The sequence below is a fragment of the Chryseobacterium arthrosphaerae genome (assembly GCF_001684965.1).
In the GTDB taxonomy this organism is placed as follows: Bacteria; Bacteroidota; Bacteroidia; order Flavobacteriales; family Weeksellaceae; genus Chryseobacterium; species Chryseobacterium arthrosphaerae.
This window is the reverse complement of record NZ_MAYG01000023.1, coordinates 114,954-230,296: the sequence shown is the minus strand read 5'-3', so window position 1 is coordinate 230,296 and position 115,343 is coordinate 114,954. Positions and strand designations below refer to the sequence as shown.

104 protein-coding genes and 15 tRNA genes (1 of these 119 only partly in view) are annotated in these 115,343 nt (G+C 38.4%); 28 read left to right on the top strand and 91 right to left on the bottom strand.

Annotated features, from left to right (window positions below):
• Window positions 1-157 carry the 3' end of an META domain-containing protein gene (locus tag BBI00_RS20155; protein WP_065400635.1) on the top strand. 281 nt of this gene lie to the left of the window's left edge, so the window shows 157 of its 438 coding nt (coding positions 282-438); the start codon falls outside the window, past its left edge; it ends in the stop codon at window positions 155-157.
• Window positions 158-225: 68 nt separating this feature from the next.
• Here BBI00_RS20155 and BBI00_RS20150 read toward each other — a convergent pair whose 3' ends face one another.
• From BBI00_RS20150 to BBI00_RS20110, 9 genes are all read right to left on the bottom strand, one after another.
• Window positions 226-483: a SemiSWEET transporter gene (locus tag BBI00_RS20150; protein ID WP_065400634.1), complete on the bottom strand. Its 258-nt coding sequence runs from the start codon at window positions 481-483 to the stop codon at window positions 226-228.
• Between the two features lie 37 nt (window positions 484-520).
• A complete protein-coding gene (locus BBI00_RS20145; RefSeq protein ID WP_065400633.1) occupies window positions 521-1,561 on the bottom strand; it encodes an NAD(P)/FAD-dependent oxidoreductase in 1,041 nt (346 codons plus the stop codon).
• Between the two features lie 139 nt (window positions 1,562-1,700).
• Complete coding sequence (porN, locus tag BBI00_RS20140) at window positions 1,701-2,639, bottom strand: type IX secretion system ring subunit PorN/GldN (RefSeq protein WP_065400632.1); 939 nt, start codon at window positions 2,637-2,639, stop codon at window positions 1,701-1,703.
• Between the two features lie 20 nt (window positions 2,640-2,659).
• Entirely contained in the window at window positions 2,660-4,252 is a 1,593-nt protein-coding gene (porM, locus tag BBI00_RS20135) for a type IX secretion system motor protein PorM/GldM (protein WP_065400631.1), read from the bottom strand.
• Between the two features lie 51 nt (window positions 4,253-4,303).
• Window positions 4,304-4,996: a type IX secretion system motor protein PorL/GldL gene (gene porL / locus BBI00_RS20130; RefSeq protein WP_065400630.1), complete on the bottom strand. Its 693-nt coding sequence runs from the start codon at window positions 4,994-4,996 to the stop codon at window positions 4,304-4,306.
• Between the two features lie 61 nt (window positions 4,997-5,057).
• Window positions 5,058-6,479 (bottom strand): T9SS ring complex lipoprotein PorK/GldK, encoded by a 1,422-nt coding sequence (gene porK, locus BBI00_RS20125; protein ID WP_065400629.1) that lies wholly within the window; start codon window positions 6,477-6,479, stop codon window positions 5,058-5,060.
• A 108-nt stretch (window positions 6,480-6,587) separates the two neighbouring features.
• Window positions 6,588-8,441, bottom strand: coding sequence for a glutamine--fructose-6-phosphate transaminase (isomerizing) (gene glmS / locus BBI00_RS20120; protein WP_065400628.1), 1,854 nt, complete (start codon window positions 8,439-8,441; stop codon window positions 6,588-6,590).
• A gap of 37 nt (window positions 8,442-8,478) precedes the next feature.
• Window positions 8,479-10,110, bottom strand: coding sequence for a DUF4270 family protein (locus BBI00_RS20115; protein ID WP_065400627.1), 1,632 nt, complete (start codon window positions 10,108-10,110; stop codon window positions 8,479-8,481).
• Between the two features lie 13 nt (window positions 10,111-10,123).
• Window positions 10,124-10,894, bottom strand: a complete 771-nt coding sequence (locus tag BBI00_RS20110; RefSeq protein WP_065400626.1) for a glycogen/starch synthase — start codon at window positions 10,892-10,894, stop codon at window positions 10,124-10,126.
• A gap of 171 nt (window positions 10,895-11,065) precedes the next feature.
• Here BBI00_RS20110 and panC point away from each other — a divergent pair, with 171 nt between their 5' ends.
• Window positions 11,066-11,914, top strand: coding sequence for a pantoate--beta-alanine ligase (gene panC, locus BBI00_RS20105; RefSeq protein WP_065400625.1), 849 nt, complete (start codon window positions 11,066-11,068; stop codon window positions 11,912-11,914).
• A gap of 233 nt (window positions 11,915-12,147) precedes the next feature.
• Here panC and BBI00_RS20100 read toward each other — a convergent pair.
• The 3 genes from BBI00_RS20100 to BBI00_RS20090 all read right to left on the bottom strand — a co-directional run bounded on the left by BBI00_RS20100 (window position 12,148) and on the right by BBI00_RS20090 (window position 12,471).
• Window positions 12,148-12,220, bottom strand: a tRNA-Lys gene (locus tag BBI00_RS20100).
• Window positions 12,221-12,280: 60 nt separating this feature from the next.
• Window positions 12,281-12,363 (bottom strand) — tRNA-Leu (locus tag BBI00_RS20095).
• A 35-nt stretch (window positions 12,364-12,398) separates the two neighbouring features.
• Window positions 12,399-12,471 (bottom strand) — tRNA-Lys (locus tag BBI00_RS20090).
• Window positions 12,472-12,586: 115 nt separating this feature from the next.
• On the opposite strand from BBI00_RS20090, the gene BBI00_RS20085 reads away from it, so the two are divergent.
• The gene (locus BBI00_RS20085) at window positions 12,587-13,102 is read left to right on the top strand and encodes a shikimate kinase (RefSeq protein WP_065400624.1); all 516 of its coding nucleotides are present in this window, start codon (window positions 12,587-12,589) and stop codon (window positions 13,100-13,102) included.
• A gap of 24 nt (window positions 13,103-13,126) precedes the next feature.
• Here BBI00_RS20085 and BBI00_RS20080 read toward each other — a convergent pair whose 3' ends face one another.
• Window positions 13,127-13,564, bottom strand: coding sequence for an RNA-binding S4 domain-containing protein (locus BBI00_RS20080; RefSeq protein WP_065400623.1), 438 nt, complete (start codon window positions 13,562-13,564; stop codon window positions 13,127-13,129).
• 55 nt (window positions 13,565-13,619) lie between these two features.
• Here BBI00_RS20080 and BBI00_RS20075 point away from each other — a divergent pair, with 55 nt between their 5' ends.
• A complete protein-coding gene (locus BBI00_RS20075; protein ID WP_065400622.1) occupies window positions 13,620-14,360 on the top strand; it encodes a hypothetical protein in 741 nt (246 codons plus the stop codon).
• Between the two features lie 67 nt (window positions 14,361-14,427).
• Here BBI00_RS20075 and BBI00_RS20070 read toward each other — a convergent pair whose 3' ends face one another.
• From BBI00_RS20070 to BBI00_RS20050, 5 genes are all read right to left on the bottom strand, one after another.
• Window positions 14,428-15,945: an FMN-binding glutamate synthase family protein gene (locus BBI00_RS20070; protein ID WP_065400621.1), complete on the bottom strand. Its 1,518-nt coding sequence runs from the start codon at window positions 15,943-15,945 to the stop codon at window positions 14,428-14,430.
• 54 nt (window positions 15,946-15,999) lie between these two features.
• Window positions 16,000-17,346, bottom strand: a complete 1,347-nt coding sequence (mtaB, locus tag BBI00_RS20065; protein WP_065400620.1) for a tRNA (N(6)-L-threonylcarbamoyladenosine(37)-C(2))-methylthiotransferase MtaB — start codon at window positions 17,344-17,346, stop codon at window positions 16,000-16,002.
• Between the two features lie 66 nt (window positions 17,347-17,412).
• On the bottom strand, window positions 17,413-18,003 hold the full coding sequence (locus BBI00_RS20060; protein ID WP_065400619.1) for a DUF1572 domain-containing protein: 591 nt from the start codon (window positions 18,001-18,003) through the stop codon (window positions 17,413-17,415).
• A gap of 89 nt (window positions 18,004-18,092) precedes the next feature.
• A complete protein-coding gene (locus BBI00_RS20055) occupies window positions 18,093-20,207 on the bottom strand; it encodes a T9SS type B sorting domain-containing protein (protein ID WP_065400618.1) in 2,115 nt (704 codons plus the stop codon).
• 161 nt (window positions 20,208-20,368) lie between these two features.
• Window positions 20,369-21,166, bottom strand: a complete 798-nt coding sequence (locus BBI00_RS20050; RefSeq protein WP_065400617.1) for a hypothetical protein — start codon at window positions 21,164-21,166, stop codon at window positions 20,369-20,371.
• 203 nt (window positions 21,167-21,369) lie between these two features.
• On the opposite strand from BBI00_RS20050, the gene glgP reads away from it, so the two are divergent.
• Window positions 21,370-23,034, top strand: coding sequence for an alpha-glucan family phosphorylase (gene glgP / locus BBI00_RS20045; protein WP_065400616.1), 1,665 nt, complete (start codon window positions 21,370-21,372; stop codon window positions 23,032-23,034).
• Between the two features lie 72 nt (window positions 23,035-23,106).
• On the opposite strand, the gene BBI00_RS20040 is transcribed toward glgP, so the two are convergent.
• Together BBI00_RS20040 and BBI00_RS20035 are read right to left on the bottom strand one after the other, a co-directional pair.
• Window positions 23,107-23,295: a DUF6496 domain-containing protein gene (locus tag BBI00_RS20040; RefSeq protein ID WP_065400615.1), complete on the bottom strand. Its 189-nt coding sequence runs from the start codon at window positions 23,293-23,295 to the stop codon at window positions 23,107-23,109.
• Between the two features lie 11 nt (window positions 23,296-23,306).
• Window positions 23,307-23,780, bottom strand: a complete 474-nt coding sequence (locus BBI00_RS20035; RefSeq protein WP_065400614.1) for a hypothetical protein — start codon at window positions 23,778-23,780, stop codon at window positions 23,307-23,309.
• 121 nt (window positions 23,781-23,901) lie between these two features.
• On the opposite strand from BBI00_RS20035, the gene BBI00_RS20030 reads away from it, so the two are divergent.
• The 8 genes from BBI00_RS20030 (at window position 23,902) to recG (ending at window position 35,887) form a co-directional block, all read left to right on the top strand.
• Complete coding sequence (locus BBI00_RS20030; protein ID WP_065400613.1) at window positions 23,902-26,031, top strand: S9 family peptidase; 2,130 nt, start codon at window positions 23,902-23,904, stop codon at window positions 26,029-26,031.
• Between the two features lie 9 nt (window positions 26,032-26,040).
• Window positions 26,041-26,841 (top strand): hypothetical protein, encoded by an 801-nt coding sequence (locus BBI00_RS20025; protein WP_065400612.1) that lies wholly within the window; start codon window positions 26,041-26,043, stop codon window positions 26,839-26,841.
• A 133-nt stretch (window positions 26,842-26,974) separates the two neighbouring features.
• Window positions 26,975-28,630 carry a peptide MFS transporter gene (locus BBI00_RS20020; protein ID WP_065400611.1) on the top strand — a complete coding sequence of 552 codons (1,656 nt, stop codon included), beginning with the start codon at window positions 26,975-26,977 and terminating at the stop codon, window positions 28,628-28,630.
• Window positions 28,631-28,761: 131 nt separating this feature from the next.
• Window positions 28,762-30,516, top strand: coding sequence for a peptide MFS transporter (locus BBI00_RS20015; protein ID WP_065400610.1), 1,755 nt, complete (start codon window positions 28,762-28,764; stop codon window positions 30,514-30,516).
• 60 nt (window positions 30,517-30,576) lie between these two features.
• Window positions 30,577-31,569, top strand: a complete 993-nt coding sequence (locus tag BBI00_RS20010; RefSeq protein WP_065400609.1) for a PDDEXK nuclease domain-containing protein — start codon at window positions 30,577-30,579, stop codon at window positions 31,567-31,569.
• Window positions 31,570-31,592: 23 nt separating this feature from the next.
• The gene (locus tag BBI00_RS20005) at window positions 31,593-33,104 is read left to right on the top strand and encodes a peptide MFS transporter (RefSeq protein WP_065400608.1); all 1,512 of its coding nucleotides are present in this window, start codon (window positions 31,593-31,595) and stop codon (window positions 33,102-33,104) included.
• A 41-nt stretch (window positions 33,105-33,145) separates the two neighbouring features.
• Complete coding sequence (locus tag BBI00_RS20000; protein WP_065400607.1) at window positions 33,146-33,679, top strand: thioredoxin family protein; 534 nt, start codon at window positions 33,146-33,148, stop codon at window positions 33,677-33,679.
• A gap of 117 nt (window positions 33,680-33,796) precedes the next feature.
• Window positions 33,797-35,887: an ATP-dependent DNA helicase RecG gene (gene recG / locus BBI00_RS19995; RefSeq protein ID WP_065400606.1), complete on the top strand. Its 2,091-nt coding sequence runs from the start codon at window positions 33,797-33,799 to the stop codon at window positions 35,885-35,887.
• Between the two features lie 609 nt (window positions 35,888-36,496).
• On the opposite strand, the gene BBI00_RS19990 is transcribed toward recG, so the two are convergent.
• The 4 genes from BBI00_RS19990 to dapA form a co-directional block, all read right to left on the bottom strand.
• Window positions 36,497-36,943 (bottom strand): response regulator, encoded by a 447-nt coding sequence (locus BBI00_RS19990; RefSeq protein WP_065400605.1) that lies wholly within the window; start codon window positions 36,941-36,943, stop codon window positions 36,497-36,499.
• Window positions 36,936-37,517: a helix-turn-helix domain-containing protein gene (locus tag BBI00_RS19985; protein WP_065400604.1), complete on the bottom strand. Its 582-nt coding sequence runs from the start codon at window positions 37,515-37,517 to the stop codon at window positions 36,936-36,938. Before BBI00_RS19985 ends, BBI00_RS19990 begins: the two co-directional genes overlap by 8 nt.
• A 294-nt stretch (window positions 37,518-37,811) precedes the next feature.
• Window positions 37,812-38,312 (bottom strand): GNAT family N-acetyltransferase, encoded by a 501-nt coding sequence (locus tag BBI00_RS19980; protein WP_065400603.1) that lies wholly within the window; start codon window positions 38,310-38,312, stop codon window positions 37,812-37,814.
• A 141-nt stretch (window positions 38,313-38,453) separates the two neighbouring features.
• Complete coding sequence (dapA, locus tag BBI00_RS19975; protein ID WP_065400602.1) at window positions 38,454-39,326, bottom strand: 4-hydroxy-tetrahydrodipicolinate synthase; 873 nt, start codon at window positions 39,324-39,326, stop codon at window positions 38,454-38,456.
• Window positions 39,327-39,519: 193 nt separating this feature from the next.
• On the opposite strand from dapA, the gene BBI00_RS19970 reads away from it, so the two are divergent.
• The 4 genes from BBI00_RS19970 to recO are packed head-to-tail and all read left to right on the top strand — an operon-like array spanning window position 39,520 to window position 44,165.
• A complete protein-coding gene (locus BBI00_RS19970) occupies window positions 39,520-40,278 on the top strand; it encodes a 5'-nucleotidase C-terminal domain-containing protein (RefSeq protein WP_065400601.1) in 759 nt (252 codons plus the stop codon).
• On the top strand, window positions 40,278-41,228 hold the full coding sequence (locus tag BBI00_RS19965; protein ID WP_065400600.1) for a bifunctional metallophosphatase/5'-nucleotidase: 951 nt from the start codon (window positions 40,278-40,280) through the stop codon (window positions 41,226-41,228). Before BBI00_RS19970 ends, BBI00_RS19965 begins: the two co-directional genes overlap by 1 nt.
• Before the next feature lies 1 nt (window position 41,229).
• On the top strand, window positions 41,230-43,479 hold the full coding sequence (porZ, locus tag BBI00_RS19960; protein ID WP_065400599.1) for a type IX secretion system anionic LPS delivery protein PorZ: 2,250 nt from the start codon (window positions 41,230-41,232) through the stop codon (window positions 43,477-43,479).
• Complete coding sequence (gene recO / locus BBI00_RS19955) at window positions 43,479-44,165, top strand: DNA repair protein RecO (RefSeq protein ID WP_065400598.1); 687 nt, start codon at window positions 43,479-43,481, stop codon at window positions 44,163-44,165. The genes porZ and recO overlap by 1 nt, the downstream gene beginning before the upstream one ends.
• A 23-nt stretch (window positions 44,166-44,188) precedes the next feature.
• Here the strand turns inward: recO and BBI00_RS19950 are convergent, their stop codons facing one another.
• The 4 genes from BBI00_RS19950 to BBI00_RS19935 form a co-directional block, all read right to left on the bottom strand.
• Complete coding sequence (locus BBI00_RS19950) at window positions 44,189-46,852, bottom strand: MGH1-like glycoside hydrolase domain-containing protein (protein WP_065400597.1); 2,664 nt, start codon at window positions 46,850-46,852, stop codon at window positions 44,189-44,191.
• Window positions 46,853-46,921: 69 nt separating this feature from the next.
• Window positions 46,922-47,731: a glucose 1-dehydrogenase gene (locus tag BBI00_RS19945; RefSeq protein WP_065400596.1), complete on the bottom strand. Its 810-nt coding sequence runs from the start codon at window positions 47,729-47,731 to the stop codon at window positions 46,922-46,924.
• Between the two features lie 72 nt (window positions 47,732-47,803).
• Entirely contained in the window at window positions 47,804-48,277 is a 474-nt protein-coding gene (locus BBI00_RS19940) for a GNAT family N-acetyltransferase (RefSeq protein WP_065400595.1), read from the bottom strand.
• 4 nt (window positions 48,278-48,281) lie between these two features.
• A complete protein-coding gene (locus tag BBI00_RS19935; protein WP_065400594.1) occupies window positions 48,282-48,899 on the bottom strand; it encodes a DUF1684 domain-containing protein in 618 nt (205 codons plus the stop codon).
• A 134-nt stretch (window positions 48,900-49,033) separates the two neighbouring features.
• Here BBI00_RS19935 and BBI00_RS19930 point away from each other — a divergent pair, with 134 nt between their 5' ends.
• Entirely contained in the window at window positions 49,034-50,620 is a 1,587-nt protein-coding gene (locus BBI00_RS19930; RefSeq protein ID WP_065400593.1) for a GMC family oxidoreductase N-terminal domain-containing protein, read from the top strand.
• On the opposite strand, the gene BBI00_RS19925 is transcribed toward BBI00_RS19930, so the two are convergent.
• From BBI00_RS19925 to BBI00_RS19910, 4 genes are all read right to left on the bottom strand, one after another.
• Window positions 50,617-51,483 carry an AadS family aminoglycoside 6-adenylyltransferase gene (locus BBI00_RS19925; RefSeq protein WP_065400592.1) on the bottom strand — a complete coding sequence of 289 codons (867 nt, stop codon included), beginning with the start codon at window positions 51,481-51,483 and terminating at the stop codon, window positions 50,617-50,619. The genes BBI00_RS19930 and BBI00_RS19925 overlap by 4 nt on opposite strands.
• 1 nt (window position 51,484) lies before the next feature.
• Window positions 51,485-51,886: a hypothetical protein gene (locus BBI00_RS19920; protein ID WP_065400591.1), complete on the bottom strand. Its 402-nt coding sequence runs from the start codon at window positions 51,884-51,886 to the stop codon at window positions 51,485-51,487.
• Between the two features lie 70 nt (window positions 51,887-51,956).
• The gene (gene mqo, locus BBI00_RS19915; protein WP_065400590.1) at window positions 51,957-53,462 is read right to left on the bottom strand and encodes a malate dehydrogenase (quinone); all 1,506 of its coding nucleotides are present in this window, start codon (window positions 53,460-53,462) and stop codon (window positions 51,957-51,959) included.
• Window positions 53,463-53,737: 275 nt separating this feature from the next.
• Window positions 53,738-54,778 carry an NAD(P)H-dependent glycerol-3-phosphate dehydrogenase gene (locus BBI00_RS19910; RefSeq protein ID WP_065400589.1) on the bottom strand — a complete coding sequence of 347 codons (1,041 nt, stop codon included), beginning with the start codon at window positions 54,776-54,778 and terminating at the stop codon, window positions 53,738-53,740.
• A 226-nt stretch (window positions 54,779-55,004) separates the two neighbouring features.
• On the opposite strand from BBI00_RS19910, the gene BBI00_RS19905 reads away from it, so the two are divergent.
• Window positions 55,005-56,030, top strand: coding sequence for a M23 family metallopeptidase (locus BBI00_RS19905; RefSeq protein ID WP_083988598.1), 1,026 nt, complete (start codon window positions 55,005-55,007; stop codon window positions 56,028-56,030).
• A gap of 247 nt (window positions 56,031-56,277) precedes the next feature.
• Here the strand turns inward: BBI00_RS19905 and BBI00_RS19900 are convergent, their stop codons facing one another.
• The 5 genes from BBI00_RS19900 to BBI00_RS19880 all read right to left on the bottom strand — a co-directional run bounded on the left by BBI00_RS19900 (window position 56,278) and on the right by BBI00_RS19880 (window position 60,177).
• On the bottom strand, window positions 56,278-57,450 hold the full coding sequence (locus BBI00_RS19900) for an MBL fold metallo-hydrolase (protein ID WP_065400588.1): 1,173 nt from the start codon (window positions 57,448-57,450) through the stop codon (window positions 56,278-56,280).
• A 15-nt stretch (window positions 57,451-57,465) separates the two neighbouring features.
• Window positions 57,466-58,119, bottom strand: coding sequence for an NAD(P)-dependent oxidoreductase (locus BBI00_RS19895; protein WP_065400587.1), 654 nt, complete (start codon window positions 58,117-58,119; stop codon window positions 57,466-57,468).
• Between the two features lie 54 nt (window positions 58,120-58,173).
• Window positions 58,174-58,584 (bottom strand): Rrf2 family transcriptional regulator, encoded by a 411-nt coding sequence (locus BBI00_RS19890; protein WP_065400586.1) that lies wholly within the window; start codon window positions 58,582-58,584, stop codon window positions 58,174-58,176.
• 66 nt (window positions 58,585-58,650) lie between these two features.
• Window positions 58,651-59,601: a hypothetical protein gene (locus BBI00_RS19885; RefSeq protein ID WP_065400585.1), complete on the bottom strand. Its 951-nt coding sequence runs from the start codon at window positions 59,599-59,601 to the stop codon at window positions 58,651-58,653.
• Window positions 59,602-59,742: 141 nt separating this feature from the next.
• Entirely contained in the window at window positions 59,743-60,177 is a 435-nt protein-coding gene (locus BBI00_RS19880; RefSeq protein WP_051934256.1) for an FKBP-type peptidyl-prolyl cis-trans isomerase, read from the bottom strand.
• A 252-nt stretch (window positions 60,178-60,429) separates the two neighbouring features.
• Here BBI00_RS19880 and BBI00_RS19875 point away from each other — a divergent pair, with 252 nt between their 5' ends.
• Window positions 60,430-61,443 (top strand): catalase family protein, encoded by a 1,014-nt coding sequence (locus BBI00_RS19875; protein WP_065400584.1) that lies wholly within the window; start codon window positions 60,430-60,432, stop codon window positions 61,441-61,443.
• A gap of 215 nt (window positions 61,444-61,658) precedes the next feature.
• On the opposite strand, the gene BBI00_RS19870 is transcribed toward BBI00_RS19875, so the two are convergent.
• The 9 genes from BBI00_RS19870 to BBI00_RS19830 all read right to left on the bottom strand — a co-directional run bounded on the left by BBI00_RS19870 (window position 61,659) and on the right by BBI00_RS19830 (window position 68,853).
• Complete coding sequence (locus BBI00_RS19870) at window positions 61,659-62,072, bottom strand: nuclear transport factor 2 family protein (protein WP_185116327.1); 414 nt, start codon at window positions 62,070-62,072, stop codon at window positions 61,659-61,661.
• Between the two features lie 2 nt (window positions 62,073-62,074).
• Window positions 62,075-62,602, bottom strand: a complete 528-nt coding sequence (locus tag BBI00_RS19865) for a TetR/AcrR family transcriptional regulator (protein WP_065400582.1) — start codon at window positions 62,600-62,602, stop codon at window positions 62,075-62,077.
• Between the two features lie 255 nt (window positions 62,603-62,857).
• On the bottom strand, window positions 62,858-63,901 hold the full coding sequence (locus BBI00_RS19860) for a TerC/Alx family metal homeostasis membrane protein (protein WP_065400581.1): 1,044 nt from the start codon (window positions 63,899-63,901) through the stop codon (window positions 62,858-62,860).
• Window positions 63,902-63,987: 86 nt separating this feature from the next.
• Complete coding sequence (locus tag BBI00_RS19855; protein WP_065400580.1) at window positions 63,988-64,596, bottom strand: TerD family protein; 609 nt, start codon at window positions 64,594-64,596, stop codon at window positions 63,988-63,990.
• Window positions 64,597-64,665: 69 nt separating this feature from the next.
• A complete protein-coding gene (locus BBI00_RS19850) occupies window positions 64,666-65,613 on the bottom strand; it encodes a hypothetical protein (protein ID WP_083988597.1) in 948 nt (315 codons plus the stop codon).
• A 15-nt stretch (window positions 65,614-65,628) separates the two neighbouring features.
• The gene (locus BBI00_RS19845; RefSeq protein WP_174715396.1) at window positions 65,629-66,804 is read right to left on the bottom strand and encodes a toxic anion resistance protein; all 1,176 of its coding nucleotides are present in this window, start codon (window positions 66,802-66,804) and stop codon (window positions 65,629-65,631) included.
• 2 nt (window positions 66,805-66,806) lie between these two features.
• Window positions 66,807-67,364 carry a TerD family protein gene (locus BBI00_RS19840; RefSeq protein WP_065400579.1) on the bottom strand — a complete coding sequence of 186 codons (558 nt, stop codon included), beginning with the start codon at window positions 67,362-67,364 and terminating at the stop codon, window positions 66,807-66,809.
• Window positions 67,354-68,178 carry a phosphoribosyltransferase family protein gene (locus BBI00_RS19835; RefSeq protein ID WP_065400578.1) on the bottom strand — a complete coding sequence of 275 codons (825 nt, stop codon included), beginning with the start codon at window positions 68,176-68,178 and terminating at the stop codon, window positions 67,354-67,356. Before BBI00_RS19835 ends, BBI00_RS19840 begins: the two co-directional genes overlap by 11 nt.
• Window positions 68,179-68,184: 6 nt before the next feature.
• Window positions 68,185-68,853: an HAD family hydrolase gene (locus tag BBI00_RS19830; RefSeq protein WP_065400577.1), complete on the bottom strand. Its 669-nt coding sequence runs from the start codon at window positions 68,851-68,853 to the stop codon at window positions 68,185-68,187.
• Window positions 68,854-69,492: 639 nt separating this feature from the next.
• On the opposite strand from BBI00_RS19830, the gene fusA reads away from it, so the two are divergent.
• On the top strand, window positions 69,493-71,559 hold the full coding sequence (gene fusA / locus BBI00_RS19825) for an elongation factor G (RefSeq protein ID WP_065400576.1): 2,067 nt from the start codon (window positions 69,493-69,495) through the stop codon (window positions 71,557-71,559).
• Between the two features lie 142 nt (window positions 71,560-71,701).
• Here fusA and BBI00_RS19820 read toward each other — a convergent pair whose 3' ends face one another.
• Complete coding sequence (locus tag BBI00_RS19820) at window positions 71,702-73,240, bottom strand: SulP family inorganic anion transporter (RefSeq protein WP_065400575.1); 1,539 nt, start codon at window positions 73,238-73,240, stop codon at window positions 71,702-71,704.
• A 621-nt stretch (window positions 73,241-73,861) separates the two neighbouring features.
• On the opposite strand from BBI00_RS19820, the gene BBI00_RS19810 reads away from it, so the two are divergent.
• Together BBI00_RS19810 and BBI00_RS19805 are read left to right on the top strand one after the other, a co-directional pair.
• Window positions 73,862-74,290 (top strand): transposase, encoded by a 429-nt coding sequence (locus tag BBI00_RS19810; protein ID WP_065400573.1) that lies wholly within the window; start codon window positions 73,862-73,864, stop codon window positions 74,288-74,290.
• 11 nt (window positions 74,291-74,301) lie between these two features.
• On the top strand, window positions 74,302-74,640 hold the full coding sequence (locus BBI00_RS19805) for a hypothetical protein (protein WP_065400572.1): 339 nt from the start codon (window positions 74,302-74,304) through the stop codon (window positions 74,638-74,640).
• An 845-nt stretch (window positions 74,641-75,485) separates the two neighbouring features.
• Here the strand turns inward: BBI00_RS19805 and BBI00_RS19795 are convergent.
• The 6 genes from BBI00_RS19795 to BBI00_RS19770 form a co-directional block, all read right to left on the bottom strand.
• A complete protein-coding gene (locus tag BBI00_RS19795; protein WP_065400570.1) occupies window positions 75,486-75,713 on the bottom strand; it encodes a phosphate ABC transporter substrate-binding protein in 228 nt (75 codons plus the stop codon).
• Between the two features lie 125 nt (window positions 75,714-75,838).
• Window positions 75,839-76,372: a DUF6584 family protein gene (locus BBI00_RS19790; protein ID WP_065400569.1), complete on the bottom strand. Its 534-nt coding sequence runs from the start codon at window positions 76,370-76,372 to the stop codon at window positions 75,839-75,841.
• A 46-nt stretch (window positions 76,373-76,418) separates the two neighbouring features.
• Entirely contained in the window at window positions 76,419-77,288 is an 870-nt protein-coding gene (locus BBI00_RS19785; RefSeq protein WP_065400568.1) for a nucleoside hydrolase, read from the bottom strand.
• Window positions 77,289-77,352: 64 nt separating this feature from the next.
• Complete coding sequence (locus tag BBI00_RS19780; RefSeq protein ID WP_083988596.1) at window positions 77,353-78,012, bottom strand: hypothetical protein; 660 nt, start codon at window positions 78,010-78,012, stop codon at window positions 77,353-77,355.
• A gap of 145 nt (window positions 78,013-78,157) precedes the next feature.
• Window positions 78,158-78,790, bottom strand: a complete 633-nt coding sequence (locus BBI00_RS19775) for a hypothetical protein (protein ID WP_065400567.1) — start codon at window positions 78,788-78,790, stop codon at window positions 78,158-78,160.
• Window positions 78,791-78,836: 46 nt separating this feature from the next.
• Window positions 78,837-80,354: a TROVE domain-containing protein gene (locus tag BBI00_RS19770; protein ID WP_065400566.1), complete on the bottom strand. Its 1,518-nt coding sequence runs from the start codon at window positions 80,352-80,354 to the stop codon at window positions 78,837-78,839.
• Window positions 80,355-80,743: 389 nt separating this feature from the next.
• Here BBI00_RS19770 and BBI00_RS19765 point away from each other — a divergent pair, with 389 nt between their 5' ends.
• Window positions 80,744-81,196 (top strand): VOC family protein, encoded by a 453-nt coding sequence (locus BBI00_RS19765; RefSeq protein ID WP_065400565.1) that lies wholly within the window; start codon window positions 80,744-80,746, stop codon window positions 81,194-81,196.
• Between the two features lie 215 nt (window positions 81,197-81,411).
• On the opposite strand, the gene BBI00_RS19760 is transcribed toward BBI00_RS19765, so the two are convergent.
• The 4 genes from BBI00_RS19760 to BBI00_RS19745 all read right to left on the bottom strand — a co-directional run bounded on the left by BBI00_RS19760 (window position 81,412) and on the right by BBI00_RS19745 (window position 90,322).
• Window positions 81,412-82,755, bottom strand: coding sequence for an SWIM zinc finger family protein (locus BBI00_RS19760; protein WP_065400564.1), 1,344 nt, complete (start codon window positions 82,753-82,755; stop codon window positions 81,412-81,414).
• Between the two features lie 3 nt (window positions 82,756-82,758).
• On the bottom strand, window positions 82,759-85,452 hold the full coding sequence (locus BBI00_RS19755) for a DUF6493 family protein (protein WP_065400563.1): 2,694 nt from the start codon (window positions 85,450-85,452) through the stop codon (window positions 82,759-82,761).
• Window positions 85,433-87,976, bottom strand: coding sequence for a DUF6493 family protein (locus BBI00_RS19750; RefSeq protein ID WP_065400562.1), 2,544 nt, complete (start codon window positions 87,974-87,976; stop codon window positions 85,433-85,435). Before BBI00_RS19750 ends, BBI00_RS19755 begins: the two co-directional genes overlap by 20 nt.
• Window positions 87,977-88,060: 84 nt before the next feature.
• The gene (locus tag BBI00_RS19745) at window positions 88,061-90,322 is read right to left on the bottom strand and encodes a hypothetical protein (RefSeq protein ID WP_065400561.1); all 2,262 of its coding nucleotides are present in this window, start codon (window positions 90,320-90,322) and stop codon (window positions 88,061-88,063) included.
• Window positions 90,323-90,471: 149 nt separating this feature from the next.
• Between BBI00_RS19745 and BBI00_RS19740 the strand changes: the two genes are divergently transcribed.
• The 3 genes from BBI00_RS19740 (at window position 90,472) to BBI00_RS19730 (ending at window position 92,158) form a co-directional block, all read left to right on the top strand.
• A complete protein-coding gene (locus tag BBI00_RS19740) occupies window positions 90,472-90,897 on the top strand; it encodes a MarR family winged helix-turn-helix transcriptional regulator (protein ID WP_065400560.1) in 426 nt (141 codons plus the stop codon).
• Window position 90,898: 1 nt separating this feature from the next.
• On the top strand, window positions 90,899-91,201 hold the full coding sequence (locus BBI00_RS19735; protein ID WP_065400559.1) for a GIY-YIG nuclease family protein: 303 nt from the start codon (window positions 90,899-90,901) through the stop codon (window positions 91,199-91,201).
• Between the two features lie 66 nt (window positions 91,202-91,267).
• The gene (locus BBI00_RS19730) at window positions 91,268-92,158 is read left to right on the top strand and encodes an alpha/beta fold hydrolase (protein ID WP_065400558.1); all 891 of its coding nucleotides are present in this window, start codon (window positions 91,268-91,270) and stop codon (window positions 92,156-92,158) included.
• Window positions 92,159-92,237: 79 nt separating this feature from the next.
• Here the strand turns inward: BBI00_RS19730 and BBI00_RS19725 are convergent, their stop codons facing one another.
• The 31 genes from BBI00_RS19725 to BBI00_RS19580 all read right to left on the bottom strand — a co-directional run bounded on the left by BBI00_RS19725 (window position 92,238) and on the right by BBI00_RS19580 (window position 112,273).
• Entirely contained in the window at window positions 92,238-92,789 is a 552-nt protein-coding gene (locus tag BBI00_RS19725) for a 3'-5' exonuclease (RefSeq protein WP_065400557.1), read from the bottom strand.
• A 113-nt stretch (window positions 92,790-92,902) separates the two neighbouring features.
• Complete coding sequence (locus tag BBI00_RS19720; RefSeq protein ID WP_065400556.1) at window positions 92,903-93,445, bottom strand: 3'-5' exonuclease; 543 nt, start codon at window positions 93,443-93,445, stop codon at window positions 92,903-92,905.
• A gap of 86 nt (window positions 93,446-93,531) precedes the next feature.
• On the bottom strand, window positions 93,532-94,095 hold the full coding sequence (locus tag BBI00_RS19715; protein WP_065400555.1) for a metallophosphoesterase family protein: 564 nt from the start codon (window positions 94,093-94,095) through the stop codon (window positions 93,532-93,534).
• A 169-nt stretch (window positions 94,096-94,264) separates the two neighbouring features.
• The gene (locus tag BBI00_RS19710; RefSeq protein WP_065400554.1) at window positions 94,265-95,209 is read right to left on the bottom strand and encodes an MBL fold metallo-hydrolase; all 945 of its coding nucleotides are present in this window, start codon (window positions 95,207-95,209) and stop codon (window positions 94,265-94,267) included.
• Between the two features lie 168 nt (window positions 95,210-95,377).
• Window positions 95,378-96,391 carry an RNA ligase, Rnl2 family gene (locus BBI00_RS19705; protein ID WP_065400553.1) on the bottom strand — a complete coding sequence of 338 codons (1,014 nt, stop codon included), beginning with the start codon at window positions 96,389-96,391 and terminating at the stop codon, window positions 95,378-95,380.
• Between the two features lie 4 nt (window positions 96,392-96,395).
• Window positions 96,396-96,959 carry a DinB family protein gene (locus BBI00_RS19700; RefSeq protein ID WP_065400552.1) on the bottom strand — a complete coding sequence of 188 codons (564 nt, stop codon included), beginning with the start codon at window positions 96,957-96,959 and terminating at the stop codon, window positions 96,396-96,398.
• Entirely contained in the window at window positions 96,946-97,329 is a 384-nt protein-coding gene (locus BBI00_RS19695; protein WP_065400551.1) for a cyclic-phosphate processing receiver domain-containing protein, read from the bottom strand. Before BBI00_RS19695 ends, BBI00_RS19700 begins: the two co-directional genes overlap by 14 nt.
• A 4-nt stretch (window positions 97,330-97,333) precedes the next feature.
• Entirely contained in the window at window positions 97,334-98,119 is a 786-nt protein-coding gene (locus BBI00_RS19690) for an ATP-grasp domain-containing protein (RefSeq protein ID WP_065400550.1), read from the bottom strand.
• An 11-nt stretch (window positions 98,120-98,130) separates the two neighbouring features.
• Entirely contained in the window at window positions 98,131-98,907 is a 777-nt protein-coding gene (locus tag BBI00_RS19685) for an ATP-grasp domain-containing protein (protein WP_065400549.1), read from the bottom strand.
• A gap of 24 nt (window positions 98,908-98,931) precedes the next feature.
• Window positions 98,932-99,744: an ATP-grasp domain-containing protein gene (locus BBI00_RS19680; protein ID WP_065400548.1), complete on the bottom strand. Its 813-nt coding sequence runs from the start codon at window positions 99,742-99,744 to the stop codon at window positions 98,932-98,934.
• A gap of 16 nt (window positions 99,745-99,760) precedes the next feature.
• Window positions 99,761-100,246, bottom strand: coding sequence for a ribonuclease H-like YkuK family protein (locus tag BBI00_RS19675; RefSeq protein ID WP_065400547.1), 486 nt, complete (start codon window positions 100,244-100,246; stop codon window positions 99,761-99,763).
• A gap of 194 nt (window positions 100,247-100,440) precedes the next feature.
• Window positions 100,441-100,513 (bottom strand) — tRNA-Phe (locus BBI00_RS19670).
• Window positions 100,514-100,612: 99 nt separating this feature from the next.
• Window positions 100,613-100,688 (bottom strand) — tRNA-Leu (locus tag BBI00_RS19665).
• A gap of 391 nt (window positions 100,689-101,079) precedes the next feature.
• A tRNA-Glu gene (locus tag BBI00_RS19660) sits at window positions 101,080-101,151 on the bottom strand.
• A gap of 360 nt (window positions 101,152-101,511) precedes the next feature.
• Window positions 101,512-101,593, bottom strand: a tRNA-Cys gene (locus tag BBI00_RS23450).
• Window positions 101,594-101,820: 227 nt separating this feature from the next.
• Window positions 101,821-101,892: transfer RNA gene (locus tag BBI00_RS19655), tRNA-Asn, on the bottom strand.
• Window positions 101,893-101,897: 5 nt separating this feature from the next.
• Window positions 101,898-101,971, bottom strand: a tRNA-Ile gene (locus BBI00_RS19650).
• Window positions 101,972-101,976: 5 nt separating this feature from the next.
• Window positions 101,977-102,048 (bottom strand) — tRNA-Glu (locus BBI00_RS19645).
• Window positions 102,049-102,054: 6 nt separating this feature from the next.
• Window positions 102,055-102,126, bottom strand: a tRNA-Pro gene (locus BBI00_RS23445).
• Window positions 102,127-102,192: 66 nt separating this feature from the next.
• Window positions 102,193-102,266 (bottom strand) — tRNA-Lys (locus tag BBI00_RS19640).
• Between the two features lie 7 nt (window positions 102,267-102,273).
• Window positions 102,274-102,347, bottom strand: a tRNA-Ile gene (locus BBI00_RS19635).
• A gap of 8 nt (window positions 102,348-102,355) precedes the next feature.
• Window positions 102,356-102,423 (bottom strand) — tRNA-His (locus BBI00_RS19630).
• 576 nt (window positions 102,424-102,999) lie between these two features.
• Window positions 103,000-103,128: a penicillin-binding protein gene (locus tag BBI00_RS19620; protein ID WP_065400545.1), complete on the bottom strand. Its 129-nt coding sequence runs from the start codon at window positions 103,126-103,128 to the stop codon at window positions 103,000-103,002.
• 207 nt (window positions 103,129-103,335) lie between these two features.
• Window positions 103,336-104,358 (bottom strand): soluble NSF attachment family protein, encoded by a 1,023-nt coding sequence (locus BBI00_RS19615; RefSeq protein WP_228394802.1) that lies wholly within the window; start codon window positions 104,356-104,358, stop codon window positions 103,336-103,338.
• On the bottom strand, window positions 104,348-106,039 hold the full coding sequence (locus BBI00_RS19610; RefSeq protein WP_065400544.1) for a hypothetical protein: 1,692 nt from the start codon (window positions 106,037-106,039) through the stop codon (window positions 104,348-104,350). Before BBI00_RS19610 ends, BBI00_RS19615 begins: the two co-directional genes overlap by 11 nt.
• The gene (locus BBI00_RS19605) at window positions 106,029-108,407 is read right to left on the bottom strand and encodes a hypothetical protein (RefSeq protein ID WP_065400543.1); all 2,379 of its coding nucleotides are present in this window, start codon (window positions 108,405-108,407) and stop codon (window positions 106,029-106,031) included. The genes BBI00_RS19610 and BBI00_RS19605 overlap by 11 nt, the downstream gene beginning before the upstream one ends.
• Complete coding sequence (locus BBI00_RS19600) at window positions 108,398-109,141, bottom strand: hypothetical protein (protein ID WP_065400542.1); 744 nt, start codon at window positions 109,139-109,141, stop codon at window positions 108,398-108,400. The genes BBI00_RS19605 and BBI00_RS19600 overlap by 10 nt, the downstream gene beginning before the upstream one ends.
• Window positions 109,114-110,247 (bottom strand): AAA family ATPase, encoded by a 1,134-nt coding sequence (locus BBI00_RS19595; protein ID WP_065400541.1) that lies wholly within the window; start codon window positions 110,245-110,247, stop codon window positions 109,114-109,116. Before BBI00_RS19595 ends, BBI00_RS19600 begins: the two co-directional genes overlap by 28 nt.
• Window positions 110,248-110,259: 12 nt before the next feature.
• Window positions 110,260-110,835 (bottom strand): DUF4919 domain-containing protein, encoded by a 576-nt coding sequence (locus tag BBI00_RS19590; RefSeq protein WP_065400540.1) that lies wholly within the window; start codon window positions 110,833-110,835, stop codon window positions 110,260-110,262.
• Window positions 110,822-111,478 carry a hypothetical protein gene (locus BBI00_RS19585; RefSeq protein ID WP_228394801.1) on the bottom strand — a complete coding sequence of 219 codons (657 nt, stop codon included), beginning with the start codon at window positions 111,476-111,478 and terminating at the stop codon, window positions 110,822-110,824. Before BBI00_RS19585 ends, BBI00_RS19590 begins: the two co-directional genes overlap by 14 nt.
• A 405-nt stretch (window positions 111,479-111,883) precedes the next feature.
• Window positions 111,884-112,273 (bottom strand): VOC family protein, encoded by a 390-nt coding sequence (locus BBI00_RS19580; RefSeq protein ID WP_065400539.1) that lies wholly within the window; start codon window positions 112,271-112,273, stop codon window positions 111,884-111,886.
• A 279-nt stretch (window positions 112,274-112,552) separates the two neighbouring features.
• Between BBI00_RS19580 and deoD the strand changes: the two genes are divergently transcribed.
• Window positions 112,553-113,263 (top strand): purine-nucleoside phosphorylase, encoded by a 711-nt coding sequence (deoD, locus tag BBI00_RS19575; protein ID WP_065400538.1) that lies wholly within the window; start codon window positions 112,553-112,555, stop codon window positions 113,261-113,263.
• Window positions 113,264-113,343: 80 nt separating this feature from the next.
• Here deoD and BBI00_RS19570 read toward each other — a convergent pair whose 3' ends face one another.
• The 3 genes from BBI00_RS19570 to BBI00_RS19560 form a co-directional block, all read right to left on the bottom strand.
• Window positions 113,344-114,129 (bottom strand): TatD family hydrolase, encoded by a 786-nt coding sequence (locus tag BBI00_RS19570; RefSeq protein ID WP_065400537.1) that lies wholly within the window; start codon window positions 114,127-114,129, stop codon window positions 113,344-113,346.
• Window positions 114,130-114,142: 13 nt separating this feature from the next.
• The gene (locus tag BBI00_RS19565; protein WP_065400536.1) at window positions 114,143-115,186 is read right to left on the bottom strand and encodes a hypothetical protein; all 1,044 of its coding nucleotides are present in this window, start codon (window positions 115,184-115,186) and stop codon (window positions 114,143-114,145) included.
• Window positions 115,187-115,267: 81 nt separating this feature from the next.
• Window positions 115,268-115,336, bottom strand: a tRNA-Ser gene (locus BBI00_RS19560).
• Window positions 115,337-115,343 lie beyond the last annotated feature (7 nt).

Below are 115,343 nucleotides of genomic sequence, written 5' to 3'. Positions count from 1 at the left end.
TCAGGGGATGTCTACCATGATGGCTTGTGAAGATCTGGAAATTGAAAACCAGTTCACAAAAGCAGTTCTTGCTGCAGATAACTATTCTGTAAACGGGAATACACTGACTCTGAACAAAGCAAGAATGGCACCTTTAGCTAAATTTGTTCTTGAATAACTGTATCACTTACACTCAAAATACAAAGACGCCTCATTTTGAAGCGTCTTTTTTATTCTATTTTCCTGTTACTTTCTGTTATAGATCATATAGCATATCAAAAGGCTTATATTGACGAGAACGGCAAATGAATTGGACAAAATGATAGGCAGTTCATCCTTCACAAAACCATACCATACCCATAATGAAAGTCCTGAAATAAGGACCAGCAGCATAACCAAAGAAATATCTTCTACATTTTTCTCCCTGATCACCTTGATCAATTGCGGAATCATTGAAATGGAAGTCAGAACTCCTGCTGTAATCCCTAAAATGTTCTCATTCATAAATGTTAAAAGCTTTTTTAAATGATGTATCTATACGTTATTGCTGTTGAAATCTGTTTAAAGAAACTTCTTCATGCAAAGGAATATTTTCCTCTATAAAACGGAATAAATCTCTTGAAAAATAACATCCGTTCAGAATTCCACGGGCACCCAATCCATTGAAAACATAAAGATTATGACAGGTTGGATGTCTCCCGATGATCGGCCTCCTGTCTTTCACAGTAGGACGGAACCCAAAATGTACTTCCTCCACTTCAAAATCGTAAGGATAAAATTCAGAAAGCCCTTTGACCAACTGCGCCACTGCCGACTCATCAATATGATGGTGAAGCTGCTCCCTGTCATAAGTTCCCCCATAAAAATACAGCCCGTTTCCGGTTGGAAATAAAAAATGTTTCTTTTTGATGGTAATATTGTCCGGGATCGGCTGAGAAAGTTTTACTTTGATATGATGTCCTTTGTTAGGATTTACAGAAATTTCAGAAAAGAACGGATTATCTTTCACCCCCATTCCTTCACAAAAGATAACCTGCTTAAAAATAAAATCTTTATAAGTGGATCCGGAAGGGTCCAGTTTTGTGTAATCGAACTTTTCTTTTACCAAATGATCGTTTTTTTCAAAATAATTAAATAAACCGGTAAAAAATCCATTAACATCAAGCCTGGCAGACTGATTGACCTTTCCTGTGAGAAAGTCGTTTTTTACCATATTTAAACGATCAAAATTTTGGTCGAGAAAGTGGGAAAGTTCTTCATTGGCTGATTTTTTCAGCCAAAGGTTCTGTTCATTTTCGTCATGAAAAATCCTGTGAATAGGAGCGTTAATCAGATAATTTTCTCCTGTATATGATTTGATTTCATTAAGGCTGTCCTTAAGGAAGTCAATCTGTTCCTGTGCTTTCCAGAAAGTGGTAAATTTTTTAAGAACTACCGGATTGATAATCCCGGCAGAAACCTGTGAAGCACTTTTTCTTCCTTCTGAGAAGATTACAAACGATTTGTTATTCTTAATCAGCTGATGTGCTAAAAACAACCCTGCATACCCGTCACCTACAATAATATACTCTACATTTTTCATATGAGAAACTTCATTTATTTTAAGGTCATCTATAATCCCCTATGCCATTGATTATTGACCGGCAATAAACAAAAGGTGATTTCATCATAAAAAAACCTGAGTAAAAATACTCAGGTTTTGTATAAATATCAAGTGAAATCTAGTAATTCCACATATCATTTTCCATTTCAAGGATCTGCGCTTTGATTCTATCGCTTTCTTCCAGCTGTTCATCAGCATTTCTCGGGATATAGTCCTTGATCGTACCGTCTCCCAGACCGCTTGAGGATTTATAGATGATGGATGAGAATCTTCTTGCGTTGATGATATCATCAAAAGACAGGTCAGCAGATGAATTCTTTCTGTTGAAAACATAATTGTTCGCTAAAATGTCTCTTGCATTCGGATAGAAGATCCAGAACAGGTCGATCAGCTCATCGTTTCCTGCAATTGGTTTTCCGTCCGGACCGATAACTCCCTGTACTGCAGGATCAGGTCCCATAGCAGCAATACCAAGAGGTCTGTACTTCATCTGTCCGTCTCTCTTATCTATGAACCACATTCCCATGATTTTAAGAACTTTTACTTTGTCAGTAGTCGTCTTAAATACGTCGGTATATTCTTTTTTCTCTTTTTCAGTTAATTGTCTTCCTGAGTTTAAGATATCGATAGCAGCATCATTCACTCTAACGTTCTCCAATCTTTTCTGGATTCCTTCAGGTGAAAGCTTTACTGTGAAGTTTTCGTCATCATAAACCTGCTCGATTTTTCCACTTAAAGCAGCATCTAATAATAACTGATACAGCGATCTTGTAGGAGTAGAAAGAAGACCATCCGGGTTATCATAGTAGAAAGGCTGGTTGATCTTGTCATTCATATCGATGATCTCCCAAACAAACATACTCTTCAGGATGTCTTTATCTTCAACAAATCCATATTCAAGAGGTTTTACTGTTTTATCTATAATAGTATCACCAACTTTTTGTTTGTTTTCCTCTCTCATCTGTCTGAACTCTTCCGGAGAAGAAGCATTCAGAATAGTCTGGGAAAAAGCAAATCCCGAAACTAATACTAAAAGGGTGCTAATATATTTTTTCATAATAAATTCCAATTTTAGTCCTATTGAACATTAATTAATATAGGAGTAATATTTTTAATCTGTTGTCCTTCCAGACCCTGAGCTGTTGCTTTAATATCGAAAACAGAAACTACATCCCCGCTTCTCAGATTCTTGATCAATCCTGCAGCATCATTCAATGAGTTACCGTGGATTAATAAAGCTGCTCTACCAGGTACTCTTACCATGAACTGCGTTACAGTAAACGATACCGGGAAGTCAAAGTCAGGAATAGCTGCCTGTACAGATTGGTTCGGGATAGAAGTTGCCGGCATCGACAATACATTCTGACCTCTCATCTGACCCTGAGGTGGCGGAACATTCTTGATTCTGTATTCAAATACCTGAGATACAGACTTACCATAAGGATCTATTCCGGATAATGTTAACTTAACAGTGGTACCGGTTGTAGGTTTTACGATCCATTTTCCAGGTCCTGTATTTCTTACAGAAGCTCCCGGAGCTGATAATGAAAGTTTAGAGTTATCAGCACCTAAGATCGATCCTGATACCGGGTTTTCAAGCCCTCTGTACATTACATTCATTTTATCAGCAGAAAGCAATAATCCTTTTTCAAGTTTTACTTCTCTAGGTCCTGCAATTACATTATAAGTATGTGTCCAAGGGAAGCTTTGCGGCTTACCTGAAGCATCTGTCAATGTAATAGTACCTCCTAATTTATGTTCACCGATTCCAGCACCGGAAATAGGGATGATCCCTTTACCGTTTTCTTGTTTGCTAACTCCGGAAATACTGATCTTGTTACTGTTAGAATATGTACCTAACATTACTTTCACTTCAGCCTGCTTACCAGCCTGGATATCCGTAGGTCCAGAAACGATAGGCTCATAGCTTGTAAATTTGATGCTTGCATCTACTTTTTCCTGAAGTAATAATGCTAATGCATCAGACTGTACGTTTCTGGCATCATTTTGGATAATTTCCAAATTAGATATTGCAGCGATCAGCGGCTGGTGGTAGAATTTATTCTGGAACCATGTCTTTTCATTCGGAGATTTGCCTTTAGCGTATTCCGCAATCAGAGACTTGTTCGCTCTTTCCACTAAATCTCTAAGCTGAGGATTGTTACCAAAAGTAGCATTGATATAATTTCTTACATCGTCTATTTTTGCTTTCAGGTCCATCGCATTTTTTGAAGGTGAATTTTCGTCTCCTTCTTTAAAGAAGTATTCAGTAGTCGCTTCGTTATTGTTAAGTGCAGCAAAATTCTCACTTACGTCAATATCTTTTCCTGTTTTAGGATCTTTATCGTGGAACTCAGATTGTTTTTTCAACAAATCTTTGATATCCTGTGCCGATTTTACCAATACATCGATCTTGGATTTCAGGACTTTATAGTCTTCCCAAGGTTTTGAATAAGTATCCGGAACCTGCTGAGCCTTGGCTTCCAGCGTTTTTTCAAAGATTTTTTCGTTCTTTCTCTCTGTTAAAGTTCTTGTTTCATTTAATGCTCTGGTAGAGTCATAGTATGATCTGATGATTTCTGCATCAATGTTGAGGGCCATCATTGCGATGAACACCAGATACATCAGGTTGATCATCTTCTGACGAGGGGTCTGTTTTCCTTGTGCCATTCTCTTTTCTTTGTTTTTTGATTAAGTAGTTAAATTTAGAAATGGTTAGGATTAAGACTTCATCGCAGTTAGCATACCACCATAAACTCTATTTAGATTATTAAGATTAGATGTTAAACCTTGTAGCTCTTGATTGAATTTCTCAGACTGCTCTGCAGATTTCTGCATATCTGCTACATATTTGTTAGCATATTCAGACTGTTTTTTACCGTTTTCAAGTTGCATTGCATATAATGCATTCATACTTTCCATATGCTGAGCAGCTTTATTTAATTGCTCATTATATTTATGAGTAGAAGCAGATACGTCAACAGTTTGGTTGATCTGATCAACTGAGCTTGAAAATTTATTGATACCTGTTCTCAGACTTTCGAATAACTGAACGTCTAATTTTGCATCTTTAAGCATTTGATCTAATTTATTAGAAAGAGAGTTTTCTAATTCAGCAAACTGTGCATTAGTATTTTTAGTTGTTACGTTAGAATGCAATGGATTTGGGTTCGCATGCTTATCTAATAGTTCAGGATAAACATTTTCCCATGCATAAGACTCTTCAGTTTTTGGAGGGTCGAATGCGAAAATGATAAAGATAATAGCTTCAGTAATAAGCCCTACAGTAAGAGCGATATTACCATTAATTGGTCCCAGAGTAATGTGAGTAATTTTAAGCCAAGCTCCAAGAATTACAATTGCAGCACCGAATGAATAGAAGAAATTCATCCAAGCATCTTTAGTCTTAAACATATTGAGTTAGTTTTTTTAATGTTAAATAAAATTGTATTGAAAAATAATTGTTTTGAGTTGATTATCTGTTAACTCTTCTTGGCTTTACAGCTGCTTCAGGAATATCCTGAACAGTTCTGAACCCGATATAGCTTCTTGCGGAATCTTTTCTTTCCCAGTCTCTTGCTCCTGTCATCAAAGCATATCCTATATCTTTCCAAGATCCTCCTCTTACAGATTTCTTAGTATCCTTTTTATCTTTAGTAGAAGGATTTAATGTAGAAGAGAACCCGTATGAAGAGTTGTTATAAGCAGATACTGTCCACTCAGCAACGTTTCCAGCCATATCAAATAGCCCAAACCCATTTTTCTTAAATTTCTTAACTGGAGCTGTATATGTATAAGTACCTTTTTTCTCGTCTTCCATGTAGTTACCTCTCTTAGGTTTGAAGTTTGCCAGGTAGCAACCTCTGTCGTCCATTAAGTATGGACCTCCCCAAGGGTAAGTAGCATTCTGCATTCCCCCTCTTGCAGCATATTCCCATTCGATCTCAGTTGGAAGACGGAACTGCAATGGTCTTTGTTTTTTTCTTTTTAAACTTTCGTTGTAATCGGTTTTCAATTTAGATCTGAAGTTACAATAAGCTCTTGCCTGATCCCAGGTTACCCCTACTACAGGATAGTCTTTGTAAGCCTTGTGCCAGAAATACTGCTCAAACAATGGCTCATTGTAAGCAAAGTGGAAATCTTTTACCCAAACGGTAGTATCCGGATAGATGGCGATACTCTCACTTTTCAGATAGTTGATTCCTCTTTCGTTATCAGCAACAGCAGCATCCATATCTCCCCAACGGTAAGTATATTTAAGCTTGCTGACATCTAAAATTCTTTCGTTTCCAATTCTTGAAGAAGAAGGCAGATACATAGATTCTAAAACTTCTGCGTATTCTACATCCGGATATTTTGATGTGCTCCAGTGTAATGGAATTTTCCAGTCTAATCTTTTGCTTGCATCATAGGTTCCGTCTTCACGGCCACCCTGGCCTTCCATATATTCTTGATAAGGTGTTAAATTTTCTTCTTTTTTAGCAAGGTATGCATAATCACCTATGCTTGCTCCTTTACGTCCACCTTCGTCACCACCTTCTCCGGCAGCTTCAGCAAGTAAAGTTCTTGCGATAGAATCTCTTACGTAGTTGATAAATACCCTGTACTCCGCATTGGTAGTTTCTGCTTCATCCATAAAGAAGGAAGAAACAGTAACACTTTTCAATGATGCTTTTTCAGGTGTATTTGTCGGATCCTGATCTGCTAAACCAGCAACAAATGAACCTGCAGGAATTGCAACCATTCCGTATGGTCTTTCCGCAACAAATGATTTTGTTTTTTCTCTTGGTATCAATTCTCCTTTTGTTCCTGGCTTCCCTACAGAAGAGCTGCCACCACCTGAACAAGATACCGATGCTACCGACGCAGACAATAATAAAAGAAATATCCTTTTCATGTTAATTTTTATAATTAAGCCGTAAATATATAATTTTTTTAAGAAACTTTTAAGATTTTTTTTGAAATAACGGAAGAAATCTAAATTTATTTTATTTACAACAACTTTTTATTCCACGGTTACAGATTTTGCCAGGTTTCTCGGTTGGTCTACGTTGGCTCCTCTATATACTGCGATGTAGTAAGCAAGCAGTTGCAGAGGTACGGAAGCAACGATTGGAGAGAAACATTCTGACGTTTCAGGAATTTCAATAACATAATCTGCCATTTCACTTACCTGACGGTCTCCTTTATTTACAACAGCGATAATTTTTCCTTTTCTCGCTTTAATTTCCTGAACATTACTTACAATTTTATCATAGTGACCTTTTTTAGGTGCTATAATTACAATTGGCATATTTTCATCGATCAGGGCAATCGGACCGTGTTTCATTTCTGCAGCCGGGTAACCTTCTGCATGGATATAAGAAATTTCTTTTAATTTTAAAGCTCCTTCAAGGGCAGCAGGATAATTGTACCCTCTTCCCAAATAAAGGAAATTGGTAGCTTTCACAAAATCTTTTGCAATATTCTGCGTAAGCTCATGGGTCGTATTCAGCACTTCTTCAATTTTCTTAGGAATAGCATCAAGCTCTGCAATTAAGCTCATGAATTCGGCATTACCTAAATTTCCGTTATGTTTTCCTAATTTAAATGCAATTAAAGTAAGAATCGTAAGCTGTGCTGTGAATGCTTTTGTAGAAGCAACCCCGATCTCCGGACCGGCATGGGTGTATGAACCTGCATCTGTAATTCTTGCAATTGAAGAATCTACAACATTACATATACCGTATATAAATGCTCCTTTTTCTTTTGCCAGCTTTAGAGCAGCCATTGTATCTGCCGTTTCTCCTGACTGGGAAATGGCAATCACCACATCTCTGTCTGTAATAATCGGGTTTCTGTATCTGAACTCTGAAGCATACTCCACTTCTACAGGGATTCTTGCATACTCTTCAATAAGATATTCTCCGATCAGTCCTGCATGCCATGATGTTCCGCAGGCGATAATGATGATTCTGTTCGCATTTTTGAATTTTTCTACATGATCCCAGATCCCCGCCATTTTGATAACTCCTTCATCTACAAGAAGTCTTCCTCTCATGGTATCGTGTACAGACTTAGGCTGTTCAAAGATTTCTTTAAGCATGAAATGCTCGTACCCTCCTTTTTCAATCTGCTCCAGACTCAGTTTAAGCTCCTGAATTTCAGGTTCTATTTTAGAGTTTTCGCTGATGGTTCTGATATCTACCCCTCCTTCAAGAGAAATGGTTGCCATATGTCCTTCTTCAAGGTAAATCGCTTCTTTTGTAAATTCTACGAATGGAGAAGCATCCGAAGCAATGAAATATTCTTTTTCTCCGATTCCGATGGCCAGAGGAGATCCTAGTCTTCCTACAACCAATACTCCTGGATAATCTTCATGAAGCGCTGTAATAGCATATGCTCCGTATACTTCGTTCAGTGCATATCTTACTGCTGTAGGAAAATCTATTTCAGGATTCAGATCCATGAAATACTGGATAAGGTTTACCAATACTTCCGTATCAGTTTCTGATTTGAAAGTAAATCCTTTTTCAGTAAGCATTGTTTTAATCGTATCATAGTTTTCAATAATACCATTGTGTACAATTGCTATTTTTCCGTTGTTTGACAAATGCGGGTGTGAATTTCTGTCACTAGGAACCCCATGGGTAGCCCAACGTGTGTGCCCCATCCCGATTTTGGCCGTTCCTTTAAGATCCTTCGAAATATTCACCAAATCTTCAACCTTACCTTTTGTTTTTTCTACTTCAAACTTATTATTTGAACCTTCCAAAACAATACCGGCACTGTCATACCCTCTATATTCTAATCTTCTAAGACCATTGATTACAATTTCGTAAGCGTCTTGAAAACCTGTATATCCTACTATTCCGCACATATTTTATCTTGTCTTGTGTTGTGTTGTTTATTGTGTTTTATTTTTTTGTAGCGTACGTTACTTTCAGCTGAGCTCTGTTAGCGTTTGTTGATTCGCTTCCCACCAGCACCACTCTGTTCATATCAATAGCTCTGGTTGTGTTCTGAACTCCCAGAAGAGCTCCTGTGGATGTTCCTACGAATGATCCTAAATTGATGTAAAATTCTCTATTAGCTACGGCAACTTCCTGCCCATTACTATCTTTTTCCGTTTTACCTTCAATAATATCTTTCAAGGTTTTTGTCACCACAAAATCATAGTACTCCTTATCATCCTTAGTTTTTCCATAATAATATAAGCTAAGTCCAGCCTTTGTATCTAAAGAAAATTTGGAAAGATTAGCTAAATCTTTATTAAAGATGATAAATCTGCGGTCCTCCGTTGAATTTTTATTAACCCAGCTTGAAGGATCTACAAATAATCTGATTTTGGCTCCTACAATACCTATTTTATCCTTTGCATATGCTGCTTTAAGAGCCTCAATAGTTTCATCTTTGATTTTTAGTACTGCTGAAGGTCCTCCCATACTCTGAACAAAAAGTTTCGCATCACCATTAGTAGGATTGCTTGTTGCTAACGCTCCTTCAGCCGCAGATCCGGATCTGTTGTATTCGTACAGACCGATATGGGCATTGGCACCTCCTAAATTGAATTTAAGTGATGTCTGTGGGTGGGTTACTACCCCGTTATCTGTTTTATCATATTTATAATACATGATAAGCTCCATATCATTAGGTGAGAACTGGAAAAGGTAACGGTCTGTTTCTTCTACAGAAAGTTTGATCCCTTTAATATGTCTGATAAAGTTGGATGCATCCTGAAGCTCAGGTTTTCCTTTTTTATCCAACACCTGAGTCTGGAAGAAATCTGTGTTGCTTAATTTTATTCTGAATCCAAGGTTACCTGTAAACACGTTTGAATTATCAGATTTTCTTGTGATGGAAACCGTATTTACTTTTCCGTCAAAAACGCCTGATCCTAATAATGCTCCTGTACTTACATTGGCATTAGAACGGGTAAACGCGTCATTGTTGGTATCCAGGAATGTGGTTACCTCATGTACATTGATCTTCATTGATTTGAAAGCCCCTCCGATTTTACCGTATTTACGAACCGGGTAGCTCTTCTTCTCTATAGCAACAGCAACATTTTCAGTTCCTACAGGGAAATCACTTTTCTCGTAATTATTCGTGGTTAATGAATCTTTTTCAAAAAAGTAAGTATTGGAAAGCGTATTTGCCGGTGGTCTCAATACTAAAACAACCGAATCTACTTTTGGATTGGGTCCGTTAAAATCAAAATTGTTAACCGGCATTCTCAACTGGGTAACATAGGATGCTTTCTGCATTCCAAACTGTCCTTCAGTAAAAGCTCCAAGAACGCCAACCGATATACTTTGCCCGCTTTCAGTAAGTCCTGTGATCATTCTGGAAGCATCACTTCTGATAGAGTCATTATTATTATAATTATAAGCAATAATATCATAAGAAATCTCGTTTCCTTCTGCTGCATCCTGATCAAACAGCTGTTCTCCAAGAGAATCTGTTTCAGGTTCACAGTTATAAAGGATTGTACTTCCGAAAATCGCCAGTAAAAGCATGGCGAAAGTCCTTTTAAGAGTATGAGTCATTAAAAATGTGTTTTTAATAAAGTTGATTTATTGAATCTATGTCAAGATATTCCGACTTTTGAGTCGCTGTCTGATTGAAAGCCTGATCCAGATCTTCATCCAGGAATTCATCGCCTTTCACCACTGTATCCACATAGTTCATACTTTCGATAACGAAGCTTTTGATTGTTGGGTTATCTAACGCTTTTAATCCTGAAATATTATCAAACTTCAGCTTTTCATCGATCTTTTTGTCAAGATCGGCATCTTTCTCATTGTATAAAGAAAGTACAATTTTAGCGTCTTTGAAATAAGTATCTGATTCGTAATATGTTTTAAGGTAAATCGGAACAAAAGAAGACATCCATCCGTTCAGATGAATCACATCCGGCACCCAGTTCAGCTTCTTAATTGTCTCAATCACTCCTCTTGCAAAGAAAATAGCTCTTTCGTCATTATCTTCGAAAGGGTTTCCTTCATCGTCGAAATAATATTGCTTTCTTTTGAAGTATTCTTCATTGTCAATAAAGTAAACCTGAAGTCTTTCCCCCGGAAGAGACGCTACTTTAATGATTAGAGGCTGATCCAGGTCATTGATGATAATATTCATTCCTGAAAGACGGATCACCTCATGAAGCTGGAATTTCCGCTCACTTATTTGTCCAAATCTTGGCATAAAAACTCTTACATCATTGCCTTCTTGGTGCATCTTAAGTGCCATTTTGTTTACCACTGCAGCCATATTTGTATCTTCCTGATATGGATACATCTCTGTAGTAATGTACAGTATTTTTTGATTCGGCATAAACTTTCTATCTAATTTTTGTAAAAATGCTTTAATGTGCAAAATTACAAAAAAACATCCAACATTATTTTAATTAACATTTTTTTACGAAAATTCCGTTTTTCAAATTATTAAAAACACATATTATTATGTGATATTTTTAGTATTTTTGAAATAGTATTAAAATAAACTATGGAAGTTATAAAAAACAGGAAAGTCCTTCAGGATTTCATTGAAAGACAGAAAGAAATGGGAAAAAGAATCGGCTTTGCCCCTACCATGGGAGCCCTGCACAAAGGCCATCTTTCCCTGTATGAAGAAGCAAAAAAGGAGAATGACCTTGTGATTTCTTCAATTTTTGTAAATCCAACCCAGTTCAACAATGCAGAAGATCTTGAAAAATACCCGAGAGACATCAACAGAGATATTCTGATTCTGGAAAAATCCGGTTTGGTAGATGCGGTTTACATTCCGGAAGTCGCTGATATTTACCCTGAAAAAACAGAAAGCAAGCATTATGATTTCGACGGACTGGAAAATGAAATGGAAGGAAAATCAAGGCCGGGGCATTTTGATGGGGTAGGAACCGTGGTAGAAGAACTTTTCAGACAGGTACAGCCTGACAATGCCTATTTCGGAGAAAAAGACTTCCAGCAGCTTGCCATCATCAGAAAAATGGTAGAAAAAACACATCTTCCTGTAAAAATAGTTGGCGTTCCTATCTACAGGGCAGAAAACGGACTGGCCTTAAGCTCAAGAAACCAAAGACTTCACGAAGACCGTAAAGAGGCCTCTAAGATCATTTATGAAACCCTGAAAAAGGTCAACGACTGGTTCAGAACTGTGACCATCCCGGAAATTAAGGAAAGGGTAACCGATATTTTTGACCAGCAGCAGGGAATGAAACTGGAATACTTTCTGATTGCGGATGAAAAGACATTACAGGAAACGGACTTTTTCTATAAAGACAGAAGCTTCAGAGCTTTCATTGTAGTGGTTGTAGACGGTGTAAGATTAATTGACAATATGCATTTGGATTAATACATTTAAACAGTGTATTTTTTATAACATACAGACTCTGATGGTAACGTCAGAGTTTTTTTGATTTATTGTGATAAAACACATCCAACCTAATTATATTTGATCCCTAATATCAGTCTTATTCCATAACTTTTCAGATGGACATAAAAAATCAAAGGCCTCCGGAAGGAAGCCTTTGAAACACCAAATCACAAAATATTAATATGAAAAAAATTTACTTTTCAGTAAACTTGTGACCCGGCTGGGATTCGAACCCAGGACCCATACATTAAAAGTGTATTGCTCTACCAGCTGAGCTACCGAGTCGGCCACAACTAAGAATAAATATAAGTATTTATTTCTTAATTATAAAAATTTTCTTTGCAGTGCCTGCGACTGGACTCGAACCAGCACATCCTTAGGAAACCACCCCCTCAAGATGGCGTGTCTACCAATTTCACCACGCAGGCAATAAAATTACAGCATTCAGTAATTTTCTTGCTTGTGACCCGGCTGGGATTCGAACCCAGGACCCATACATTAAAAGTGTATTGCTCTACCAGCTGAGCTACCGAGTCGGCCACTTACCCAACAAGTTTTCATTTAAGTAATGTCCCTTGTTTTAAGTGGTGCAAAGATATGACTTTTTTCTTTATCTCAAAACTTTTTCGCAAATTTGTTTAAAAAAAATTCATGGTAATTTCATTGATCGGATACATGGGAAGTGGCAAATCTCACATTTCCAAAATATTAAGCGAAAAAATAAATTTTAAACTCATTGACCTCGATAAAGAGATTTCCAGAAGAAATAAATTAACCATTCCTGAAATTTTTGAAAAAAAGGGTGAAATTTACTTTAGAAAACTGGAAAGGGAGGCTCTGGAAGAAATACTGGCTTCTGAAGAGAATGTAGTACTAAGCCTTGGTGGGGGAACTCCTGTTTATTATAATAATATGGAGATCATTAATCATAATTCTAAAAGTGTCTTTTTAAGAACTTCTGTAGGCACTTTGGTGGAAAGATTATCCAAACAGAAAGAAAAAAGACCGTTGATTGCCAACATATCGGATGAAGATCTTCCGGAATTTATTGCCAAGCATTTATTCGAAAGAAATCAGTTTTACAGTAAAGCACAGTTTACGGTGGGCACAGACTCACGGGAGCCGGAGGATATTGTCAGCGAAATAATAGAAAAGCTCTATCTCTAGAGCTTTTTTATTTTTATTTTCATTTTAATCTTCATCTTCTGCATCGCCACCCGTTTCACCGAAGAAGTCATCCCAGTCTGTAAAATCGGCATCAATATCATTGCCTACATAATCATCCATATCTCTTCTGTCTTTTTTAGTAGGTCTTCCTTCTCCTTTATTTCTGTAATAGTCCTGGGACATCTTACGAAGTTTCAGCAGTTCGTACTGTTCTTTATCTGTCACATCCTGTATATGAAGCGGAACCAGCTTTGCCCCTATTCTGCTTTTAGGAATCTGGATCACCTTTATTTTATAGTCAATCTGATTTTTACGGATCTTGATTGTATCTCCTTCTTTTACCTCCTTAGATGACTTTACGGCAGACGTTCCGATAGAAACTCTGTTCTTTTTAATCTCCTCTGCTGCAATACTTCTCGTCTTATAAAAACGAATGCTCCATAAAAATTTATCTATTCTCATAATTTTTTATACTTTTGCCGTTATATTATTTGTAAAGTAATTAAAGTTTTTTGAAATGAAAAAAATATTTTTATATATCCTTGCCGGATCTTTATGCTTTTCTGCATGTAAAAAAGATGATGACGTAGAAAGATACGTGGAGCCAGAGGACATTGCTACGCAGAACAACTATGATGATCAGGCCATTAGAAAGTTTATGGATGAAAACTATCTTGATGTACAGGGAAATATAAAAGCTTTCAGTGCTACGGATACTGCTGATGATCATCAAAAGAAATTATCAGAGCTGAATCCCCAGACATTGCCTTCCGGTACCATCTACATCATGAGAGACGGTGCTCAGCCTTCACCGGGTGAAGAAATCAAAGAGTCCGATATCATTAAAATCATGGGTAGATCTTATGCGTGTCTTGCAGGGGAAAGTAACGGAAATGTATCATTCATTGCGCAAACTACTTTTTTAAATACAATTGACGGAAATGTAGTTCCTTACGTAGATCCTATGTACTATTACGTGAAAAAGAAGACCTTAACGGATGCTACAACAGATGCCGCCAAGCAACCAGGATACTATCAGATCTCAGGTTTCAGGGAAGCATTACAGAAATTCAAAGCATTTAACCTTCCAAGTGATGCACCGTATAATCTTCAGGGCGTAATTATTGTACCTTCAAGGGCTGCTTTTGCGAGGAATGCTCACTATCCTTACCTGAACCAGTCTTACAGAAACAGGACTTTTATCTTCAACTTCCAGATCTACGGAAGAGCAGACAGACCTGCTGATCAGAAACAATAAAATATTTCATACATATAAAAATAAAACCACCTTATTCAGGTGGTTTTTATTTTTATTGATCACTACATTATGATCTTGCTTTCTGTTTTACGTTCCCTAAAATATCCGGAAAGTAAAGATCCGCAAGATGATCAAACTCATCACCTCTCATAAACATGCTGGCATCTACTTCTTCATAAGAGCTTCTTCCTGCGGCAGCAATAAGTTCATTGCAGGTATGAAGGGTATTTTTATGGAAATGATATACTCTTTCTGCCTTATCCGTTACATCAAGTCCTTTAATAAGCATTTTATCCTGTGTAGCAACTCCTGTAGGACAGTTGTTTGAATTACATCTCAACGCCTGGATACATCCTAAAGAGAACATGAATCCTCTTGCATTATTACACATATCCGCTCCCATGGCAACTGCTCTAAGGATATCAAGGCTGGTAAGCACTTTACCGCTGGCAATCACTCTCAGTTTATTTCTTACATTATAGTTGTTTAGCGTCCTGTTTACGAAGATCAAAGCAGGTTCCAACGGCATCCCTACCCCATCTGAGAATTCCGGCGGTGCAGCTCCTGTTCCTCCTTCCGCTCCATCAATGGTAATAAAGTCCGGATAAATTTTCAGTACATTCATCTGTACGCAGATATCTTCAAATTCTCTGGTATCTCCAATACATAGTTTAAACCCGACCGGTTTTCCTCCTGAAAGCTCTCTTAGCTGCTGTACAAACCTCAACAATCCGGCAGCATCAGAAAATGCGGTGTGTGATGGTGGCGAAATAACGGTCATTCCCGGAGTGACGTGACGGATGGCTGCAATTTCCGGAGTATTCTTCACTCCCGGAAGCACTCCTCCATGTCCTGGTTTTGCACCCTGTGATAATTTGATTTCAATCATTTTCACATTGGGAAGGGTAGAATATTTGGTAAACAAATCAGGATTAAATTTTCCTTCATCATCACGGCACCCGAAATATCCGGTTCCGATCTGCCAGCATAGATCCCCTCCTTCCAGATGATAAGGTGAAATACCTCCTTCTCCTGTATTGTGATAAAAATTTCCTTTTTTAGCCCCTCTGTTCAATGAAATCTGTGCCCTGTCGCTCAAAGCTCCGAAACTCATTGCTGAAATATTGAATAAAGAAGCATGATAAGGCTGTGTGCACTGTTCTCCTCCTACCCAGACTCTCGGAAGTTCTTCTGATGGAGATTTGGCGTAAATAGAGTGCTTGATTCCTTCATACTTTCTGTGATTTACTTCCAGCTGTGTACCGAAGGCTACCGTATCACTTAAATTTTTAGCACGTCTGTATACTGCAGAACGCTGGTTTCTTGGGAATGGTTTCCCATCTGTTTCCCTTTCAATGAAATACTGCTGCATTTCGGGTGAAATACTTTCGAAAAAGTACCTGAAGTATCCCAATACGGGAAAGTTCCTCAAAATAGCATGTTTCGATTGGTAAGCATTGTAAACACCCAATGCATAAATTGCGGATAACAGCGTCGGTATCCAGTAATGCGCTCTGATCAGCAGTGCTATAACCCATGTAGCAACTACTAATACAATTCCCCAAGATAAAAACTTATCTCTCATGAATGTAGTATTTAAAAGTTTAAAAATAAATTTAGTAGAAATTTTGCAAAGAGCCTATGCTTTTGCTAAAAAACTTTGGTAGGAAGATTGCACAGAAACCGTGCCATCTGACAGGATTTTTTCTAAATTTAGAAATTCGATTTGATTTACGGATGCAGGATCAAAGTCTTTCTGGACTCTCACATAGTTTTCTGTGAAGCCAAACATTTTCCCGTCTTTATTTTCATGCTCCCAAAGTACAGGAAGCGTTTTCCCCAATTGGGTCTGATAAAATGCCATTTTCTTCTTTTCTGAAAGAATTCTGAGCATTTTGTTTCGTTTTTTTCTTTCGGCTACCGGAACAACACCGTCCATGGCAGCAGCTTCTGTATTTTCTCTTTCAGAGTAAGTAAATACGTGAAGATAAGTAATAGGAAGCCCGTTAAGGAAATTATATGTTTCCATAAATTTCTCTTCTGTTTCTCCCGGGAACCCTACAATAACATCTACACCGATAGCCGCATCAGGCATTACCTCGCGGATCTTGTTTACTCTGTCATTATAAAGCTTCGTCAGGTAGCGTCGCTTCATTTTTTTCAACAAATCATCGCTTCCGGACTGTAACGGAATATGAAAATGCGGAACAAAGCTTCTGCTTTTAGAAACCAGTTCAATACTTTCATCTTTTAAAAGGTTGGGTTCAATAGACGAAATACGGATTCTTTCAATTCCTTCTACTTTATCCAGTTCTGAAATAAGATCAAGGAAAGTATGCTCGTGTCTTTTGTTTCCGAACTCCCCTTTACCGTAATCCCCGATATTTACTCCTGTAAGTACAATTTCTTTGATGTCTTTGGCCGCGATTTCCGTAGCATTTCGCAATACATTCTCAATGGTATCTGAGCGGGAGATCCCTCTTGCTAACGGAATGGTACAGTACGTACATTTATAGTCACAGCCATCCTGAACTTTAAGGAAAGCTCTGGTTCTGTCTCCTATAGAATAACTTCCGATAAAGAAATCGGTTTCTTCAATTTCACATGAGTGAACTACGCCTTCATTTTCAGATTTCTCCAGATCATCAAGGTAGCTCAGAATATTGAATTTCTCTTTAGCACCCAAAACAAGGTCAACGCCTTCAATCTGTGAAATTTCTTCAGGTTTCAGTTGGGCATAGCAGCCTACAATAACCACCAGTCCTTCCGGATTGGCTTTCATTGCTCTCTTTACATGCAGTTTACACTCACGGTCAGCATTTTCAGTAACCGAACATGTATTGATGACGTATACATTTGCTTTCTCATCAAAGCTGACTTTATCATAACCTGCATCTGTCAATTGGCGGGCAATAGTAGATGTTTCCGCAAAATTTAATTTGCAGCCAAGTGTATGAAATGCGGCAGTTCTGTGAAAAGTAGACATTTGTTACTCCTGAATTTTATGGGTGCAAAGATAGTAATTTTAATGAGAATTCAAGATTGATTCAGTCTATTGTTTATATTCATCTCTTACTTCAGGGCTGTTCTGAAAACATACAGGAGATGAATTCCCTTTCTCTTCGTTTCCTGAAAGTTTATTTTTCATTTCTGCATTAAATTCCTGAGACCGGTTTCTGGCAATAGAAAGCGTCTTCCAGTCTTCATTTTTTATCATTTTAGCGATATACACCATCTGCCCGATATGGTAAGGGTAATGGGCAAGCTGTCTGAAAACAGCATCGATCACAGAATGTGCTTCTCCCCTGATATAAATGGTTGAAGAGATATTCTCATCATTGATCTGGTTTAACGCTTCAAACAGACATTTCCATCCTTTTTCCCAGAAATCAAGAACTTCATCTTTGGTTGTAAAGGTATTTATAAATTCTTCATCCCGGTTACGCCATTGCTTTTCTCCGTCTTCCGTCAGAAAATTCGTCCATCTTGAAAGCATATTTCCGGCCACATGCTTTACAATCACAGCAATGGAATTGCTTTCTTCATTGTACTGCCAGAAAATCTGTTCATCTGTAAGCTGGCCAAATGCTTTATCTCCCAGAGATTTATAATATTCAAAACGTTTTATAAACAGGTCTTTCATTTTTTTTCTATTTTGATAACGAATGTAAATATTTTACAAAACAAAACCACCTCAAATGAAGTGGTTTTATCTATGTATTTTATTTACGGTTATTCCCTGTTTTTCACCAATACCCAACCTGAAAATTTAATAGGGGTATTCTTTTTGTCATTTTCATTCCATGTCACGGAATACCAATAGGTTCCTGTAGGCACTCTCCTTCCTCCCAGGGTTCCGTCCCATTTGTAGCCATTGGTTTTATCTGCCTGGAACATTTTGCCTCCATACCTGTCAAAAACACTCAGGATAAGATTCTGTTTATGGGCTAATGCGGAATAATCTATCACATCATTGATTCCGTCTGCGTTCGGAGTGATCACATTAACAAGATTAGGAACAACAACATCCACTTCCATAGGGTCACAGTCATAAGCATCTTTTACCAATACCCTGTACTCTCCTCTTGCAAGATTGGTGAAAACATTGGAATCCTGCCATACAATATTATCTATTGAATATTTGTAAGGTGGTGTTCCTCCGGTTACAGATACTGTCAATGTATTATTAGAAATCTCAATACCTGAAATAACAGGCTGATCCGAAGGCAGTACTTTTACAGTCTGTGTTGTGATACACTCGCCTGTTTTAAGCTTCACCCAATATTCTCCAATACCTACTTTAATAGTCTGGGTAGTAGCTCCGTTGCTCCATTGATAGCTTTTAAATCCAGGACCTGCGTCCAGTGTTGTCTGATCTTCAACGCAAATAGTTTTATCTTTCAGAACATCAGAATATACAGGCGGAATAACCTCTAAAGTAATTTTTGCTACATTATAGCAACCCTGGCTGTTGAAAACCCTTACATATACAAAGCCGTTAGGAGCTATGTAAGTGCCGGCATTCAGGATTTCGTTGGTCTGCCCCACCGCATCCGCCAATGAAGGATAATATTTTTTGACAGGAACAGGACTCTGCTGAACAGCTACCGCTGCATTTGTCAGGTTGAATAATGCCGTAGACGGATTGCTCTCTATAAAGCATGATTTCAGGACAACATCCTTCACCTGCACTACCGGATAGAATTTCAAAGTAATCTGTGCTACAGCAGTACATCCGAACTCTGAAGTGATTTTCACATAAATAACACCTTCTGCAGAAACAAATGCCATTGGATTTGTAATTTCATTGATTCCGGCATTCAGGTCTGACATTGTATGATAGTATTTTTTAGTTACGTTGGTTCCTGCAAATACATCGGCTGTTGTGAGATCAAAAAGAGCTGTTCCCGCATTATTATTGTTACACGCTGTTAATGTTGCATTTTTACCCGTAATAGCACCATTCCTAAATTTAAATTTCCCTACCTGTCTGCATTTATTAAGCGGATTATTTGGATTTGAAGGGTCTGTATAATTGATACTGTAAAAATAAATTGTATTGGTGCCCACATCAACAGTTGTAGGAACGGTAATAGGATTATTCCCTGTCAAGGCATCATTCTGGTTCACATGATAACTTACGCCGAAGTTCGGATTTCCGTTAATGATTCCTGCTGACAATGTAGAGAAGTCAAACAAAACTGTTCTGGCACAGATCACTACTTCTCTCGGATCGGCAGGATTAGCAGCCGGAACTCCGGGAGGATTGAAAGGATGAGGCTGGATATTCGGGTCGGTAAACGGAGAAGCCAGTGTGGCTGTTCCTCCCCACGTCAGGGAAAAAGGGGCCGTTGTACTGCTTGTACTGCTCACCCAGTTATCAATAAACAAGTAATAGGTTTGTCCCGGCAATACATCAAGATACCGGCAGTAAGGGGTAAGAGAACCTCCGGCAGCACTGGTGAGGGTACTTGTCATATTTAATCCTGTTGCAGGACCGGGTCCTATAACTGTTGCTGCGTTGCAACGTATCGGAGCGCCCAGGCTTCCGCAATTTACATTAGGGCCGAAAATAGCCCAATCATAATCTGCATCGGGATTATTGGGAATAAGATCAAAAGTAAGGGTACCTCCTGTAGCAATGGTAATTTTATACCAGATGGAGTTATGCTCCCCTGTAAAATCTATACAGCTTCCGGAGTTGACAAGTTCTTTGATATTCCCATATCCTGAAGGGCTGTAGGTAATGTTTGAATTTCCGCAAACTGAAAGCGCTGTAGCACAATCTGCCTGTGAATAAAATGTTTGTGATATACAGAGAAGAAAAAAAAGTAAAAGTTTTCTCATAGATATATTGTTTTTATGGTTAAGTTTAAGATGAATCAGCCTGAGACTCAACGAATATCAAATATACCTATAATTTAATTACAAACAATAAAATTCAAATAGTTTTAAAATATTTTAAATAAAAAAAGAAATTCATTACACAATACCAACCATAATACCGCTTATTTTATACTTGTAATATTTCCACAAAGATTTTCAAGGTGAAAAATTTTATGGAAAGGACTCTTTACTTCTGCCAGATGTTCTTTATCCTGAATAAAAGTATATCTTGAAGCAATTGAGTTCATATCGGAAACAATAACCAGCCAGCATTCGTCAACTGAAGTATCGTAGTAGGGAAATTTTTCATTTTTCTTTTCTATAAGCTCAAGGATTTTCTCCGAACAGAGCTCATCAAACAGATTCATACTGTACTCATGGGTAATAAAGACATTTCTCCGGTGGAAAGACTTCCTGACACTTTTTACACAACCTGACGGCTTATTTTTTTTGATGCTTCTGTAAATGCTGATGATATTTTCCTGCTGTGTTTCCAGCTGGTCAAACCTGGTATCCGGATGGAATTCTAAAAAATAAACACCACGATACTTCGTGGTGTCTTCCTGTTCTAATAATATTTCTGCCTGACGGAACATTTTATTCAAAGTGCTTTCCACTTTTTTCATCTCAAGATGATTGATTACTTCAGTCAGTTCTATTCCGATTTTTTTGCCGTTTAATTTTGCGATGAAGTCCGGGCTTTCGCAGGTAAGGTTTTCAAATTTCACCTCAGGGAAATGATGCATAAAAGAGTTGAGCAGCAGAATCTCAGACTTCTTTCTGTATTTTTCACGGTCATGAAGCGGAGATTCGTCTATGGTACGGTGATACTTTTCTATGGGCTTTTTTTTCAAATGCCGGTTCAGGTAATATAAACTCAGATTCTTAATCAGATCTTCATCAGAAAATGTCTTTTTCATGTGTGATTTTTTTATTTGATTAAAGGACCCATTCAGCCATTGGCTTTCATCGTTAAAAGTTTTTGATAATCAAAATTTTACACACTTAAAGATAAGTAAAAAAACAATTCAATACCCACTTTTAAAATTAATTTATTGATTAATTAATGTAAAGTTTATTTTCATAATTAATACCTTTGCTCCTTCTAACACAAACCCGCATTATGGATTTTAGGAATTTTAAAATACCTTACAACATCAATCCCCAATATTCAAAAAAAACTGCCTATTTCTCAATGGAGTTTGCCCTTGAGCAGGTACTTAAAATATACTCAGGAGGTCTGGGCTTCCTGGCAGGTTCCCATATGAGAAGTGCTTATAACCTGAAGCAGGACCTTGTAGGAATCGGTATTCTCTGGAAGTTCGGATATTATGACCAGGCAAGGAATCATGACCAGACTCTTCAGCCGGTATGGACAAGAAAGATGTACAGTTTTCTGGAAGATACGGGAATAAAATTCCAGATTGAGATCCACAGTGCCCCGGTATGGGTAAAAGTATGGTATCTTGATCCTGAAATTTTCAATACGGCACCCATGTTCTTTCTTTCCACGGATGTTCCTGAAAATGATCACGTTTCAAAAACAATTTGTCATAAATTATATGACGCCAACGAATCTACAAAGCTGGCCCAGTATATTTTGTTAGGAAAAGGAGGCGCCAAGCTACTGGATGAAATGAACTTTGAAAGGGAGGTATACCACCTGAATGAAGCACATGGTCTTCCCGCAGCTTTTTACCTGTTGAAAAAATTTAACGGAGATCTGAACAAGGTAAAAGAGAAACTGGTTTTCACAACCCATACTCCGGAAGAAGCAGGAAATGAAAAGCATAATTTTAAACTGTGCTACGACATGTCTTATTTCTCCGGCTACAGCATGAAAGAAGTAAAAAGTATTGAAGGAACAGACGATGATCGTTTCAATCATTCGCTATGTGCCCTGAAAATGGCAAGAATTGCCAATGGTGTTTCCCAGCTACATGGTGTGGTTTCCAGAACGATGTGGAATAAATATCCTGACATCTGCGAAATCACTTCCATTACCAATGCGCAGGAATTCAAATATTGGGCAGATAAACCGCTTTACAATGCCAAAGACGAAAATGACGAAACTGTTTTTGATTACCGTAAAAAGCATTTAAAGAAAAAACTGTTCAGCATTGTTGCAGACCAGACAGGAAATCTGTTCAATCCGAATATTTTCACCATTGTATGGGCCAGAAGATTTGCCGGCTATAAGCGTGCCGATTTGCTTTTACATGATAAAGACAGATTCTACAGACTTCTGAACAATCCGAAATATCCGGTACAGATCATCTGGGCAGGAAAACCTTATCCTATGGACTATTCTGCGATTTCCACATTCAATACATTGGTGGAAGAAAGTAAGAACCACAAAAATATGGCTGTACTGACCGGATATGAACTTTCATTGAGTAAAGCTCTGAAGCAGGGTTCAGATCTCTGGCTCAATAATCCGAGAGTTCCAAGAGAAGCATCCGGAACTTCCGGAATGACTGCTGCCATGAACGGTTCCGTCAACTTATCCACCGATGACGGATGGATCCCTGAATTTGCAAAACACGGAGAAAACTCTTTTGTGGTGCCTAAAACAGATTATCTGAATATGAGCATTTATGAGCAGGACAATTATGACCTGAATAAGCTGTATGAGATCCTTGAGAACGAAATTCTTCCGGCTTATTATGACCGTCCTGACCAGTGGAGAAAAATACAGCAGAATGCGATGAATGATGTAAAAGATCAGTTCAACAGCGACAGAATGGCTGATGAGTATTATAAAGTACTTTACAATAATGCCCAATAGTAAGCATTTACTTTAAAGTTTTAATCTGAAACATAAAAATGCCTGGAAGTTTCCAGGCATTTTGTATTGATATTATTTACTTTTCTTTTTTGCAGGCACTTTCAGCCCTTTTTCTCTCGCTTCAGAAATACCGATGGCTACGGCTTGTTTTCTGCTTGTCACTTTCTTTCCGGAAGAAGATTTCAGCTTTCCTTCCTTGAATTCGTGCATAACTTTTCCTACTTTGTCCTGAGCTTTTTCTGAATATTTCGTCTTGCTCATGATTGTTTTTTTTAAGATTTTGGCAGGGATACCCCTAGTTCATAAACTCTGGCATGTTTCAAATATTTTGAACGCTCTCGTGATGTTACCGATTCAAAATGATCATTTTTAATCACAATAATCGGATCTTCCGCATTTTCAATTTCAAAATTGGCTAAATATCTTTCATCGGGTGGAGACTGCTGCTGTTTTGCTTTGATTTTCTGCAGTTCATCCGCATATTTTCTAAACCCGGGATCAGAAGAATGGATAAATTTATATTCATCGCCTGCATACACATAATAATGAAGCTTTTTTTCTATCAATCCTGCTTCATCTGTAATTTCGGGATTATCATTTCCGTCTTTAAAACCTACTTCTACCAATGTACCTCCTTTTTTATGGGCACATTCTTCAGCATCCTTAAAACTGGAAAAACCTGTATAAACAATCTGGTCGTTTAATACGTAACGGTTGAGTTTCTGGTTGTATGCATTCGTTTCCATAATTATTATTTGATTTGATTATACTTAATGATATTCAATTTTTTTGCCAAAAAGCGTATTTGAAAAGCTTTTTTACAGATTTTAATAAAATTATTATCTTTGAAATCCATTACTATTAGAAATGAAAAAACTACTCTTAACTCTTACTGTAGCAGCAGTATTCCATAATGTGTCAGCACAGGAAATCACTTTAGATAAAATATATTCAGGATACTACCGTGGAAAGGGCATTGCCGGAATCACCTCCATGAAAAACGGTGAAAATTATCTTGTTATTGAACCTACGGGAATTGCGAAATATTCTTACAAAACATCTCAGAAAGAAGGAAATCTGGTTGACGGCAAGTTCGAAAGCTATATTTTTTCTGACGATGAATCTAAAATCCTTTTACAAACCGGAAGCCAGCCTATCTACAGGCATTCCTTCCTGGGTAAATTTGATGTAAAAGACCTGAAGTCCGGAAAAGTAATCAGCCTGAATGAAGGAAAACCTGTTCAGGAGCCTACATTTTCACCTGATGCTACAAAAGTGGCCTTCATTTCTGATAACAACCTGTATTATCAGGATCTTGCCTCAGGAAAAATCACCCAGATCACTGCCGATGGTAAAAAAAATGCTATCCTTAACGGATTGGCAGATTGGGTATACGAAGAAGAGTTCGGCCATGCGAGACAATATGAATGGACGAAAAATTCCGACGCCATTGTATTTGTAAAATCTGATGAAAGCCAGGTACCTGAAATTTATATTCCGATCTACGGAAAAAACCTGTACCCTGCCGAAATGCGTTACAAATACCCGAAAGCGGGTGAAAAAAACTCTGTTGTTTCAGCACAGCTTTACCGTCTTGATAACGGAAAAACAATGCAGCTGAGTCTGGGTTCTTTCAAAAATTATTACATCCCGAATGTGTTCCAGACTGCAAAACCGGACGAAATGGTTCTGATCACGTCTGAAAGAATTCAGAATGCTTCAGATATTTTAAAGGTGAATACCAAAACAGGAGCAGTTCAGAAACTATTCACTGAAACAGATGAAAAATGGATCGATACGGACAGCCCTACTTTAGAATTCCTTGAGGACAATTCTTTCCTTTGGGCTTCTGAAAGAGACGGAAACCGTCATCTGTACTGGTATGACAAAGACGGCAAGCTTAAAAAACAGATTACTAAAGGAAACTGGGAAGTAACGGATTACTATGGTTTCAATCCGAAATCTAAAGAAATCTATATCCAGACTACGGAAAAAGGAAGCATCAATAAAGTAGTTTCCAAAGTAAATATTGAAAACGGGAAATCGCAGCTGATTTCCAATGCAGAAGGAAACAACTCTGCCAACTTCAGCAAAAATTACAGTTATTTCATTGAAACATCTTCTACTGCAGCAAGACCTTATACTTACGTTTTAAAAGACGGGAACGGAAAAGCCGTAAAAGAGCTTCAGAACAACAATGACCAGCTACAGAAATTAAAAGCAGATAATTTTGTTGAAAAAGAATTCATTACGATTCCCAATGCTGCAGGTGACCAGATGAATGCATGGGTCATGAAACCTAAAAACTTTGATCCGAAAAAGAAATATCCGCTGTTTATGTTCCAGTATTCCGGACCGGGATCTCAACAGGTTGCCAATTCATGGGATAACGGAAATGCCATGTGGTTCAATCACCTTGTACAGAAAGGCTATATCGTGGCATGTGTAGACGGCCGCGGAACGGGCTATAAAGGTGCTAAATACAAAAAAGTAACTTATATGAACCTTGGAAAATATGAGATTGAAGACCAGATCACCGCTGCAAAGTGGTTCGGAACCCAGTCTTATATTGACAAAAGCAGAATCGGAATGTTCGGCTGGAGCTTCGGAGGGTATATGACCAGTTTGGCAATGACCAAGGGAGCAGATGTTTTCAAAATGGGAATTGCTGTAGCACCGGTTACCAACTGGAGATATTATGATTCTGTCTATACGGAAAGATTCATGAGAACTCCTCAGGAAAATCCGGACGGATATGATAAGAACTCCCCTACAGAATATTCCAATTTACTGAAAGGTAAGTTTTTATTAATCCACGGAACGGCTGATGATAATGTACATTTCCAGAATTCTATGGAATTTTCCGAGGCTTTGATCCAAAACAAAAAACAGTTTGATTTCATGGCCTATCCGGATAAAAACCACGGAATTTACGGTGGCCAGACAAGACCGCAGCTGTATCAGAAAATGACGGATTTTATCCTGAATAATTTATAGGACTGATTGATGAAATCCGTATTTTATTTACTATTTCTGGTATGCTGGTCTGCACTGTTTTCACAGACAGCTGTAACAAATGACGGCAGAAAGGTTATGCTTTTTGAAGATAAGACCTGGAAACCCTATCCTGACAGCCTGGGAAGCTTTACTATACTGGAGGCTTCTACGGCTGGAGATCAAAAGGTAATCCTTTCCGGTAATGGTCAATGGAAATTTATGAATAAAAAAACGGAAGGCTTTTATGAAAATACACTGATCAGCAAAAGCAGGTTTGATTTTCCTAAAACCGCTACATCATTAGCCCAAAGTAAAAGAACAGATGCCGGGTTTTATTATGATCCGAAACAATGGAGCATTACAGAGGAACAGCATCAATATACTCTTGGAGAATTTTCATTGCAGGGGATTGTAAACAAAGATTTACAGGCCTCTTTTGGAAGCTCTCCTGTAGACAGAGAAACTACATTGTATGATATCAGAAATAGCGTTCTCACAAACTTACTGATGAATCCAGGTCATTATAAAATAAGGAAAACGGAATTCAGAACAGTGAACGGGGTGGAAATGTTTTATATACAGTTTCATGATGTAGATTCCGGTTATGATATTATCCGGAACCACTTCATCACCGATGACCTGTATTGTGCAACCCTTACTGCGGGATCTCCGGAGAAAGCCTTTATTACTCATGAAAAAGAAATGCAAAGCTTTATCAATGGCGCTGTAAAAATAAAGACCGCTGATAAGCTTGTTGAAATCATCAATGTACAGGCTCCTTTACCTCCTCCGGTAAGCCAGAAAAATTAAAACCTACTATAAAAATCCCTTTCAAAATTATGGAAGGGATTTTTATTTGTTTTATTAATCATTTGCCCGTGTATTATTTATTTTATCAATTGAAATTAAAAACCTAATTTTGGGAAATTTGAAAATTGAATATATGAAGACTAAACATCCTAAAGGGCTGCCCTATCTCTTTTTTACAGAAATGTGGGAGCGTTTCGGGTACTACCTGATTCTTGGAATCTTTGTTCTGTATGTGATTGAGCCTGCCGGCATGAAAGGAGGCCTTGGATTGCCTGATAAAACGGCTGATGATATTTTCGGGACATATATTGCACTGACATATCTTACTCCTTTTATCGGAGGATTTCTTGCTGACAGGGTTTTAGGATATATCAAATCTATTTACCTTGGTGGTTTCCTGATGGCTGCCGGCTATATAGGAATGGGTGTTTTCAAAGAATTACCTTTATTCTATACTTCCCTGGCGTTGATCATTATCGGAAACGGTTTCTTTAAACCTACTATTTCTACTCTTTTGGGTAATCTATATTCTGAAGAGCCTTACAAAGCCAACAAAGATTCCGGGTACAATATTTTCTATATGGGGATCAATATCGGGGCATTTATCTGTAATATTATTGCGGCCTTTATGCGTAATAAATTCGGTTGGGGTGAAGCGTTTATTACAGCCGGAGTGGGAATGCTGATCGGTATGGTTATTTTTACCATCGGAAGAAAACATTATATTCATGCTGCACAGATGAAACCTGTACAGGAAGGAGATACAAAGCTTTCCGAGATCATGATGAAAGTATTTGTTCCTGCTATTGCTGCCGGAGCTATAGGATGGTTTATTCCCAATAATATTTTTGGAAGTGACAGTACGGATGCCTTTATTTTCGCCTGTATTCCTGTTATTTACTTCTATGCTTCTCTGTACTTTAAGGCTAAGCCTGATGAAAAAGCATCGATTGGTGCATTACTTTCCGTATTCCTGATCAGTATGTTCTTCTGGGCTGTTTTCAAGCAAAATGGTACTGCCTTGACAAGATGGGCTAATTATTATACGGACAGAAGTGTTCCTGCCTCTCTTGAAAAACCGTTAGAAGGCATCTATATGGTGGATGGTAAAAGCTACGAGGATAAAGAAACACCTGTGTATGACAACCAGTTCAGATCTCAAAAGGATGAGAATGGAGACACTAAAAAAGAAACAGGAAAAGACGTTTATTTTAAAAATATCTCTCCTGAACAGCGTGCTGCGCTTGAGAAAAACCCTGAAAGTAAAGTTTATTTATACAATACGGAATTATTCCAGTCTATCAACCCATTCTGGGTAATTGCTTTAACTCCTGTTATCGTAGGTTTCTGGGCACTTCTGAGAAGAAAAGGAAAAGAGCCGTTAACGCCAACCAAGATCGTTCTGGGGCTGTTCATTTCAGGACTTTCATGTCTGGTAATGGTACTGGCAGTAATGGCCGGAGATAACGGGGCTGTAAAAGTTTCTCCTTTGTGGCTTGTAGCAAGTTACGGAGTGATCACAATAGGGGAATTATGCCTTTCACCAATGGGACTTTCTTTCGTTTCCAAACTTTCACCTGCGAGGATCACTGCATTGATGATGGGTGGTTTCTTCCTGGCGAATTCTGTAGGAAATAAACTTTCAGGAATCCTGGCCAGTACATGGTACAATTACGAAAACAAGACAAATTATTTCCTTGTGAATTTCGCTTTGTTAATATTTGCTACCCTTTTAGGTCTTTCCATGTTAAAAAGGTTAAATAAAATCATGAAGGAAAAAGGACACTAATCCTTAATATTATAAAGAATATCAAGCTGCAGATTCATCTGCAGCTTTTTTATTTAAAAATAAAATTAAAAACTTGCCAAAAACCTAAAATAAACTATATTTGTCAGTCTTAACAAAAATTAACAGTAAAAATGGATAATATTGAAGCATTGAGTCCGAAACCGGATGAATTTGTAGAGAATAAGAATTCCAGACATCCAAAAGGGTTATGGGTTCTTTTCGGAACGGAAATGTGGGAGCGTTTCAACTTTTATGGGATGAGGGCACTTTTGACGCTCTTCATGGTAAATTCCTTATTGATAAAAGAAGCAGATGCTGCGATCATCTATGGTGGATTCCTGGCTTTATGTTATTTAACACCTCTTTTGGGAGGATTCATTGCTGATAAATATATCGGAAACAGATTTGCCATTATCGTAGGTGGATCATTGATGGCCATTGGTCAGTTTTTACTATTCATCAGTGCCTCAACTTTCTCTGCTGATCTTGGCAGTGCCAAGCTTATCATGTGGCTGGCTTTATTTGTTATCATCTTTGGTAACGGATTCTTCAAGCCGAATATTTCCTCAATGGTAGGAAGTCTTTATCCGAAGCAGGAAAAGTCTAAACTTGACTCTGCATTCACCATTTTCTATATGGGGATCAACATCGGAGCATTCTTAGGTCAGTTTATCTGTCCTTACGTAGGTGACGTAAAAGATGCTGCAACCGGAGTAAGAGATATTTTTGCTTTCAAATGGGGATTCCTGGCAGCTTCAATTGCGATGCTTATTGGAACTGTAACATTCTTCATCCTTAAAAATAAATACGTTGTAACTCCGGAAGGAAGACCTATCGGAGGATTACCAAAAAATAACAGTACTGCAGATTTCGAAGAAGGAGAATCTCAGACAGCTAAATTCTCAGGGATGTCTTTAGGAATCACTGTAGGTATATTTGCTGTTCTGTTCTTTGTATTCAGATATTTACTGGTAGGAGAACTTGGGTTCAACTCTATGGAGATGGGGCAAATGATCAAAGGAATCATCTATCCGTTCATCTATGCTGCCGGTATTTCCCTGGCATTCCTGATCATGTCTTCTGCTGAAAACAAGGTTGAAAGACAAAGAATCTGGGTAATCTATATCGTTTCATTCTTTATTATTTTCTTCTGGGCTGCATTCGAACAGGCAGGATCTTCTTTAACGTTTATTGCAGATAACCAGACCGACAGAAATATCTTAGGATGGAATATGCCGCCTTCAATGGTTCAGATCTTCAACGGAATCTTCGTGGTTATTCTGGCTGTTCCTTTCAGTTTATGCTGGGATAAGCTTAGAGCGAGAGGAAAAGAGCCTGTATCTCCGTTCAAACAAGCGATGGGATTAGCATTGATCGCTCTTTCTTATTTTATCATTGCGCACAATGTAAAAGATTTAGGAAATTCAGGTTTATTAGCTATCAAATGGCTAATGCTACTTTATTTCATCCAGACTTGTGGTGAGCTTTGTCTTTCTCCAATCGGTTTATCATTGGTAGGTAAGCTTGCTCCCAAGAGATTTGCTTCGTTATTGTATGGTGTATTCTTCATTTCCAATGCTGCCGGCTATGCTTTGGCAGGTTCATTAGGAGCGCTTATCCCTGCAACAGGTGATAAGTTTAAAAAAGCTCAGGAAATAGGAGTTAACTTACAGGATGTTCTGGATAAAAAAGTAACCCTTACAGCTGACCAGGTAGCAGCATTCGAAAAAGCTCAGTTACCATTGCATAACCCTACATTCGTAGGATTTGAGATCCATAATTTATTCGAATTCTTTATGGTATTCGTTGTGCTTTGTGGTATTGCTTCAGTGATTTTAGGTTTACTTTCACCTATCTTAAAGAAAATGATGCACGGTGTCAACTAAGTGTGTTCACAAAATATGAATAAAAACCTCTGCCAAGTCAGAGGTTTTTTTTATTTTCGTATGATGGAAATTTCCGAAGATTCTTTATTCCAATCCGTAAAGGAGATCATTAGGCAGTCGCGCGAAAAGGTTTTTCGAATAGCGAATTCTACTCTACTGCTCACTTACTGGCAGATTGGTAAACTTATTGTTGAAGATGAGCAACAGGGAAAAGAACGTGCGGAATACGGAAAATACACTTTAAGAAATCTCTCTCAGAAGCTTAGTTTAGAATTTGGAAAAGGGTTTGATTATACCAATCTCTCCAATATGCGCAAGTTTTACACTGCATTCCCAATTGTTGACACATTGTCTCAACAATTGAGCTGGTCTCATTACCGTCTGCTTTCCAGCCAGGATGATGAAAACAAAAGACAGTATTATCTCAATGAGGCAGTACAGAATAATTGGAATGTAAGAGATTTAAAAAGGCAGATCAATTCCCTTGCGTACGAAAGAGTTCTTGAACATAAAAAATCACCGGCTAAAAACATCCAGAGCGTTTTAAAAGATCCATATATTTTTGAATTTTTAGGTTTAAAAGCTGATGAACAGTTCTCCGAAAAAGAAATTGAAACGGCTATTATTGACCATATTCAAAAGTTTTTACTGGAATTCGGAAAAGGATTTGCTTTTGTTGCCAGACAGCAACATATTTCAACAGATACATCGGACTTCTACATAGATCTTGTATTCTATAATTACATATTAAAATGCTTTGTCATTATCGATTTAAAAACCGGAGAACTTTCCCATCAGGATATCGGACAGATCGATATGTATGTAAGAATGTATGATGATCTTAAACGTGGCGAAGGAGATAATCCTACCATCGGAATCCTCCTGTGTTCCGAAAAGGACGAAACTATTGTGAAATATTCCGTACTGAATGATAAAAACAATTTATTTGCCAGCAAATACCTGCTGTACCTCCCAAAAGAAGAAGAACTGAAACAAATCATCGACCAGGACAGAATCCGTTTTGAACTGGATCAGAACAATAAAAACCCTTAATTAAAACTTAATCATACATCATTATGAGTGTAACTTTAGATGAAATACAAAATTTCAAAGGAAAATATCCCAGACAGATCTGGAGCCTGTTTTTCTCTGAAATGTGGGAACGCTTCTGCTTCTACGGAATGCGTGGAATGCTTGTTTTCTTTATGATCTCACAGCTCAACTTCCATGAAAGAGAAGCCAACCTTCAGTATGGGGCCACACAGGCTTTTGTATATGCCTTCACTTTCGTAGGAGGTCTTTTTGCAGACAAAATTTTAGGATTCAGAAAATCACTTTTCTGGGGCGGACTTCTGATGATTGTCGGAAGTTTGATTCTGGCAACCGACCCGCACAAGTTCTTTTTCCTGGGCATTGCATTTACCGTAGTAGGAACAGGTTTCTTCAAACCTAATATTTCATCTATGGTAGGCCAGCTTTACAAGCCTAATGATTCAAGAGCGGATGCCGGCTTTTCACTTTTTTATGCAGGGATTAACCTGGGTGCATTATTAGGAGGCTATTTATGTATCGCTATCGGTAAAGGAGAGTTTCTTGGTAATATCATTGCTGAAGAAATGAGATGGCATATTGCGTTTGGATTAGCTTCCATTGTAATGGTGGTGAGCCTTATCAATTTCGTCTTTACGCAAAGAAGACTGGGAACTATAGGACTTCAGCCGGGCCATCCTTTAGCTGAAGTGAAAGCAGCTCCTATTCCGAAGTGGAAAGAATATGGAGTGTATGTTCTGTCATTGATTTTTGTTCCGGTTATTATGACCATGGTGGCCAAAACAGAATATACCGATTATTTTATGTGGACAATAGGCCCGTTGACATTGATCTATTTATTCTATGAAATGTCTAAAGTAACGGCTTCTGAGCGTAAAAAGCTTTGGGCAGCACTGGTTTTCATTATCTTCTCCATTATATTCTGGGGTATTTATGAGCAAAGTGGAGGTTCTTTGAGTATTTTCGCTGCAAAAAACCTGAATAAAGATCTTCTTGGACTGGATCCAAACGGAGTGAACAATTCGGGAGGAGCCTTCTTTATCATTTTCCTGGCACCCCTTATAGGACTTCTCTGGATCTGGCTGAATAAAAGAAAAATTGAACCGAACACGATTATTAAATTCGGTTTGGGATTCATTTTCTTAGGATTAGGATATTATGTCCTGTTTGCCACCCGTTTGTTCGCCAACCTTCAGGGGATCACTTCCCTTAACTTCTTCACATTGGCATTACTGATCATTACCCTTGGAGAACTTTGTCTCTCTCCCATCGGATTATCGATCATGACCAAGCTTTCTACGAAGAATCTTCAGGGAATGATGATGGGAATGTGGTTCCTTGCTTCTGCTTACGGACAGTACGTTGCGGGAATTATCGGCGCCGGTATGGCTACAGCCAAAGAAGGCTCTACCAACTATGATGCTTTAATCACTTATACTGATGGATATAAACAATTAGGATTATACGCTGTAATTGCCGGAGTGGTATTAATTTTGATATCTCCGTACGTGAAAAAATTAATGCAGGATGTAAAATAAAAAATAAGTAATTATGCTTATTTTTACGTAAATATCAAATTATGAAGAAAATTTTAAGCATAGTTCTCTTATTACTATTAAATTTCAGTTTCGCCCAGGTAAAATGGATGACCATTGAAGAAGCTTTAAAAGCTCAAAAGGAAAATCCTAAAAAAATCCTTATTGATTTTTATGCAGACTGGTGCGGCCCATGCAAGATCATGGATAAAAAAACATACGGCCATCCTGTAATAGCTCAGATCTTAAATGAGAATTATTATCCCGTAAAGTTTAATGCAGAAGAGAAAAAAAGTCTTGAAATTTTTGGAAGAACATTTTCAAATCCCAATACCGAACAGAAGAAAGGAAGAAACTCCCTGCACGAATTTACCCAGTATATGAACGTAGGAGCTGTTCCGAGTACTGTTTTTCTGGATGAACATGGTGACCCGATTACCATTCTTCAGGGGGAATTGTCTGCAAAAGAACTGGAACCTTACCTGGAGCTGATTTCAAAAGATCTTTTTAAAAAGATCAGAACCCGGGAACAATGGGAAGATTACCAGAAAAAATTTAAATCTAAAATCAAAGATTAAATACACAAAAAGGCTTTCAGGATCTGAAAGCCTTTTTTCATGCCTCAATTTTTAATATTTTGGAGGGAAAAATTTCAAATCCCAGCTATTTTCCCGAAATTAGGGCTCGTTTTTCAAATGACATTAGATACTTCCATAGAATACGTAAAAGGCATAGGTCCGGAAAGAGCCAAACTCATCAAAGGAGTATTGGGGCTGTCTACTGTAGAAGATATGCTCAACTTCTATCCTCTCCGCTATTTAGATAAAAGCAAGGTCTATAAAGTATCACAACTTCAGGAAGAGAGCAGCCAGGAGATACAGCTTAAAGGAAGAATCACCCAGGTTCAGGAAATTCAGACCGGAAAAACCAAAAGATTATCTGCTAAATTCAATGATGAAACCGGAAGTATGGATCTTGTATGGTTTCAGTATTCAAAGTGGCTGAAAGAACAGCTACCCATCAACAGAGAGGTTTATATCTTCGGGAAAATCAATGTTTTCAACCGTCAGTTTTCGATGCCACATCCGGAAATTGAAACGGTAGAAGAAAAGAAAGAGGGAGATACCCGGCTGAAGCCTATTTATCCCAGTTCTGAAAAACTGACCAAAAGAGGACTTGGCCAAAGATTCTTTCAGAATGCTCTGAAGAATATCTGCAAAGAGATCCCGAATCTTATTGAAGAAAACTTCCCGGAATACCTGATGAAAACTTTCAAGTTGATATCCAGGCAGCATGCTTTTCTCAACGTTCATTTCCCAAAGGATCTGGAACATTTTAATAAAGCTGATTTCCGGTTAAAGTTTGAAGAATCTTTCTTTTTTCAGCTGGGATACGGTTTGAAAAAGCTTAATCATAAAACCCAGTCCTATGGTAATCCCTTCCCTATCATTGGGGATCATTTCAACGGCTTTTATGAGAACCATCTTCCTTTTGAGCTCACGAATGCCCAGAAAAGGGTTTTAAAGGAAATCCGGATGGATATGAAAAGGCCGATCCAGATGAACAGACTGTTGCAGGGAGATGTAGGCTCAGGAAAAACAATGGTGGCATTACTTACGATGCTTATCGCTATGGATAATGGCTTCCAGAGCTGTATGATGGCCCCTACCGAAATTCTTGCCCAGCAGCATTATAATGGAATTAAAGATCTTCTTGAAAAAACGGAAATCAATGTCCGCCTTCTGACAGGCTCTACCAAAGCTGCCGAAAGAAGGATTATCCATGAAGAACTTGAAAACGGAAGTCTTTCTATTTTAGTGGGAACCCATGCCGTCTTGGAAGATAAAGTGAAGTTCAAAAATCTTGGTCTGGCCATCATTGATGAGCAGCACCGGTTTGGGGTAGCGCAAAGGGCAAAATTATGGGCTAAAAACAAAATACCTCCCCATATTCTGGTGATGACGGCTACGCCTATTCCAAGGACGCTGGCCATGAGTTTTTATTCCGATCTGGATGTTTCTGTGATTGATGAAATGCCGGTGGGAAGAAAACCTATCATTACTGCTCACAGACGTGAAAAAGACAGGCTTTACGTTTATAATTTCTGTAAGGAGGAGATTAAGAAAGGAAGACAGGTTTATTTTGTATATCCATTGATTGAGGAATCTGAAACTCTTGATTATAAAAACCTGATGGAAGGCCTGGAGCACGTCATGGATTATTTTTCAGACTACAATGTAACGATGCTTCATGGGAAAATGAAACCTGATGAAAAAGATGCAGCCATGGCTTATTTTGCTTCGGGAAAGGCTGAAATTATGGTAGCCACTACGGTAATTGAGGTAGGGGTAAATGTTCCTAATGCATCTGTAATGGTGATTGAAAGCTCCGAAAGGTTTGGTCTTTCACAGCTTCATCAGCTCAGAGGACGTGTAGGAAGAGGTGCTGAGCAAAGCTACTGTATCCTGATGACTTCTGACAAATTATCTAAGGAAAGCAGGACCCGGATCAAAACAATGACCGAAACGAATGACGGTTTTAAAATATCTGAAGTAGACATGCAGCTCCGGGGACCCGGTGATATTCTGGGAACCCAGCAAAGTGGGGTCGTAGATTTCAAAAGACTGGATCTCGTTAATGATTCTGCCATCATCAAAACGACAAAAAATACAGTTGACAGAATTCTGGAAGCTGATCCTATGCTGACAAGACCAGACAATATGATCATCAGGAATTACTACATCCGGTATTATAAAGGCAAAAATAAGTGGAGTAAAATTTCATAAAAAAAACCGCAGAAAAAATTTTCCTGCGGTCCCCTTATAAAACTGTTATTTAGAAGAAATTACTTTTGGTCTTGTAAAAAAATTTATTTTAATAGCTCAGGCTTAATATTTTGTGATGTGGTGTGAAAATATTTATTTATTATTTGAATATGGTAATGGCCCTAACTATTAAAATAAATTATAAAAAACAAAATGAATTATTTTTCCAACTTGCTTATTATAAAAACTAACTGCGTATAGTGGAGATGAGGGAATGAAACGAATAAAAATACCTCCAACTATCTTGAGTTTTCATGATTGTACCGTTTTGTTTAAAGATCTTCTGTGCTTTAAAATTGGAAATCAATATAATTCATTTTGTTAACTAACATCGTGATTTATATAATATCTTGTTTTTCCTGAAACAATTGCCTTCCATTCATCTGTATCTTCTTCTATATAGTCAAATTTGTGTCACTGAGCTTACTGATACAAATGTCAGGATATTAATTGAAATCCATTTTATATTATTTTAATTTTTAGTTATAAAATTTTCACCTATTTGTGAATAGTATGCAATAAATACCATTTTATTCCCAACCGTAGGAATTTCAAAAAACCGAGTATTCATCATACTTTAAGAATAAAATTATCTTTATTCAGACCTGAAGTATAATACTGCCAATTGATCGTAATAATTTCTGTAAGCACCTTCTTAAGAGCTTCAAAAGCTTCAGGTTTTTTCATATAAATATTAGCCCCTTTTACAAAAATATCTTCAATTTCATCTTCCGGAATCGGTTCGGAGTAAATGGCGGTCACCATATTACTGAATTTCAGATCTGAATGAATTTCATCTAAGCATTCCATACTGTCTTTTCCGGGAATTCTGTATTTTATAAAAACGATTTCAGGCACTACTGCATCTTCATGATTCAAATATTCCATCAGACTTTTACCGTTGCTGAAGCACTGAACTTTTATAGAGATTTTAAGCTCTTTCAAAATATTTTTAAAAAAAATCAAAGTGTTTTCATCGTTATCTGCTACTATTACGTTCAGAAATTCTTTATTCATACTGCATTTTAGGGTTTATGGCCGTGTTCTGGGCTTTTCTTCTTCTTCCTATAATTTTTTGGAACTGGGACGGAGTGACTCCTGTTGTATTTTTAAATTGGGTACTTAGGTGCGCCACACTGGAATAGTTCAGCTTGTGGGCAATTTCTGTAAGGCTCTGCTTATTTCTGATGATCAAAGCTTTTGCGTGCTCTATTTTCTGAAGAATTATAAAATTTTCTATAGAAGTAAAAGCAATTTCTGAAAACAGATTGGAAAGGTACCCATAGCTGTGGTTCAGCTTTTCAGAAATATAAATGGATGCCTTCACCGGGATAATTTCATCAGAAAAAACAAGTTCTACAATCGCATCTTTTATTTTCTGAACCAGGGCGGTCTTCTGACTTTCTATGATTTCAATACCATATTCGCCGAGATTTTTCTTAAAAAGATGATGCTGTTCCTGGGTAAAGGGTTCGTAAAATTCCACTTCACCAAAATTAAGCAAGCGGTACTTCAGACCGTGCTCTTTAAGTTTCTCGTCCAATACCTTTTTGCAGAGGGCATTGAAATCAAATTTAACATACATTTTCATCCTAGTAGTAAATAAGTCAAATATTTAGTAAATATAACAATTTATTTCAATTGAATGTGAAATAGAAGTATATTTTTTTAATATACTATCAATACAAAAAAACTCCTGTATATGGGAATACAGGAATTTAAACACTAAGGATGAAAAAAATATACTGATAAAAAGCTGATTCAGCTCAAAACCAAGCATATGAATGTATTATTGTAAGTGATTTGGTTCTGAAGCAAAGATGATTCAAAAAGAGAAATCACTTGTTATAGAATTACAGGATAAAGTTACAAAATTTTAAGTCAATTATATGTGAATTAGGAATTCCATCAGATAATCATCCATGACAAATCCGTTACCGATATCAAAAACACCTTCGTCATATACCCTGTATCCCTGGGATTCATAGAAGTTTCTGGCAGCATTGTGTTTATTCACATTCAGAATAATCCTGTTGTTTCCGTTTTCAGAGACTTTATGATTCAGAAACTGAAGTGCTGCTTTTCCCAATCCTTTTCCTTTACTTTCCGGTACCAGATAAATGCGGTGCAGTTTGGTAGATTTTTCTTCATAATTGTGCTCGTAGCCGATGAAACCGTCATAGGAAAGATCCTCATCCTGGATCAGGTAATAGTGATAATCGGGATTCAGGAGATGTTTTTTAATTTCGGTGTCAGAATACATTTCAGACAGCATATATTCCATCTGCTCTGCCGAAAGAATATCAGCATACGCTTTCTCCCACGATCTGCGGGCCAGGTTCTGAATCAGGGGAATGTCATTTTCTGTAGCTTGTATAAATTTCATAATTTAAATAATATAAAGTGTTTGATGATTAAAAAAAGTGAAAAGCCTGAGCTTTTCACCTGATTATATTTTAATTAATGAATAGTAAAACATGACTGCCTGGTTACAAATCATACTGAACGTTACTATTCAGTGTAATTGTTAAATAGTTGCCATTTCAGCTTTGATTTTTGCATAAAGGCCTTCTGAAGCAGCTACTAAAGGAAGTCTTAAGTAATTTTTAATGATTCCCTTTTCAGCCAATACTACTTTAATACCACAAGGGTTTCCTTCTGCAAAAATCAGACGGGTAATCTCAACCAGTTTATTGTGGATTTCATATGCCTCTTTCACTTTACCATCAAATGCCAGCTGAACCATCGTGGAAAATTCTTTCGGATAGGCCTGCCCTATGACAGAAATCACTCCGTTTCCACCTGCCAGAGTCACCGGAAGTGTATATTCATCATCTCCGGAAACTAAAGAGAATCCTTCAGGTTTCTTTCTCAGAATATCGAAATACTGTAGAATATTCGGTGCTGCTTCTTTGATCATAAAAAGGTTGGAAAACTCTTTTGCAAGGCGGATAGTCGTATCTGCTTCAACATTCTGTCCTGTTCTTGAAGGCACATTATAAATAATGATATTCTTACCGGTAGAAGCCAGTGCTTTATAGTGCTGGTAAAGGCCTTCCTGGTTAGGTTTGTTATAGTAAGGAGATACAGAAAGTACGGCTTCAAATGCAGAAAGGTCTGCTTCTTCAATCTGTTTCTTGACTTCAAGAGTATTGTTGCCGCCAATTCCCAATACCAATGGAAGACGTTTATTATTCACCTTAATGATATGCTCAATTACCTGTTTCTTCTCTTCATCAGAAAGCGTTGCGGCCTCTGCCGTAGTTCCCAATACTACCAAATAATTGGTTCCGTTTTCAATATTATACTCAACAAGTTTTGTTAAACTGTCAAAGTCAACGGATAAATCTTCATTAAAGGGCGTCACCAACGCAACACCTACTCCTTTTAAAATGCTCATCTGTTCGAATTATTTTTGCCAAATTTAATCATTTACCGTAAGAATTTATAATAAATAATAATGTTTTATTATACATATAGTTATATTTGCATATACTAAAAGATATTATGAAATCGCTAAGACATGAATTGTTTATCAAAAACACAAAAGAACCGGCGGTTGCATATGACCTTATTAAAATAATTTACAACATATGAAAAATAAATTCTTGTTACTAGGAATTGCTCTGGCTTCGCTTACAGCATGCAAAACAGCTTCTACGCTGCAGCTTGCTGACGTGAAAACCCAGAAAAATATTTCTATTAATAATGAGCTGAAAAATGATGAGGAGTTTGTAAAGTTTATTGAACCCTATAAGCAGAAACTGGATAAAGAAATGAACCAGAAGATATCACATACCAATGTGGATCTTACAAAGCAGGGGGACAACAGCAATCTGGGAAATCTTTTAGCCGATTACACTCTTGAAGGAGGAGATGCATGGGCGAAAACCCACCTTAAACAAAATGTGGATGCAGCATTGATCAATATCGGAGGAATCCGGACTACGATCGGGAAAGGTGATATTATGCTGAAAAATCTTTTTGAAGTAATGCCCTTCGAGAATGAACTGATTATTGTGAAAATGAAAGGTGCAGATTTGGCCGGACTTTTTGAGTATTATGCGAAAACACAGGTCAATAATCCGGTCTCTCATTTATACATAGAAACCAAAAACGGACAGTTAACCCAATCTTTAATTAACGGAAAAACAGTAGATCCGAACCGTGACTACTATATTGCTACATCAGACTATCTTGCTCTGGGCGGTGACAATATGAAGTTTTTCTCAAAGGGAGAATCAATCGCTACAGGAGTAAAGCTCAGGGATTTATACATTGAATGGTTCAAGAAAAATCCTGAAATAGTTCCTGCTACGGATGTTCGTTTAAATTTTACAGGTAAGAAGTAATGGATAGAAAAAGTTTTTTAAAAGCAATAGGTGGCGGATCTTTGGCAATGGCCTTAGCTCCCAATATGATGATGGCGGAAGAACTCAAAATTCTTGATTTAAAATCCGCAAATAAACTGACTATTCTTCATACCAATGACCAGCATAGCAGAATAGAGCCTTTTGACGCAAGCTATACCAAAAATCCTAATCAGGGAGGCTTTGCAAGAAGAGCTAGCTTAATTCAGCAGATCAGAAATCAGGAAAGCAATGTACTGCTTCTTGATTCAGGAGATATTTTCCAGGGAACACCGTATTTTAATTTCTTTGGCGGGGAACTGGAATTCAAACTAATGTCTATGATGAAGTACGATGCTTCTACCATGGGGAATCATGATTTTGATAACGGATTGGAAGGGTTCTCAAAAGTACTTCCTAATGCGAAGTTTCCGTTTATCTGTTCCAATTATGATTTTAAAAATACGATTCTGGACGGAAAAACTTCCCCTTATAAAATCTTCAACAAGAATGGAATTAAAGTGGGAATTTTCGGGGTCGGAATCCAACTGGACGGTCTTGTAGGCAAAAAGCAATATGCTGAAACCGTTTACACCAACCCGGTTGATGTAGCACAGCATTATTCAAATTTCCTGAAAAAAGAACAAAAATGTGATCTTGTGATCTGCCTTTCACACATAGGCTACGATTACAGAGACGAACCTGGTAAAATAAGTGATAAAATCCTGGCAGCCAATACGGAAAATATTGATATAATCTTAGGCGGCCATACCCATACCTTCCTTCCGGAACCTCAGACTTTCACCAACAGACAGGGTAAAAATGTTCTTGTCAACCAGGTGGGATGGGCAGGTCTTCTTTTAGGCAGGATAGATTTTTATTTTGATACAAACAAAAACGTAAAGCATATCTCCTGGAATAATCAGGTAATAGACAGCAGCATAACAGCATAATATGAAAAAACTCTCTATAATTTCTCTTGGTATTTTAGCCTCTCTGCAGTTTACTAAAGCACAGGTCATTTCATCCAAAAAATGGGCGGATCTTTTCTCTTACAACAATGTCTTCGCTATGAAAGAGGATAATGGGAAAATTATTGCAGCTACAGAAAACGGAATATTCTATTATACAATAGCAACGGGAGAGATTACAAAGCTGTCTAAAGCCAATGGGCTTCATAACATCGGTATAACAGCCTTCGATTATAATCCTCAGACCAAAACAGGACTGATTGGTTATGATAATGGTTCCATGGATGTTATTACTCCGCAGGAGATCAAATATATTGTTGATATTCCTATTGCGGCAGGTTACAGTGGAGATAAGAGGATCAATCATATTTCTATACACGGAAACCAGGCGGTGATTTCCGTAGGTTATGGTGTTTCCATATTTAATATGAATAACAAAGAATTCGGGGATTCCGCATTCTTTATAACGGGCGGAACTTATGAAGCCAGCAACGAAGCAACCATATTTGGGAACAAGGTATATTCTGTTACCAAAAGCGGTCTGAAAAGTCATGAGCTGAATACCACTTTCCCGGTATACACTACCTGGAAAACGGAAGTTCCCGGCTCTTTCAAGCATATAGATTCTGAATCGGAACTTGTTTTTTCGTCTGCAACGGCAGCATTCATGTACAATAATGGAACTCCTACACAGCTTCCGACTTCATTCAGTGACATCCGTGACGTTGTTATATCATCCAACAATATTGTAGTTACTGATACCAGGATCTACACCTACGGGATGAACGGAATCGCACAGAATGCCATAAGCCCGGGAGAAGAATGTAACACCGCCATCACATCCGGTGGTAAAATACTGAGTGGAACAGTTTTGTCAGGAATAAAAGACGAAAGTAATGTGACGTATAAACCTTCAGGTCCACATTTCAATTTTGCCTATAATATTAATTTATTCGATAATAACCAGCTTTTGGTTTCATCAGGAGCCAGAATTAATAACTATAACCACCCTGTCAACAATCCTAAAAAACCGGGATTCTATTATTTTAACGGAACTGAATGGATCTACCCTTCTTTTTTCAATAATAATTCCAGATATATTAATGTATTGGATGCTATTCTCAATCCAACTGACAATAGCGAGGTCCTTTTTACCAATTATACGATGTTTGACAATGGGGTCTACAAAATGAAATACAATGCCAGCAATAAGGACTTTGACCTGGTAAAATATTATAATTTAGATGCTAACCCATACACCCGAAGACCGGTAGGATTTGCTACTGATTCGCAAAATAATATTTTCGTATCTGTAGGGTTTAATAATGGTGTAAGTGCTACTATGGCTATTTATGATAAAGCGGCAGATAACTTTATTGTAAAACCGCTTGTCATTTCAAGTGAAACGGTGCAGAAGCCTGTTTTGCATGAAAACATGTTATGGGTTCCTCTACCGCGATCCCTTAATTTCTGGACGTATAATTATAACAACCCCACCAATCTTTCTGATGATACAGACTACATTTTGGGAGAACCTAACGGATTTAAGGAAGGAACATTATCTGTAGCATTTGATAAGGCCGGAGACGCCTGGATTGGTACTTATGGGGGAATAAGAGTACTGCAGAATGCTGCTTCCGAAATAAAATCATCACAGCCTAAAGCCGAACCTATAATCATTGAGCAAAACGGCCTTGGCGAAGAACTTTTCAGAGATTCTGCCATTCTTCAGATTGCTGTAGATGCCGGAGATCATAAATGGGTTTCTGTAGAAGGAGGCGGGGTATACTATCTGTCGTCTGACGGTCAGAAAACCATCAAGCACTTTACCCGGGAGAATTCGCCACTTCCTACCAACAATGTCACAGATATAAAAATAGATAAAAAGACAGGTAAAGTTTATTTTGTAACGTATAATGGTATTGTAACCTACCAGGGAGATGTAGCAGATGTAACAGCGAACTTCGGAGATGTGCTGGTTTATCCCAACCCGGTTGTTTACTCTAATTTCAAAGGAAAAGTTACCATCAAAGGTCTGGCAGAAAAAACCAACATAAGAATTGTAGATGCTGCCGGAAACGTAGTGCATTCAGCCGTGGCAAGAGGAGGATATTATGAGTGGGATCTTAACAATCAGAAAGGAACCAGAGTGGCTTCAGGAATGTATTTTGTACTGATGACCAATGAGGACGGATCTGATAAAGCGACAGCCAAAATAGGAGTAGTCAATTAATGAATTTACAAAACGGTTTTTTACTTTCCTATATTAAATATGGAGAAAATGATGCTGTACTGCATTGTTTTACAGAAGAAGAGGGTTTTCAGAGTTATTTCTTAAAAGGAGTCTATTCTAAAAAGAATAAAAAGAAAGCCCTGCTACAACCGTTGAACCAACTTGTTTTTTCAGTAAATCCCGTAAAAGGCAATGGAATCCCTTCCGTTTCAAAATTTGAGCTGATCAGGAATACTGATATTGATACGGATATAAAAGCCAACACCGTGATCTTTTTTATTTCAGATTTTTTAAGCCATATTCTCAGATATGAAAATAAAAATCTCCAGATCTATGTTGAAATTGAGAAACTGATCAATGAACTGATCAACAGAAACTATCAGGCTCACATTCTTTTCCTGATTGCTGTACTGAAGATCCAGGGGGTAGCCCCCCTATTGAACGACGGAAAGTTTTTAGATCCTGAAACAGGAACATTTTCCTTTACTCCTACTCATCAGTTATTCGGTGAAGAGATTTCATCAGTCTGGAAAACTGCGTTGAATGCTGAAAATTTTTATACTACAAAAATTCATTCTTCTTTAAGAAAAGATTTCCTGGACAGCCTTCTGGTCTATTACCATTACCATATCACCGATTTCAAAACCCCGGCATCACTGGAAGTGATACAGCAGATCTTTGAATGAAAGGTAAAAAATTATTCAACCATTTACTCTTTATTTTCTTCGACATCTCCAGGCATTTCTGTTTCAGACTCTGCCATTTCTTTTTTAGGGAATCTTGGCTGTAATATTTTTGCAATAAGTCCGGTCCAGCCGGTCTGATGTGAAGCTCCTACTCCACGGCCGTTATCGCCATGAAAATATTCATAGAACAGGATATAGTCTTTAAAATCAGGATCGGTTTGAAATCTTTCATACTGCCCGTTTACAGGTCTTTTTCCGTTTTCATCTTTCAGAAATATTTTTGCCAGTCTTTTGTTTAATGAATCTGCTATCTGATCCAGATTGGAATAATTTCCGCTTCCTGTAGGATATTCCACCAGGAAATCGGGACTATAATAGAAGAAAAACCGCTGAAGGCTGTCAATAATCAAAAAGTTAATAGGAAACCAGACCGGTCCCCGCCAATTGCTGTTTCCTCCGAAAAGCCCGCTGTCACTTTCAGCAGGGGTATATTGTACACAATAATCTGTTTCGTTGAGATTCAGGGTGTAGGGATTGTTTTCATACTCTTTAGAAAGGGCTCTTACCCCATAATCGCTTAAAAACTCTTCCGGGTTCAGCATTCTCTTCAGGAGTCTTTTTAGCCGGTGCCCCCGAAGCAATGATAAAAGGTGCTTGGAATCCTGGCCCTTGACTTCCCATCTTGAAACCAGTGAGGCCAGTTCCGGCTTATTATCCAGGACCCATTTCATTCTTTTTTTAAAATTGGGAAGATTCTCGATCATTTCATCATCAATCACCTCAACGGCAAACATGGGGATCAGTCCTACAATGGTTCGTAATCTTAAATACATGTGGGTTCCGTCGCTGGAAGCAATGGCATCATAAAAAAATTCGTCTTCTTCATCCCAAAGGCTGAAATTTTCATCGCCCATATTATCCAGAGAATGGGCAATAGAAAGGAAATGCTCAAAAAACTTCATGGCCATTTCTTCATACACGCTATTGTAAAGTGCCAGCTCTAAGGCAATCCTCATCATATTCAGGGCAAACATAGCCATCCAGCTTGTACCGTCAGACTGCTCCAACTGTTCTCCATTGGGAAGCACAGAATTCCTGTCGAATACCCCTATATTATCAAGCCCCAGAAAGCCTCCTTCAAAGATGTTGTTTCCATTGGTGTCTTTTTTATTGACCCACCAGGTAAAATTCATCAGCAGCTTTTGAAAAGCACTTTCCAGAAATTCAAGATCGGGTTTATCTTTCAGATATTCATCAATTTTAAATACTCTGAAAACAGCCCAGGCATGTACAGGAGGATTCACATCACTGAAATTCCATTCATAGGCAGGAAGCTGTCCGTTGGGATGCATATACCATTCGAAGAGAAAAAGTTTCAGCTGATGTTTGGCAAAATCCGGATCAATCAGGGAAAAACTGATGGTATGAAAAGCCAGGTCCCAGGTTGCATACCATGGATATTCCCATTTATCAGGCATGGAAATAATATGCTCATTATTGAGATGCTTCCAGTCATAATTTCTGATCTTTTCCCGTGACCTGGGTGGCGGCACCTCTGCAGGATCTCCTTTCAGCCATTTTTCAACATTGTAATGATAGAACATTTTATTCCACAGCATCCCTGCAAATGCCTGTCTCTGCACCAGTTTTTCATCTTCAGAGGCAATGCCTTTCTGGATTTCCGCATAAAAGTCGTCTGCTTCCTTATGCCTTGTTTCAAAAATATCATTAAAATCCCGGAACGGATCTTTCAAATCTTTATCTGAAATCCTGAACTCAAATACTTTCGTTTCTCCGGCATTGAAAGATTCATCGATAAAAAAAGAAGCTTTTGTTCCCGCATCAGGACTGACGGCCCGGGAATCTCCCGTCATCACAAATGTATTGATCCCATCTTTACAATACTTTGATTCATTTGATGATCCGTAAAGTCTCTCATTATTTGTTTCATTATCACAAAACAGAACTTTTGCAGATTGCCTGGCATATATATTTCTGATTTCAAGATCTTTGTGACTGACTTTAATATGATCGGCTTCTTCAGCATTCAACTGTGGCTTATAATCATCATAGCCCCAATTCCAGGTATTCCGGAACCAGACAGTTGGCAGGATAACAAGAGGGGCCTGTTTCCCGGACTTATTGACAACCGTTAATTTCACCAATATATCATTCTGGCTTTCCTTGGCATATTCAATAAAGATATCGAAGTATTCATTGTGGTCAAAAATACCTGTATCAATCAGCTCATATTCCGGTTCGCTTTTGCTTCTTTCCGCATTTGTTTTTATCAGATCTTCGTAAGGAAATGCATTTTGCGGATATTTGTACAGCATCTTCATGTAGGAGTGCGTAGGCGTAGAATCCAGGTAATAAAAATATTCCTTTACATCTTCTCCATGATTTCCCTGTCCGTTGGTAAGACCAAAGAAACGTTCTTTCACCATACGGTCTTTTTTATTCCAGAATCCTATGGAAAACACCAGCTTCTGAAGGTCATCACAGATCCCGCAGATCCCTTCTTCACCCCATCTGTAGGTTTTGGCTTCTGCTGTATGATGGCCCGTATAGTTCCAGGCATCTCCATTTTCACTGTAGTCTTCACGCACAAGACCCCACTCACGGTTGCTGACGTAGGGTCCCCATTTTTTCCATAAAATATCTGAAAGCCTTTCTTTTTCTGACATAAATCCTGATTATGAATAGAGTAATAAATAATGAGCTATGAATTAATCCTGAACTTTAAGCCGGAAATATTATCCGCCGGTAGAAAAGCTCTCGAATGTTGTCATTCCTCCGTCAACAAAAATGCTGGTTCCTGTAATATAGTCGGCAAGGTCGCTGGCAAGGAATGCAGCCAGATTTCCTATATCCTGAGGCTGCCCTATCCTGTTGTAGGGAATAAGGGTAAGAAGGGAATCCAACGCTTCCGGAGTACTCCATGCATCTTTATTGATTGGCGTCTGAATAGCTCCCGGACAGATAGAATTGACACGGATCTTATGGGCTCCATATTCTTGGGCCAGGGTTTGCATCAGCATCCTGATAGCACCTTTACTTGAGGCATAGTTGGCATGTCCTGCCCAGGGAATAACTTCATGCACAGAACTGATATGAATAATTTTTCCACAGGCTTTGGAACGGGACGGATCTATCCCGCGGCGTAAAAATTCCTTGATGGCTTCTCTGGCACAAAGAAACTGTCCGGTCAGATTCACTCCTATTACGGCATTCCACTGATCTATGGTCATTTCAGTAAACTTGGCATCTTTCTGAATACCGGCATTGTTGATCAGGATATCCACGGTCTGAAATTGAGCAACAACATCCTGAAACATCTTTACAACCTGATCTTCCTTAGAAACATCACATTGGTACATGATCCCGTTTCCGCCTGCATCTGTAATTTCTTTCAGCACGGCTTTTGCTTCTTCCGAAGATCTTTCTGAAGAATGATTGACAACTACTACAGCGCCTGCTGCAGCTAAGCATTTTGCAATTCCTGAACCTATTCCACTGGAAGCTCCTGTAACGACAGCAACCTGGTTATGAAGTGATATTTCCATATTTTGAGTTTGATGTTACTCAAAGTTAGGGAAAGAAATCTGCAGAAGGAAAATTAAGGTTTTAAAATTTTATTAAAGTTTTTTATGCATCAGATACTGAGGTCCGCTTCTTCCGATTCTTGTTTTCCCGTCATAGATGTAGCCCGCCTGAAGGTAAATATGATAGGCTGAATCATTTTTTTGATTGACAGCCAATACCAGTTCATTACAGTTTTTAAAGTGTTCCCTTACAAACTCGTCCACTTTCATCATCGCACGTTTTCCGATTCCTCTTCCCTGCATCTGAGGATTCACAGACAGAGAACGTATCAAAACCGAGTCCTGATTATCAGTAAGATCCAGTTTATCTTTCCCAAAATCAAGGACAAAAAAACCTGCGGGAATATCATCCTCAAATATCGTTATGGGAAATGCATCGGAATCGTCCCTTTCACTGATGTTCTGTAAAGCCTGTTGAGCCGTCGCTGTAAACCGCATCTGATTCTCATCCAAAGCATAGCTGACTCCGGTAAGGTGTTCCGGGGTAAAGAATTTTAAATGTATCATAATATTAGTGGTGATAGATGTCTTCGTACATTACTCCTGCACGGATCTCTACAGGAAGCTTATTTTCTTCGGGAACTATAGGACAGTTATAGTCGTAGGCATTATAAGCGCAGAAAGGATGGTAGGATTGGTTAAAATCCAGTATAATGGTATTTCCCTTAGGAATCTTCAGGTCCATATACTTTCCGCCGCCGTAGGTTTCTTTTTCATTCGTAGCATCTCTGAACGGAAGAAAAAGATAATCTCTGTACTTCTTTTGTTTGATCAGATCCAGGCTTTGGTATAAAGTAAGCGTATAAGGTTTTCCATCCAGCGTAAAAGTAGCTTTACCATATTCCTGATAAGATTTTGTCTTGCCTGAAGATGTAGGCAGATCAAACGGTTTAGGATCCTGTGTTCTGACAAATTTTGCAGTGACCCTGTATTTTATATCAAACGGAAAAAACGGATGCTCTTTAAAATTTTTAAAGTTATCTCCCCTTAATGGAGTCTCTTTCGGATCAAGGTATTCTGCATTCAATGCTTTCTGAAATTTCCGTACCTCCATTTCCTCTCGGGAAACTTTTTTCTGAGCAAAAAAACATAGGGGCAGGATCAAAAAGAGCAATATATATTTTTTCATGAAATTTTAAAATTATAAAGTAAAGCTATGAATTTCCCATCTATCAAAAGTTAAATTTGTAATAAAAAAGCATAATCTGTTTTAAATAAAATTCTCATCCGTTTATCTAGCATACTTTTTGAAAAACAATGCGCATGGACAGAAAGAAATTCATCAAGACAAGTGCTTTGGCAATATCCGGCTTTTATTTTCTTCAATCTGAGCTTTTCCGGGCTGCTGAGCAAAAGATCAATATCTTAAAGGAAACTGCAGATGCTCCTGTTATCATCATCGGCAGCGGATATGGCGGTGCTGTTTCTGCCCTGCGTCTTTGTGAGGCCGGAAAAAAAGTACTGATGCTTGAAATGGGTCTTAACTGGGAAAAAGCAGGCATCCCGTTTTCCAATCTGTTAAAACCCGGCAAAAGCTCAGCATGGCTGAAGAAAAAAAGCATTGCTCCTTTTATGAATATTTTTTCACTGACTCCATTCACCGGCATACTCGACCGGCTGGATTTTGAACATATCAATATCTGGGTAGGAAGAGGTGTAGGCGGAGGTTCCCTAGTGAACGGCGGAATGGCTGTAACACCAAAGGAAAGCTATTTCAAAGAAATGTTTCCTGATCTTGATGCCGAAAAATTCTACAGTCATTATTTCCCTCTGGTCCGCCGGGAGCTTAAGGTAAATGTGATTGATGAGCAGTTTTTAAAGGACTGTCCTTATTACAAATTCACAAGAGTGGGTGAAGAGGAAGCCCATAAAGCGGGTTTTAAAACCATGAGGGTTCCCAATGTCTATGATTTTAAATACATGGAAAAAGAATTCCGGAATGAAGTTCCCCGGTCTGCCCTTAATACGGAAGTGATCTACGGGAACAATTACGGTAAAAACAGCCTGGATAAAACCTACCTCAAAAAAGCAATGGATACCGGAAACCTGGAAATCATGGACCTGCATTGTGTAGATACCATTCAGCTTAATGAAGATAAAAGCTATACCTTGAATGCCCGCCAGATCGATACTTCAGGCAATAAGGTCTCTGAAAAAACTTTCAACTGCAAAAAACTGATCCTTGCAGCCGGAACGATGGGCACACTACAGCTTCTGCTGAGATCCCATTCAATTAATAATCTTCCTGTGAATGAACAGATTGGAAAAAAATGGGGTAATAACGGAAATTTTATGACCGGAAGAAACTGGGTAAAACCACTGTCCGGAGGTACGGGAGCCAAACAATCTACAATTCCCGTAGGAGGAATTGATAACTGGGACGACAAGGAACATCCTTTTTTCACAGAAATAGCACCTTTACCTATGGGAATGGACGTTGCCACCGCATTATATTTACTGATCAACAGAGTGGATAAAAAGGGAGAAGTGACCTATGATAAAGTAAAACAGACCCTGAAACTCGACTGGAATGAGAACAACACCATCCAGATGAGGGAAAATGCCAAATATTTTGTCCGGAAAATGAATAAGGCCAACGGAGGAACCCGCAGCCACTTCCTGTTCAATAATGGTTTTGGAGCCGATATATGTTACCATCCGCTTGGAGGATGCGTTCTGGGTGAAGCCACCAATGAATTCGGAAAACTGAAAGAGCATGAAAATCTATATGTTCTGGATGGATCACTGATTCCCGGAACCATTGGGGTAAATCCGTTTGTAACCATTACAGCCATTGCTGAATATTGTATTGAAAATCTGATCCGTCAGAATGAATTTACCTTGATTTAAGATATTGACTGTACTTCTTTGAGGTAACTCCGGATATCATTTTCATGGGTATAAGGGTATTCAAAACTGAGCTTTTCTGCCAATGATGTGCCCAGTTCATGTACCAGGTCAGCATAAGCCCATAAAGCGGTCCAGTTTTCTTCGATATCACTCCCTGAAAATGTAGCTTCTACCCTATTCCAAAGATCAGCTGTAAGGTATTTTTTGAACAGTCGCCCGTGTTTATTGGTTGTGACAGTATTCCAGTCAGAGGCAGCAGCAATATACCATTCGGTCAAAGGAACTAGATAATCTGTCCGCAGTATATTTTCAGACATGAATTTAGCATAGAAAATGTCTCCACGTTTCAGGCATTTGGCAACATAAGTAGTATCCCACCAGAAGTCATTAAGCAATTGCTTAAATTTCTTTTCTGACGGCTTCCGAATCATGACCGACTGATAGGTTGGAGACTTCATATCCTTTGTAAGGCCATCTTTATCAATCAGCACTTTATAACCGACATCCCAGTCATCGGGAAGGTTTTCCTGCTGTATCTCTTCAATAAATTCTGAAATCTGGTACAACTTGAAATCAACTTTTACATGGTCTTTGTACAGCACCATTTTCATCGCATGTTTCCCGTCGAAGACCGTGTCATCTTCTTCTACCATGGAAATAGGCTCACCGAAAAGGTTCAGCCATTCATTATTGATTTCGTATGGCTGTCTGCGGTCAAAAACCAGCTCCACATCAAGGTCACTGAAGTTATCTACAGGAGCATAAGGATTCACCAGCGAACTGGTCAGAAGAACAGCACGGATATCCGGGTTATTTTCAGCCCAGTGAATAATTTTTTCCAGCTTTTCTTCTCTTATTTTCATATTAATAGGATTCTGATATTTTCACCCGGTAGATATCTGATGAATTCCGTTTTATAGATTCTACAAAGAAACCGCCTTCTTCAGGAATGACTTCTTTTAAGTCAAAACTTTTACAATCTTTTGGAAGCCCTGAAAATATCAGGGTAAACCAAAAATCCTGCATAAAAGGTACCGGGGTCCAATAAGGTGATATGGAAATATTTTCTGCATGAATCAGTTTACTTCTGTGCTCGGACTGGTTATCAAAAAGATAGGTTGAATGCCAGATCCTGATCAGGTTTCCTAAAAAAGGGGATGCCGGAAAGCAACAGTGCACAATCACCTGCCTCTCTTCTTCTACTTTAGCCTGAAGAGATTCCAGAAGTTCTTTTACAATGACTGGCTTTACAATTACTTCTTCCACGTTGTTACGAGTAATAGGTAATGGGCAATGAATACTATATACACAGATTATTCATTGCCCATTGCTGATGTTAATATTCTAATTCCAGTTTTTCTTTCGTGTAATTTCTTACCTCTTGGGTAAGTTCCGGGTTGTCTGCCAGTTTTTGGCCGTAAGAAGGGACCATTTCCAGTAACTTCCCTTTCCATTCGCCATGGAATTTTTCAGGGAAACATTTTTCAAGAACGTCCAGCATGGCGTATACTGCTGTTGATGCCCCCGGTGAAGCTCCAAGCAGCGATGCGATGGTACCGGCTTTGTTGACTACCACTTCAGTTCCGAACTCAAGTTTACCGCCTTCTTTTTCATCTTTTTTAATCACCTGAACCCTCTGTCCGGCTACTTTCAGTTCCCAATCATCTTCCTTGGCATCTTTGATAAACTCTCTCAAATGCTGCATTCTCTGAGCTTTGGTCATGGCAACCTGCTGAATAAGGTATTTTGTAAGGGGAATATTATGCCACCATGCACCGAATAATGATTTTAAGTTTTTGGTATTCACACTTTCCGGAAGATCCAGGTAGCTTCCTTCTTTCAGGAATTTTGTTGAGAACCCTGCGAAAGGACCGAAAAGAAGGGCTTTCTGGCCATCAATGATCCTAAGGTCAAGGTGAGGAACAGACATTGGCGGCGCATCTACAGTAGCCTGTGTATATACTTTAGCCTGATGTTTTTCTACTAATTCCTGGTTATGGGTTACCAGCCATTGTCCTGAAACCGGGAAGCCTCCATAGCCTTCACTTTCTTTGATGTCTGAGCTGTCCAGTAACGGAAGTGCATATCCTCCGGCGCCGATAAATACAAAGTCAGCAACAACTTCCTGTTTGTGATTGTGAATTCTGTCTTTCACTTTCATTTCCCACTTTCCGTCTTCTCTTGGGTCAATGTCTTTTACTTCATGATATAAGAATACCTCTACATTGGAATCTTCAAGCAGGTGTCTTCCCATTTTTCTGGTCAGTGTTCCGAAGTTCACATCTGTTCCCATATCCATCTTCGTGGCTGCCATTACTTCAGATTTATTTCTTTTGCTCATGACCAGCGGAATCCACTCTCTCAGTTTTTCATGATCTGTAGAAAATTCCATTCCGGAGAAAAGAACCGATTCTGTCATTTTATCGTGTCTCTTTTTAAGGTATTCCGCGTCTTTTTCTCCAAATACAAGACTCATATGCGGGCATGAGTTGATAAAATCTTTAGGCTCATGAATATATCCTTTGGAGATCAGATACGCCCAGAACTGTTTTGAAATTTCGAACTGCTCTGCAATGCTTTCTGCTTTTTTGATATCAATGGATCCGTCTGGTTTTTCCGGCGTATAATTTAGCTCACAAAAAGCGGAGTGCCCTGTTCCGGCGTTGTTCCATGCTGCTGTACTTTCCTTGGCAAATCTTCCAAGTCTTTCGAAGATAGCGATTTCTAGATTGGGATCAAATTCATGAAGCAGCGTTGCTAAAGTGGCGCTCATGATTCCGCCTCCTATCAGTACAACGTCGTATTTAGGTTTCGGTGTTCTGCTTGTAAGCGATTGTGACATAATTTTAAAATTTTACTTCAAATTTCGGGAAAAGTTTTAAAAATTAAAGGCTGTTTAAAGATTTTAACACGTTAATTTTCTCCCGAAAAAATCTTCTTTCCCATACAATAAAATATCATGGAAATTATCAATAAAGTTTCATCGAAATGATGAATCAAAATTCTGTATATGCATAAATTAAACGGTAAAATGAAACAATAAAAAACCTTAAACATCAATGCTTAAGGTTATTCATCTATTTTTAAGAACAGGGTTCTGTATAAAACCTTTGTTTTTTAGTTCAGTTTTGCAGTGAGTTTTTTAAATTGCTTTTCTGCATTTTTACCGTCATAAAGAATGGCATATACGGTATCGATAATCGGTAGCTTAAGGTTTTTCTGTTTGGCCGTTTTATAGATCGACTGGGCAGCATAATATCCTTCTGCAACCATGTTCATCGACTGGATGGCTGATTTCACGGTGTATCCTTTTCCGATCAGGTTACCAAGGTTCCTGTTTCTTGAGAACAGGGAATAAGCGGTTACCAGAAGGTCTCCCAGATAAGCACTTTCGTTCACATCTCTAGGTGCTTCATAGATGGCTTCCAGGAAAGTTTCCATTTCACGGATCGCATTGGAAACAAAAACAGCCGTAAAGTTATCTCCATAACCCAGCCCGCTTGCGATACCTGCTCCGATGGCAAAAATGTTCTTAAGAATGGCACTGTACTCATTTCCCAGGATATCTTTACTGGTCTGAACCTTGATAAAGTCTGAACTGAAAATTCCTTCCAGCTTTTCTGCCGTTTCATCTTCCACTGTGGCAATGGTAAGGTATGAAAGTCTTTCCATCGCTACTTCTTCAGCGTGGCAGGGCCCTGCAATAACGGCCTGATTCCTGAAACCGATCTTGAATTCATCACGCAGATAATGGGCTACCACATCATTTACTTTAGGAATAATTCCTTTAATTGCTGAAACAAATATTTTGTCTGAATAGTCACAAGTCATCTTATCCAGGGTATCAGACAGATAAATGGATGGTGTTGCTAAAACGATTACATCACAGGCAGAAACCAACTCATTGATATCTGTTGTCAGTTTTAAACTTTTAAGGTTAAAATGAGCAGCGGTAAGATAGGTTGGGTTGTGCCCTCTGAGTTCGATAGCTCCTTTTACAAATTCACTTCTTACACACCAGTGTACTACTTTACAGTTTTCAACAAGCATTTTTACAATAGCGGTTGCAAAACTTCCGCTCCCTACTACCCCTACAGAAACATCGTTTTTACTCTTTTTGGGATTCGAAGATTCTGAAATTGTTTTCTTTTTAGCCATAATTGGAATGTGAACTGCAAATATATTAAACAAAGATTTAACGGGAGGTTTTGAAGGCATGATAAAAACTTTTTTTTGAAAAAATTAACACCTCCGCACAATTAAATATCTAATTCTGCGTTTGATACAGAAAAAACTGAATTTTCATTAAGAATATCCTTCATTGTTTATTTTTAATTAAATTTACAGCCTTAAAACCGTTTTAAAATTTATTAAGAGAAGAAATATGAAAAAATTTCTAAACAGCAAGAAGAACGTAAACATTCTCCTGGGAGGACTTTTACTAGTAGTTTTTGCTCAAGGTATCTTTATTGCCAAACTTTTTTCTGAAAAGGATGACAAAAACTATGAGGTAAACCTTGTCAAAATAAACACTGAAAAAGACAGTGTAGATTATTTAAAAATGAAAACAGATCTCACTTTGGTGGATCAGACCGTAGATCAGCTCAATTCTTTCCTTAAATCCAAGGATATTTCCAATGCAAAACTGATGATGCTTGATCAGGACAGTATTTCAAATTCCGTTTATCTGTCCAAACAAGCCAACCGATACAGCCAGTATCTGATGGACCTTCAGAAAAAACTGATGCAGGTACCATTGGGAATGCCTACAGACGGGTATATTTCATCCAATTTCGGAGTGAGAAAAAATCCTATCCCATTCAAAACCGTTTACGCTTCCGTAAAGCCCAATACTGCTGAAGCCAAACCTGTAGCAGCTGCGGCTCCAAAGCCTGAAGTAAAGGCTGAACCTGTGGAGAAAATCATTGAACTTACTGACAGCTATGGCAATAAAAGAGAAGTAAAAGTAATGGTAACTCCCAAAGCGGCACCCGTTGCTTCTGCTCCTGCGGCATCTGCTGTAACTAAAACTGTTGCAGTAAATGGTTCTAAAGCAATGCCTGCTGAAAAAAACAATCCCCCTGCTGAAGCAGACCAGATGCAGTTCCACAAAGGGCTTGATATAGCGGTTGCTTATGGCTCTGATGTAAGAGCTGCTGCTGCCGGAACAGTCATTTTCTCTGGTCAGAAAGGCGGTTATGGAAATTGTGTAATTGTTTCTCACGGAAACGGGCTTGCGACTTTATACGGACACTTATCACAACTCGTTTCTAAAGTGAATGATAAAGTGAAAGTAGGCCAGGTTATTGCAAAATCCGGAAATTCCGGACGTTCTACAGGGCCACATCTTCATTATGAAGTACACAAAAACAATACTCCGGTGAATCCGAAATTGTTTATGAATCTATAAAAGAAAGCTGTCTCACCGGAGACAGCTTTTTATTTTAAGGCCTGCAGACCAAATGCAAACAGCACAAAATTTAATGCTTTCTGCTGATCTGACTGATTATGCAGATTCTTGGGCAAAGACCATAAGCTGTGAAATCTGCGGTAAAAATCCACTGTTTTAAATTTCTTTGATTTAAAATAGGTTGGGCTGAAGCCAATGAAATTTTTACAATGAAAGAGCGGGCTAAAGCCCGCTCCTGTTGAATTTATTATTTTAAAATTTTCATCGTTCCTTTTGGATGGACAAAAGTACCGTCTGGTCCTGCAATATTAGAATACACAATATTTTTATTGTAATCCTGAATATGAGTCACATTGAATTTCAGGTGGGGTTCGTGCCAATATACCATAAAAACATTTTTGGCCACTTCTGTTGCCGTATATTCTACGGTATCCGTACTGTTTTTTGAACTTCCTGCAGTTCCGGTAAAGGTCATTGTTTTATGATCTTTAAAATCCAGAATAAATTTAACGGTTCCAAAATCCACTTCAACCTTCTTACCAATTGCGGGATACGGTGATTTCAAATCCCAGGCCATTTCTCCTAAGAATACTTTCACTCCCATTTCCAGTTCTTCTTTTCCTGGTAAAGCCGGATATTTTTTCACCATAAAATCTACAATAGCAGAAGCTGTTTTATTCTCTGTAACGGCTTTCTTATAATTTTCAAGGTAACTTTTTACAAAATCAAGAGATGCCGGAGATAGGGATTCTTTGGCAAAATGTGACGGAATTACCTGTTCAGGCTTCAATGCCTTCATCGCATCAATCTGCCCAATCCACTGATCTATAGCTTTCACATTCTGGGTATCCGCCATCCAAAGATGGGAATCTACAGATACTGAAATTCCGCCTGCAATTGTTTTAATGGAAGGAATCCAAAGGAAACTGTGTGCAGGATCATCAGGATTCTGTCTGATCTCTATTGTATTTCCTTCCAGATCCGGAATGGCTGTTACAGCTTCGGGAATAATGATTTCTGAAGGAGCATCTGCCTTCAGCTGTGGTTTCCAGACGGTCATCTTATCATCTTTTGAAGCGGAAATAAGATAAGCAGTCTGCGCTGTAGACATAATCTTCGCACCAGGGAAAGCCTTTTTAATCACATCCAGTCCAAAGTAAAAATCAGGATCACTATGAGAAATAAAGATGGTTTTCAGGTTTTTTCCGGTTGCTTTTATTTCTTTTACCAGTTCTTCCGCATACTGTTTCTGGAACTGGGCATCGATAAGAACAGCGTCTTTATCTCCATAAATAATCGTGGAAGTGATCGGAAAAATAGCCTTGGTTCCGGGGTTGTATACTTTGACCTTCAGGTTTCCCGCGAATATGCTGATGAATCCTAAAAGGGTTATCAACGATAATAATTTCTTTTTAAGCATTTTTGTTTCTTTACATTAATACGCTGCAGTGAAACGTTCACGGATGTGGTTATTCTGCTCCAGTTCATCCACCAAAGCCACTGCTACATCTTCTACAGAAAGGCGGCTTCTTCCGTTCTCATCAAATACGGGAGTTTCCAGTGAAGTTCTGTATTGCCCTGTTCTTGTTCCTACATTCGCCTGATTCATTTCAATAGCAGGGCTGAAGAAAGTCCAATCCAGGGTATTGTTTTCTTTGATCTTATTTAAATAATCTCTTGCTGCTGTTGCTCCCGGCTTATATGCATCAGGGAAATCCGGTGTATCTACGATCTGTACGTTATCCGGAGTATAAAGGCTTCCTGCTCCTCCAACCACAATCAGTCTTTTCACGCCTGACTCTTCTACTGCTTTTTCAATATTTTCAGAGCCGTTAAGGAAATCGTTATAAAGGTTAGGATTCGTCCATCCTGCATTGAATGCACTGATTACGGCATCACTTCCCTTTAAAGCTTCGGCTAATTCGCTTACATTATTTACGTCTACACTTTTTGCCGTTACATTTTCCTGTGTTTTTACCTTTGAGGCATCTCTTACCAAAGCTTCCACGGCATATCCTCTGTCTGCCAATTCTGTTACGATGTGTGCTCCTACAAATCCTGTGGCACCAATTACTGCTACTTTTTTCATAATGTTTTATTTTTAAATTGTAATAAATTTTGTTACATTTATGGTTAAAAAATTTTATTCGAACTGATCTGCGAATTCCTGCAATGACTTATCTCCTAAAAAGTTAACAACCAACTGATCTGTTTCTTCAAATAATGTATTTAAATGAACATTAATTTCTTTACCGACGCTACAGGCCGGATTAGGGTTTTGATTTTTCTTTCCTAAAACTTCCGTATTCTTTACAGCTTTATAGATTTCAGAAATAGTTATCATCTCTGCAGTTTTACCCAGCTGGCTGCCTCCGTCTTTTCCCTGTCTGCTGGTGATCAGTCCTGCTTCTCTCAATACGCTGATTTCCTTTCGGACAATAACCGGGTTTATGTTGATACTACCGGCTATCCAGTCAGAAGTGAGCCACTCCTGAGGACTTTTTGCCAATAAAGTCATGATATGTACTGCCGTAGCAAATCTTGTATTATTCATTTTAATTACAGGACAAAGGTAAACATTTTTTTAAATGTAACAAATTTTATTACAGTTAAATTTTTCTTAAAGGATCAGTTTATCCAGATCCAGGAGCAGATAATTAATGTTCTGATTGATGGTTCGGGTTGCAGACTGCATCTGATTGAGCATTGCAGCCCGGTTATGAAGGTCATCTGACCTGTAAAATCCGCCGTCACTGAAAATAACCGACTGATCTGCGGCTGATTTATTGTCATCAAACTGATAATGCAGCCATCTTTCTTTCATATTCCCAATAATAGACCGCTCTTCCCTGTTGGAAAATTTCTTCTCAGTATACATATACCAGATGAATGGCGGAAAGTTGGGAGATTCTAATTTTCCCCGCCATACATCTCTCAGAAGGTTTCGCTGATGGATAAATTCTACTTTTTTTCCTTTCGGATTAAGGGTTGCCAAACCAAAACCTGCTCCCAGAACTCCTCCACTGATATCAATGGCATTGCTCCATCCTTCATCTTTTACAATTCCACCTGCTATAGAAGCTGCGGCTCCTGCAACGATGGAATATAGAATCATCTTATTATTTCTTGAGGCGTTGAGGTTGTCCACATAATTTCCTATCTGGGCTACTCTTTCCCCTTCACAATCAAATTCTGCCGCTACAGCATCCAGCTCGGTAAGGGCAATCGTGATTTTGCTGTTTATTTTCGTTTTAAGCTGCAAAACCCTGACCTGGGAGGCTAAAGAAGAATCTTTTTTAAGTTCCATAATATCATGAACTTCATCCAGATTATCCAGCGCATTCAGGATCAGTATGCTCTGGTCTGAAAAAATTTCTTTCAGATCTTTATTGGCTTCGAGAATAGAATCAGAATTGTAAGATGGAAGTTTATTGGTATAATTGTACTTGAACGGTGCTTTACAGTAACTGTCTTTAAGGGTAAGGATGTTCTGCCGGATCGCCTGATTTTTTTTGGAAACACAGGAAATAAGCAAACCGAAAACGATAAAAAGGGAGAAAAGCTTTTTCATTCAAATCTATTTTGTGCAGTCGTGAATCATTGATCAGAAGTCATCCCTTCAGCTTTTATATAATTCATTAGTACGAATATAAAACAAATAAAAAAATTGACCTGAATTCAGGTCAATTTTTAATTTATTTTTAAGTTCAGATTACTTAATATCCAGTAATTCAACTTCGAAAACAAGGGTACTGTTAGGCCCGATTTCTTTGCTGATTTCCTGATCTCCATAGGCTAAGTGCGGAGGAATAATCAGTCTCCATTTGCTGCCAACCGGCATTAACTGAAGTGCTTCCGTCCATCCGGAAATAACTCTGTTTAAAGGGAAAGATGCCGGTGTACCTCTTTTTACAGAGCTGTCGAAAACTTTACCGGAAATAGTAGTTCCGTGGTAGTGGCATTTTACAGTAGACTTAGGACCTGGTTTTGCTCCGTCACCTTCTGTAATGATTTCATACTGCAAGCCGCTTGGTAACTGCACAACGCTTTCTCTTTTACCATACTCTTCCATATATTCTTTACCGTCTTTCAGGTTCTTTTCTGCTAATTCTTTTTTACGTTTAAATAACATATCTGCTACTCCCATATTATAATTTTTTACAAAGATAATGCTTTTTGAGTTTAAGGTTTAAGATTCAGTTAAATGTCTGATTCTCCATTTACATCTTTATATTTTAAAAATAAAAAACTAAATATCAATTATTTACATTAAAAATTTAGAGATAACACCTGTTCTCTTTACGTTTTATCAACTCTTTTTCACTAAAATTCAAATAATTGTAATATTTGCTTAACGCAGATTCCGAAACTTGGCGTTATAATTGAATTTAAAAACTAAATGCCAAATCCACTACCATATAATAAGAAGTTTGACGAGCTTAATGAAGAGGAAAAAGAGCTTCTGGAAATCAATAAAAAAACGATTGCTGATTTCGTAGAACAATCCCCAACTATAAGTGACGTTAATTATGCTACCAGGAACGCCCATGCAAAAACCTATGCGGTAGCAAAAGGAATATTCTGTGTTGATCCGAATATTCCCGAACCTTTGCAGCCTTTCTTTGATAAAGAAAAGTTTGACCTGATCATAAGGTTTTCCAATGCGCAGCTGAAAATCCAGAATTCAAAAAAGGACATTCCGGCTTATGGTTTTGCAGTACAAATCAAAGATGAAAACGGAGGGTTGCTGGCCAATTACCCATTGGTTAATTTTCCTTTGTTTCCGGTAAATTCTGTTTCTACTTTTTTAAAACTGTTTACGGCGATCAACCGGTTTTACATAAAGAAATGGAGCAGCTTATTTTCATTGGCCGGCCAGATGATCAAAGTCATTCCATCCGTTCTCACAGGTTCTTTTATCAGGAATACCTTAAAACTGATCAGTAAAAGAAATGATTTTATTCTCTCTTTCGATTACCATTCTGTCGGGGCTTACCGTCTGGGAGATCATATGATGAAAATCAAACTAAAACCCAGGTCTGTAGATAAAAACACAGGTAAGAAGCAGAATATTCAAAATGCGTTGAAAGATTATTTCCAGACCCATGATTTCTCCGCTGATGTCCTTATTCAGCTCTGCTATGACCTGGAAAACCAGCCCATCAACAAACTGAATGTGGAATGGAAAAACTCCCCTTTCATTAAAATCGGTGAAATAAAAATCGACAGAGAATCCTTATTGGATCCCCGTGATTGCAATAGTGAGCTTCTTTCCTTCAATCCGTTTGAAAGCAAATCTATTTTCCAGCCTGTCGGAAAAATACAGAAACTGCGTGATGAAGCCTATAAAGTTTCTGTACAGACCAGAAGAAAGATCAATAAGCTTCTCCACGGCAAGAAAACCGAATTATAGGCTGTAACCACATGAGAAAACACAGAATAATTCAAATCTTGACCGATCTGTTTCAGCTTGTACATTAATGATTTTTAGTCACAAAAGTTATAATTTTAACACTTGAGTCCGCTTAAGCAGGTTTAAAATGATACCGAAGAAAAGTTCAGATAGGGTAAAAATCAAAGGATTTTTCACAACATATCAAAAAGACTGTCCTCACAACAGTCCTTTTTCTATCTGAATTTACGGTCTTCTTCATTGATGGCCAGATCATTGATACTGGCATATCTTTTTGCCATCAATCCGTTTTCATCAAATTCCCAGTTTTCATTTCCATAGGCTCTGAACCAATTTCCTTCTTTTGTCTGGTATTCATATTCAAAACGCACAGCAATCCGGTTGTCTGTGTGAGCCCAATATTCTTTCTTCAGTTTATAATTGAGTTCTTTCTCCCATTTCTTCTGAAGAAACAGCACAATTTCTTCTCTTCCACTGATGAATGTGTCCCTGTTTCTCCACTCACTGTCTGTAGTATAAGCTTTGGAAACTTTTTCGGGATCCTGACTGTTCCAGGCATCTTCTGCCAGTTGAATTTTTTGTTTTGCCGTTTCCAGGGTGAAAGGCGGCAGCGGATGTTTTTGCTCCATTATTATGATATTAAATTGGTGACTATTTTTTTTGATTTTTCAATCAGTTCATTGGATCTGAAAAGCTGGCTTTCTATAATGCTGCTTTCAAAAAGCATATAGATATGATCCGAAAGCTCATCATTATCCAGTAATTCTAAAAAGAAGTTTCTGAGATCTGCTTTATGGGATTGAATAACACTGAGGATTTTGATATTGTCCATTGGAATCTCTGATAAAATATTCAGGAAGCTGCATCCCCGGAAGTTTTCCTTTGCATTCATATATGCCAGAAAATCAAATACTTTGATGGTTTTAGATTTTGGATCCTTTTCTTTTGCTAAAAAAAGATTGAGTTCACCGAACCAATAGTCATGTCTCACGTTCAGAAATTCTACACACAGGTCTTCTTTGGATTTAAAATACTGATAGAAACTTGCTTTGGCCACTTCTGCCTCGGAAATGATCTGATTGATTCCGGTAGAATTATACCCTTGTTTTGTGAACAATTGAAAGGTAGTGTCTACTATTCTTTCTCTTGGAGATTTCATATTGCCTTCTTTTATGAAACAAATATATGAAAAAAAAACACATACAGACAAGTCTGTCTATATTTGTTTTTTGTATTCTTGGAAAGCGCAAAAACGCAATTTTTTAATAAATGCCTCTTATTAAGGCGCAAGGATTTTATCTCCGATAAAATTTAATGCTGCTAATAATATAGCTTCAAATAATGCATTTTCAGCTAAAACAAAAAGCCTTCAGAGTTGTACTCCAAAGGCTTTTCATCTATTTTTTTTGAAAAATTATTTTTCTTCCAGTTCTTCTTTTTTCTCTTCCTCTTTATCAGGGAAAATAATTGATAAAAGAACAGATATTACCAATACTCCTCCTACAATTCCTAATGAGACAGGAGAAGGAATATGAATCCATGGTGCAATAAGCATTTTAACTCCGATGAAGGAAAGGATGATTGCCAGTCCGTACGGAAGTTTGCTGAACATATGGATAAAGTTGGCCAATAAGAAATATAATGATCTTAATCCTAAAATCGCAAAGATATTGGAGGTATAAAGGATGAAAGGATCATTTGAGATCGCAAAGATCGCCGGGATAGAGTCTACTGCGAAAAGTACGTCTGTAAACTCAATAACTCCTACCACTACCAAAAGCGGTGTTGCCATTTTGATCCCGTTCTGGATGGTGAAGAATTTATCTCCGTCATAGTTATCCGATACTTTCCAGAAACTCTTGATCAGCCTTGCTCCGGCCGTATTGCTGTAGTCTTCGTCGTCGTCATCGTCACCGTCACCCCATGATTTGATTCCTGCATAGACAAGGAATAATCCGAACAGCGTCATCACAACGTTGATTTTTACAGCTTCTCCGAAAATATTCATTTCAGGAAGATAGGTCAGGTTGATAAGCCCTACTCCTGCAAAGATAAATATTGCTCTGAAGATCAGGGCACCGATGATTCCCCAGAAAAGCACTTTATGGTGAAGATATTTCGGTACTTTGAAAAATCCGAAAACCAGGATAAATACGAACAGGTTATCCACAGAAAGGGCCTTTTCAATCCAATAGGCTGCCTGATACTGGGTAAATTTCTCTACTGCCAGTGCATGGCTTTCAGGCGATCCATCGGTATTGAATACCCAATAAACCACTCCTGAGAATACCATAGACAGCGAGATCCATACGATAGACCAGATGGTCGCTTCTTTGGAAGAAACTTCGTGACTTTTTTTGTTAAATACCCCTAAGTCCAGGAGCAGCATGATAACTACCGTTACCGCAAATCCCCACACCAAACCAGGGTGCAGCTCTAAAATACTTTGATGTTCCACTTGAGTTATGTTATTATATGATAAAAGCAATAGATGTACAGGGTACAACTATTGCTATTTTATTTACATTTCTGATTGATAGCTGATTATAAATAATTCATCTGTACAGTCTGAATGGTCTGCTCCAGCTTTCTGTCTGCTGTAGGATCACCGATTGCATTGAATTTCCATTCACCGTTTCTCTTATAGAAAACCCCCATTACCATCGCAACATGCCCTCTGAAAGAAGCATCATTCGCAATATCATATTTTGCAAAAACTTCTCTTACATTGGTAGGTGTCCCTTCATAAATACGGATAGAAGCAAAAGGAATCGTTCCGAAATCCTGACCTCTGTAGCTGTTCAGTACCATAGCAACATGTTCTACGTTTGGATCCAACTGGCTGAAATCTACCGTGATCACTTCATTATCCAATCCATCATCACCGTTTACGTCACCGGTAAGGTCATCACCACTGTGCTTCACAGATCCGTTTCTGGATCTCAGGTTTCCGAAGTAGATCACTTCAGTCACATTTTTATTTGAATCATATAAAATACAGCTTCCGTCTAAGTCTACTGCTTCTTTTTTAGTTCCGAATAATCCTTTTTTTTCAATAGCCCCCCAGTTGATTCCTACACAAGCCTGGGAAAGCTCAGCTCCGTTTTCTTTTTTAAGGTTGATTCTCTGACCTTTCTGTAAGTTGATAGCCATTTTTTTATGTTTAGTTGTTATTTACTGTAGCAAAGAAAACCGTTGATTTTCTTTAGCTCAAATTTCGTCTTAGTTGTTGTTTAAATTCAAATTAAGCATTGCCCGCAGAATATTCGTTTCTTCGTCAAAATCGAATATTTTGCTCATAATATCTATATTTTCCAGGTTTCTGATATAGTCTTTCAACACCCCTTCCACTTCCGGAGGTAAGGTACGTTTTCTTTCGTTCATACTGTTTTCCAGCTGTTCATTTTTCCTTTTCAGCTGATCGATAATGGTTCCCTGATTCGATTGATTTTCAGAGACATCCAATTGATCTATCTCTTTGTCAAAAAGATACAGTTTCTTTTCATCTACACTGAAAATGAAATAATCATCAGACTGAAATATTTTGAAAAGCTCGTATTCATGGGTTCCGATAAGATACCCGCAAACAAAACGGACTTTAAATCCCTGAATATTCAACCTGCCCAAAAGTTTTCTTTCGATGGAATAATCTCTGTACTGGTACGCAGGAAAAGCGCCTGTCGTCAGCAAAGATTCGTCTGCTTCTGTCCTGTAAAATTCCTGGGCATATTTCTTATGAAAATACAGTACATTATCCCAATTGGCCGTAAAGATATCTTCGGTAAGATCTTTATAAAGGGTTTTCAGGTGTTGGGAAAATATACCGCTGTACATCTTCCGGTCAGTCTGAAAACTGTCTACACGCCTTTCTTCAAAACCTGAAATATATTTATTGTTAATGTCAATTTCATTGATGACAGCCAGCATATCATTCTCCTTCTGTCTTTTGATTTTCGTCAGAAGTTCTATGAGGCTGTCGGTATACTGCAGGTGAAAAAGTTCCAGTTTATTATAATCTAAAGCCGTATTTTCCTGGAACAGATTGTGGATAATATCTGTTTTGATGTAAATGGATATTATGTCAATATGTTCAAAAAAATTCGCAAGAAGCTTAAGCCTTGTTAATCTTCTTCTGCTTTGCGACAATATGGTTGCTGCATCATCCCCCACCTTGATACCTATAAATTAGCCTCTGACATTTGCTTTTAACTCGTGCTCCAGTGTCTGAAGATCCTGATCCAACTTTCTTCTGTTGTCTGCACCCTGTTTCTGGATCTGCTTCACTTCATTCAATGTATTGATCAGCATTGAGGTTGTTTCTCTCAACGTCTCCACAGATACGATCGTCTGCTCATTGGCTCTCGCAACATTGATGGAATTCTGCCCAAGACGTTCCGCATTCTTTCTCAGGATCTCTTCTGTAGTAGAAGAAACTTTCTGCTGGATCTCAATATTCTGCTGCTGTCTGTACATAGCTACAGCAAGTGAAAGCTGGTTTTTCCATACAGGAAGTGTCGTCGTAAGAATCGTCTGCGCCTTTTCAGCAATGGAAACGTTGTTATTCTGTACCAGTCTGATCTGTGGAAGCGACTGCATCATGATCACACGTACCACTTTAAGGTCAGCCATTCTTCGGTCTAACCTTGCAATGAAGTCTCTTTTATCCGCAATCTGATAATCCTGGAAATTCTGTGGATTTGCTTCCATTTGAGCTAACTCAACAGCCGCTCTTTCCATTCTGATATTTCCTGCGATCACAAGGTCTTCGATCTGCTTGATGGAATTCACATTACTTTCAAAGATCGTCTGCAAAACAGCATTATCTTTAGTGGAAGTAATGATTCCTGCATTTACTTTGTAAGAGATCTGTTCAATATTGTTGATGATCTTGTCATATTTTGCAAATAAGTTTTCTACCTGAGTGATGACCTTCTTCATGAATGGCAATTTACTCAGGAAGCTTTTCACTTTATTCCCGTTAAGCTCATCTACGTCTACATAATTCAGCTCTACCAAAAGGTCATTGATAAGACCTCCAACTTCTCCGGAATTGGATCTTCTTACATTTCCTAAGAAGCTGTCACTCTGGTTGGTTAACGTTTTCTGAAGCTCTGCCCCGAAATTGACGATAGAGCCCGGATTAGCCTCATCAATTGAATTGGCAAGCACTTCATATTTCTGACGTTCTTCAGACTGCAGCTGCGTCAGATTTACATTTCCTTCTCTGTCTACAAGAACTGCCGGTGCAGCATTCTGAACAGGCTGGGCCGGTGCCGGCGGAACCATTGGTGTAGGTTCAAATGTCTTAAGAGGTTCTATTGATCCCATCGGATCTATTGGTTGATTTTCCTGATTGTCCATAATTACTTCTGATAAAGTGATACAAATTTCTCAAGGCCGTCTCTCTGTCCTGCTCCCACAGCCTCAAATTTCCATTCTCCGTTTCTGTTGTAGATTCTTCCGAATTCTACTGCGGTCTCGATTGAGAAATCTTCATCCAGTTCATATTTTAAGATCTCCTCATTCGTATCTGTATTGAAAATTCTGATGAAAGAATTTCTTACCTGTCCAAAATTCTGCTTTCTTGAATCCGCCTCGTGAATCGTTACTACTACTGTAATTTCTTTAATTGCGTCATCAATTTTTGTAAGATCAATCTTAATCTGCTCATCATCACCTGCGCCCTCCCCTGTAAGATTATCTCCTGTGTGGATAACAGATTTATCCGGAGACTCAAGGTTGTTATAGAAAATAAAGTGATTATCTGAAACCAATTTTTTGTCGTCCCCAAGCAAAAATAATGAAGCATCAAGGTCGAAAGCTGTTCCTGTAGAAGTATTATTGATATCCCATCCTAAACCTACAGTGAATTTAGGTGCGTTGATGTTTTCTCTCTGTCCTTTTTGTAAGTTAATAGCCATAATATAATTCCGTTTGTGTTAAAGTATTGATGTTGTTTTTATATTCTTTTATTAAATGATAATTGTTACTGATGGCAAGCTCCAAAAGCAGGTCCATCTGTTCTCTTTTTATAGTAGACGTAAGATAATCAAAATTACTTGAATCTAAGCCTAAAATATATTTGACGATCCTTGTATTGAACTGAAAACTTTCTTTATTCATCACTTCTGCAATGTGTTTTACGTTTTTCACTGCGTAATAATTGAAAAAGTTCTCAATTTTGGGATCAAGATCAAAGTTCATCAGTTCTGCGTAATACAGGAAGATGAAGTCTGCTTCCACGCTGTACTCATCCAGAATTCTATTGACGGTATACTCATGGCTTCCCGTTATTTTTATATCATCTATAAAAATACAAAGTTTTCCCCTTAAAAAATCCTTATCGATGTAATAAGTATCATTCGCAATCAGATTTTTACGGTCTTCAAAATTGAGGTTTCCATAATCTGTGATGTAGGTATGGTTTCTGTTGATCTTAGATAAAATACTGGATTTTTTCCCTTTCTGAAACAAATAGAAATCCAGGTGCTTTTTAAAATAAAAACACAGGAAATTGGAAGCCGTAGGAATCGCCATATAAGGGCTTGGAAGCACTACGATCTCTTTACCTGTGTCCAGGATTTTTTCATTTTCCGAGATAAATCCGTCAAATAATTCCTTTGCAAATTTTTCAGCATACGACTTATCGCCATATTTGAAATAGCTGTATTCTGCAGGTGAGAATGTAAACTCATCCGCTGAATGAATGTGGTGTAAGCTGTATCTTTTATTCATGTGTATTTAGTGTTTAAGTAAATGGGCACTGAAACCGAAGGCTTTGGCTCCCTGGTAATCTGCCACCGGATTGTCTCCGATGTGCAATACCTGATGTAACGGCAGATCCTGGTCATTGATGTTGTTTTTCACTTCCTGGAAAATAAGCGGGTTCGGTTTGGAACAGTTGATTTCATCAGAATAGATATGGAAATCAATATACTGATCCAGATTTTCATGAATCAGAAATTTTCTCATCGTCGTTCCTTTTATAAATCCGGTGTTGCTGAGAATATTAATAGTTTTTCCCTGATTTTTGATTTCTTCAAAAAAATCATGAATATTTTCAAAAATGACAACAGGTCTATATTCCAGGAACAGCTCTTCACTTTTCACATAAAACTCATTCAGCATCTCCCTGTTTAAAAGCTTAACATCCACATCCAGCGCACCCAATATCATCAGATAGATCTCAAAAGCATCTATATTACCCCCTGTTACCTCATTGATGGTATTGCAAAGATCATCATAATATTTTACGGTTTTCGCAACATCACTGACAGGTTTGTCTACCTTAAAAAATGAGGAGAACAGCTCAACTCTTTTTGTTTTAAATTCAGGATGAGATTTGATTAGGGTGAGCCACAGGTCAAAGGAAAAATGACAGTGGTTGTGAATGTCAATATCTGTTTTCAATATGTTTTAAGTTAAAAGTTTTATTTAGCTTCTTGAAAAAGATTTACTATTTATGAATCATCAACAAGTGTTTAAATATCTATATCTTCCCAAAGATAAAATTTTTATCATAATTGCGTTATATACTTCTCTGTTTTAAGATATTTTTATGAATTCCTGCGTATTTGGAGGCAAAATACAGATGGATTTAAAACCTCTTCATCTCCGATCACAAAAAATATTTTAAAAAAAATTATTGTGGATTAAAAAAAATAATATAATTTCGCAACCGGTTAACAATCAACAATGTCAACAAAAATGATAAATATTATAACTTTAAGTAACCCTGTCAGAGCTGTGTTCTTTGGCAGCACTAAATATTTATCTGAATAGTTCCATAGATCTTTATTACTAAAATATAATCAAAGACCTGTCTATTCAGACAGGTCTTTTTTGCTGCCCTACTTTTCAGACTTTAACTATTCAAAGAACTTCTGTTGTTTGTCAGATCTGTTCTGAAAAATATACTATCAACGCAAGAAATACATTTACATTTTCACTGACCTGAATATCCATCAGGCCGGAGTCTTCGTTGTGTTTATTTTTCTCAGGATTATTTGGCAGCAGCATATTCAAAATCAACAATTTAAATCAAACAAAATGAAATATAACACAAGAAATATAGGAATCATAGCTCATGTAGACGCAGGAAAAACAACATTATCGGAAAGGCTGCTGTATTACACAGGACTCATTCATAAAATCGGAAACGTAGATGATGGCAATACCACAATGGATAAAGACATTCAGGAAAGAAACCGGGGCATCACCATTTCATCAGCTGCTGTGTCCACACAATGGAAAAAAGGGAACACAGTCTATAATATCAACATTATCGACACGCCCGGTCACATTGATTTTGCTGTAGAAGTAGAGCGTTCATTACGGGTTCTCGACAGTGTTGTTGCTGTTTTCTGTGCTTCTTCGGGAGTTCAGCCACAAACGGAAAATGTGTGGTTCCAGGCTGAGAAACACGGAACCTCAAAGATCTGTTTCATCAATAAAATGGACAGAATAGGAGCGGACTTTTTTGCTGTTCTTCAAGAGATCGAAACGAAACTTCATGCTGTTCCTCTTGCCCTTCAGATCCCCATCGGTGCTGAAGACAATTTTGAAGGAGTCATTGATCTGGTCCGTCAGAAAGCGCTGTACTGGGCAGATGAAAACGGGGAAACCGTCATCGAAAAGGAAATTCCGGCCGACTTCCAGGCTGAATCCGGTGAATACAGAATGAAGCTGATGGAAACGCTGGCTGAATACGATGAGGATTTCTTTGAGATCTTTATGGATACTGAACACGGTATCACTGCTGAAATAATCACGGAAGCCGTACAAAGAGTATGTCAATCCGGCGCAGCAGTTCCTGTCCTGTGTGGCTCTGCATTTAAGAACAAAGGAATTCAGCCTCTTCTTGATGCTGTTGTCACTTATCTTCCGTCTCCGGATCAGCTTGCAGACGTTAAAGGCAAAGATCCTCATACAGAAGAAACGATAGAGCTTGAAAGGAATGCCTCGGAAGTTTTTTCGGGACTAGTTTTTAAGGTTGTTATCGATAAGCATATGGGAAGACTGGCCATGCTCCGTATTTATTCGGGCAAGATCAGGTCCGGTGATACCGTACTGAATGTAAGAACCGGAGAAAGCTTCAGGATTTCCAGGATTTTACAAATGCAGTCTGACAAAACTTTATCTATGGAAGAAGGAGGAGCCGGTGATATTGTAGCGCTGACGGGAATAAAAGATGCCAAAACAGGAGACTCTTTATCCTCTGTTGAAAAACCTGTGTTGCTTGAGTCTATTACGATTCCAGCTCCTGTGATCAGGGTTTCGATAGAGCCTAAAACCAACGGTGATGAGAAGTCTTTCGGTCTGGTTCTGGCAAAAATTCAGGAAGAAGATCCTTCTCTGGTTGTTGAAAGGGACAGGCAAACCGGGGAAACTTTATTAAGCGGACTGGGAGAATTACACCTTGAGGTTACTCTGGAAAAAATCCGTCTGAATCATGGGATCGAGATCAATCAGGGCAAGCCTAAAGTATCTTATCGTGAAATCTTAACGGAAACAAAGACTCACAGGGAAAAACTTTCAAAACAAAACGGCGGAAGCGGACAGTTTGCCGATATCAGTTTTGAAATCGGACCAAGAGATGATAATGAATATGGGCTGCAATTCATCAATATGATCAAAGGAGGAGTAATTCCGACGGAATTCATCCCTTCCGTTGAAAAAGGATTCCGGGAAGCTATGGAACACGGACCGTTGAAAGGGTATCCTTTGGAAGGCATGAAAATCACTCTTCTGGACGGTTCTTTCCATGCTCAGGACTCTGCAGCTTTTGATTTTGAAATTGCCGCGAGGGAAGGATTCAGAGCTGCTGCCGGAAAATGCAGTCCAAAGCTTATGGAACCCGTTATGCAGGTTGAAATTCAGAGTATTGAAGAATACACGGGAGCCATCACAGCGGATATCAACCGGAGAAGAGGAATCATTACGTCCATTGATGAGAAATCAGGAAGAAAGATCTTTACCGCAGAAATTCCGTTGGCCTCTACGTTCGGATATATTTCTGATCTGAGAACGCTTACAAGCGGAAGAGCTTCCATCAGCATGAAATTGTCACACTATACATTAGTGCCCGATTTCATTGCCAATACATTAATCACTTAAACAAGCAAGGACTGTAATTGAAATTACGGTCCTTGTCTTGTTTGTGAATGGTCAATCGTCAGCACAATGCTTGTCAATTTTTCTATTCTGTAAATAATTCACAATTCACCGGCGAAGCAAAATTCACCGATTGACTTCTTTCTTATTTTTCCGGCATCACTTTATACGTCGGATCTTCCTGAATGTCTATTTCGACTACTGCTTCTGCATTTTTCAATATTTTCCGGCAATCTTCGCTAAGGTGACGTAAACGTAATGTTTTATTTTGCTGTTTATAACGTCTGGAAAGTTTATCCAGCGCATCAATGGCACTCATATCTACAATCCGGCTCTCTTTAAAATCAATGACAACTTCATCAGGGTCGTTCAGCGGATCAAATTTTTCTGCAAAAGACGTGGCGGAACCAAAAAACAGCGGGCCATAGATCTCATAATGCTTTATTCCTTTTTCATCAATATGCTTTCTGGCACGGATCCTTTTGGCGTTGTCCCAGGCAAAGACCAGAGCAGAGATGATCACTCCTACCAATACTGCCAGGGCAAGGTTATGGAGAAGAATCGTGATCAGAGCGACTGTAATTCCTACAAATATATCGGACCTTGGCATTTTGTTGACAATCCTGATAGAAACCCACTGAAAAGTACTGATGGCAACCATCATCATCACTCCTACCAATGCTGCCATCGGGATTTTTTCAATAACAGGAGCACCAAACAGAATGATGATCAGAATCATGAGGGAGGCAATAATCCCTGATAATCTGGCTCTGGAACCGGCGTTAAGGTTGACCAGCGTCTGCGCCACCATGGCACAGCCTCCCATTCCACCGAAAAAACCGTTGGTAATATTCGCTATTCCCTGTGCTACCGATTCTTTATTGGCGCTTCCTTTGGTATTAGTGATCTCATCCACCATTGATAATGTCAGAAGGGATTCTATGAGGCCTACTCCTGCCATAATCAGGGCATAAGGGAAAATAATCTGCAGGGTTTCAAGGGTAAACGGAATCTGCGGAATATGAAAAACCGGAAGATTGCCGCTGATATGGGCAATATCTGCCACTGTTTTAGTCGGAATATTGAATCCCAGGACAACAGCAAATATGACCATGATAGCCGCTAAAGAAGCAGGAATGGCTTTTGTTATTTTCGGAAAGAAATAGACCACGGCAATCGTAAGGGCCGTTAAGCCGGCCATCACATATAAAGCACTTCCCTGCAGCCAGCTCACAGTTCCGTTACTGTCTGTGATTTTAAACTGTTCGATCTGTGCCATGAAGATAATAACGGCGAGACCATTCAGAAATCCGTACATAACCGGCTGTGGAATCAGTCTGACAAATTTTCCCAGCTTAAAAAGCCCTACCGTCATCTGAAGAATTCCTGCCAGGGCAACGGTAGCAAAAAGGTATTCTACTCCATGAGATTTTATAAGTGCGATCAGTACAACAATAGTGGCTCCTGCCCCACCGGAAACCATTCCCGGACGTCCGCCCAAAACTGCCGTCACCAGTCCCATCATAAAAGCTGCGTAAAGCCCGGTAAGCGGAGAAAGCCCGGCCAGGATCGCAAATGAAAGAGACTCGGGAATCATGGTCATGGCTACGGTAAAACCTGCCAGCAGCTCGTTTTTATAATGTATTTTCTTCGAAAAGTCGAATAAGCTTATGGTATTTTTCATTGAGGAACAAAGGTATATACTTACCGGATGGTATACAATTTTTTCTTTTTCTGTTTTTTAAGATCCATAAAAACATCTTTAAATAATTCACACTTCTGTTTACATAATATGTTAATTTTAATTAAAATTAGATGATAACCAGACTTTTTTGTATTTCTTTCTGTTTTTGCTTTTAATTTTTGTTTACATTTGAATGCAGATAAGCAATTATTTGGTACTAACAAAAACATTCGACATGTAAGCAGCTGTTTATCAAAAAAAAACAGCTTCAAAAAATAGAATTGCATGAAGGAACTTTAATAGGTTATATATTATTCACACAAATGGCAGGAAAAGAAGTTTGAAAAAAGAAGAGTGATAAGCCCATTGACGATAAGGAATATATTTCCAAGGATACATTAAAGTGACAATTAATATTCCTTTTAACGGATCACGTCAATCCCGGACTGATTTCTGAAGATTTCCATCCTACAGGTTATTTTCAGAATTTCAGAATATTGGGTTTTGCTTTTTTTCAATTTCAAATTTAAGTGAATTATATTCTGCCATACATGATAATATTTATCACCTATTTTCGTTTTCTGATGCATAAGTTTTAATTAAAGACAATATTCAGTAAAAATGTTATATAAAGAAATCCATATTGGACAGTTTATTAAGGAAAGGGTTGATGAAAATGAAATAGCTATGGAGAGGATCTGCAAATTTCTGGGCAGCGATGAAGAATCTGTAGAAAGAATGTATGCCAGTAAATCTATAGATACGGATCTTCTTCTGAGATGGAGCAAATTACTGGAATATGACTTTTTCAGGCTGTACAGCTCTCACCTGATTTTATACGCCCCACCTTCAGCCACTCATAAAAACCAGCAGAAGTCTGATAAAGTACCTTATTTCAGGAAAAACATCTACACCCAGGAAATCAAAGATTTTATTATGAAAAGAATTCTTTCCGGAGAAATGACACAGAGCGATGTCATTAAAGAATATTCTATTCCTAAAAGCACCCTGCACAGATGGCTTCAGAAGAGTGATACTATTAACGGATAAACCCAAACAACATGCGTCCCAATTATAAAAAGATTTATCAGGATATGCTGAGACTGGAGCACCCGGAGAAACTGAAGGATCCCAAGATCAAAGAACTTCTTGAAAAACTTCATACGACAGAAGATGTGCTTAAATTCAATGATAAGCTTTTCAAACATTCCAGAGAAAACCAGAAGCTGAAGACTTATGATAAAAAGACTATGCTTAAGCTTCTCCAGTATCAGAAAAAGCACGGGCATTCCACCAGCTATATGTCCAGAAAATACAAAATAAGCAGAACGACTCTTTCAAAATGGAAACAGATGTTTGAAGATGAACTTAACAATACAATGAACAAAGCCGATCAATAGATCGGCTTTGCTGTAAGGTAATGATAAGAAAAAACCGGGGCTGCGTATTGCCGGAATCGAACCGGATAACCTTGCCGGAACGGCCGGCTTCGTTATTCCTCCCCATCAGGTACGGTGAAGTTTTTCCTAACGACACTTTTCTGGTTATAAAAGCCGAAAACGGGAATAAAGGAATGGTAGAAAATTATGATACAAAGATTATTTCCTTCTCCCCGCTTGCGGCTTTTATATAATTTTTTTTAAAATATTCTGATTACAAAAGGCGTAAAATTCCTTTTAACCTTAAGTAATTTTATCATAAAACAAGGCATGGGAAGAAAAGTGAGCCGTGCTCTAACCATCTGAGCTACTCTTCCTATCGTGATTGTGTTTTTTCTGTTGTGGAAGAGACGGGCTTCGAACCCGTGACACCGAAGTAACACTATTCTACGGCACTTGTTTTTGTTTTTCTTAAATAAAAAAGAGGCAAAAGTTTAAAAAGACTCTAATGCAGATCATTTTCAGATCTGTTTCTGGAATTGAACCAGATAAACCGAAGTAAGTCTTTTCTACGGCACTCTTTACATAATCAAGATAAAAATTGCAGAATCCTTCCTTTCATCTGCTCTACCCTGTCTCGAGCTACATCCCGTTTACAACAAGAATGACAGGATTTGAACCTGCAACCTGATGAAGTATACGGAGTATGATTACTGAACCACACTTGATTATATTTTAAAAAAGTAAGGCGATCAGTCAAACAGACCCATATTAACAGCGTGCTGTCTTTACACTATCGGCTTTTGCTGAACAGGACTTGAACCTGTACCTCTGTTCCCCAACGAAGTAATTCTGTTTTACGGCACTTACTTTTTATTTTTCCATCGGGTTCTTCTGTATTTTTTCCAGTTTCTCTGAAACTTCAGCTCTTTTGCATTGATCACTTCAAAGCCGTGTGGAAAACAGTGTGAACATCCCATTTCATTTCCGTACATCAGTCTTGAGATTTGTGTTCCGGAAATTTTTGCGGGAAAATCAATCAATCCATATTCATTAATCCCGAAAATTTGTTTTAATGTCTTAATTTTTTTCATGAGTATTGAGTATTAACCTCAATACACTGCTTCTTTAAGATCCGGTTTATAATTCTTCATGGTTATTAGTATTTCGTGTACAAATGTATCTGCCTTCTGCGCATTCTTTTTACGCAGTTTATTTTTTAATCAGAAAATAATAAATAAATCAGTTCTAAAAGCTTGAAGATTCCTAAAACAGGAAGCAAGATCACCAGTCCGATTAACAGACAGAAAAGCACTGTCTCCGGAAAACTGTTTTTAGCAGCAGACTCAGAGTAATTCCCTTTTTCTCTGGTCTTAGGTTTAAAATCCGGTATATGGTTTGTTCTTTTAAGGCTGTCTGCTTCAAGGTCTGCAAAAATTTTCATTGCATATTTGTTCAGATGGTCTTTATTTCCTCTGAACACGATATCTTTCAGAATGGCATTTCCTGAATTGCTTAAAGATTTCCTGTATATCCCGACAGCATTTTTCATTTCATCATTTTCAGGCTCTGATAGAATCCAGAATTTTCCGGCCTCATCAAGAAAACCTGCCTCATAATAAATCTGCCCCAGTTTTTTCCTCAATGAAAGATCATCCGGAAACTGATTGATCATATTTCTTAATCTGTCACAGGCTTTTTTCTTTCTGCCTTCTTTCAGGTCTTCATCGATTCTTGAAAATAAATCTCCCATTATTTTTATTGCATTCTGTTCATTTTTAAAATTACTATCACTTAGTTTAAGGTTTGATTACCATCCAAAGATCTGTGAGATCAGGAATGTAAGTGGTGATGAATGATGCAGGCCTTTCCGGATATTTTTCTGCTTCCAGACAGCCCCATTCCCCTCTTTTTCTATACGGGATCACTTCTGCCCAAAGTGCTTTTGAAGGGTCTATGGCCAGTAAAGCGGCTACGGTATCATGGAGTGCTTTTTCTTTCAGCTCCACCGCATCCAGAAACAGCCTAAGCCCTTTGTTGTGATTTCGAAACGGAACGAGCAATTCTGCATCTGCTTTTGTGAAGACTGCACCGTGACACACATTTTTACTGATCATGCGTCTTTCTTTCATTGGAATGGAAAACAGTGCTTCAGCAGCAAGTGGATTACCATTCAGGTTAAAGGTTGGGCATGTGAGTTTTCCGTCGAATTTTTCCAGACGATATTCTTTCGGAACGATATTGTCTCCGGCAAAACCTCCCTGGCAAAACCAGCGGGAAAAGAAAGTTCCTGTTTCGAATAAAGCATGCGGATTTGTAAGCGCTGCTCCGCTTAATAAAGTACATTCAGGAAATTGACGTAATGTTTCTGCCATGATATTGGCTGCTGTATCATCTGCTTCCGAGTGTTCGAATTTCCCCACCCACTTCCGGTGAAAATCAGAAACACGGTTTGCTACGGATTTGGGAGTTCCGGCTCCGATGCGGACGTCTTCCCTGTCGAGGATTTGTAAAATACGACGTACGACACCAATCTGGTCGGTTCCCCCAGGATGTACGGAAACACTCACCAGGTGAACTTTCGGGTGTGTTGCCAATACGGCAAGGGTCATGGAATCGTCGGGATCGGCGGTTTCCATATCAAAATGAAAAGGTAATTTATGTTGCATATATTTTTTTATTTAATGAGTTTATTTTTTTATAAAAGATTGGGAACAGATACCTGAACATCTATTAATCCGTACCGGTCAGTAATTCTGCAATTCTTTCCTTATTTTTAATACTGGTCTTTTTCAACAGGGCTGAAATTCTGTTTTTGAAATCGGCCTGTCGCTGCAGTACCTTTTCAAATTCAGCTTTGAGCTCTGATTCTTCTACCTCCACAAGAGTTTTAATATTTCCGGGATCGATTTCACCGGATTCCGTATACTCTGAAAAGCTTATTTTTCCATTTTCTTTTCTATACAGAACCCATGGATGCCCAATCCACATCATTGTCCATTCTTCAGACGGATTGGTGAATATATCCTGCCAGTTTTTCAGATCAGACATATCGCTGCAACAGCTCGGCTTAATATATATTGTACTGTTTTTTTCCAAAGCAACTCCTCCGTCAAAAGCCAATACAAGATCCTCTTTTTCGGAATTTTTTTCAAAATCCTTCAATCTTTCTTCTAAGATCATTTGCAGATTTTCATCATCAATGGTTTCAATATCTGCTAAATAGGATCCTTTTTCAATAATTTTAAAATTAAAATTGAGTTGAGAGGCTGCTTCTTCCCATCTGGAAAACCATTCTTCGGGATCAGGATCATCGGAAGTTTCCGGCAATTCATAATCATCTTTGGCGTACAGTAACGGGCTGATTTCAATTACATTTATAAGTTTTATCATAATGTTCCGGTTTAATTTTTTTAGCCCCGATTGCAACGGCATCCTTTTTCTGCAATGGCTTTATCAAAAAGCGCCGGCGAAAAAGATACAGTGGAAAGCGGGAATAAGCTCCTCAAGATATTAATGATATTACAGCATTGTTTATTCAATCATAATCATCCACTGCGAAAAAGGTAATCAGCCCCCGGCTAATATCTATGAAAATATAGCCTACAAAGAGTCCAATCATAAAATTTCCCCATTGTTGAAAATAAAAGGTTCTGATATGACTGCCTTCAGTAAATATCCGGCAGGTGAAATCACTGATCATTTTTGAGGTCTGTTCCTCTGAAACTTTCCAATCATCATAAATACTGCCCTTTATCACAGTCTGAAACAAATCCTTTTTCAATTCATTTCCTGAAAGTTCAGTAAAGACCAGCTTTCTGAATTCTTCCAATGCATCATAAGGCGGATCAACCGATAAAAATTCCTCACCGTTTCCAAGATAAATCTCTAATCCAGCTAAACTCTGACTGTGTAACAGATAATACATGAAATCTCTGATATCATCTGACGCCGCTCTCACAGATAAATCCATATTCCCATCATGAGGAACCGGATACATGGATTGTAAATACTCCCTGAAGTTTTCTGAATCACAGCACTCTATGGTTGCCAGTGCAAAACCACCATTGAATTTAAGCTTAGCATATTCTTTTATCAGCTCTGTTTCCCATAAGCCAATATCTGCCTTTTTAAAGTCAAGAGAAGACAATTCCTGAAATCTGTTATCCATTGGTTATTCTGTTAGGTTTTCTATTTATTTTTTAAAGCAGTGCCTGCTACAGCACAACTTTCTGTATCATTTCCACTGCTGATTTCCGGTCTTCCAAAGCGTTCAAAACATCGAAAATTTTGTCTGACCAACCTGAAATAAGGTATACATCTTTTTCCCTGATATCCAATGGCTGTTTTCCATAGCCTGCCAGATCGAAAATATAGAGTTTCGCTTCCGGAGCCAATGCCTTATACTTTCTCCACGAGTCTTCCAGAGAATTCTGAGTTCCGGTAGTACTCCACATCTGAGCATCGGTAAACAACATCACTTTATCCGTTTTTTCCTTTCTTTTGATCAGATCCTGAATCACCAGATAACCATTTGTAGCATATCCTACTTCACCTTCACGCTTGTAGAATTCGTCTACATTTCTCAGAATACCGTTTTTCGGCATGGGAACACGCAGCCAACGGTTACCGAATATACCGGTCACCACATTCTGACATTGTGACTGCAGCATCATAGACATCATCAAACCGATATCATACAGCAATACTTTACTCTTACGAGAAACGGATTTCTGCATAGAGCCTGAAACATCGGATGCAATGACCACTGAAGTATCAAATCCAAAGCCTTTGATATTGTTTGCACTCAGCTCCACTGCTTTTTCCAGCGCTTCCAAAAGAGAAGAAACATAAGGCGAATCAATAGATTTCAGTTCTCTGTACGCCGCAAGAAATCTGAAAGGCAGCTGTTTTGATTGGGCTACCGCTTCCTGATCTGATATATCATGACATACTTTACTCATAGCTTCTGGTGATACTTCTGCCTCCAGAATATTTCTCAGGTTCCTCAAAGCTGCCATATACCCCAGTTTATTACTTAGGATCAGTTCTTCCCATTTGTCTTTGAACGCCAGCTTTTTATCTGTATGATCATCAAATTTTTTCTGACCCAAGACGGAAAGTTCCACTTCCCAGGTATAAGGAGTTTCCAGACTGTCATCAACAATCCTGTTGAAAATAGTCTGCTGATTTTCATCTTTCGCTTTCGGGTGAACAAGAAACAGTGCGTCCTTAAGGGTTACTTCCGCTTTCCTGTTGTATTTGGCAAACTGGTATTCATCAAATTTATTAAATGATTTTGCCAGTCCTTTCTGAATCTGTTTTGAAAGTTTGTTGAGCTTTTTCACTTCCGTTCTTTCGTTGGAAAGCTGATAACAGGCCAGCAGTTCTGTAATTTCATCTGCTCTCCGGATGACACCGTCCACGGTTCTGCTCACCAGATCCGTTCCTGACGTCTGCCTGGCAAGTTCTGTTACCAGTACCAATGGCACGGAGCGCAGATGCATCTCCTTTCTTGCATATACCGCCAGTCTGGCTACAAATTCAGGATCGTTTTTTCTGATCAGAGTCTGGATTCTTTTTAATCTTTCATTTCCCTTTTCATAGGTTATGTCTGACAATCCTGTTGTAACAACAGCACTGTACAGCTCTTCTGCAGGTGTCATTGCGTAAGCTTTTGCACCTTCGTGGTTCAGAATGACTTTATTTTCTTTTTTCAAAAAATTAAATTTCATGAGTTCCTGTTTTTTTGTTAACCGTTTAGAAAGCTGACTACCTTCTCTCTGATTTCTGATGCAAAGTAAAAACGGTATTGCGCAGTGTTTTTGCGTAATATATTTTTTATAATTTTTATTTACTATCTCTCGCTGATTCTGCAGATTACGCAGATTATATATGACGAATTATCGGGCTAAATTAAGTTTTGGTTAAAGCAAGCGGAGTTTTGGCTTTTATTTTGGCCGGCTAAAACCTCTCTTATCGATATCTGTGCGAGCAGTGATGTTTCACCGCAATATCTTCCAATCATAAAAACCGTCTATCATTCATTTTATATAAAGAAATCATAATTTTCTCTTTTTCCAGTCTGTGTTTTCTAGCTTTGTTTCTGTTAAAATGAAAAACTATGATTAAAGGATTATATGAAACCCATGTACAGGTGAGTAATTTGGAAAATGCTATACAATTCTATACGGAAGTATTGGGACTAAAACTAGCTCACAGGGATGAAACCAGACCCATTGCATTTTTATGGGTAGGTGACGGGAAGGAATTTATGTTAGGTTTGTGGGAACAGAAAGAGAATCTTCAGCCGAGGCATTTTGCTTTTTCCAGCAGTAAAGAGGATATTTTAAACTATGCCGTAGGCTTTTTGGAAAATAAAGACCTCAAGCCTTACAATTTTCTTAAGAACGGAAGCGTTGAGCCTATGGTATTTGCATGGATGCCTGCTCTTGCAATCTATTTCAATGATCCGGATGGTAATCAGCTCGAATTTATTTCTATTCTGGAAGGTGAAGGCAAACCGGAACTGGGAGTTCTTTCCTATGAGGAATGGATAAGCAGAAACAGTATGTAAATATGTTTTATTGCTTTCTCAGGATTTCTTTTTTGGCAAACATCATTAATTCCAAAATATTACGCAAAGTATTTCGTGATATTACAGCATTTATCACCCGATGATTTTAAAGATGACACAGATGTTTGTGGAAAAATCTACGGAATGATGATCTGCGAGAAAATAATAACCGCCTCAAATTCTTTATTTGTGGCGGTTATTAAAGTTTTATTCTGTTAATGATTAACCAGTTTCTTCACAGCCAGCATATGTTTGCATGGTCCTCTTTCTCCCTGGTATTTACTGAACCATTCACAGGTGCAGCGTTCTTTTTCTTCTTCAATGATGACTGTGTGATGTACTCCCGTACCTTCTACTCTGGCTTCGGTTCTTTCTTTGCTGTTATTCAGGATCTCTACTTTTCCGTCTGCAATAAGTTTTTCCGCATTTTTCATACGGGGATTCATTTCCAGGATACGGCTCAGCTTGAAAGGTAACCTACGGTAGAAAAATTCGTTATCATCCAGATCATATCCCAACAATCCCATAGCGGCAAGTCTTCCCGTCAGGTTTTCTGTCTTTTTAAGGCTTATATTTTCTTCCAGGGCCAGTACAGTTCCATTAAATGACTGATTGGCATAAGCATATTTATCTAAGGCATCTATCCATTCATCAGGAACTTCAGAGGTCAGGCTTTCAAGTATCGCTCCCTCTCCTGAAAATCCTCTCCAGCTTTCTCTTGACAAAGAAAAACTGAATCTTATATTCCCCATATAGAGCTGCCAGGTTGTAGACTGCATATTAGGATGTGAAAAAACCTGCATATAATCTATATATGAAAGTAAAGGTTCCAGCAGACGAAGCCTGTGAAGGCCTCCCACGCACATGGCATCTGTTGATTTCACAGGTGAGAACATAGGTTTGTTACCTCTTACGATCAGATAGTAGTCTGATTTCACCACTCCTTTCGGCATTCCACGGAACAGCTGCTGGGTCTGGATTTTATTGAAGGTATGCCGTTTTTCTGATTCGGATAAGTAGACCTGCACTGTTCCCAGGCCTTTGATCCATTTGACCGGCAGCGGAACTTTTCTTTCCACGATTTTGTTTTCTTCTTTGTACAGCCCTACTTCTTTTTCACCAACAGAAAGCATGATCTTTTCATTGGGACGTATACTTCCCAAAGCGGTTATCATCGGCTGATTAAAGTCTACATTGGTCGTTCCGTTTTCCAGAAACTCTCCATCCAGCCCGTCAGGCAGTACATCTACTCTTGCATATACTCCTGCACAATGAGAGAATCCTTCGAAACGGAGTCTTTCATTTCCGGCTGTCACCACAGGGTCTTTAAGCAGGGCCATCTGAAACGGCGACAGGCTAAAGCTTGATTTCACAATATTGGAAAGCGTGATCAGGCAACGGGCCAGAATAAACGGCTGCCCGACATTCCCCCAGAAAAAACAGGGAGCATCGGTATTTTTATGTATCTCGCTGTATTTGGCGAGAAACAGTTCTTCCATAGCATCTTTCCTTACCAAAGAGGATGCCCTGGAATAGTTGTAAATAAGCGTATCTTCCATAATTTATTTTTTTAGGAGAAGATTGCAGATTTTTTTCAGGCTTGAGTTTTCTTTCCAGTCATTCAGCTTTTCAAGGATAGGGGCACTGGCTTCTGACTGGTTCAAAGCCAATACTTCATGATATACTTCCAGAAGTTTCTTAAGATTGGTTACCGGTTCCTCCATCTGAAGCAGAATATTGAAGATAAGCTCTTCTAGCGCAGCATTATGGGTTTTGCTTACGTTCAGCATGTGATGCTGCATAAGGTCTGTGAGTCTTTTTACAGGAGCCCATTCGAGTTTTTCATGCAGGCCGATCACTTTTCCAAGCTGTGCATTATCCATCATCTGATGGGAAACATGTTCCAGCCAAATTTCAGCGGCTGTTCCACGGATTGTTTTATCACCATCCAGGAAAATAGTTCCCAGGAACAGATATCCCATTCCATCCAGAGATTTTTTGATCTGATACAGGGCCTGAGCGGTATTCAGGACAAGGTTTCTTTCGTATACCTCAGCAATTCCTGAATAGAAAAGGCAATGTTTGATCACCTTGGCCAACGCATTGGCCGGAGTGTTCGGGAAGCACCACATCAGGGCAGGAATTTCAGAAAGTTCTTTCTGACCGGCAACAAAATACTCCACAAATAAAGGTTCTTTTCTTTTTTCGAGATGATATTTCGGAATTGTAATATTCAGCTCGACAGGATAATATGAGTTTTTCTTGTTGTCAATTGTTTTCCACTGGTATTCTCCTGAGATAAATTCTACCGGGATATTATCATACCCAAAGCCACTGAATTCTTTAAAAACAGTTTTTGGCGAACGGGTAATCCCGGCTGTCATCCACCATGAAGGATGCTCAATTTTTCCTTTAGGAACGGCATTTTTACCAAAGAAGAAAAGCAGCAGATCTTTAAATTCTCCTTTTAATCTTTCTTCCGCCAGCACTAATGCCTCTGAGATATTGTCTAAAGCACAACGCTGCAAAGCCAGCTGAACATCAAGGTAGTGGGGTTCAATATTTTTATTCTGATAGATTTCAAGTTTTTCTACCAGACTTACAGGAGATACCCAGCAAGGTGAATGGGTAATGGCAAACAACAGTGGGACGTTATCTCCCGATCTTATTTTCTGATTAATGTATATGGCAAGTTCCCTGAAAGCTTTCATTGCAGGAGATTCTGCTCCCACCTTCTCTACAGGGCCCAATTTTTTCTGATAATTGGAATATGTTTCTCTTGCCGCTTCTTCTTCAAGCGTTTTCTGATATATTTTTTCCAGATTTTTAAGCTGATCCGGATACTTTTCCAGAAGGTTCAAACCGTAATTGATAATCAGGTTACACAATAAAACACTCAAATAAGGAACTTCCCATTTTGAGATGGTTTTACAGGCTTTCAGAAATACAGGTTCTATTAATTTCACAGATTCTGCATCCACCTCATTTGCAAACCTGATAAAGCCATCCAAAGCGATATCACAATGCTGGCTGTACGGATCTTCAATGGCCACCGGAAGGAAGAACATCAGGTCTTCAAAGTTTTCAAGAACCCTTACTTTACTGGCATCTGAAATCAGGAATGGGCTTTCAGTGGTGATCACTTCCAGTTCCTGCTGCTTGTCTTCTATATATTTTTCAAGAAGAGGGCGTACATTGGTCAGGATATTGTCTGAATAATGGGACAGTGCCTCTTTTATGTTTTCAGAAGGCGGAATATATTTCAGAATGATTTTGGCTGCTTTGGTCTGTATCCCGTCATCTTTACTCACGAACGCTGTGCTCAGAGCCATTCCCAACATTTCCGGATCCAGTTTCTTTCTCTGGAAAATCTTTTCTGTAAGGGATAAGCCTGAAGCGACTACGGTTTTAACTTCTGAACTCAATAAATTCGGAAGATAATGTGAAAGTTCTTCTGTTTTGATGCCGGCTCCTGCAATTTTTTTCAGGTGATTCAATATGGTATTGACAGCTTTTGACTGGGCAGATACCAATCCCGCAAGCAGCTCATCCTGCAGTTCTATCAATTCGTTTTCCGTGGGCTTCAATGCAGTGAATGCATCCATAAACCAGCCTGTAACATTCTTGTTAAAGTTACGGTTGGCTGCCAGCAGGCATTCTCTTAAAAATCTTTTTCTTTCAATCTTCTGCTCTGCTACCAGTTTCTGAACCAATGGAAACCATTCTTTACGGAACGGTAATGATTTGGACGGGTATTCGCACAGATACCAGAAGTGGGTTTCAAGGGTTTCGGGGTGCTGATCCAGGTTGGAGGGATAATTGCTCAGATGATGTCCCAGCAATTCAGGTCTGGGCTGTACATAGCCTTTTTTGGTCCATCCTAAAATGTCCTGATAATTGAAAGCTGTAAATTCAGCATCTACAGATTCATTGATAAAATCAGAAAACCATTCCGGGCATCCCCATTCCAGAATCTGTTCTGCCTGTTCTGCATTTCTGAAAAGGCTCCAGTAATTTTTACCGAAGTTCTTTTTGTCCATACAGACAAATGAAGCAATATCGATGATTGAATGCTGATTGGCAGACCCTACGGTGTGGTAGGAATTTTTGGTCATCACAATCTTACTGATCTCACGCTCCATCTTTTTTATGGAAGGCACCAGTGTTTTTCTTTCTTCTGCTGTAAGCTGCTTCAGAAAAGGGATAATCTCATGTATCTGTTCCTCATTAAGGATCTCATAAAGTCTTTCTTTCATTTGTTTTAATTTGATGTATGATTTTTTTCAGGTTATTTTCTTTTTCCCATTCTTTAAGCAGGTTTGAAACAGTTTTGTCTGTTACAGACTGGTTCTGATTCAGCAGCTCGTAGTAGAGTTCCAGTAGTTTTTTCAGATTAAAAACCGGCTTTTCTACAGCTGAAAGAATGGCGGTCAGCAGTTTCTCAAAAGCGAGGTTATGACTGGTACTCAAATTGATAAGAGCAGATAATCCGTCTGTCAGCCTTTTGACAGGAGCCCAGCCGAAACTGATCTTTTTACCGATTACCGTTCCCAGTTCACAGACTCCGAAATCGTCGGAAACTGCCCTGTTTATCAAGGCTTCAAAAGCCATACCAGAAAGTGTTCTGTCTTTATTAAACAGTCCCGCAGACAGGAATAAATAATGTACCGGCTGAAAGGGTAAGTTCAGCTTCATCCATGCATCAAGAAAGTTCACATTCCCTTTGATATCGTACTGATAATCAGAATTTGACAGATTTTCATTATATTTTTTTGCCATCACAGAACCTGAAAAATAAGGTACTGTATACAAAATAAAGATCAGATCATCATGATAAACACCATGATAAGAGTTGAATATATAATCAAGGAAGCCGGCATTTTCCGGAAGTTCTTTTTTATTACTGATGGTGACCAGTAATTGTGGTATTTCTTCTGTAGTATTCCCTTTATAGATTTTTCTGTAACTGAATTCCCAGCCGAAGTTGCCATCCAGATATACGCTGTCATATTTTTCTCTGAAATAATCCGGTCTGAAAAGCGGTTTCAGAAGTTCGGCATATTTTTCATCCAACTGTTCTTTTGCATATTGTTCTGCTTCAGGCAGGTCTTCTTTTTTTACCCGGAGTATTGCGATCTGCAGGTCAAATGGAACCGGCTGCTCGTTCTGCTGCTGGTAGACCTTCAGTTTATCCACAAGACTCTTTGCTGTAATCCAGCAAGGGGTATGATCAGGAACCGACAGAAGCGGAAGTTTTTTATGCTGCTTCAACATTTCAAAAATTCCTGAAAGAAGCTTGTGATAGGCCTGAAAAGCTAAAGGTGTCTTTTTCTCACACCAGTTTTCCCAATCGGGAAATTCAGATTTTGCCTGAAGCAGTACCGCTGATTTTTGTTCCTGTTTTAATACCCCGTAGTTTATAAAAAAAGTAGCTAATAAATGCCGGAGTCCGCCTGTTCCTTTCTTTTTCAATGCGGCTTTGAAGGCTGGTTCCAGTTTTTTTAAATGATCTTCATCAAACTCATTGTTGAAGTTGACCAGTGCTTCCAGAAACTGATCAAAATGATAAGTTGTAGAGCTGCTGAAAACCTGCGAGGCAAAGAATATGAAATCATCAATGGTCTGAATAGGTCTGACAGGCTCAGAACGATGCCATGCAGCGGCTTCATAGTTCTGTTCTTCCGGTTCTGATTTTTCTTTTTGTATCAAGAATTTCTCCAGCAATATTCCGGCATCAGAAAGCAATGATGATGTATATAGTTTTAATTCGGTCTGTATTTTTTCTGATTCGGTATTTCCGTATTCAGCAATGATCTTTGCGGCTTTCGTTTGAAGTGCTTTATCTTTATTCAGAAAAACAGGCGCCAGAAGAAGACAGATATTTTCATGGAAAGCACTGTTTACTTTTGCTATTTTCTCTAAAGCCAGCAATAAGGCATTCACCATATTTTTGGTGGGAAGCATGATCAGGGCTGATGAAACCTGCAGAAAGTCTTCCGTTTTAAATGCTTTTTCGGTGAGAACCTGACTGACAATTTTTAATGTTCCCGGGAATAATGAAGTCTGTGTTGAATGAAAGATCATCAACAGCTCATCCTGTAATGCAAGAATTTCTTCACGGGTAGGTTCAAGATAGGTGAAAAGTTCCAGGAACCACGTATTGTGTTCTTTGGAAAAATTAAAATTTACGGCTTTAAGACTTGATCTTAAAAGTGCTGATCTGTCAATTTTACGATCTTCAGCAAGCATTTTCAGCGTCTCTTTCCAGTTTCTTTTACCATAGTTTGAGGTAATTTCTGTTTCATATTGAAAAAGAAGCCAGATATGGGATTCTAATGTAACCGGCCAGGTGAATAGAATTTCTTCTGAAGTATTGTCTGAATCCCATGCAGATGAGAGAAGGGATGCACTCATTTCATCATTGAGCTTAAGATAGCCTTTCTGCTCCCATTCCAGTACTTTCAGGTAATCAAATTCCTTTAAGAAAGAATAGCTTTCTCCAAGCCAGTCCGGAATATAGGATTCAAACAGTTCATCAATCTGGGCAACCGGCAATGAATAATACCCGGGACTCAGTTTCCCGTATTCGGAGCTGTTTTTACAGCAGGCTAAAGCAGCCAACACAGAGATATTGTTGTGCCCCCATTCTTTATTGATATGTTTTTTTAAAAGAGCAACAATTTCTTTCTTATCTTCCGGTGTAAGCTTTGTAAGAAAAGGAACAATTTCCTTGATTCTATAGTTTAAATAAATGGTCTTAAACTCGTCCTCAATTAGCATAGATTCATTCTTGTCGGCTAAAATAACAAAAAATGACCTTCAGGCTTTAAATTATCCCTCGAAAGTGAATTTTTTAACAAAACTTTATGCTTTTAACAGGAGGTCTATCAACAGTTCTGAATAAAAGTTAACAAAAATTTTTCTTTCTCCCGTATAAAAAAGGTACAGATCTGTAACCTTTCCGGACATCACTTTTCTAAAACTTACATCTTTTACGGAAGATTCTATACTATGACAGGCTATTTCCCTGGTATTCAAATCTATTGAAAAACGGGCTTTGATTCCGAGTCCGGAAAAATCGGTTTCAATCATATTTTTCTGTTTGCTGATGTTATAGAAATACATCTGCGACCGTACCCCCAGATCCGGAACCGCTCTAAGATAGTCTTCCAGAGACTCCTCATTGCTTAAAAAATGATACGTTACATATTCTTCCGCCGCTATTTTAATTTTTGAATCTGATATCAGGAGCGTCATTTCACTTTCTGTTCCGGTTTCATTCCCATACAGCATTTTGCTTATCGTGAAATCATAATACGGAAAGGCCGGATTTTCCGGAACAAGGTCTTTCAGGTTTTTATAATAATCCTGGGAAAGCGGTCCGCTGCCAAAATGTTTATTGTCAAACTTTTCTTTGGAATGATGCTCAGGAAATATAAAACGGTTATCTGTATAGCTTTCTACCTGGCCATGTCTGTTAAAATTTACCGTAATATACTTCCTGCCGAGTAAAGGTGAAACCTGCCCGTACAATGTTTTGCTTCCTGAGATCAATTGTTCTGAAGCAGCATCGTATACTATTTCTGATACGGTTCTGTAATAGTTGTCATATACCACAGTTCCTGAAAATTCTGCATTTCTTCCTTCCCAATAGTCTCTTGTAATAAAATCATACAGAATATAATGATTAACTGTTCTCCGGTTGTAATAGATTTTATCAGAATTATCATGAAAAGTTTCAAGGTCAGGAACCTCTTTCAAATCATCATCATAAGATGAAGTAAGGGTTATATATTTCTGTTCCTTCAGATCCTTACCGGAGTACGCTGTGTATTTTCTTCTTCTTATTAATCTTTTTCCCTCATATGTTTCTTCAGAATACTCATAGAGTCCTTTTATATCTTTTTCAGGGATCTCTTCATCCAGATGATTTTTATAAACGGTCACTGTTACGGGCTGGCTAACTTCCGGAATTTCCGGATCAGCGGATACAAAATACCGTCCATACTCCGATTCAAAGAAACCGTCCTGATGCATCTGGTCTACGCTGTAATAATCACCGTCCCAGTCATCATACAGATCAACACCCTCTGTTGTAAGTTTTCCTTCGGCGTTATATTCAAAATAGGTTGAAAGAGAACTTACCGATCCGGGAAAGTGAGGAAATTTACGGGTGAGTATGATATTTCCGGTACTCCCGTCTAATTCCCTGTAGAATATACGTTTACCCTGTGTATCCATCACCCATATTTCTCTTTTATCTACTTCTGTTTCGTTTTTTTTGTATCGTATAATCTCCCATTTTTTAAAGCCGTTTTTTTCTTCTCTCAGATAATGTACATCAATGAGATAGTTAAGGTCTTCTTTTGAGCGTTTAAAAGGCTGATGATCATCAATAAAATACTCCCTTTGATTCATTTCAAGCCTTTTGAAAGTATCAATTCTCTGAAGCTGATCCTGTATATATACTTTTTTAATAAATTCCCTTTCGAAAAAAGCTTCCTGAAATGTGATTTCTTTCTCTTCATAGAAGGAAAAATAACGTACAGTTTTCTGTTTCAGTTCTTCACCGGAAGGGAAAAACGGGGAAAATTCCAGGTAATAATCCGGAGAAACGGAACTGTTATTTTCTGTTAAGACCTCACTGATATTTTTTATAAATGATTCTTCACCCAGATAGGGCTTCCTTCCATCAGAATAGGTGAATTCACGGTAACCTCCGTCTTTCAGGTGGATGTATTTTTTCTGTTCTGTCCCATACTGGGTAACGGTATAAGATGCTATTTTCCGGCTATCAAAGTATGAGAGATAAATTTCCTCTTTCGAAAGAAGAAAATTTTTATATTGCCTGTCACGAACAAACTGATATGCTCCGGTATTTTCAATTCGTATGATCCGGACACTTCTCAAAAAAGCATGGGCTAAAAGAATTTCTTCATCCGAAGCTTTTTCTTCTCTACCAGGATAAAGAGTAATGGAATCCAGCTGTTCTCTGACCCATAGTTCTGTTTTCTTCAGAACTTCATCCTCATAGATATGTTTAAGGTAGCTATTATTCTCATGGAGACGGTTTTCTTCGAGTATTGCTTTTTGATTTCTTGTGGTATATAGGATTCTTGTTTTCATGATGTCTTAAAAGTACTGAAGAAAATTTATATTTTCAATGGGCACTCAATTTTTAAAATTATTTAATTTTTATTTAAAATAAAAAACTTAATTCATTAAAATGTATATATTTGCAAAATAAAAATACTTGATAACTCAAACATAAATCAATGATAAGCTCCGAATTATTATTTTTAATCAACATCAATAAACTCCAGTCTGTGATCTCCAGAAAGTTTGATGCGCTGAGTGCCCATGGCCTTGGATTCAATGATTTTGTCATTCTTTACATCCTCAGCACGTCTTCTGAAAGTAAAATGCGAAGGATTGACCTTGCGGAAAAGACCGGCCTTACAGCTTCGGGAATCACCAGGTTATTAAATCCACTGGAAAAAATCGGGATGGTAACAAGGGAAACGAATGAAAGGGATGCGAGAGTAAGCTATGTGGTCATTACTCCCAATGGCAAAAAGATATTTGAAGAAGCCATGGTAAGTGCTGAAAATATAACAAAAGGAATCTTACCGCCTAAAAAGAATAAATCTCTGCGTATGGCAGGTGAATTCTTATCTGAACTGGGAGGAAATATATTATGATATGAAAAATACATTGAAACAACAGCTGAGAGAAAAGGCTAAAAATCATAAAATCACTATGGGTGTTCTTGCCCTGAAGAATAATATCAACGGAAAGCAGTATGTACAGGGCGCTTTGAATCTGGAAGCCCTTGAAAACAAAATGAAATTTTTACTGAACGGAGGTTTATTTGTCAACAATTCCCAGCTGCAAAAAGACTGGACTGAATATGGAAGTGATGCATTTTCCTTTGAGACAGTCACCATTATTTATGACCAGGAAAATCAGTATATCAACTACCGTCAGGAAATAAAAAAAGCATAGCAGGTGTATCTTTCCAAGACAGATGTTGAATTTTACTAACATTTTATTTTAAATAATATCATCAACATGAAAACTTTCACAATAGGCAATGTAGATGTATGCTATGAAGTATTTGGTGATAAAAACACTAAAAACATGGTGTTAATCTCAGGATTGGGAAGCCAGATGATCCGTTGGGAGGATTCTTTCTGCCGGCTGCTTGCCTGTCAGGGATTTAGGGTCATCCGTTTTGATAACAGGGATTCAGGAGCTTCTGTTTTTCATGGTCATGAAGAAATTGATTCCGGTAAAAGCATTGAAGAACAGTTTGCCTCATTAACACCCCATACGATCCCTTATTCTTTAATGGATATGGCTCATGATGTGATTGGATTGCTCGATCATTTACAAATTGATAAGGCTCATATTGCAGGGCGCTCTATGGGTGGAATTATCGGACAGCTTCTCGCTTCCTTCTATCCGGAAAGAGTGATAACACTGACGGTCATAATGTCAACTTCCTTACATCCGGATTTGCCCCCCACAGCCCCTGAAGTACTTCAGCTTATGACAAAACCGGGTACTGATCCCGCTGCAAATAAGGAACAGTATATCCGGGAAAGGATATATTTTGCAGAAAAGATTTCAGGCACAAAATATCCGCTTGATCACCATCACGAAAAAGCACTGATTACGGAAGAACTTCGTCGTTCAAAAACCCCAAACGGGATCATCAGACAGCTTATGGCCATGGGATCTTATTGCTATGATCCGGAAGTTCTGAAAAAAATAACGGTTCCGACTCTGGTTATCCACGGAACGGATGATCTGATATTTCATCCGGAGTGTGCCAAAAACCTGGCAGGTTCTGTTTCTTCTTCACAATTAGTTCTTGTAGATGGGATGGGACATTCTATTCCCAATGAATTGCATGATTTCATTGGGGAGACGATAGTAGATTTTACTCAATATCAATAAGGATCATTTGATTAGTCTGATTACAAAAAAGACTCCCTTTTTCAAGAGAGTCTATATAAAAATATTGTTTGAGATCCCTTTAATTTTGATTGAGACACCAGTGCAGGATCCTGGCAATATTCTTTGCATCATCCACGCCTCTGTGATGGGTACCTTCCAGTGTAAATCCCAGTTCGTTCAATGCCCTGTTCATCCCTACACTTTTTCTTACGGCAGGATGAAGTTCACCAAATAAGGTTTTTACATTGATATGATCATCTCCCATCGGATAATCTATATAGAATCTTCTTGCCTGGTTCTGAAGCATATTCAGGTCATAATTTCCGTAGCTTGCCCACGTCAACTCTTCAGAATCGTATTCTACTCTCAGGATATCGAATGCATCCTCGAGCATTATGCCTTCACTATCCAACTTATTTTGGGTAAGGGTGGTCAATTCTGTACAAAACGGGCTTACCTTTGAGAAACGGGGTTTTATTAAAATCCCTTCATTCCTCGAGATTTTTCCGGTCTTCGCATTCATAATGCATACACCGATCTCGATGATCTCGCTTTCCTGACCTCTGGGCGGCCGGTTTTCCCAGCACGTTGCTTCAAGGTCTATAATTAATATATTATCTGTTGTTTTCACTTGTTTAAAAATTTAATTGTTACAGGATGGAAGAGGATGCAGGAAGAGGGAAGTTTTCATAACGTCCAATGTACTTCCAGGCTCCTGCTTCAGCCTTCCAGCCTAATGACTACTTACAAAATTGTACTTAAAATTCTGGCTGTATTGTAAGCATCGTCTGCTCCGCTGTGATGATTTCCTTCAAAATTCATATTCAGATAATCCAGGGCTCTTTTGAGACCCATCGATCTATGAAGCTGAAAATGTTTTCTGAATTCATACATCACATTGAGATAGTGTGTTGAAAAAGGATTTTTAATTCCGAGCCAGTCGCACTGTTCAATGATCTGCTCTCCGTCGAAATTTCCGTATCCTGCCCAGGTGAGCAGTTCTGGGTTATATTCGTCCCTTATTTTCTCACAGGCTTCTTCAAAGTACATTCCTTTTTCTTCTATCAGCTGCGGTGTAATTCCGGTAAGGTTTGTGCAGAATCTGTTGATTTCTGATCTTTCCGGAATGACATAGATGCTTTGTTTCCGGGAAATTGCTTTTGATATTATGTTTAATCTGCAAATTCCTATTTCTATAATATCGACTTTCTGTCCATGTGGGATCCTGTCATTATCCCAACAGGTCGCTTCCAGGTCGACAATTAATATTTCATCTGTTGTTTTCATGTTTATTATTGTTAAAAATCAGAGGTTGGGAAATCGGCTGTTTCCATTGTCATTCATCTACAATTCCCTATTCTCCGGCTCTCAACTCACACTCTCGGTCCAAACGGAGGGGTCCAGCTTTTCTGCTTCATAATTTCTTTGACTCCCTCATAGGAAATGGGATAGAAATTATGGCAGTCTACTCCTACATCGAAGCTCAAAGCTTTCTCATCATCCGGTAACGTTCCGTGTGAATGGCCGTATAACTGCCATACTCCACGGTGTGATCCGTTCCAGGTACGCATGGCGTAATGAAAAAGAATGATCTTCTGTTTTCCGTTATTACTGTCCGGTTCATCAATTCTCAGTTCGTGATAATCTCTGATGGAAGCAAAACGCTTTGGATAGGTCAATGCTGCACCTTCATGATTTCCTTTGATCAGATGGATGTTCCCGTTTAAGCGGTCTAAGATTTCTTTTGTAAAATCCGGTTTTCCGAGGCTCAGGTCGCCTAAATGGTAGACGGTATCTCCCGGTTCAATCCTCTCGTTCCATCTTCTGATCAGTTCTTCATTCATATGTTCCAGGGACTCAAAAGGTCTTTCGGAAAATTTGATAATATTTTCATGACCAAAGTGATGGTCTGCTGTAAAAAATATATTGGGTTTCATTGTTTAATTGTTGTTTATAACTATAAAAAGATCAATACTCTCAATGTCATTTTAACCATAGACTGAAGATCTATATTCATTATGAAAGATGATTCTTCCTTCATCAGAAGAGCAGCTACAATTATAGCTAATGCGTTCATTTTATAGTTCGGGTTTAATAAAATTCTAATTATTTTTTGTGAAATGCTTTATAAAAAGCGGTTTCTATTTCTTCCTGATCGGTTTCGGTATATCTTCTGGAAAAATGGATAGGAATGGCTTCTTTCACCTTACATTCATTCATGATCTTTCCTGAGGCAGAAGCGAAGCTATGGTAATTCAGTTCTGCAAAATCCTGATCTGAATCTTTGTAAAAGCTTTCGATATATACCAGATCCGCTTCTTCAAAAACTGCCTTTATTTTCTCATAATTCTCTTCAGATGCAGCATGATCCATGATCACTCCCAGTTTAAATCCGGGGTTCCGGGTCAGCAGAGAAAATAAATCTTCTGCTTTATACACGGTTTCTTCGATCTCAATTTCCTTATTGGGATCATTATTTTCAAACGCTGATTTCAGTTCGCTGATCCATTTTCCTTTTCTGAATCCGGAAGCATTTTCATTAAAAGTGACTGAATCTTTTTCTTTGAACAGATAAGCAACAGAGTCTGTTTTGTGGTCCAGAACGGCAAAATCTACATTGACATATTCATCTTCATAAAGGAAATTCTGAGTCTTTACGAATTCAAGATTCCAGTGAGGAGGACGAAGGGTATACACATTGATCTCTTCTTTTGAAATGATCTCGCGGATCTCATATTCAATCGCTTTTTCATCGATCAGATTCCAGGTGTAAGATTTCAGTCTCGCTTCTACCTGCTGATGGATATTCGCAGGACCACAGATCACCACTTTTTCTCCGCTTCCGATCTGATGTCTGAAAATACCGTCGAAATTTGAAAAATGATCGATATGGGTATGGCTGATAAACAGCACTGATACTGACTGTACTTCTTTTACCGTCAATAAACTTGCTTCACCGCAATCGCATAAGTAGTGCTTTCCGGAATTCGGAACTTTTATTAATATACTGATGTCTTCTTTTAAAAGACTTTTTATTTCTGCCTGTAACATTTTCTTATTTTTTTAACTACCCGTCAATCTTTGACTATTCTTTTTTTCAGAGAAGGAAAAATTGACGTCTTCAACTGAAATTTTATGAAAAAATACGTCTATTCAACGATTTTCCGGGATATGGTTAAGTTTATACATAAAAAAGTTCCGGTAAAAATTTACCGAAACTTAAACTTTAAGAGTCATCAACTCTTCTTTTACAAGACTGATCACCAAAGTATTCAGCTTTTTGTTGATCCATTTCTGCTCTTCTTTTTCAATGGCTGTAAAAACTGCCGGGAAATCTTTTTCAAAATCTTCCAAAATATCCTGGGCAAACAGACCAATTACCTTACCTGTCATTTTAGGTTCGAATTCGCCAATCTTGCTTACAACATTATTCAACCGGTTTACCGTTACATATCTTTGGATCTCTTCCCAGATATTTTGAGCGGTTTCGCTGAAATGAAGGTGTTTCTGAACAGTTTTCTCCTGTTTTCTGACCATTTTTGACTTTTCTATCCACTTTTCGTTTTTATTTTTCAGAATTACTCTTGCACCATTTCCGAAATATCTGGTCTTTAAAGTCTTAATAATGGTCCCCTCACACATATTGTTTAATTCAGGAAGGCCAAACCAACCCGGAATTTTTGAATTGAAAACATTGGGAAACCTCAGAGCTTCCTCCAGCGTTCCCTGGAACAAGGTTCTTGCATAGAAAAATCCTGTTTCCTCAAAAATCCGGTTGATGATTTCCGTATCCAAATAGGTAATTCCGTTCAGCTTAATATCAAAGGCGTAGAAGTCATTGTGTGGTGCATATTCAATTCCTTTCTGCACTTTCACAGCATCTTTTACGGGTTCTACCTCTTTATGTTTATAACCGCCTCCGAACAATTCACCGTAGATCACTACAGTTTCAACATCCGGATACCTGTTTTTTACCTTCCGGAACACTTCTATTACATTTTTTCTGTAACGTTCCAGAATCTGATGTGCATTGAAAAATTTTTCATCCTTTTCGATGAAAGCAGTTCGTTTCCCGATCTTAATTTCCTTTCCGTCGGTAAAGAAAGAGAAATTAGCTCCGTGAACTTTTTCCTGTACAATGAAAACCTCATCCCCAAAACCCTGTAATCTGATCTGATCGATCACACGGGTCTGGTAAGCATTTTCTATAGAGTTATATGTTTTGAAAATCATTTCTTTAATTTTTTAATCGTTCCCTTTCGTTATTTTCCATCTGGGTAAGGTGTCTCTGAGCATGAAGAGAGAGGAAATAAATGTATTCATACACGTTTATTTTTCCCAGTTCATTCACCGTCATCATTGTTTTGTAAAGAAGGCCCTGTCCCTTTTTCATCAGATCCAAATACCTCATACACTGATGATACTGCTGAGTAATTAAGTTTCTTATTTCACTTGATTCTATTTCTCCTTTCGGTTCCATATGTTCCGGTCTTATCCATTCAAAGGCTCCATATTCACCTACTTTTTCAAAATATTCTTTATTGAAGCTGTAGTTTCTGATTTCGGATTCCAGATCCAGATCAGGGGCATTCCGCATTGCTTTCTTCGCTCCTTTCTCAATGAGGATCAGCAGGTAGAAATTCGTAAGATAAATATGTTCCAAAATCTGCCGAACCGTCCAGCCTCCATGAGAAGGCTTATAGTTCAACGTGTCTTTATCTTTTTCAAACCACCTGTCAACTTCACCGAAACTGAGTTTCAGATGAGCTTTGATATCCTGAATCAATCTAAAAATATCCATTACAATTTTTAAAGTTTTCTAAAAGACTGATAATATTTTTCTTTCCTACAGGGTTCATGGAATGACAATGGAATTCGGGTAAATCCAAATAGTTTTCCATACAGTATTCGGTAAGCCATTTTGCACAATCGTAGCCTGTTTTTTCTACAAATTCCTGGGCGTCCGGTTTCAGATAATGTTCATCGGCAAGGTCATGGTCAAAAGAGATCATTTCCGGAAGTCCTTTTTCCAAAATCCTGCTGACAAACTGCCCGTAATTCCGAACGATATGCCAGTCGCTTCTGAGGAAAATATCCTGTTTAGTGTAATGATAGGCCTCAATGGGATATCTCACATCATCCAGAAACAGTAATCTTTTGGTCTTTTCCATTGTTTTAATTTTTATGAATCCAATCTACCACAGTTTTCAGAAAATGTAATCTTACTTCTTCAAATCTTGTGATGTTCGGAATGTGATTGATCTCCAGCAAATGTTTTGTCCCCTCTTTCTGAACGATGTAATCATTGGCGATCACCGTCATTCCTATCTTTTCTTTTAAAGTAAGGGTATCTTCAAGAAGTTCAGGATCAATTTCCATAAATCCGGCATCATCAGGATGAATTGACTTGAGCCATGTACCTCCTTCCAGTTTTATCTGCCAGGATTTTCCACCGATATTTAAAATTCTTACCGCTTCCCCTTCAAAATAAGGTTCAAGAACTGCATTTTCTGAACTTTCCCAACTTCCTGTGAACTTATGTTTATTCTCTCCACAATGCCAGTTGCCCCATTTGGCGACAAGTTCAGTTTCTGTATTCACATAAGCGCCTTCAGAAATAAATCCTCTTGGAGAATTAAATTTTGAATATTTCATCGCTCTGGCCAGGCAAGGAATTTTCAGCCTGCAATCCAGCATTCCATGAGCATCAGGAAAACAGGGTCCGTTCCACAACGCCAGTCCGGCAATGAAGTCAAGATCTTCTTCAAAGATGCCATGATACACCACTTTGTCTACCGGAAGCATTCCTACCCCCTGAGCTTTTTCTACATACAATGTTCCGTCAATCACTTTTATTTTCGGAATTGACTGATGCCAGATCATGAGGCCGTCATAATGTTTCCTTATATATTCGTATTCCTGCTCGTGTAAGCCTACAACGGCTATTCTATTGTGAGTCATAGTATTATTTTTTATTTTGAAAAGTAGATGTTCAATGCTTTGATCACACTTTTCACATTGGTATTGGGATAAAATCCTGAGCTGTTGATACAGTTGATTTCAACGATCTTCCAGCCTTCATCTGTTAAACAGATATCCATTACAAAAGCTTCTGCCAGATTGAAAATCTGAATCATTTCATTGGCAAACCTGAATCCGTCATCTGAAACTTTTTCTTCAAAGGGTGCATTGTCATTAAATTTATAATATCCACCATCAATGATCTGCCCGCCTACGATCCAGAGCCTGGCTTCTTTTATAGTCCGCCTGACTTCAGAAATCTGAACAAGAGATTCCCGGGTAATTCTATTGGTTTTAATTTCCAATGCTTCAAAAACAAAGTCTTTCCATTCTGATTCTGTGAATACTCTTCCTGTGAAGATCTTTGCTTCGCTGTAAGGTTTGATGAATTTTGTCTCTCCTTCTTTCCAGCTCAGCCCTTCAGAGATTTTATGAACGGAAACTGTGTGATTCAGAAGATTTTTACCATAATGCCTGGCATATACCTCATACAGGTGGTTGCCTCCGTAAAAAGAACCGGGAAACCAGTCTGAATTTTGTGTAGCCAGTCTTGCAATGGTTACCGAACCGTATACAAAAACATCCTTACGGTCTGCTTCAAATTCTATTCTTTCTGCGGTTGGCGGAATATTAATGACCTCATAATCAATGTTCAATTCTTCCAATGCATCAAAAATTTTAGGGTGATCCGGATCTAAATATACATTAGCCTGGATTAAAAAAAACATGGTTATTATTTTTTAAAGGTTCTTTTATTTTCTTTTTACAATATTGGCCAATTCCAGTTTTGCATCTTCAGGAAACCCTGAAAGACCTGGAATATCATTGTATTCTAAAATTATTTTTTCTCCGTTGTCTGTTTCCAGTACATCAATGGCCACAATATCTGCTTTGATTTCAGACTGTAACAGTTTTACTTTCTCTACCCATTCTTTTTCCGGCTCAGTCATCTGATATTCCTGGGTCAAAGAATTAGCTTTCCAGTACTTCCCTCTTCTTTTCATGGCCCAAACCTTATCATGTACGGCCAGATACCGGATATCATATCGATAGTCAATAAACTTTTCAATTGTTACATAGTCCTGGTGAATAAAAAGAAGGTCTTTCAACTCTTCCCATTGCGCATCATTTGTTACCAGGCTTTTGCCATAACCACCGTGATGGTTTCCAACTTTAATTACAAAAGGAAATTCTATCGCCAGATTTTTCAGTTGTCTGGTGCTGGTAGCCGTATTGAAATCTATAACAGGTAATCCGAGCTTTTTCATTTTATTCAGCATTGATAATCTGTCATATCCAACTAATAATGTTGAAGCTGAATTAACACAGGGAACTCCTGAATAATCGATCAATTCGAGAATATTTCTGTGTTTGGCTTCAGGATTCACCGCTCCCAGTCTCCAGAAAATCACATCCGGTCTGCAGACGCCATCTGCATCCACAACATATAGGGAAGAATCTTTTACGAGAAATTCTGAGGTCTGAACTTTCTTCTGAACCACTTCATATCCTGAAAAATACTCTTTCCAGTAATTTTCCCCATTGATTATTAAAATTGTTTTCATGTTTATATTCAAAAGATTATACCATCATATCAGCACAGTTGGAGCTAGCAAAAGCAAAGGGTTTTGCTTTAAACACATATCCCATTCCCAGAATATATCCCATTGCGTCTTTCAAAGCAACGTTGGATTTGAAATCCGGGTCGGTATTAATGTCTGCGTGTACCTCCATTTCCACACCATAAGCATCCAATACAGAACAGATAGCGTATGCAATCTCTACGGATTTGTTAACTTCATTCAGCATTCGCTCCTTGATACTGATACTCTGTATTTCTCTTTCTTTTCTGATAAAGGTAAACGCTCCTTTTCCTTCACGAATAAATACTACTGCCGTAGCATAATTGATGGCCTCTCCGTATACATGAGAGTCTGATCCCACACATACTTTCAGACGGTGTCCGTTAGCTAATTCGCGAATGATGGCTTTTTCTACCAGCTGCGTGATAGAGTCCTGGAAAATTTTTCCGTTCATATTCTGCCATGTTTGTTGTTGCGTTTCCATTTTTTCTACATGTTTTAAATTATTCTATGTCTGTTTATAATTCATACTGATTGTTGATAATGACCAGGAGCTGTTTTTCTAACCTCCAGCCGATATAGATGATGAGTAATAAGTAATCGGTAATGAGTAATACTAAAAAACCTGTCAGGTATCCAATGATTACTCATTGTTCATTAAATATTGCTCATGTTTAGCGGAACAGACAGGAATCGAACCTGTACCTCTAGTTTTTCAGACTAGCGTGCAGACCTGCTACACCACTCTTCCGGACGTTATAAGTAATAAGTAATCTGTAATGAGTAATACTAAAAACCTTACCGGTATCCAATAATTACTCATTGCTCATTAAATATTGCTCATCTTTCGTGGTACGGGAAGAGGGATTCGAACCCCCAAAAGCTTGATCCTAAGTCAAGAGTGTCTGCCATTCCACCATTCCCGCAGTTTTTTATAAGTAATGAGTAATGAGTAATGGGTAATAAGTCATATGATAACGATGTGTTTATCATAGTTACTGACTGCTTATATTTCAGGTTTGAGAAAGCTCTGTCTATATTTATAAACTATGCCTGCTATTATTTGTAAAGATCTTCTGCGCCTGACCAATCTTTCTCTTTTCCTAAATTGTGTATAAGTGATCATTAATCATCATTACTTTTTTGTTTTAAGAAAATAAAAGGCTGTCTCTGTTTTTATTAACTAAAGATCTTCTGCGCCGGACAGGCCTTTTCTTTTCTTATTTTTTGTGAATGAAAACCGGCCAATTATTTTTCAAATTTGAACTTTCATGGTATTATTGTCAATTAAGTATTGACCAGTTCATTCACATTGAGTACTCTATAAGGGAATCGAACCCTTGTTTTCTGCTCGAAAGGCAGGCGTCCTTACCGTTAGACGAATAGAGCATTAAAACCTACTGACCAGGAATCGAACCTGAACAACAAGAGTATATTTCCTGCATGCTGCCGTTACATTATCAGCGGTGTGTGGAAGTAGTAGGATTCGAACCTACTCAGCAATGAAGCAACAGATTTTAACTCTGCTTATTTTCATTTTTCAAAGGAATCGTTCAATTCGTTCCTCATGTCAGTCTGCCCCAACTTCGGCGTACTTCCGGATTAAATTCCTGCTAAAAAAAGAAAAGGCCTGTCTGTATTGAATGTTTGGCTAAAGATCGTCTGCGCTCGACAGCCTTTTTCTTTTATTAATAAAGGATATTTCATAAGAGTGATATTTTTCTTCCTGATATCTGATCTCTTTTATTGAGATGGTTATGGGATTCAAACCCACTCAGTTTACACAACGGTTTTGCAGACCGCCCCGACTCTTCCACTTCGGCGAACCATCAGATAAAAAAAACAAAGTCTGTCTAAAATTGTTGATATAAGAACTTCTGCGCTCAACAAACTTTATTTTTACCTAAAATTTTATAAATGATATGCCTATTTAAATTCTAACTGTGATGTTTGAGAAAAGGAAAGCCTGTCTGTATTTTTCGTGTTTGGCGTAAAGATCTTCTGCTCCCGACAAACTTTCACTTTTTTCTTCTGAAACAATTAACATTTAACTAGTTGCGATTTTGGAAAGACTCGAACTTTCAACTTCCGGTTTAACAGACCGGTGCTCTGCCATTGAGCTACAAAATCATCTGTAGTTTCGGAAGGACTCGAACCTTCAACCTTCGACGTATCAGGTCGATGCCCTAACCAATTGAGCTACGAAACCTTCTGTATTCCATAAGGGAGTCGAACCCTTGTCGTCCGGTAGAAAGCCGGATGCACTTACCACTATGCTAATGGAACCAATAGTCTGGAAAGCAAGATTCGAACTTGCGACCTCCTGCGTCCAAGGCAGGTAAACAACCACCGTTATCTTTCCAGTTCTGAGGTTCATTTCTGCTTCTTCTCCGGGAGACAGCCGGATCGGAAACATACCATGAACCTTTGTAATCCCAGAAAGATTTGAACTTTCAACCCCCGGTTTAAAAGACCGGTGCTCTAACCATTTGAGCTATGAGATTGTATCTGTAATCCCAGAAGGACTCGAACCTTCAACCTTCGACGTATCAGGTCGATGCTCTAACCAATTGAGCTATGAGATTGTATATTTTGGGTATCTCCGGGGATCGAACCCTGTTCTCCGGTTCCACAGACCGGCGCTTTACCAAATAAGCTAAAGAAACCATAAAAAAAGCGCCTCTTTTCGGGAGGCGCTTTATATTATTTTTACGTAAGAGATCATTAGCTGACCCACGTATATAAGCACCTTTCATCCACAATTTCACTTCCAAGAATACACAATCCTCCTGCCGGCTCCTGGCCGAATAGTTCTGAATGTAGATTGAATATGTTGTGTAACTGTTTCATTTTATTTTTGTTTGTTTCTAAATTATTTTTAATTGAATCCTGAAAACCTGTTGCTTTCAATTTTCGGTTGCAAAGTAAATATGATTTTTTTTAACTCGCAAATAAATTTTCAATTCAACTATCTGAAAATCAATTAATTAAATTAAATTTTAAGCATAAGAAAATTCTGTCCGCAATACTTTGCGGATTCCTTAAATACCTAAATGACTGTCTCTCACTGGGTTACTTATCACTCTTTATTTGCTTATTAATTGTTCATTTTGATTTAAAAAATTTTCATGTTTATGGTTATTTTTTTTCATTCTAAATAATTTCTGACCTAAAAAACAAAAAACGCCTCGAAAAATCGAGGCGTTTCTGCTATATTTTGATTAAATTTTTACGAGTTTACAGTAAATAATTTCCAAAGTCAGCACATTTCGCCTCATTCCATATCACCCCATCATATCCGAATAATCCTTTATTAGAAGGACTTTCGAATAGTTCTGCATTGATATGTGCTCTTTGTATTGTCATAATTTTCTGGGGCAAAGATAAATCTTTTTGATATTATTTTATAATTTTTCTAAAGCAGAGTAATAGAACAGAGTCTGATAATGGCCTTTGTACGAGTATTTGATAATCTGAATTTTGGCTAAAACCGATGGAATTTTGGTTTATTTTAATTTAGCCGGGCTAAAGCCCGCCTCTACTGATCCAATCATGCAATAAGATCTTTTACCTTCAATTCCTAAACATCTTATTCCTCCCCGTTTTAAACCGTGAAATATCTTTCAGGATCACCTCATCATCCGGATTAAAGTATTTCAGTTCATTCACAATCTCTGAGCGGGTCTCCACTTTTTCGGAAATAATCTGATATGCAATATTTCTGGTTGTCATCTGTAATGCCGGGTCTTTTTTAAATTCATATTTCATTGCATCAAGGTAGATGATCTTTTTGTGAGCAGGTGTTTTCTCATACAAGTCCCTGATTTCTGTATCCAGTTTTTTCACATCAAAAATATTGGCAAAATAATTATTCAGACAGTTGAACGGATCTTTGTCTTCATTCCAGCCTTTCAGTAATATTTTCTGGGCTTCATCCGTGTTTTCCATCTTTTTACGATAGATAAGGGACGCTTTTACCATCTGATGACTGGAGATATAATCATCGGCAACCATCTGATAATAAGTGTGAGCATTTTTAAGATCGTTAATTTCTTTATAGAGATCCCCCACTTTTTCTTTCTGCTGCATTTCCTTATAAAGATCAATGGCTTTTTTGTACTGTTTCGCTTTTTCGTAGCAGGCTGCAGCGTTCGACTTATTTTTTAATTTCTTAAGATACACTGCTGCGGCTTCATTATAAAATCCGCCGTCTTCCAGGGTTTTGGCGCCTCTGTAATGATCCTGAAGAAGATTCATATAGACCTGGGCTGCTTTTTTATAGTCTTTTTCAGCAATATATTTCCCGGCAAGTTCCTCATATTTACTCCGGATTTTGTCGAAAAGGGAATTTTCCAGATAGAAGCTCCCGCCGCCGGCCCCTCTTTTTCCTGCCCTGCGTTCATTGCGTTCTTTATCTTTTAAAGAAGTGATGACGAGAAGGATGATAAAGGCTACCACAAGAAAGATCACCAATGTCCCGATAACGCTCCAGAAGCTTTCATGGAACAGCTGGGCTGCGATTCCGATGATCTTAAACATAGCCAGCAGCACAAAGGCTGCCATAAACTTATCTATAAATTTCTGCTTATTCATCATCTTCGGAATTTAAAATGGTTTTATCTTCTCTGAAAAGGCGGTAGAGAAGCAGCATCACACAAATGACCAGCACCCATACAAACCAGTTGTAGCCGAACATTTTCACCAACGGATAAAACAGATACACCAACATGGCCACAAGTATTGCTATCAAAAGGATCTTTACCCAGGCAGGAACATTGTCACCACCCAGATTCAGCGATTTATTTTTAAATAAGAAAGAATACAGTCCGACACCGGCTATCATCAATATAACCATATAGAGAATATCTGATACAGGAGCCTTTGTTTCCAGCGGAGTGCCTTCTGTACCGATAGTTTTTACTTTAGACTGATCAATGGATGCCGAAGAAGGATCTGCAATATCTATGGTACCGTACAGTCTTCCCAATGAATCTGCCATCAGTACCTGTCTTTTCTTTACAAGATATCCTACAACCTCTCCGTTTACAGGTTTCCCCTTAGTAAACTGTTTCAGGGAATCTGATATTTTACGTTTCAGCTTTTCTGTTTTCTGCTCAATATGTTTCCTGATCTTTTTTGTATAAATTATTTTTAAAGAATCCCTGCTCTTTTTTTCATGGTTCACAAGCTTTTCGACGTCTTTTCCAATTTCTCCTACCTCTCTTCCGCCGGCTTTTTTATAATTTTCTTTGGCTTCTTTGGTTTTGGATTCAATGATTCCGGCATTGATCAGTTCTTTCGACAGCCCTTTTCTTTTCTGATGATACATAGAGTCGATCTTCTGATCAATTTCAGAGATCCCGGACTGGAATGCCAGCATATCTGCAGGTGCTTTTACAGCATCAGTGACAATCTTTCCTGAAGAAACGATTTCGTTCTGCTCCGATTTATTTTTATCCGATGGTAATGCTATTCTTAAAACAATTGCCACAACAATAATTGCCCAGAATATCCTCCGAAAGTTTCTGGTACCCGGGCTCTCCGGCTTACCGCCTGAATTTCCAAACAACCCTTCCAGCCATGTGAATTTTGCAAAGCCATCCCCTCTGGAAGTTCCCATAATGTCTAAAGGTACTCCCAGCTCTATGGCTCTTTCAGGATATTTTTCAATGTATGCGAGATATTTTTCAATTTCCTTTTTATTACCGGCCATCACCTTTTTCAGGTCAAACGGAAGATTGCTCATCCATTCTTCTTCAGTTGGTTTGGATTGTAATGTTTCCAGTACTTTTTCATCATCCATTTCAACGGTGTAGCTTTCTATTTTCTGAGGAATTGTAACACCCTTCAATGGTCTTCTGATATTTTCTTCTATTTTTCCGGGTTCCTGAATGAATGAGATCCAGTCTGCTTCTTCGGACAGTTTTACCAGCCCGAAGTCAGGATGCATAATGATAAAACGGGAATCCAGCTGCTGCCAGTCCTCAGGATTGATTTTTGGGTAGAATGTGGTGTTTTCAGGAATGAATAACCGGTCATCTACACATTGAAAGTAAGCATTACGGCCGATTTCCTGGGGTGTATGCTCCGTAAAAACGAGAAAACATCCATACAACACATTCGGGCTGTCTGCCGGGATCGCGTACGACTTTACATAACTCAGGTGTATCCCGAGCGTTTCCATCTCCTGAAGCCATATCAAAGGGGAAGAACCTTTGATCAAAAGTCCTCTTCTGGGATAATTGTTTTTCGGAAAAGGTTTAATTCTAAGCTCCATAATCCAAGATCTGTTCTATAAATGCTTTTAAAAACCGGTCACACATCTCATCCATTGTTTTTACTTTCAGCAGAGAATGTTCCGGCAGATAATATTCCGATCCCCCAAATTCTGTATACGTAGCCAGGGAAAGGAATCCGCCAAGTGTGGAGGGGATAAAAAATTCTTCAATACTTTTATTACTACTCCTGAACGTCAACATTCCCCGGGAATCTGTGATGATTTCGCTTCCATCGGGAAAGGTAAATTTATTTTTGTTCTGCTCAGCAAAAACTGTTATCTCATATTTGTTTTTGGAAAAGTCCAGCAGGTTTTCATCCGGGCTGTAGAGTTTATTCCCTGAAACGACGAGATCTCCATACATATTGATTCCGACCTTATTAAAGTTGTTGATAATTTTCAGTCCGCTCCGGTTCAGTTTTTCAACCTCTGCTACTGCTTTTGTATTGTTTTTATCAATTTCTTTATCTTTTCCGGAAATGGTTTCTACCGACAGATTTCCTTCAATATTTATTTTATACAGTAAAGGATTGGCATACTGGTGAAGATAAAAGCTCTTCCCAAAATAAATAAGCTCATAAGAATCCGGAATGTTTAATCCGGTAACATTCTGTTCAGAATATTCTTTTGTATTTAAGTTCAGCTTGGATATTAGCTTTTTAGCCGGCTGATACTGACAAAGAATAAAGTGCTGCTGTTTATTTTTTGCTAAGGCAAATTTCCCGGCCGGTTTTATGGAGATATTTTCAAACAGGACTTCACATCCGTGATAGGTTTTATAATAATCATAGGAATGCTTGTCATAATAATTATCAGAAAGGTAAGTTTTCAGCAGCTGTTTTTTTGAGCTTAAAATAAAAAATTCTCCCTCGTATAAAAACTGTGCGATCTTATTGACCGGAGCCGGAAATAAGATCGGGTAATTTTGCGGAAGATCGGTTTTCTTTCCATTCAGATTGATGCCGGCTGCTTTCTGCTGCGGAGGATTGGCCCAAAGTTCCTGAAGAGGCAGTTTTATTTTTTGAATATGCTTTCTTGTTCCTTTATGATGTTTATAAAAATTAAGTTCACCATCTGAAGTAGTGGTTACCAAAAATTTGAGACGGTCTCTATTCTGATGAACGATCCGCTGAATTTTTTCATCGGCCATATTTTCCTGATGGGTAATAAAAAAAACTTCAATGTCTTTTTCGGTGTGCTGTTCACTGAAAAATTTTCCCAAAGCTTCTGACACTTCCAGAACCGGGCTTACCTGGTTAAGGTTGTCAACAACATCTTCTACTTTTTGAAGAGAAACCGGAAGCGCTGCCTGCCCCAGAGCCATTACTTTACATTGAGAATGTGCTTTCGGATGCCTGATGATGGCTATGGCAGATGCAAAAGCCAATACCTTCGGTGTTCCCCAGTTTCTCAGGGAAGTGTCGATCAGGATTATTCTTTCAAAAATATTTTCTTCAGGCGGAATTTCCCTTTGAATATAAAGTGCTTCATTATTGGCCACACGGTTCATGAAGACCTCATCTTCATTGGCAAATTCTGAAAGAAGCATCCTGTGGAAATCTCCTTTGTTGGTCATATCTGAAATTCCTCCTACAGGCTGTTCACCGGGAGAGAGATGACGCATCGGAATTTTCAGTCCGCTCCAGATTCTTTTAATCAGGCTTCCTACCTGGAACGTTTTCGGTTCCTCAATCAGCTCGCGGATAAAATCGTTGTCTGTATCTGCCGTTGTTTCTTCCTCTATGACTTCATCATCCAGTTCCGGTTCTTCAATAAAGCCTTTCATAGCATCCATAATGGACTGGACGGTAGGAAATTTTTCATTCAGATCCAAAGCGCTCAGATCCCGGTTTAAAACGGAAGGCCCGGCATGTTGTTTTTCTGCACTTACGGCGAGCTCATAGGGCCTTTTATAATAGACCTTCAGGTTCGCATCAGCAAAAAGGGCAGATATCCTGTTGTGACCATTATGAAACAGCGTCTGCAGCAATGCAACTTTATTTTGTTTCTGCTTATAAATTGCAGGAAGTGACCGTATTTTCTCAAGAAATTCAATTTCTTTTTCTGCATTGAATTCGAAATTTCCTGTGCTGTAAAAATCTGCAGTGCGTCTCAAAGGACCTGCAAAATCTACATACCCGTCCTGCATCGCATATAAAACCATCAGCAAAGCCCCGAATGGCGGCCATCCCTGCGGTTGAAGCTCTTTAAGAATCTCCATGACATAAGGCCTGTAAGCAATTGCTCCCACCCCGGGTACCGAGAGGAGGTTATAATCATTATATCCGGCATCACCGGGAATATCTTCATCGGTCTTCCATTCCCAGAAATAGTTTTCGTAGGACTGGAAATAGGTCCTTAGTTCCATTCTTTTGATTTTTCAGTAAGGCGGAATGAACTGATGGAAAGCGGCCGGAAATCTGTACTTTTTATGGAAAGACAATTTCCGTTTTCATCCCATAAAAGCCATCCCTCTGATTCTTTATTGTATTTCTGCTGCAGCAGCCTGCTTAGATTTTTAAATTCAAAATCCAATCCGGCGGGCAGTAAATGGCCGTCTTTGCTCCAATAGGTCTTCCCCGGTAAGCTTAATAACGGAGTTCCCAGAAACAGTGCTTTATCTCCTATCACTGTCCATTGTATTTTTTCAAGCTTAAATTTCGGAATGGCAGCCATGCTTTCCCTGATTTCAGATAATGGGCTCAATAAGGCAATTACCGGCTGCTCTTCAAGACTTTCCGTCAATGCGACATGAATTTTTTCATCAATTCCGAAATAATTGTTATTGGATACCGGGAAAGTAAGGCGCAAAGCTTTATCAATCGGTGTCCAGAGCAATGCAGTTCTCACTTTTCTGCTGGGAACCAATGCATCTTTTCTGAATAAAAGGCCGTCACGAAGCTCGTACAGGATAAAATCCGGCAGCTGCTGTATTTCCGGAGCCACAGCCTGTTCGTCTGTAAAGCCTTTCAGCCACAGGGTTTCATCTTCCATTGCAATCTGAACATTTTTCCAGTCTCTGATTGAGCCCAGAAAATCTTCATCAGCACGGGGAAGTTCTGCCCAGAATTCTTTTATATGCTTTGAAGGATTTTCTGCCATAAGCTTTCAATTTCTTGCTGAATATACTGCTTCTGCTCAGGATTCCTGATCCAGTCACAACGGGTCTGCAGGTATCTCAGTTTATCTTTAATTACATTCTGTTCTTCAAAGCTCACGGGGCCGGCATTCCACTTATCCACCAGGATTTTCACGTCTTTCATCACCTCTTCCGGATCCGGTGTTTTGTTCTGCATTGCCTGCGGATGTGATTTCGGATGGTCATCTTTTTCTATGGTCCTGTTAATGATTCCTTCCAGAATTTCGATCTGCTCTTCCGTATCCCAGATATGCTTCAGTACCCAAAGGTCAGAAAGTACCGCTTCGTTTCTGCCACAGATCAAAGCGCTTGCGGCAATCAGGTTCTGCAGTTTTACCGCTCTACGGTCAGAAATGGCAATCCCCGTATTCCTGAGGCTCATGATGGTATTCAGGTACACCTCATAAATCGGTTTCAGATCTACTGTACGGCACAGGTTCTGAAGCTCTTTTATTTCAGCAGCATGAATTTCCGGTACTTCCGTTTCTTCTTCATTTTCCAGCTTTCTTCCGGCTAAAAGTACCTGCTGCAATAATTCAGGGTTTACATAATCTACATTGATTCTTACCAGAAAACGGTCGAAAAGGGCATTCAGGGCTTCATCTTCCGGAAGTACGTTACTTGCTCCCACAAACATGAGTGCTGGCAAATGCTTGGTTTCTTTTCCTCTTTTGAATATTTTTTCGTTGAGTGCCATCAGGAGCGAGTTCAGGATCGCTGAATTGGCGTTGAAGATCTCATCCAGAAATACCATGGAGGCTTCCGGCATCATCCCTTCCGTATTGGTGAGAAGCTCGCCTTCTTTTAATTTTCTGATATCAAAAGGACCAAAAATCTCGTTCGGTTCGGTGAAACGGGTTAGCAGGTATTCAAAATTTTTTCCATCCTTTACGGTCTTCGCCAATGTTCTTACAATGGCTGATTTGGCGGTTCCAGGAGGTCCGTATAAAAAAGCATTTTCCCGTGCCAGCAGACAGATTCCGAGCAGGTCTACCACATCATTTTTCCCTACAAATGTATCTTTCACATAGGTAAGGGCTGTATTAAGTTTATTGATATTCTGAGTCATTGATTTAAAAAATTAAAAATTCCACCACTTCTTCGTTTGGGCTTTTTCTTCTGTTCCGTTTTCCTTTTTTCTTTTGTTGAAGGAGAAGGCCAGTCTGTGATAAAGGGTTTTGATATCAAAGCAGACCTCTGTTCCATCATCAAGCTTAAGGACATCTATGATCTTATCTTCATCCCGGATCAGCCACTGTGATACGTCCTGTTTGTTGAAGTGATGCCTGATCAGGTCTCTCTCATCAGAAATTCTTGTTACAATATAGGGTGATTTTCTTGTTCCGTCACCTGTTTTTTCAAGACATTCAAAGAGGGTTTGAACGATCATCATTTCAACATTCCTTGCTTTTTCATTTCCCAGCTCTTTATAAGCGAAGTATTTATAAATATGCGCACTGGGACTTAGCAGAATATTGATATTGACGTATTGTATAACATCTTCAAATTTTCCGCTATTCAAAAGATCCTGCATATTTTCAGTGTCTTGCGAATACGGATCATATCCGGGATCATTAATCACCACTTCCCTGCATTTCAGGAAAGTTTCTTTGGTAGGATCAGTTAAAAACTCAAATATTTTTTCATAGGTTTTCATGTTCTTCGGTTATTGTTTTTAATTCTCTCCAGAATGCATCCTGATGCATTCCGAATTCAGCTATTAGTAGTTTATTGATATATGGAATTTCCGCGAGCCTGTAATCTTTTTTTTCAACAATCCTTTCCAGATATAATTTACGATAGGTAGGATCTTTGAGTTCTTCCTCCCAGTTGACCCTTCTGACATCAAGATCATATCCGATTCCCGAGTAGTGAAATTCCACCAGAATATCTTCAAGCTTTCTGATCAAAGTATCTTCCGGATCTACCGCATACAAAGCATCAATGATCTTAGGTAAAAATCTCAGGGATAAATCTGCAGATAAAACAGATGGGATATCTCTGACTCCTTTATATCCGGAAATCAGCTGATCCATATTCTGCGCAGTATTTTCTCTGATAAGATACAACTGGGCACTATGATACAGAATTTTGGCGGCCCAGACTGCCGTTTCTTTATGACAGACGAACTGATCAGAAAGAAATTCAAGTCTTTCTTTTTCGAATTCTGCTTCAAAATACACTCCTGCCTCCAGCTCTTCTTTTGAGGAAATTTCCTGCAAGCTGGAGAAAAGGGTAATACATTCATTCTTTCTGAGCAGAAAGATCGTGTCCAAAAACGGTGATTTGGTTTCCATCATCTAACAAAAATAAAACTATTTCGCTGAGAATAAAATTTTTAAGAGCAGGATTGATGTGAAATGCGGTTTCTGAATGAGAATTTTTGAAAAGTGATGAAAAATAATGAAAGCTTCACGTTTTGATTGCGACCTGTAATTTGAGTTTAAGTGGGTTTGGAAACGCAAGGGCGCAAAGATTTTTTTTAATTGGGTATATTTTAAGGCGCAAGAAGATCAAAGATCTTCGGCAAGCATTACGGTTATATTTGCTATGATTTAAAGGTTAAAACCTAACAGGTTTTGAAAACCTGTTAGGTTTATTTTTGACAGTGTATGTGTTGCAATAAAATCTGCGTCATCTGCTAAATTTGCGAGAGATTATATTACTGTTGAGATTGATTCGTCACTAATGCTCCCTGCAATGACTTAAGCGACGATCTCAATGATGTTGTTTTCAGGATCCAGGATGACACTTTCATAATAGCCGTCTCCGGTTGTGCGGGGTTCTCCGGCAATAGTATAGCCGTCTTTTCTCAGGATTTCCGTAAGACTGTTTACTTTTTCTTTACTGCCTGCCGAAAATGCAAAGTGGATGATTCCATACTGTTGGGATCCGTAGCTGTTTCCGCTTTCTTTGATTTCAGGCCTGGTCATAATTTCCAGACGGCAGCCATTATCAAAACTCAGGAAATACGATTCAAAATTTTTGACGGGATTGTGGTATTTATCATTGGAAACAGCGCCGAAATATTTCTGATAAAACATTCTGGTTTTTTCAAGGTCTTTTACCCAGACAGCGATATGTTCTATTTTCATGTTTTGATTTTTTGAATGATTGACTGGTACAAAAATAACTTCCGTGATATTCCCATACCTGCTCTCCTTTATTCTAATCCTGTTCTGTATTAACCCATTTCATTTTTTATGGACAAAGAATATGAAGTTTTCAAAAGACTTGATCTGCAATCATCTTTACAGCAGATATTGATCCTGTTTTATGTATTGTATTGATCAGAGGAAGCTTTACTGTTTCACTCACCGTAATAATGGAGACAATCTAAAAGTTATTATCTTTGCCTCATTCAAAATAACATTATGAGTATTCACATCAGTGCAAAAAAAGGTGAAATTGCCAAAGTAGTATTGCAGCCGGGGGATCCGCTTCGTGCACAGTATATTGCTGAAAATTATTTAGAAAATGCAAAACTGGTAAGCAAAACCAGAGGTATCTTTTATTATACCGGTCTTTATAAAGGTAAAGAAATCACTGTAGGAGCCAGCGGAATGGGTTTCCCAAGTATCGGAATTTATTCTTTTGAATTATTTACAGAATATGAAGTAGATACCATCATCAGAATCGGGACTTGTGGTGCTTACAATACGGATCTTAAGCTTTTTGATATTTTAAATATTGAAAAGGCAGCCAGCGAAAGTACCTATGCCAAATATGCATGGGGAATTGAAGATGAGATTCTTTCTCACCAGGGAAATATCTTCAATACCATCAATGAAACTTCTAAGGAATTATCATTAAACGCTAAAGCTATCAACATCCACAGTAGTGATATTTTCTACAGAAAAGATCCTGAAACACCTGCTATTGCTACCCAATACAATTGCCCGGCAGTAGAGATGGAAGCTTTCGGACTGTTTGCCAATGCTCAGTATCTAGGAAAAAATGCAGCAACCATTCTTACGGTAACTGACATTATCCCTACTCACGAAAAAATCTCTGCTGACGAAAGAGAAAAAGCTTTGAATCCGATGATGGAACTGGCTTTGGAATCGGCTATTAAGAGTTTATAAAACGAAAAGGCAATTGCTCAGACAATTTTCAGCCTTTATTTTACAAAAAAAGAGCTTTACTGTATCAGTAGAGCTCTTTTTTATAATCTGAAAAACCTTCTGGCGTTTTCTGTAGTTTCATCTGCGACTTCAGCAATGCTGATCTTCTTCAAATGGGCAATAGTCTGTGCCACATAAGGTAAAAATGAGGGTTCATTCCGTCTGTTCTGCATTCTTGGCATATTCTTCGGAAGCATAAAAGGGGCATCGGTTTCAATCATCATACGGTCAAGCGGTACGTATTTTATCACGTCTTCCAGATGCTTAAATCTTTTCTCATCACTGATTGCTCCGGTAAATCCCAAATAAAATCCTTTATCAAGGTATATCTTTGCTTCTTCCAGTGTTCCGGTAAAACAGTGTACAACAGCTTCCGGCAGCTTTGAAAGGTATTCGTCTGTAATCTCATTAAATTTTCTGAATGCTGATCTTTCGTGAAGAAAAAGCGGCTTATCCACTTCTATGGCCAATTCCAGCTGGGCTTTATAACATTTTTCCTGAACGGGTCTTGGCGAAAAGTCACGATCGAAATCCAGACCGCACTCTCCTACTGAGATCACATGGTCCTGCTTCAGTAATTTTCTGAGTTCGCCGATGCTTTCCCGGGTAAAAGATTTGGCATCATGAGGATGAATTCCTGCTGTTGAAAATAAAATATCCGGATAATCTTCTGCTATTTCTGCGGATTCTTTACTTCCTCTCACGCTTGTACCGGTAAGGATCATATGATCAACCCCGTTGTCTAATGCACGGTTGATAATTTCTTCATGTTCGTTATAGAACTGTTTATTGGTCAGGTTAATGCCAATATCAATGTATGTATTCATTTTTTTATGTTGATTATTTTATTCTGGTGACAATATCCCAGTTTTCATTTTGTTTTGGGTTGTTTTCTTTGGTGATGACCAGCCTGAAATTAATTTCGCCTTTCTTTTTATCGGTAAAAATATTGAATGAAAGGTTTCCGACATCCGTATAACTGCCGGACGGCTGATGAGTAAGATAATGGTTCTGAACAACGGCAATCTCTTTCTGAAGTGTCGTATTTTTCAGCAGAAAATCAAGAAACTGTTTTCTTTTTTCTCCTATGGATTTTATACCGGTATCTGATGTTTTGTAAGCTCCTTCGAAAACTACATTCATATTATCACATCCTGAAAATTCTGCGGAAGCTTCGAAGCCATCGGAATGATATTTTTCATTTACGGTTTCGGTATAGTTGTGCCTGTCAATACTTCTGTAATGCTCTGAAGCAGAATTGAAAATCTTTTTATTTTTCCACTTTCCGAGCTCACATCCGGTAAGGTAAGAGTCTTCATATACATTCCCGTCTTTATAGACAAAAGACAGCTGTGCAGACTGAAGACTGTCTTCCGGTACACTGTATACACGGTAATTCTGAACTGCTGAAGCTTTCAGTTTTCCGCCTTCATAAGAAATTCCATCCAAAATATTATACGAAAAGGGAGCATACATGAGTATTTCATGCTTTTCACTGATTGTATTGTTTTTGCCCATGATGATATACATAACTTCAGAATTGGTATTGGCGTTCCCACCGAGCATTCCTTCCGAATCACGTTCTACAATATAATCTGTGATCCCGTCATTATTGAAATCATCAGAAGCTATTTTCTGAAAGCTCACGGTATAGGAATCTCCGTCATTGGAGAAAGAAACACTGTAATCTTTGTAGTCCGGCCGGGCTCCTTTTTCCGTTTCAGCTTCTTCATCCACCAGTATTTTAAGAATATCCGTGTCATGCGGTAAAACGGCGGCCGGTGCTTTTGCCACGGTTGCAGAATCTTTTTTTTCAGGATTTTTCCGGGTCTCTTTTTCTTTGCATGAAAACAGGAACAGTGCAGAAAGTACAATATATTTCATATGATGTGGTTGGTTGGTGATGGTATATCTATTCAGTTTTTAAAATTAAAAAAATAAACCATTATTTTTCACTGTAAAAAGGGAAACAGGCAGGATTCGAACCTGCAACTCACCTTAGCAGGGTGTGCTTTTCCATTAAACTACTGTTTCCGTGTCA

Excerpts from the sequence above, each read along its gene's own strand:
- BBI00_RS20015 (WP_065400610.1), top strand. The coding sequence starts at position 28,762 with ATGGATAATATTGAAGCATTGAGTCCGAAACCGGATGAATTTGTAGAG.
- porK (WP_065400629.1), bottom strand. The coding sequence starts at position 6,479 with ATGAAAAGGATATTTCTTTTATTATTGTCTGCGTCGGTAGCATCGGTA.
- porN (WP_065400632.1), bottom strand. The coding sequence starts at position 2,639 with ATGAAAAAATATATTAGCACCCTTTTAGTATTAGTTTCGGGATTTGCT.
- BBI00_RS19690 (WP_065400550.1), bottom strand. The coding sequence starts at position 98,119 with ATGACTCACAATAGAATAGCCGTTGTAGGCTTACACGAGCAGGAATAC.
- BBI00_RS19905 (WP_083988598.1), top strand. The coding sequence starts at position 55,005 with ATGAAAAAATTTCTAAACAGCAAGAAGAACGTAAACATTCTCCTGGGA.
- BBI00_RS20115 (WP_065400627.1), bottom strand. The coding sequence starts at position 10,110 with ATGACTCATACTCTTAAAAGGACTTTCGCCATGCTTTTACTGGCGATT.
- BBI00_RS19895 (WP_065400587.1), bottom strand. The coding sequence starts at position 58,119 with ATGAAAAAAGTAGCAGTAATTGGTGCCACAGGATTTGTAGGAGCACAC.
- BBI00_RS19740 (WP_065400560.1), top strand. The coding sequence starts at position 90,472 with ATGATAAGCTCCGAATTATTATTTTTAATCAACATCAATAAACTCCAG.
- BBI00_RS19570 (WP_065400537.1), bottom strand. The coding sequence starts at position 114,129 with ATGAATACATACATTGATATTGGCATTAACCTGACCAATAAACAGTTC.
- recO (WP_065400598.1), top strand. The coding sequence starts at position 43,479 with ATGAATTTACAAAACGGTTTTTTACTTTCCTATATTAAATATGGAGAA.
- BBI00_RS19785 (WP_065400568.1), bottom strand. The coding sequence starts at position 77,288 with ATGCAACATAAATTACCTTTTCATTTTGATATGGAAACCGCCGATCCC.
- BBI00_RS19605 (WP_065400543.1), bottom strand. The coding sequence starts at position 108,407 with ATGGAACTAAGGACCTATTTCCAGTCCTACGAAAACTATTTCTGGGAA.
- BBI00_RS19565 (WP_065400536.1), bottom strand. The coding sequence starts at position 115,186 with ATGAAATATATTGTACTTTCTGCACTGTTCCTGTTTTCATGCAAAGAA.
- panC (WP_065400625.1), top strand. The coding sequence starts at position 11,066 with ATGGAAGTTATAAAAAACAGGAAAGTCCTTCAGGATTTCATTGAAAGA.
- glgP (WP_065400616.1), top strand. The coding sequence starts at position 21,370 with ATGGATTTTAGGAATTTTAAAATACCTTACAACATCAATCCCCAATAT.
- BBI00_RS19900 (WP_065400588.1), bottom strand. The coding sequence starts at position 57,450 with ATGCTTAAAAAGAAATTATTATCGTTGATAACCCTTTTAGGATTCATC.
- BBI00_RS19675 (WP_065400547.1), bottom strand. The coding sequence starts at position 100,246 with ATGGAAACGCAACAACAAACATGGCAGAATATGAACGGAAAAATTTTC.
- BBI00_RS20040 (WP_065400615.1), bottom strand. The coding sequence starts at position 23,295 with ATGAGCAAGACGAAATATTCAGAAAAAGCTCAGGACAAAGTAGGAAAA.
- BBI00_RS19835 (WP_065400578.1), bottom strand. The coding sequence starts at position 68,178 with ATGAATAAAAGATACAGCTTACACCACATTCATTCAGCGGATGAGTTT.
- BBI00_RS19760 (WP_065400564.1), bottom strand. The coding sequence starts at position 82,755 with ATGGAAGATACGCTTATTTACAACTATTCCAGGGCATCCTCTTTGGTA.
- BBI00_RS19810 (WP_065400573.1), top strand. The coding sequence starts at position 73,862 with ATGTTATATAAAGAAATCCATATTGGACAGTTTATTAAGGAAAGGGTT.
- BBI00_RS19885 (WP_065400585.1), bottom strand. The coding sequence starts at position 59,601 with ATGAAAAAGCTTTTCTCCCTTTTTATCGTTTTCGGTTTGCTTATTTCC.
- BBI00_RS19700 (WP_065400552.1), bottom strand. The coding sequence starts at position 96,959 with ATGGATATTTTTAGATTGATTCAGGATATCAAAGCTCATCTGAAACTC.
- porZ (WP_065400599.1), top strand. The coding sequence starts at position 41,230 with ATGAAAAAACTCTCTATAATTTCTCTTGGTATTTTAGCCTCTCTGCAG.
- BBI00_RS19610 (WP_065400544.1), bottom strand. The coding sequence starts at position 106,039 with ATGGAGCTTAGAATTAAACCTTTTCCGAAAAACAATTATCCCAGAAGA.
- BBI00_RS20145 (WP_065400633.1), bottom strand. The coding sequence starts at position 1,561 with ATGAAAAATGTAGAGTATATTATTGTAGGTGACGGGTATGCAGGGTTG.
- BBI00_RS19775 (WP_065400567.1), bottom strand. The coding sequence starts at position 78,790 with ATGGATAACAGATTTCAGGAATTGTCTTCTCTTGACTTTAAAAAGGCA.
- BBI00_RS19990 (WP_065400605.1), bottom strand. The coding sequence starts at position 36,943 with ATGAATAAAGAATTTCTGAACGTAATAGTAGCAGATAACGATGAAAAC.
- BBI00_RS19720 (WP_065400556.1), bottom strand. The coding sequence starts at position 93,445 with ATGAAAACAACAGATGAAATATTAATTGTCGACCTGGAAGCGACCTGT.
- deoD (WP_065400538.1), top strand. The coding sequence starts at position 112,553 with ATGAGTATTCACATCAGTGCAAAAAAAGGTGAAATTGCCAAAGTAGTA.
- porL (WP_065400630.1), bottom strand. The coding sequence starts at position 4,996 with ATGTTTAAGACTAAAGATGCTTGGATGAATTTCTTCTATTCATTCGGT.
- dapA (WP_065400602.1), bottom strand. The coding sequence starts at position 39,326 with ATGAGCATTTTAAAAGGAGTAGGTGTTGCGTTGGTGACGCCCTTTAAT.
- BBI00_RS20020 (WP_065400611.1), top strand. The coding sequence starts at position 26,975 with ATGAAGACTAAACATCCTAAAGGGCTGCCCTATCTCTTTTTTACAGAA.
- BBI00_RS20080 (WP_065400623.1), bottom strand. The coding sequence starts at position 13,564 with ATGAGAATAGATAAATTTTTATGGAGCATTCGTTTTTATAAGACGAGA.
- BBI00_RS19965 (WP_065400600.1), top strand. The coding sequence starts at position 40,278 with ATGGATAGAAAAAGTTTTTTAAAAGCAATAGGTGGCGGATCTTTGGCA.
- BBI00_RS19940 (WP_065400595.1), bottom strand. The coding sequence starts at position 48,277 with ATGATACATTTAAAATTCTTTACCCCGGAACACCTTACCGGAGTCAGC.
- BBI00_RS19765 (WP_065400565.1), top strand. The coding sequence starts at position 80,744 with ATGATTAAAGGATTATATGAAACCCATGTACAGGTGAGTAATTTGGAA.
- BBI00_RS19865 (WP_065400582.1), bottom strand. The coding sequence starts at position 62,602 with ATGAAATCTCCAAGAGAAAGAATAGTAGACACTACCTTTCAATTGTTC.
- glmS (WP_065400628.1), bottom strand. The coding sequence starts at position 8,441 with ATGTGCGGAATAGTAGGATATACAGGTTTTCAAGACGCTTACGAAATT.
- BBI00_RS19980 (WP_065400603.1), bottom strand. The coding sequence starts at position 38,312 with ATGAAATTTATACAAGCTACAGAAAATGACATTCCCCTGATTCAGAAC.
- BBI00_RS19985 (WP_065400604.1), bottom strand. The coding sequence starts at position 37,517 with ATGAAAATGTATGTTAAATTTGATTTCAATGCCCTCTGCAAAAAGGTA.
- BBI00_RS19750 (WP_065400562.1), bottom strand. The coding sequence starts at position 87,976 with ATGCTAATTGAGGACGAGTTTAAGACCATTTATTTAAACTATAGAATC.
- porM (WP_065400631.1), bottom strand. The coding sequence starts at position 4,252 with ATGGCACAAGGAAAACAGACCCCTCGTCAGAAGATGATCAACCTGATG.
- BBI00_RS19870 (WP_185116327.1), bottom strand. The coding sequence starts at position 62,072 with ATGGAGCAAAAACATCCGCTGCCGCCTTTCACCCTGGAAACGGCAAAA.
- BBI00_RS19935 (WP_065400594.1), bottom strand. The coding sequence starts at position 48,899 with ATGAAAAAATATATATTGCTCTTTTTGATCCTGCCCCTATGTTTTTTT.
- BBI00_RS19805 (WP_065400572.1), top strand. The coding sequence starts at position 74,302 with ATGCGTCCCAATTATAAAAAGATTTATCAGGATATGCTGAGACTGGAG.
- BBI00_RS19840 (WP_065400579.1), bottom strand. The coding sequence starts at position 67,364 with ATGGCTATTAACTTACAAAAAGGACAGAGAGAAAACATCAACGCACCT.
- BBI00_RS19615 (WP_228394802.1), bottom strand. The coding sequence starts at position 104,358 with ATGATGAATAAGCAGAAATTTATAGATAAGTTTATGGCAGCCTTTGTG.
- recG (WP_065400606.1), top strand. The coding sequence starts at position 33,797 with ATGACATTAGATACTTCCATAGAATACGTAAAAGGCATAGGTCCGGAA.
- BBI00_RS19585 (WP_228394801.1), bottom strand. The coding sequence starts at position 111,478 with ATGATGGAAACCAAATCACCGTTTTTGGACACGATCTTTCTGCTCAGA.
- BBI00_RS19580 (WP_065400539.1), bottom strand. The coding sequence starts at position 112,273 with ATGAAAATAGAACATATCGCTGTCTGGGTAAAAGACCTTGAAAAAACC.
- BBI00_RS19595 (WP_065400541.1), bottom strand. The coding sequence starts at position 110,247 with ATGACTCAGAATATCAATAAACTTAATACAGCCCTTACCTATGTGAAA.
- BBI00_RS19770 (WP_065400566.1), bottom strand. The coding sequence starts at position 80,354 with ATGAAATTTAATTTTTTGAAAAAAGAAAATAAAGTCATTCTGAACCAC.
- BBI00_RS20055 (WP_065400618.1), bottom strand. The coding sequence starts at position 20,207 with ATGAGAAAACTTTTACTTTTTTTTCTTCTCTGTATATCACAAACATTT.
- mtaB (WP_065400620.1), bottom strand. The coding sequence starts at position 17,346 with ATGTCTACTTTTCACAGAACTGCCGCATTTCATACACTTGGCTGCAAA.
- BBI00_RS19845 (WP_174715396.1), bottom strand. The coding sequence starts at position 66,804 with ATGGACAATCAGGAAAATCAACCAATAGATCCGATGGGATCAATAGAA.
- BBI00_RS19730 (WP_065400558.1), top strand. The coding sequence starts at position 91,268 with ATGAAAACTTTCACAATAGGCAATGTAGATGTATGCTATGAAGTATTT.
- BBI00_RS19705 (WP_065400553.1), bottom strand. The coding sequence starts at position 96,391 with ATGATTTTCAAAACATATAACTCTATAGAAAATGCTTACCAGACCCGT.
- BBI00_RS19910 (WP_065400589.1), bottom strand. The coding sequence starts at position 54,778 with ATGGCTAAAAAGAAAACAATTTCAGAATCTTCGAATCCCAAAAAGAGT.
- BBI00_RS20150 (WP_065400634.1), bottom strand. The coding sequence starts at position 483 with ATGAATGAGAACATTTTAGGGATTACAGCAGGAGTTCTGACTTCCATT.
- BBI00_RS19745 (WP_065400561.1), bottom strand. The coding sequence starts at position 90,322 with ATGAAAACAAGAATCCTATATACCACAAGAAATCAAAAAGCAATACTC.
- BBI00_RS20085 (WP_065400624.1), top strand. The coding sequence starts at position 12,587 with ATGGTAATTTCATTGATCGGATACATGGGAAGTGGCAAATCTCACATT.
- BBI00_RS20075 (WP_065400622.1), top strand. The coding sequence starts at position 13,620 with ATGAAAAAAATATTTTTATATATCCTTGCCGGATCTTTATGCTTTTCT.
- BBI00_RS19855 (WP_065400580.1), bottom strand. The coding sequence starts at position 64,596 with ATGGCTATCAACTTACAGAAAGGTCAGAGAATCAACCTTAAAAAAGAA.
- BBI00_RS20050 (WP_065400617.1), bottom strand. The coding sequence starts at position 21,166 with ATGAAAAAGACATTTTCTGATGAAGATCTGATTAAGAATCTGAGTTTA.
- BBI00_RS20000 (WP_065400607.1), top strand. The coding sequence starts at position 33,146 with ATGAAGAAAATTTTAAGCATAGTTCTCTTATTACTATTAAATTTCAGT.
- BBI00_RS19685 (WP_065400549.1), bottom strand. The coding sequence starts at position 98,907 with ATGTTTTTTTTAATCCAGGCTAATGTATATTTAGATCCGGATCACCCT.
- BBI00_RS19590 (WP_065400540.1), bottom strand. The coding sequence starts at position 110,835 with ATGAAAACCTATGAAAAAATATTTGAGTTTTTAACTGATCCTACCAAA.
- BBI00_RS20010 (WP_065400609.1), top strand. The coding sequence starts at position 30,577 with ATGATGGAAATTTCCGAAGATTCTTTATTCCAATCCGTAAAGGAGATC.
- BBI00_RS19735 (WP_065400559.1), top strand. The coding sequence starts at position 90,899 with ATGAAAAATACATTGAAACAACAGCTGAGAGAAAAGGCTAAAAATCAT.
- BBI00_RS20110 (WP_065400626.1), bottom strand. The coding sequence starts at position 10,894 with ATGCCGAATCAAAAAATACTGTACATTACTACAGAGATGTATCCATAT.
- BBI00_RS19925 (WP_065400592.1), bottom strand. The coding sequence starts at position 51,483 with ATGAAAATAAGAGAAGAAAAGCTGGAAAAAATTATTCACTGGGCTGAA.
- BBI00_RS20030 (WP_065400613.1), top strand. The coding sequence starts at position 23,902 with ATGAAAAAACTACTCTTAACTCTTACTGTAGCAGCAGTATTCCATAAT.
- BBI00_RS19600 (WP_065400542.1), bottom strand. The coding sequence starts at position 109,141 with ATGGCAGAAAATCCTTCAAAGCATATAAAAGAATTCTGGGCAGAACTT.
- BBI00_RS19945 (WP_065400596.1), bottom strand. The coding sequence starts at position 47,731 with ATGGAAATATCACTTCATAACCAGGTTGCTGTCGTTACAGGAGCTTCC.
- BBI00_RS19875 (WP_065400584.1), top strand. The coding sequence starts at position 60,430 with ATGCCAAATCCACTACCATATAATAAGAAGTTTGACGAGCTTAATGAA.
- BBI00_RS19715 (WP_065400555.1), bottom strand. The coding sequence starts at position 94,095 with ATGAAACCCAATATATTTTTTACAGCAGACCATCACTTTGGTCATGAA.
- BBI00_RS20005 (WP_065400608.1), top strand. The coding sequence starts at position 31,593 with ATGAGTGTAACTTTAGATGAAATACAAAATTTCAAAGGAAAATATCCC.
- BBI00_RS20070 (WP_065400621.1), bottom strand. The coding sequence starts at position 15,945 with ATGAGAGATAAGTTTTTATCTTGGGGAATTGTATTAGTAGTTGCTACA.
- BBI00_RS19755 (WP_065400563.1), bottom strand. The coding sequence starts at position 85,452 with ATGAAAGAAAGACTTTATGAGATCCTTAATGAGGAACAGATACATGAG.
- BBI00_RS19970 (WP_065400601.1), top strand. The coding sequence starts at position 39,520 with ATGAAAAATAAATTCTTGTTACTAGGAATTGCTCTGGCTTCGCTTACA.
- BBI00_RS19790 (WP_065400569.1), bottom strand. The coding sequence starts at position 76,372 with ATGGGAGATTTATTTTCAAGAATCGATGAAGACCTGAAAGAAGGCAGA.
- BBI00_RS20035 (WP_065400614.1), bottom strand. The coding sequence starts at position 23,780 with ATGGAAACGAATGCATACAACCAGAAACTCAACCGTTACGTATTAAAC.
- BBI00_RS19620 (WP_065400545.1), bottom strand. The coding sequence starts at position 103,128 with ATGACAATACAAAGAGCACATATCAATGCAGAACTATTCGAAAGTCCT.
- mqo (WP_065400590.1), bottom strand. The coding sequence starts at position 53,462 with ATGTCACAATCGCTTACAAGCAGAACACCGAAACCTAAATACGACGTT.
- fusA (WP_065400576.1), top strand. The coding sequence starts at position 69,493 with ATGAAATATAACACAAGAAATATAGGAATCATAGCTCATGTAGACGCA.
- BBI00_RS20025 (WP_065400612.1), top strand. The coding sequence starts at position 26,041 with ATGAAATCCGTATTTTATTTACTATTTCTGGTATGCTGGTCTGCACTG.
- BBI00_RS19890 (WP_065400586.1), bottom strand. The coding sequence starts at position 58,584 with ATGAATAATACAAGATTTGCTACGGCAGTACATATCATGACTTTATTG.
- BBI00_RS20060 (WP_065400619.1), bottom strand. The coding sequence starts at position 18,003 with ATGAAAGACCTGTTTATAAAACGTTTTGAATATTATAAATCTCTGGGA.
- BBI00_RS19795 (WP_065400570.1), bottom strand. The coding sequence starts at position 75,713 with ATGAAAAAAATTAAGACATTAAAACAAATTTTCGGGATTAATGAATAT.
- BBI00_RS19710 (WP_065400554.1), bottom strand. The coding sequence starts at position 95,209 with ATGTTACAGGCAGAAATAAAAAGTCTTTTAAAAGAAGACATCAGTATA.
- BBI00_RS19680 (WP_065400548.1), bottom strand. The coding sequence starts at position 99,744 with ATGAAAACAATTTTAATAATCAATGGGGAAAATTACTGGAAAGAGTAT.
- BBI00_RS19695 (WP_065400551.1), bottom strand. The coding sequence starts at position 97,329 with ATGGAAAAGACCAAAAGATTACTGTTTCTGGATGATGTGAGATATCCC.
- BBI00_RS19780 (WP_083988596.1), bottom strand. The coding sequence starts at position 78,012 with ATGATAAAACTTATAAATGTAATTGAAATCAGCCCGTTACTGTACGCC.
- BBI00_RS19820 (WP_065400575.1), bottom strand. The coding sequence starts at position 73,240 with ATGAAAAATACCATAAGCTTATTCGACTTTTCGAAGAAAATACATTAT.
- BBI00_RS19950 (WP_065400597.1), bottom strand. The coding sequence starts at position 46,852 with ATGTCAGAAAAAGAAAGGCTTTCAGATATTTTATGGAAAAAATGGGGA.
- BBI00_RS19880 (WP_051934256.1), bottom strand. The coding sequence starts at position 60,177 with ATGGGAGTAGCAGATATGTTATTTAAACGTAAAAAAGAATTAGCAGAA.
- BBI00_RS19930 (WP_065400593.1), top strand. The coding sequence starts at position 49,034 with ATGGACAGAAAGAAATTCATCAAGACAAGTGCTTTGGCAATATCCGGC.